105 protein-coding genes (1 of these 105 running past the window's edge) are annotated in these 113,576 nt (G+C 72.2%); 53 read left to right on the top strand and 52 right to left on the bottom strand.

Annotated elements, in window-relative coordinates; genetic code table 11:
• Window positions 1-96: 96 nt before the first annotated feature.
• Window positions 97-990: a hypothetical protein gene (locus tag ACQRWP_RS03130; protein ID WP_430500708.1), complete on the bottom strand. Its 894-nt coding sequence runs from the start codon at window positions 988-990 to the stop codon at window positions 97-99.
• A gap of 150 nt (window positions 991-1,140) precedes the next feature.
• On the opposite strand from ACQRWP_RS03130, the gene ACQRWP_RS03125 reads away from it, so the two are divergent.
• From ACQRWP_RS03125 to ACQRWP_RS03105, 5 genes are all read left to right on the top strand, one after another.
• Window positions 1,141-1,809, top strand: a complete 669-nt coding sequence (locus ACQRWP_RS03125; protein WP_091400752.1) for a class I SAM-dependent methyltransferase — start codon at window positions 1,141-1,143, stop codon at window positions 1,807-1,809.
• A 9-nt stretch (window positions 1,810-1,818) separates the two neighbouring features.
• Window positions 1,819-3,009: a cytochrome P450 gene (locus tag ACQRWP_RS03120; RefSeq protein WP_430500707.1), complete on the top strand. Its 1,191-nt coding sequence runs from the start codon at window positions 1,819-1,821 to the stop codon at window positions 3,007-3,009.
• A 24-nt stretch (window positions 3,010-3,033) separates the two neighbouring features.
• The gene (locus ACQRWP_RS03115; protein WP_430500706.1) at window positions 3,034-3,882 is read left to right on the top strand and encodes a polysaccharide deacetylase family protein; all 849 of its coding nucleotides are present in this window, start codon (window positions 3,034-3,036) and stop codon (window positions 3,880-3,882) included.
• Between the two features lie 89 nt (window positions 3,883-3,971).
• The gene (locus tag ACQRWP_RS03110; RefSeq protein WP_430500705.1) at window positions 3,972-4,904 is read left to right on the top strand and encodes an ABC transporter ATP-binding protein; all 933 of its coding nucleotides are present in this window, start codon (window positions 3,972-3,974) and stop codon (window positions 4,902-4,904) included.
• Window positions 4,901-5,722 (top strand): ABC transporter permease subunit, encoded by an 822-nt coding sequence (locus ACQRWP_RS03105; protein ID WP_430500704.1) that lies wholly within the window; start codon window positions 4,901-4,903, stop codon window positions 5,720-5,722. Before ACQRWP_RS03110 ends, ACQRWP_RS03105 begins: the two co-directional genes overlap by 4 nt.
• A gap of 36 nt (window positions 5,723-5,758) precedes the next feature.
• On the opposite strand, the gene ACQRWP_RS03100 is transcribed toward ACQRWP_RS03105, so the two are convergent.
• From ACQRWP_RS03100 to ACQRWP_RS03085, 4 genes are all read right to left on the bottom strand, one after another.
• A complete protein-coding gene (locus ACQRWP_RS03100) occupies window positions 5,759-6,436 on the bottom strand; it encodes a response regulator transcription factor (RefSeq protein WP_334505238.1) in 678 nt (225 codons plus the stop codon).
• Window positions 6,436-8,007 carry a sensor histidine kinase gene (locus ACQRWP_RS03095; protein WP_430500703.1) on the bottom strand — a complete coding sequence of 524 codons (1,572 nt, stop codon included), beginning with the start codon at window positions 8,005-8,007 and terminating at the stop codon, window positions 6,436-6,438. The genes ACQRWP_RS03100 and ACQRWP_RS03095 overlap by 1 nt, the downstream gene beginning before the upstream one ends.
• A gap of 54 nt (window positions 8,008-8,061) precedes the next feature.
• Entirely contained in the window at window positions 8,062-8,766 is a 705-nt protein-coding gene (gene bioD / locus ACQRWP_RS03090) for a dethiobiotin synthase (RefSeq protein WP_430503393.1), read from the bottom strand.
• Window positions 8,767-8,842: 76 nt separating this feature from the next.
• On the bottom strand, window positions 8,843-9,979 hold the full coding sequence (locus ACQRWP_RS03085; protein WP_430503392.1) for an 8-amino-7-oxononanoate synthase: 1,137 nt from the start codon (window positions 9,977-9,979) through the stop codon (window positions 8,843-8,845).
• A gap of 166 nt (window positions 9,980-10,145) precedes the next feature.
• Here ACQRWP_RS03085 and bioB point away from each other — a divergent pair, with 166 nt between their 5' ends.
• The 4 genes from bioB (at window position 10,146) to ACQRWP_RS03065 (ending at window position 13,000) form a co-directional block, all read left to right on the top strand.
• Window positions 10,146-11,141 carry a biotin synthase BioB gene (bioB, locus tag ACQRWP_RS03080; RefSeq protein ID WP_396714655.1) on the top strand — a complete coding sequence of 332 codons (996 nt, stop codon included), beginning with the start codon at window positions 10,146-10,148 and terminating at the stop codon, window positions 11,139-11,141.
• A 5-nt stretch (window positions 11,142-11,146) separates the two neighbouring features.
• Window positions 11,147-11,338: a hypothetical protein gene (locus ACQRWP_RS03075; protein ID WP_430500702.1), complete on the top strand. Its 192-nt coding sequence runs from the start codon at window positions 11,147-11,149 to the stop codon at window positions 11,336-11,338.
• A 4-nt stretch (window positions 11,339-11,342) separates the two neighbouring features.
• Window positions 11,343-11,849, top strand: coding sequence for a GNAT family N-acetyltransferase (locus ACQRWP_RS03070; protein WP_091400729.1), 507 nt, complete (start codon window positions 11,343-11,345; stop codon window positions 11,847-11,849).
• 125 nt (window positions 11,850-11,974) lie between these two features.
• Window positions 11,975-13,000, top strand: coding sequence for an IS30 family transposase (locus ACQRWP_RS03065; protein ID WP_430498463.1), 1,026 nt, complete (start codon window positions 11,975-11,977; stop codon window positions 12,998-13,000).
• 47 nt (window positions 13,001-13,047) lie between these two features.
• Here ACQRWP_RS03065 and ACQRWP_RS03060 read toward each other — a convergent pair whose 3' ends face one another.
• On the bottom strand, window positions 13,048-15,951 hold the full coding sequence (locus ACQRWP_RS03060) for a glycoside hydrolase family 9 protein (protein ID WP_430500701.1): 2,904 nt from the start codon (window positions 15,949-15,951) through the stop codon (window positions 13,048-13,050).
• Window positions 15,952-16,383: 432 nt separating this feature from the next.
• Here ACQRWP_RS03060 and ACQRWP_RS03055 point away from each other — a divergent pair, with 432 nt between their 5' ends.
• Both ACQRWP_RS03055 and ACQRWP_RS03050 read left to right on the top strand, forming a co-directional pair.
• The gene (locus ACQRWP_RS03055) at window positions 16,384-17,949 is read left to right on the top strand and encodes an aldehyde dehydrogenase family protein (protein WP_430500700.1); all 1,566 of its coding nucleotides are present in this window, start codon (window positions 16,384-16,386) and stop codon (window positions 17,947-17,949) included.
• A 77-nt stretch (window positions 17,950-18,026) separates the two neighbouring features.
• The gene (locus ACQRWP_RS03050; protein ID WP_430500699.1) at window positions 18,027-18,425 is read left to right on the top strand and encodes a VOC family protein; all 399 of its coding nucleotides are present in this window, start codon (window positions 18,027-18,029) and stop codon (window positions 18,423-18,425) included.
• 9 nt (window positions 18,426-18,434) lie between these two features.
• Here ACQRWP_RS03050 and ACQRWP_RS03045 read toward each other — a convergent pair whose 3' ends face one another.
• Window positions 18,435-19,511 (bottom strand): GNAT family N-acetyltransferase, encoded by a 1,077-nt coding sequence (locus ACQRWP_RS03045; RefSeq protein WP_430500698.1) that lies wholly within the window; start codon window positions 19,509-19,511, stop codon window positions 18,435-18,437.
• Window positions 19,512-19,600: 89 nt separating this feature from the next.
• A complete protein-coding gene (locus tag ACQRWP_RS03040) occupies window positions 19,601-20,302 on the bottom strand; it encodes an amino acid-binding protein (protein WP_430500697.1) in 702 nt (233 codons plus the stop codon).
• Window positions 20,303-20,452: 150 nt separating this feature from the next.
• On the opposite strand from ACQRWP_RS03040, the gene ACQRWP_RS03035 reads away from it, so the two are divergent.
• Both ACQRWP_RS03035 and ACQRWP_RS03030 read left to right on the top strand, forming a co-directional pair.
• Entirely contained in the window at window positions 20,453-21,532 is a 1,080-nt protein-coding gene (locus tag ACQRWP_RS03035) for a phosphotransferase family protein (RefSeq protein ID WP_425697061.1), read from the top strand.
• Entirely contained in the window at window positions 21,532-22,752 is a 1,221-nt protein-coding gene (locus ACQRWP_RS03030) for an acyl-CoA dehydrogenase family protein (RefSeq protein ID WP_430500696.1), read from the top strand. The genes ACQRWP_RS03035 and ACQRWP_RS03030 overlap by 1 nt, the downstream gene beginning before the upstream one ends.
• A 302-nt stretch (window positions 22,753-23,054) precedes the next feature.
• Here ACQRWP_RS03030 and ACQRWP_RS03025 read toward each other — a convergent pair whose 3' ends face one another.
• From ACQRWP_RS03025 to ACQRWP_RS03000, 6 genes are all read right to left on the bottom strand, one after another.
• The gene (locus ACQRWP_RS03025) at window positions 23,055-24,101 is read right to left on the bottom strand and encodes a LacI family DNA-binding transcriptional regulator (protein WP_091400709.1); all 1,047 of its coding nucleotides are present in this window, start codon (window positions 24,099-24,101) and stop codon (window positions 23,055-23,057) included.
• Between the two features lie 82 nt (window positions 24,102-24,183).
• A complete protein-coding gene (locus ACQRWP_RS03020; protein WP_430500695.1) occupies window positions 24,184-25,605 on the bottom strand; it encodes a GH1 family beta-glucosidase in 1,422 nt (473 codons plus the stop codon).
• On the bottom strand, window positions 25,602-26,444 hold the full coding sequence (locus tag ACQRWP_RS03015) for a carbohydrate ABC transporter permease (RefSeq protein ID WP_091400707.1): 843 nt from the start codon (window positions 26,442-26,444) through the stop codon (window positions 25,602-25,604). The genes ACQRWP_RS03020 and ACQRWP_RS03015 overlap by 4 nt, the downstream gene beginning before the upstream one ends.
• 10 nt (window positions 26,445-26,454) lie before the next feature.
• Window positions 26,455-27,426 (bottom strand): carbohydrate ABC transporter permease, encoded by a 972-nt coding sequence (locus ACQRWP_RS03010; protein WP_430500694.1) that lies wholly within the window; start codon window positions 27,424-27,426, stop codon window positions 26,455-26,457.
• A 109-nt stretch (window positions 27,427-27,535) separates the two neighbouring features.
• Window positions 27,536-28,825, bottom strand: coding sequence for an ABC transporter substrate-binding protein (locus tag ACQRWP_RS03005; RefSeq protein WP_430500693.1), 1,290 nt, complete (start codon window positions 28,823-28,825; stop codon window positions 27,536-27,538).
• Window positions 28,826-29,140: 315 nt separating this feature from the next.
• Window positions 29,141-29,704, bottom strand: coding sequence for a plasmid pRiA4b ORF-3 family protein (locus ACQRWP_RS03000; RefSeq protein ID WP_430500692.1), 564 nt, complete (start codon window positions 29,702-29,704; stop codon window positions 29,141-29,143).
• Window positions 29,705-29,854: 150 nt separating this feature from the next.
• Between ACQRWP_RS03000 and ACQRWP_RS02995 the strand changes: the two genes are divergently transcribed.
• The 13 genes from ACQRWP_RS02995 to ACQRWP_RS02935 all read left to right on the top strand — a co-directional run bounded on the left by ACQRWP_RS02995 (window position 29,855) and on the right by ACQRWP_RS02935 (window position 48,843).
• Window positions 29,855-30,601 (top strand): pyrimidine reductase family protein, encoded by a 747-nt coding sequence (locus ACQRWP_RS02995; RefSeq protein WP_430500691.1) that lies wholly within the window; start codon window positions 29,855-29,857, stop codon window positions 30,599-30,601.
• A 148-nt stretch (window positions 30,602-30,749) separates the two neighbouring features.
• On the top strand, window positions 30,750-32,501 hold the full coding sequence (locus tag ACQRWP_RS02990; RefSeq protein WP_430500690.1) for an ATP-binding protein: 1,752 nt from the start codon (window positions 30,750-30,752) through the stop codon (window positions 32,499-32,501).
• A gap of 74 nt (window positions 32,502-32,575) precedes the next feature.
• Window positions 32,576-33,724, top strand: coding sequence for an exonuclease SbcCD subunit D (locus tag ACQRWP_RS02985; protein ID WP_430500689.1), 1,149 nt, complete (start codon window positions 32,576-32,578; stop codon window positions 33,722-33,724).
• Window positions 33,724-36,198 carry an AAA family ATPase gene (locus tag ACQRWP_RS02980; RefSeq protein WP_430500688.1) on the top strand — a complete coding sequence of 825 codons (2,475 nt, stop codon included), beginning with the start codon at window positions 33,724-33,726 and terminating at the stop codon, window positions 36,196-36,198. The genes ACQRWP_RS02985 and ACQRWP_RS02980 overlap by 1 nt, the downstream gene beginning before the upstream one ends.
• A gap of 114 nt (window positions 36,199-36,312) precedes the next feature.
• A complete protein-coding gene (locus ACQRWP_RS02975; protein ID WP_430500687.1) occupies window positions 36,313-37,278 on the top strand; it encodes a hypothetical protein in 966 nt (321 codons plus the stop codon).
• Window positions 37,279-37,296: 18 nt separating this feature from the next.
• Entirely contained in the window at window positions 37,297-38,154 is an 858-nt protein-coding gene (locus ACQRWP_RS02970) for a spermidine synthase (RefSeq protein WP_430500686.1), read from the top strand.
• 126 nt (window positions 38,155-38,280) lie between these two features.
• Complete coding sequence (locus ACQRWP_RS02965) at window positions 38,281-38,973, top strand: sigma-70 family RNA polymerase sigma factor (protein WP_091400696.1); 693 nt, start codon at window positions 38,281-38,283, stop codon at window positions 38,971-38,973.
• Window positions 38,970-39,752, top strand: a complete 783-nt coding sequence (locus tag ACQRWP_RS02960; protein ID WP_430500685.1) for an anti-sigma factor family protein — start codon at window positions 38,970-38,972, stop codon at window positions 39,750-39,752. Before ACQRWP_RS02965 ends, ACQRWP_RS02960 begins: the two co-directional genes overlap by 4 nt.
• A gap of 203 nt (window positions 39,753-39,955) precedes the next feature.
• A complete protein-coding gene (locus ACQRWP_RS02955; RefSeq protein ID WP_238678867.1) occupies window positions 39,956-40,603 on the top strand; it encodes a hypothetical protein in 648 nt (215 codons plus the stop codon).
• Between the two features lie 208 nt (window positions 40,604-40,811).
• Window positions 40,812-42,869, top strand: a complete 2,058-nt coding sequence (locus ACQRWP_RS02950; protein ID WP_430500684.1) for a DUF6541 family protein — start codon at window positions 40,812-40,814, stop codon at window positions 42,867-42,869.
• A 345-nt stretch (window positions 42,870-43,214) separates the two neighbouring features.
• On the top strand, window positions 43,215-45,026 hold the full coding sequence (locus tag ACQRWP_RS02945) for a stealth family protein (protein WP_430500683.1): 1,812 nt from the start codon (window positions 43,215-43,217) through the stop codon (window positions 45,024-45,026).
• Entirely contained in the window at window positions 45,014-46,009 is a 996-nt protein-coding gene (locus ACQRWP_RS02940) for a hypothetical protein (RefSeq protein ID WP_430500682.1), read from the top strand. The genes ACQRWP_RS02945 and ACQRWP_RS02940 overlap by 13 nt, the downstream gene beginning before the upstream one ends.
• Entirely contained in the window at window positions 46,006-48,843 is a 2,838-nt protein-coding gene (locus ACQRWP_RS02935) for a Stealth CR1 domain-containing protein (protein WP_430500681.1), read from the top strand. The genes ACQRWP_RS02940 and ACQRWP_RS02935 overlap by 4 nt, the downstream gene beginning before the upstream one ends.
• A gap of 50 nt (window positions 48,844-48,893) precedes the next feature.
• Here the strand turns inward: ACQRWP_RS02935 and ACQRWP_RS02930 are convergent, their stop codons facing one another.
• Entirely contained in the window at window positions 48,894-50,807 is a 1,914-nt protein-coding gene (locus tag ACQRWP_RS02930; protein WP_430500680.1) for a stealth family protein, read from the bottom strand.
• A gap of 425 nt (window positions 50,808-51,232) precedes the next feature.
• Here ACQRWP_RS02930 and ACQRWP_RS02925 point away from each other — a divergent pair, with 425 nt between their 5' ends.
• Window positions 51,233-52,153, top strand: coding sequence for a DNA-3-methyladenine glycosylase family protein (locus ACQRWP_RS02925; protein WP_430500679.1), 921 nt, complete (start codon window positions 51,233-51,235; stop codon window positions 52,151-52,153).
• Window positions 52,154-52,175: 22 nt separating this feature from the next.
• On the opposite strand, the gene ACQRWP_RS02920 is transcribed toward ACQRWP_RS02925, so the two are convergent.
• The gene (locus ACQRWP_RS02920; protein ID WP_430500678.1) at window positions 52,176-52,679 is read right to left on the bottom strand and encodes a DUF1990 family protein; all 504 of its coding nucleotides are present in this window, start codon (window positions 52,677-52,679) and stop codon (window positions 52,176-52,178) included.
• A 95-nt stretch (window positions 52,680-52,774) separates the two neighbouring features.
• Between ACQRWP_RS02920 and ACQRWP_RS02915 the strand changes: the two genes are divergently transcribed.
• On the top strand, window positions 52,775-53,269 hold the full coding sequence (locus ACQRWP_RS02915; protein ID WP_430500677.1) for a GNAT family N-acetyltransferase: 495 nt from the start codon (window positions 52,775-52,777) through the stop codon (window positions 53,267-53,269).
• Here the strand turns inward: ACQRWP_RS02915 and ACQRWP_RS02910 are convergent.
• The 3 genes from ACQRWP_RS02910 to ACQRWP_RS02900 form a co-directional block, all read right to left on the bottom strand.
• Window positions 53,244-53,666: an SRPBCC family protein gene (locus tag ACQRWP_RS02910; RefSeq protein ID WP_430500676.1), complete on the bottom strand. Its 423-nt coding sequence runs from the start codon at window positions 53,664-53,666 to the stop codon at window positions 53,244-53,246. The two genes, ACQRWP_RS02915 and ACQRWP_RS02910, sit on opposite strands and share 26 nt — an antisense overlap.
• A 79-nt stretch (window positions 53,667-53,745) precedes the next feature.
• On the bottom strand, window positions 53,746-53,904 hold the full coding sequence (locus tag ACQRWP_RS02905) for a hypothetical protein (RefSeq protein WP_430500675.1): 159 nt from the start codon (window positions 53,902-53,904) through the stop codon (window positions 53,746-53,748).
• Window positions 53,905-53,970: 66 nt separating this feature from the next.
• Window positions 53,971-54,183: a hypothetical protein gene (locus tag ACQRWP_RS02900; protein ID WP_354941704.1), complete on the bottom strand. Its 213-nt coding sequence runs from the start codon at window positions 54,181-54,183 to the stop codon at window positions 53,971-53,973.
• 135 nt (window positions 54,184-54,318) lie between these two features.
• On the opposite strand from ACQRWP_RS02900, the gene ACQRWP_RS02895 reads away from it, so the two are divergent.
• Both ACQRWP_RS02895 and ACQRWP_RS02890 read left to right on the top strand, forming a co-directional pair.
• Entirely contained in the window at window positions 54,319-55,434 is a 1,116-nt protein-coding gene (locus tag ACQRWP_RS02895) for an ATP-dependent DNA ligase (protein ID WP_430500674.1), read from the top strand.
• Between the two features lie 58 nt (window positions 55,435-55,492).
• A complete protein-coding gene (locus tag ACQRWP_RS02890; RefSeq protein WP_430503391.1) occupies window positions 55,493-57,064 on the top strand; it encodes an alpha/beta hydrolase in 1,572 nt (523 codons plus the stop codon).
• On the opposite strand, the gene ACQRWP_RS02885 is transcribed toward ACQRWP_RS02890, so the two are convergent.
• Window positions 56,991-57,503, bottom strand: coding sequence for an ion channel (locus tag ACQRWP_RS02885; protein WP_430500673.1), 513 nt, complete (start codon window positions 57,501-57,503; stop codon window positions 56,991-56,993). The genes ACQRWP_RS02890 and ACQRWP_RS02885 overlap by 74 nt on opposite strands.
• Window positions 57,504-57,576: 73 nt before the next feature.
• On the opposite strand from ACQRWP_RS02885, the gene ACQRWP_RS02880 reads away from it, so the two are divergent.
• Entirely contained in the window at window positions 57,577-58,029 is a 453-nt protein-coding gene (locus ACQRWP_RS02880) for an N-acetyltransferase family protein (protein WP_430500672.1), read from the top strand.
• A gap of 73 nt (window positions 58,030-58,102) precedes the next feature.
• On the opposite strand, the gene ACQRWP_RS02875 is transcribed toward ACQRWP_RS02880, so the two are convergent.
• From ACQRWP_RS02875 to ACQRWP_RS02840, 8 genes are all read right to left on the bottom strand, one after another.
• Window positions 58,103-58,828 carry an ABC transporter ATP-binding protein gene (locus ACQRWP_RS02875; RefSeq protein WP_430503390.1) on the bottom strand — a complete coding sequence of 242 codons (726 nt, stop codon included), beginning with the start codon at window positions 58,826-58,828 and terminating at the stop codon, window positions 58,103-58,105.
• Window positions 58,829-58,839: 11 nt separating this feature from the next.
• A complete protein-coding gene (locus tag ACQRWP_RS02870) occupies window positions 58,840-59,835 on the bottom strand; it encodes an ABC transporter ATP-binding protein (RefSeq protein WP_430500671.1) in 996 nt (331 codons plus the stop codon).
• Between the two features lies 1 nt (window position 59,836).
• Window positions 59,837-62,545, bottom strand: a complete 2,709-nt coding sequence (locus ACQRWP_RS02865) for an FtsX-like permease family protein (protein WP_430500670.1) — start codon at window positions 62,543-62,545, stop codon at window positions 59,837-59,839.
• Window positions 62,542-65,727 (bottom strand): FtsX-like permease family protein, encoded by a 3,186-nt coding sequence (locus tag ACQRWP_RS02860; RefSeq protein WP_430500669.1) that lies wholly within the window; start codon window positions 65,725-65,727, stop codon window positions 62,542-62,544. The genes ACQRWP_RS02865 and ACQRWP_RS02860 overlap by 4 nt, the downstream gene beginning before the upstream one ends.
• 130 nt (window positions 65,728-65,857) lie before the next feature.
• Entirely contained in the window at window positions 65,858-66,022 is a 165-nt protein-coding gene (locus tag ACQRWP_RS02855; protein WP_430500668.1) for a hypothetical protein, read from the bottom strand.
• On the bottom strand, window positions 66,019-66,234 hold the full coding sequence (locus ACQRWP_RS02850) for a helix-turn-helix domain-containing protein (RefSeq protein ID WP_030336216.1): 216 nt from the start codon (window positions 66,232-66,234) through the stop codon (window positions 66,019-66,021). Before ACQRWP_RS02850 ends, ACQRWP_RS02855 begins: the two co-directional genes overlap by 4 nt.
• Window positions 66,234-66,668: a DUF2975 domain-containing protein gene (locus ACQRWP_RS02845; RefSeq protein WP_258400826.1), complete on the bottom strand. Its 435-nt coding sequence runs from the start codon at window positions 66,666-66,668 to the stop codon at window positions 66,234-66,236. The genes ACQRWP_RS02850 and ACQRWP_RS02845 overlap by 1 nt, the downstream gene beginning before the upstream one ends.
• A 106-nt stretch (window positions 66,669-66,774) precedes the next feature.
• On the bottom strand, window positions 66,775-67,386 hold the full coding sequence (locus ACQRWP_RS02840; RefSeq protein ID WP_430500667.1) for a YdeI/OmpD-associated family protein: 612 nt from the start codon (window positions 67,384-67,386) through the stop codon (window positions 66,775-66,777).
• 198 nt (window positions 67,387-67,584) lie between these two features.
• On the opposite strand from ACQRWP_RS02840, the gene ACQRWP_RS02835 reads away from it, so the two are divergent.
• From ACQRWP_RS02835 to ACQRWP_RS02815, 5 genes are all read left to right on the top strand, one after another.
• Window positions 67,585-67,839, top strand: a complete 255-nt coding sequence (locus ACQRWP_RS02835; RefSeq protein WP_430500666.1) for a hypothetical protein — start codon at window positions 67,585-67,587, stop codon at window positions 67,837-67,839.
• Window positions 67,840-67,922: 83 nt separating this feature from the next.
• Window positions 67,923-68,771: an MBL fold metallo-hydrolase gene (locus tag ACQRWP_RS02830; RefSeq protein WP_430500665.1), complete on the top strand. Its 849-nt coding sequence runs from the start codon at window positions 67,923-67,925 to the stop codon at window positions 68,769-68,771.
• On the top strand, window positions 68,768-69,223 hold the full coding sequence (locus ACQRWP_RS02825; protein ID WP_430500664.1) for a MarR family winged helix-turn-helix transcriptional regulator: 456 nt from the start codon (window positions 68,768-68,770) through the stop codon (window positions 69,221-69,223). Before ACQRWP_RS02830 ends, ACQRWP_RS02825 begins: the two co-directional genes overlap by 4 nt.
• 121 nt (window positions 69,224-69,344) lie before the next feature.
• The gene (locus tag ACQRWP_RS02820; RefSeq protein WP_430500663.1) at window positions 69,345-69,911 is read left to right on the top strand and encodes an RNA polymerase sigma factor; all 567 of its coding nucleotides are present in this window, start codon (window positions 69,345-69,347) and stop codon (window positions 69,909-69,911) included.
• The gene (locus ACQRWP_RS02815) at window positions 69,908-71,002 is read left to right on the top strand and encodes a hypothetical protein (protein ID WP_430500662.1); all 1,095 of its coding nucleotides are present in this window, start codon (window positions 69,908-69,910) and stop codon (window positions 71,000-71,002) included. Before ACQRWP_RS02820 ends, ACQRWP_RS02815 begins: the two co-directional genes overlap by 4 nt.
• A 63-nt stretch (window positions 71,003-71,065) precedes the next feature.
• Here ACQRWP_RS02815 and ligD read toward each other — a convergent pair whose 3' ends face one another.
• Window positions 71,066-72,103, bottom strand: a complete 1,038-nt coding sequence (gene ligD / locus ACQRWP_RS02810; RefSeq protein WP_430500661.1) for a non-homologous end-joining DNA ligase — start codon at window positions 72,101-72,103, stop codon at window positions 71,066-71,068.
• 47 nt (window positions 72,104-72,150) lie between these two features.
• Here ligD and msrB point away from each other — a divergent pair, with 47 nt between their 5' ends.
• The gene (gene msrB / locus ACQRWP_RS02805; RefSeq protein ID WP_430500660.1) at window positions 72,151-72,555 is read left to right on the top strand and encodes a peptide-methionine (R)-S-oxide reductase MsrB; all 405 of its coding nucleotides are present in this window, start codon (window positions 72,151-72,153) and stop codon (window positions 72,553-72,555) included.
• Between the two features lie 43 nt (window positions 72,556-72,598).
• On the opposite strand, the gene ACQRWP_RS02800 is transcribed toward msrB, so the two are convergent.
• The 3 genes from ACQRWP_RS02800 to ACQRWP_RS02790 all read right to left on the bottom strand — a co-directional run bounded on the left by ACQRWP_RS02800 (window position 72,599) and on the right by ACQRWP_RS02790 (window position 74,395).
• On the bottom strand, window positions 72,599-73,207 hold the full coding sequence (locus ACQRWP_RS02800; protein WP_430500659.1) for a DUF305 domain-containing protein: 609 nt from the start codon (window positions 73,205-73,207) through the stop codon (window positions 72,599-72,601).
• A gap of 63 nt (window positions 73,208-73,270) precedes the next feature.
• A complete protein-coding gene (locus ACQRWP_RS02795; RefSeq protein WP_430500658.1) occupies window positions 73,271-74,011 on the bottom strand; it encodes a lytic polysaccharide monooxygenase in 741 nt (246 codons plus the stop codon).
• A 108-nt stretch (window positions 74,012-74,119) separates the two neighbouring features.
• Complete coding sequence (locus ACQRWP_RS02790) at window positions 74,120-74,395, bottom strand: isoamylase early set domain-containing protein (protein WP_430500657.1); 276 nt, start codon at window positions 74,393-74,395, stop codon at window positions 74,120-74,122.
• A gap of 156 nt (window positions 74,396-74,551) precedes the next feature.
• Between ACQRWP_RS02790 and ACQRWP_RS02785 the strand changes: the two genes are divergently transcribed.
• From ACQRWP_RS02785 to ACQRWP_RS02770, 4 genes are all read left to right on the top strand, one after another.
• Window positions 74,552-74,812, top strand: a complete 261-nt coding sequence (locus ACQRWP_RS02785) for a Prokaryotic metallothionein (protein WP_430500656.1) — start codon at window positions 74,552-74,554, stop codon at window positions 74,810-74,812.
• Window positions 74,813-75,022: 210 nt separating this feature from the next.
• Window positions 75,023-75,964 (top strand): DMT family transporter, encoded by a 942-nt coding sequence (locus ACQRWP_RS02780; RefSeq protein ID WP_430500655.1) that lies wholly within the window; start codon window positions 75,023-75,025, stop codon window positions 75,962-75,964.
• A 26-nt stretch (window positions 75,965-75,990) separates the two neighbouring features.
• A complete protein-coding gene (locus ACQRWP_RS02775) occupies window positions 75,991-76,446 on the top strand; it encodes a GNAT family N-acetyltransferase (RefSeq protein WP_425697022.1) in 456 nt (151 codons plus the stop codon).
• A 118-nt stretch (window positions 76,447-76,564) separates the two neighbouring features.
• Window positions 76,565-77,680, top strand: a complete 1,116-nt coding sequence (locus tag ACQRWP_RS02770; RefSeq protein WP_430500654.1) for a lytic polysaccharide monooxygenase auxiliary activity family 9 protein — start codon at window positions 76,565-76,567, stop codon at window positions 77,678-77,680.
• 52 nt (window positions 77,681-77,732) lie between these two features.
• On the opposite strand, the gene hemQ is transcribed toward ACQRWP_RS02770, so the two are convergent.
• The 3 genes from hemQ to hemE are packed head-to-tail and all read right to left on the bottom strand — an operon-like array spanning window position 77,733 to window position 80,944.
• Window positions 77,733-78,434 carry a hydrogen peroxide-dependent heme synthase gene (hemQ, locus tag ACQRWP_RS02765; RefSeq protein WP_430500653.1) on the bottom strand — a complete coding sequence of 234 codons (702 nt, stop codon included), beginning with the start codon at window positions 78,432-78,434 and terminating at the stop codon, window positions 77,733-77,735.
• A complete protein-coding gene (gene hemG / locus ACQRWP_RS02760) occupies window positions 78,431-79,840 on the bottom strand; it encodes a protoporphyrinogen oxidase (protein WP_430500652.1) in 1,410 nt (469 codons plus the stop codon). The genes hemQ and hemG overlap by 4 nt, the downstream gene beginning before the upstream one ends.
• A gap of 6 nt (window positions 79,841-79,846) precedes the next feature.
• On the bottom strand, window positions 79,847-80,944 hold the full coding sequence (gene hemE, locus ACQRWP_RS02755; protein ID WP_430500651.1) for a uroporphyrinogen decarboxylase: 1,098 nt from the start codon (window positions 80,942-80,944) through the stop codon (window positions 79,847-79,849).
• Window positions 80,945-81,093: 149 nt separating this feature from the next.
• On the opposite strand from hemE, the gene ACQRWP_RS02750 reads away from it, so the two are divergent.
• The 5 genes from ACQRWP_RS02750 to ACQRWP_RS02730 all read left to right on the top strand — a co-directional run bounded on the left by ACQRWP_RS02750 (window position 81,094) and on the right by ACQRWP_RS02730 (window position 87,632).
• Window positions 81,094-81,666, top strand: a complete 573-nt coding sequence (locus ACQRWP_RS02750) for a DUF3000 domain-containing protein (RefSeq protein WP_430500650.1) — start codon at window positions 81,094-81,096, stop codon at window positions 81,664-81,666.
• A gap of 95 nt (window positions 81,667-81,761) precedes the next feature.
• Window positions 81,762-83,090, top strand: coding sequence for a ribonuclease D (locus tag ACQRWP_RS02745; protein WP_430500649.1), 1,329 nt, complete (start codon window positions 81,762-81,764; stop codon window positions 83,088-83,090).
• A 301-nt stretch (window positions 83,091-83,391) separates the two neighbouring features.
• Window positions 83,392-84,585 carry a thiolase family protein gene (locus ACQRWP_RS02740; protein WP_430500648.1) on the top strand — a complete coding sequence of 398 codons (1,194 nt, stop codon included), beginning with the start codon at window positions 83,392-83,394 and terminating at the stop codon, window positions 84,583-84,585.
• The gene (locus tag ACQRWP_RS02735) at window positions 84,582-86,642 is read left to right on the top strand and encodes a 3-hydroxyacyl-CoA dehydrogenase NAD-binding domain-containing protein (RefSeq protein WP_430500647.1); all 2,061 of its coding nucleotides are present in this window, start codon (window positions 84,582-84,584) and stop codon (window positions 86,640-86,642) included. The genes ACQRWP_RS02740 and ACQRWP_RS02735 overlap by 4 nt, the downstream gene beginning before the upstream one ends.
• A gap of 171 nt (window positions 86,643-86,813) precedes the next feature.
• On the top strand, window positions 86,814-87,632 hold the full coding sequence (locus tag ACQRWP_RS02730) for a hypothetical protein (RefSeq protein WP_430500646.1): 819 nt from the start codon (window positions 86,814-86,816) through the stop codon (window positions 87,630-87,632).
• Window positions 87,633-87,696: 64 nt separating this feature from the next.
• Here the strand turns inward: ACQRWP_RS02730 and ACQRWP_RS02725 are convergent, their stop codons facing one another.
• From ACQRWP_RS02725 to ACQRWP_RS02710, 4 genes are all read right to left on the bottom strand, one after another.
• On the bottom strand, window positions 87,697-88,134 hold the full coding sequence (locus ACQRWP_RS02725; RefSeq protein WP_430500645.1) for a VOC family protein: 438 nt from the start codon (window positions 88,132-88,134) through the stop codon (window positions 87,697-87,699).
• Window positions 88,131-88,550 carry a VOC family protein gene (locus tag ACQRWP_RS02720; RefSeq protein ID WP_430500644.1) on the bottom strand — a complete coding sequence of 140 codons (420 nt, stop codon included), beginning with the start codon at window positions 88,548-88,550 and terminating at the stop codon, window positions 88,131-88,133. The genes ACQRWP_RS02725 and ACQRWP_RS02720 overlap by 4 nt, the downstream gene beginning before the upstream one ends.
• Before the next feature lie 148 nt (window positions 88,551-88,698).
• Window positions 88,699-89,874, bottom strand: coding sequence for a sensor histidine kinase (locus ACQRWP_RS02715; RefSeq protein WP_430500643.1), 1,176 nt, complete (start codon window positions 89,872-89,874; stop codon window positions 88,699-88,701).
• Window positions 89,871-90,539 (bottom strand): response regulator transcription factor, encoded by a 669-nt coding sequence (locus tag ACQRWP_RS02710; RefSeq protein ID WP_088951539.1) that lies wholly within the window; start codon window positions 90,537-90,539, stop codon window positions 89,871-89,873. The genes ACQRWP_RS02715 and ACQRWP_RS02710 overlap by 4 nt, the downstream gene beginning before the upstream one ends.
• 142 nt (window positions 90,540-90,681) lie before the next feature.
• Between ACQRWP_RS02710 and ACQRWP_RS02705 the strand changes: the two genes are divergently transcribed.
• A complete protein-coding gene (locus tag ACQRWP_RS02705) occupies window positions 90,682-91,833 on the top strand; it encodes a peptidase C39 family protein (RefSeq protein ID WP_430500642.1) in 1,152 nt (383 codons plus the stop codon).
• Here ACQRWP_RS02705 and ACQRWP_RS02700 read toward each other — a convergent pair whose 3' ends face one another.
• Window positions 91,834-93,114 (bottom strand): PQQ-binding-like beta-propeller repeat protein, encoded by a 1,281-nt coding sequence (locus tag ACQRWP_RS02700; RefSeq protein WP_430500641.1) that lies wholly within the window; start codon window positions 93,112-93,114, stop codon window positions 91,834-91,836.
• Window positions 93,111-94,409, bottom strand: a complete 1,299-nt coding sequence (locus tag ACQRWP_RS02695) for a PQQ-binding-like beta-propeller repeat protein (RefSeq protein WP_430500640.1) — start codon at window positions 94,407-94,409, stop codon at window positions 93,111-93,113. Before ACQRWP_RS02695 ends, ACQRWP_RS02700 begins: the two co-directional genes overlap by 4 nt.
• 124 nt (window positions 94,410-94,533) lie before the next feature.
• Here ACQRWP_RS02695 and ACQRWP_RS02690 point away from each other — a divergent pair, with 124 nt between their 5' ends.
• Window positions 94,534-96,420, top strand: a complete 1,887-nt coding sequence (locus ACQRWP_RS02690) for a hypothetical protein (RefSeq protein WP_430503389.1) — start codon at window positions 94,534-94,536, stop codon at window positions 96,418-96,420.
• A 24-nt stretch (window positions 96,421-96,444) separates the two neighbouring features.
• Here ACQRWP_RS02690 and ACQRWP_RS02685 read toward each other — a convergent pair whose 3' ends face one another.
• Entirely contained in the window at window positions 96,445-98,241 is a 1,797-nt protein-coding gene (locus tag ACQRWP_RS02685) for a hypothetical protein (RefSeq protein ID WP_430500639.1), read from the bottom strand.
• Entirely contained in the window at window positions 98,241-100,004 is a 1,764-nt protein-coding gene (locus ACQRWP_RS02680; RefSeq protein ID WP_430500638.1) for a hypothetical protein, read from the bottom strand. The genes ACQRWP_RS02685 and ACQRWP_RS02680 overlap by 1 nt, the downstream gene beginning before the upstream one ends.
• Before the next feature lie 422 nt (window positions 100,005-100,426).
• Between ACQRWP_RS02680 and ACQRWP_RS02675 the strand changes: the two genes are divergently transcribed.
• Window positions 100,427-101,620 carry a hypothetical protein gene (locus ACQRWP_RS02675; RefSeq protein ID WP_430500637.1) on the top strand — a complete coding sequence of 398 codons (1,194 nt, stop codon included), beginning with the start codon at window positions 100,427-100,429 and terminating at the stop codon, window positions 101,618-101,620.
• Between the two features lie 178 nt (window positions 101,621-101,798).
• Here the strand turns inward: ACQRWP_RS02675 and dxs are convergent, their stop codons facing one another.
• From dxs to ACQRWP_RS02660, 3 genes are all read right to left on the bottom strand, one after another.
• The gene (gene dxs, locus ACQRWP_RS02670; protein ID WP_355009346.1) at window positions 101,799-103,745 is read right to left on the bottom strand and encodes a 1-deoxy-D-xylulose-5-phosphate synthase; all 1,947 of its coding nucleotides are present in this window, start codon (window positions 103,743-103,745) and stop codon (window positions 101,799-101,801) included.
• 115 nt (window positions 103,746-103,860) lie between these two features.
• On the bottom strand, window positions 103,861-105,144 hold the full coding sequence (locus tag ACQRWP_RS02665; protein WP_430503388.1) for a class I SAM-dependent RNA methyltransferase: 1,284 nt from the start codon (window positions 105,142-105,144) through the stop codon (window positions 103,861-103,863).
• A gap of 1 nt (window position 105,145) precedes the next feature.
• A complete protein-coding gene (locus tag ACQRWP_RS02660; protein ID WP_430500636.1) occupies window positions 105,146-107,230 on the bottom strand; it encodes an APC family permease in 2,085 nt (694 codons plus the stop codon).
• A gap of 163 nt (window positions 107,231-107,393) precedes the next feature.
• Between ACQRWP_RS02660 and ACQRWP_RS02655 the strand changes: the two genes are divergently transcribed.
• Window positions 107,394-108,059, top strand: coding sequence for a potassium channel family protein (locus tag ACQRWP_RS02655; protein ID WP_430500635.1), 666 nt, complete (start codon window positions 107,394-107,396; stop codon window positions 108,057-108,059).
• Window positions 108,060-108,062: 3 nt separating this feature from the next.
• Window positions 108,063-108,752, top strand: a complete 690-nt coding sequence (locus ACQRWP_RS02650; protein WP_430500634.1) for a potassium channel family protein — start codon at window positions 108,063-108,065, stop codon at window positions 108,750-108,752.
• Window positions 108,753-108,793: 41 nt separating this feature from the next.
• On the opposite strand, the gene ACQRWP_RS02645 is transcribed toward ACQRWP_RS02650, so the two are convergent.
• From ACQRWP_RS02645 to dut, 4 genes are all read right to left on the bottom strand, one after another.
• On the bottom strand, window positions 108,794-109,477 hold the full coding sequence (locus tag ACQRWP_RS02645; protein WP_210785171.1) for a DUF3159 domain-containing protein: 684 nt from the start codon (window positions 109,475-109,477) through the stop codon (window positions 108,794-108,796).
• Window positions 109,478-109,502: 25 nt separating this feature from the next.
• Entirely contained in the window at window positions 109,503-109,883 is a 381-nt protein-coding gene (locus tag ACQRWP_RS02640) for an OB-fold nucleic acid binding domain-containing protein (protein ID WP_124816055.1), read from the bottom strand.
• A 114-nt stretch (window positions 109,884-109,997) separates the two neighbouring features.
• Window positions 109,998-110,660: a DUF3710 domain-containing protein gene (locus ACQRWP_RS02635; protein WP_430500633.1), complete on the bottom strand. Its 663-nt coding sequence runs from the start codon at window positions 110,658-110,660 to the stop codon at window positions 109,998-110,000.
• Between the two features lie 25 nt (window positions 110,661-110,685).
• Window positions 110,686-111,222 (bottom strand): dUTP diphosphatase, encoded by a 537-nt coding sequence (gene dut, locus ACQRWP_RS02630; protein WP_430500632.1) that lies wholly within the window; start codon window positions 111,220-111,222, stop codon window positions 110,686-110,688.
• 84 nt (window positions 111,223-111,306) lie between these two features.
• Here dut and ACQRWP_RS02625 point away from each other — a divergent pair, with 84 nt between their 5' ends.
• Window positions 111,307-111,840 carry a DUF3093 domain-containing protein gene (locus ACQRWP_RS02625; RefSeq protein WP_430500631.1) on the top strand — a complete coding sequence of 178 codons (534 nt, stop codon included), beginning with the start codon at window positions 111,307-111,309 and terminating at the stop codon, window positions 111,838-111,840.
• A gap of 19 nt (window positions 111,841-111,859) precedes the next feature.
• Here the strand turns inward: ACQRWP_RS02625 and ACQRWP_RS02620 are convergent, their stop codons facing one another.
• Window positions 111,860-112,711, bottom strand: a complete 852-nt coding sequence (locus ACQRWP_RS02620) for a hypothetical protein (protein WP_430500630.1) — start codon at window positions 112,709-112,711, stop codon at window positions 111,860-111,862.
• A 116-nt stretch (window positions 112,712-112,827) separates the two neighbouring features.
• Complete coding sequence (locus ACQRWP_RS02615) at window positions 112,828-113,124, bottom strand: DUF4193 domain-containing protein (RefSeq protein ID WP_007075406.1); 297 nt, start codon at window positions 113,122-113,124, stop codon at window positions 112,828-112,830.
• Between the two features lie 432 nt (window positions 113,125-113,556).
• On the opposite strand from ACQRWP_RS02615, the gene ACQRWP_RS02610 reads away from it, so the two are divergent.
• Window positions 113,557-113,576: the 5' end (the start) of a LytR C-terminal domain-containing protein gene (locus ACQRWP_RS02610; protein WP_430503387.1), read on the top strand. Its footprint extends 493 nt past the window's final position; only the first 20 of its 513 coding nucleotides appear in the window; its start codon is at window positions 113,557-113,559; its stop codon lies beyond the right edge, outside the window.

Here is a 113,576-nt window from a genome sequence, read left to right as displayed (position 1 = left end):
CTACCGCCGGACCGTTCCCAGCGCCGGCCCTCGATCAGCGGGGCGCCCGACGCCAGGGGTCGGCTACCGCCGGACCGTTCCCAGCGCCGGCCTCGATCAGCGATGCGCCCGACGCCAGGGGTCGGCGACGGCCGGGCGCTCCCAGCGCCGGTCCACCGGGGGGTCGTCGCCCCCGTCGGCGTCCCCGGCCGCGGCCCGGGTCAGGTGCCGCAGCCGCAGCAGCAGCCCCACCCCGAGGAAGAGCAGCAGCCCGCCGAGCAGGAAGGCGACCTGCACCACGCCGAACGCGCCGGACTGCGAGACCGGGCGGTTGGCCGCCGGCGGCGCGGCCTCGGCCGGGTACTCCGCCGCCGCCTCCTCCGTCGCCGTACTCTCGCCCTCGGCCGGCGCGCTCGCGGATTCGGTGGGCTCCGGCGGGGTCGCCGTCGGCTTCGGCGTACTGGTCGTGGCGCCGCCCACTCCCACCACCGAGCGGGTGGCGGTCTGCCGGGCCAGCAGGCGCAGGTTGGCGTCGTACGCCTCGGCGGCGAGCGTGACCCGCCCCTGGGTGACGTCCTCGGCGAAGGCCACCCGGTAGCGGGCCGTGACCGTGCGTCCCGGGCAGAGCGTGCCCGGGTCGAGCTGCCGGTCGGTCAACCGGGCCACGTCACCCTCGGTGCGGATCTCCAGCGGAAAGTCGCCGGTCTCCTCCACCCGGTCCATCTTCACCTGGTCGAGCCGAAGGCCCCCCTGCACGCTGAGCACCATCGACCAGCGCACCTTCGCGCACCTGGCGCGCCGATCCGTCTGGGAGACCACCGCGGAGATCGTCCGCACCTGCTCACCGGCGGTGAACCGTCCGGGCAGGCCGCTCATCTCGGTGGTGAAGGCCGCCTGTGCCGGGGCAGCCGCCGCCAGCTCCACCCCGCTCAGACAGGCCAGCACCACCCCTGCCCTCAGCGCATACCGCCACACCGTCACCACCGCCGTCCTCCGTTCGGTCGCCTCCACCCCGCAACGCTAGAAGCGGGGCGCCGCGCCGACCAGACGGGTGTGTTCGCACCGGACGGCAAGGACGGGGTGGCTTTTCACCGACCGTGGTGAACCGGTCACCGCTCCCCCGCGACACGCCGGGAGTCGGGCCGCTGGGAGAATCACGCCGTGTCCGAGCTCTCCAGCACGTTCGTCCGGCTGCACGCCCGGCTGGCCCCGGTCCCCTTCGTTCCCGAGGTGCGGCTGCACCAGGCGGACGAGCCGATCGGCCTGTGGGAGCTGACCGAGGGCGAGTTCTCCAGCGACCGGCCGCCGCCGTTCTGGGCGTTCGCCTGGGCCGGCGGGCAGGCCCTCGCCCGCCACGTCACCGACCACCCGGAGCTGGTCGCCGGCCGGCGGGTGCTCGACCTCGCCTCCGGCTCCGGCCTGGTGGCCATCGCCGCCGCCCGCGCCGGCGCGGCGTCCGTGCGGGCCGTCGAGGTGGACGAGCTGGCGGTGGCGGCGGTCGCCCTCAACGCCGAGGCCAACGGGGTACGCGTCGACGCCGAGTTCGGCGACATCCTCGACGGCGACGCCGGGGACGCCGAGGTGGTGCTCGCTGGAGACGTCTTCTACAGCGAGGCGATGGCCCGCCGGGTCCTGCGGTTCCTGCTGCGCGCCGCCCGGGCCGGCGCGCCGGCGCTGGTCGGGGACCCCGGCCGGGCGTTCCTGCCCCGGGACCGCTTCGACGAGGTGGCCGGGTACGACGTGCCGGTGCCGGAGGCGCTGGAGAGTGTGCGGGTGAAGCGCACCACCGTCTGGCGGCTGCGGGCCGGGCTGCCGGGGGCCTCCGGCTAGCGTGTCCGGGTGCTGTTCCGCAGCTGGGCGCAGGTGGCCGACCCCGCATGGCCGGACGTGGCCCGGGTGCCGGACCACGTCGGCGGCACCCACCTGGTCGTGACCCGGCACGCGTTGGTCCGCCAGGTCCTCGCCGACCCGGTCACCTACCGGCCGGACAACGCGCTGGACGCGGTGACACCGATGCCGGTGACCGCGCTGCGGGTGCTCGCCGGGCACCGGTTCCGGCTGCCGCCGACCCTGGCGAACAACTCGGGCGTCAGCCATCCGCAGATCCGGGCGATCGTCGCGGAGGCGTTGCACCCCGCCCGGGTGGCCGCGCAGCGGCCCTGGCTCACCGCGCTGGTCCGCGACCGGGTCGCCCGGATCGGTGCCGTGCTCGACGCCGGTACGCCGGTCGACCTGTACGCGGACCTCGCCGCCGACCTGCCGCTGCTGGTGCTGGCCCGGCTGGTCGAGTTGCCGGACGCGCCGGTCGGCGCGGTCAAGGAGTTCGCCCGCGCCGCGCTGGAGTTGTTCTGGGCACCGCTGGACGCCGACCGGCAGGTGGCGCTCGCCGCCGAGGTGGGCCGGTTCCACCGGGTACTGCGTGACTTCGCGGCCGTCGGTGGCGGTTTGGCCGCCGAGCTGCGCGCGGCCGGGCACCCGCCGGACGTGGTGGTCGGCGCGCTCTTCTTCCTGTTGGTCGCCGGGCAGGAGACCACCTCGCAGTTCCTCGCCCTGCTGCTGCACCGGCTGGCCAACGAGCCCGTGGTCCGGGCCGGCCTGCGCACCGGCGAGGTCGCGGTGGCCGACGTGGTGGAGGAGGGGTTGCGGCTGGAACCACCGATCGTCACCTGGCGGCGGGTGGCGACGACGGAGAGCACGCTGGGCGGCACGCAGGTGCCGGCGGGCAGCAGCCTCGTGCTGTGGCTGGGCCGCGCCGGTCGGGACCCGGCGGTCGTGGAGTCGCCCGACGAGTTCCGTCCGGGCCAGCGTGGATCACGCCGACACCTGGCGTTCGGGGCGGGCGCGCACCGCTGCGTCGGAGACGTGCTGGCCCGGATGGAGGCGGCCGTGGTGGTGGCCGAGGCCGCGCCGCTGCTGGACGGGGTGAGTGTGCTCCGTCCGCCCTGGTGCCCGGACAATCTCACCTTCCGGATGCCGGACGCGTTCGTGGTCCGCCGCTCCCCCGGGGTCACCGGGCTGACCGGATCCTGACATCCGCTCGGTATGTTTCCGGGCGTGTCAGCCATCCCCACCCGTCGGATCCCTGCCGCCGTAACGCTTCTGGCCCTGCTGGCGTTGAGTGCCTGCACAGTCGGCCCCAGTCACCCGGCGCACGCTCGGCAGATCACCGTGGCCCAGCCGACTCCGTCCGCACCGGCGCCGACCCCCTCGGCCTCGCCGTCCCCGACCGCGAAGCCGGCGTTCAAGAGCCTGGCCTGGTACGTGTCCCAGGTACCGACGTTTCCCGAGGCGCCGCAGCCGCAACCGGTAGCGCTGCCCACGACCGGTTCGGCAGCGTTCTGGCATCGCCTGCCGACCGACCAGAAGGTCGCCTTCATCACCATCGACGACGGTGGGCTGGCCCGCCCGCCGGGGGTGATCGACTTCATCTGGGAGGCGCGCATCCCGGTGACGATGTTCCTCAACTCTCCGGCGGCGGCGGAGCACACCGACTACTTCCGACAGATCGAGGCGGTGGGTGGGGTCGTGGAGAACCACACCATCACGCACAACTCGCTGGCCGGCCGGTCGTACGACTACCAGAAGCAGGAGATCTGCGGTGCCGCCGACAGGTTGGAGGGGCTGTTCGGCAAGCGGCCCACCCTGTTCCGGCCACCGTTCGGCGAGCATGACAGCACCACGCTGAAGGCCGCGCACGACTGCGGCGCGAAGGCGGTCTTCCACTGGACCGAGACCGTCCACGAGGGGAAGGTGCGCTACCAGACCCCGGAGAAGGTGGTCCAACCTGGCGACGTGCTGCTGATGCACTTCCGACCGGCGCTGATGGACGACCTGCTCGCGGCGCTGAAGGCGATCCACCGGGCCGGGCTCACCCCGGCGCTGCTGGAGCAGTACGTACGGTGAGCAACCCGCCACCGACCTGACGAAAGTCAGGGGTGCGTGGTGCCGTTCGGGCGCGGTGCGGCAGCAGGCTGCTCGCCTAGCGTCAGCGCATGATCACATTACGTGGGTTGACGAAACGGTTCGGGTCGACAGTCGCTGTCGACGCCCTGACCGTCGACATCGCGCCCGGCCGGGTCACCGGCTTCCTCGGCCCCAACGGCGCTGGCAAGTCCACTACCATGCGGATGATCCTCGGGCTGGACCGTCCCACCGCCGGGCAGGCTCTGGTCGGCGGGCGCGCGTACCGGGAGTTGCGCCGGCCGCTGCACGAGGTGGGCGCGTTGCTCGACGCCCGGGCCATCCACCCGGCCCGGTCCGGTCGGGCGCACCTGCGGGCCATGGCGCGCAGCAACGGCATCCCGATCCGCCGCGTCGACGAGGTGCTGGACACCGTCGGGCTGGACGGACGGGCCGCCGGTAAGCCGGGGCGGGCGCTCTCGCTCGGCATGGGCCAACGGCTCGGCATCGCCGGCGCGCTGCTCGGTGACCCGCCGGTGCTGATGTTCGACGAACCGGTGAACGGCCTCGACCCGGACGGGGTGCGCTGGGTGCGGCAGCTGACGCGCTCGCTGGCCGACGAGGGAAGGACGGTCTTCGTCTCCAGCCACCTGATGAGCGAGATGCAGCTCACCGCCGACCAGCTCGTGGTGATCGGCCGGGGGCGACTGCTCGCCGACGCGCCGATCGGCGAGGTGATCGCCCGCAGCACTGTCGCGGTCCGGGTCCGCAGCCCGCACCCGGACGGCCTGGCCGCGCTCGCCGCGCGCCTCACCGCCGCCGGGGCGAGCGTCGAGGCGGCCGACCGCAACGAGCTGACCGTCACCGGCACCAGCGCCGACCAGGTCGGCGACCTGGCCCACGAGCTGGGGGTACGACTGCACGAGCTGAGCGCGCACGCCGCCTCGCTGGAGCAGGCGTTCATGGAACTCACCGCCGACAGCGTCGAGTACGCCGGCGGTCCGAGCGAAGGTGGGCAACGATGAGCACGCAGACCGACGCGGGCACCCGCCCCGCCAGCACGCCGGCCACCGACGCGCCGGCCACCCTCCGGGGAGCGGTGGCCGCCGAGTGGACCAAGCTCTCCTCGGTGCGCAGCACCTGGTGGACGGCGCTGGCCGGGCTGCTGGTGATGTTCGCGAGCGCCGGCCAACTGGCCATCTACGTCGCCAACGACAACACCAACGACGACCCGACCGACGACCTGGGGATCGTCACCGTCGGCAGCGTGCTGATCGACTCGGTCGAGATGACCCAGTACGTGGTGCTGGCGCTCGGCCTGCTCGCGATCACCGCGGAGTTCACGAGTGGCACCATCCGCACCACGTTGCAGTGCACCCCGTCCCGTGGCCGCGTACTGCTGGCCAAGGCCGTGGTGACCGGCGTTGTCACCTTCGTCCTCGGCCTGCTGCTCGGCGGTGTCGGTGCCCTGGTCGCCCGGCCGGTGCTCGGCGAGTGGGGCAGCGCCCCGGCCGCCGGCACGATCGGCGACATCGTGGCGGTGGCGATCTACCTGGCGCTGATCGGCGTGCTCGCCCTGGGCCTCGGCGCCGCGCTACGCAGTGCGGTGCTCACCCTCACCGTGCTCCTCGCCACCCTGATGATCGTGCCGTTGTCGTTGCAGCAGCCGGACATCGACGTGCTGAACCGGATCGCCGACGTGTTCCCCGGCGTGGCCGGCGGGCACTTCCTGGCCGGCGACACCGAGCCGTACCCGAGCATCGTCGGGCTGCTCCTGCTCGCCGGATGGGCGGGCGCCGCGCTGCTGCTGGGCCGGGCGGCACTGCGCCGCCGCGACGCGTAAGGGATGTCGGCTGAGCGGGGGCTCCCCGGTCCCCGCTCAGCCGTCGACCAGCCCCGCCTCGTACGCGAGGATCGCCGCCTGCACCCGGTTGCGTACGTCCAGCCGGGTGAAGATGCTGGTCAGATAGCTCTTCACGGTGCCCTCCACGAGGTGCAGCCGGCGGGCGATCTCGGCGTTGGAAAGCCCTGCCCCGACCAGGGCCAGCACCTCCCGTTCCCGCTCGGTCAGCCCGGCCGTACGGTCCCGGGCGGCGGGTCGGCGGGCCAACCGGCCGGCCCCCAACTCGATTACCCGGCGGGCCACCCGCGGCGACAGGTACGCCCCGCCGTCGGCGACGGCGTGCACACCGGCGATCAGCTCACGCGGGTCGCCGGCCTTGAGCAGGAACCCGCTGGCACCGTGCCCGAGCGCCCGGGCCACGTGGTCGTCCTCGCCGAACGTGGTCAGCATGATCGTCGCGGTGTCCGGCACGACCCGGCGGATCTCGGCGGCGGCGGCCAACCCGTCCAGCCGCGGCATCCGGATGTCCAGCAGCGCGACCCGGGGTCGGTGGGCACGGACCAACTCCACCGCCGCGTGCCCGTCGCCGGCCTCGGCGACCACCTCGATGCCGGGGTCGCTGGCGAGGATGGCCCGGACGCCGGCCCGGATCATCGCCTCGTCGTCGGCCAGCACCACCCGGATCGGCGGCGCCCCGGTCGTGTCGGTGTCCACTAGACGATCCACTCCTTGCTGACCAGCCGGCCATCGGTGAAACAGAGCCGCCAGGTCGGCGCGGCGAGGGGAAAGTTGCCGTCGGTGTAGTACTCGCAGTCGGCCCGGTCGACCACGCTGGGGCGTTCCAGCTGCCGCCGGGGCAGCCCGACCAGCTCCGACCGGGCCGTACCGACGCGCATCTGGTCGAAGGTGGCCCGGCTCAGCACCGTCCCGGCGGTCGCCACCGGGTAGTAGATGAACGAGAGCACCAGGGCGAAGCCGAACGGTGCGACGAGCGCCACCAGCAGGCTGCGCCGAACCCGCCGCCGGGCATCGCGCAGCCGCCGCTCGGCATCCACCGGCCGCTCCACCGCGCCGGGCCGCTCGTCGGACCATGGCGTCGGTCCGACCTCAGCCGCCGACCCGATCGCCTCAGGCGGCGCCGCGGTGGCCGGCAACACCGCCCGTACCGCGAACCCGCCGTCGGCCCGGTGGCCGGCGTCGAGCGTCCCGCCGGCAAGGCGGACCCGCTCGGCGAGGGCGAGCAGCCCACTGCCCTGCGAGGGCGGGGCGGGCAGCGGCCCGGCCGGCGGAGCGTCGTTGACGACTGTCACCTCGACCCGGTCACCGTCGCGGGTGAGGCGCACGTCGACCGGGGCGCCCGGCGCGTACCGGGCCGCGTTGGTCAGCGCCTCCCGGACGATCCGGTGCGCCGCGTGACCGGTCATCGCCGGTAGGTCCGCGACCGCCGGTGCGGCGTCCAGCCGTACCGCCATGCCGGCCTCGCGGGCACCGTCGACCAGGTCGGCCACGGTCTCCCCGCTCGGACGCAGCGACGCGCCAGCCTCCTCGCGGAGCACCCCGATGATCTCGTGCAGCCGCTCGGTGGCGGCGGAGACGCTGGCCCGCAACTCCCCCGCCGCGGCCCGGTGCCGGTCGTCCAGGTCGGCGGCGACCTCCAGGGCGGCGGCGCGCAACGCGATCAGGCTGAGGTCGTGACCGAGCGAGTCGTGCATCTCCCCGGCGATCCGGGCCCGCTCACGCAGTCGGATCCGCTCGGCGGCACCCCGCTGCTCGCGGCTCAGCGCGTCGACGTGCCGGCGACCGGCGTCGGTCAACTCCTGCTGCTGGCGGCGGTACCGGCCGACCAACCAGGGGAACACGGCGGCGAAGAGCAACACCGAGGCGAGCAGGAACCAGGTGGCCGCGCCGGCGCCGAGCAACCCCAGGTTGAGCGCCGTGCCACCGGCCGTGATCAGCACGAAGACCATGATCGCCGGACCCACTGTGGCGCTGCGCCGCCCGGCGAGATAACTGAAGACCGGAATGGCGAACACGAAGTTGCCATCGACCAACGACCCGAGCACCGCCAGTACCAGGGCGACCAACGGCTGACGTCGACTCGCCACCACCGCCACACCGAGCAGCAGCAACTTGCCGACCAACAGCGGCAACGTGTACCGCGAATAGGGCGGGCTGACCTCGGCGTAGCCCACCGGGGCGGCCACCACCGCCCAGAGCAGCACGTCCAGCAGCAGGCGACGCCGCCGGTGCAGCCAACCCGGCGGCGCGGAGTCGAGAATCCGCACGGCGGTCAGGCTACCCACGCCCGACCTGCGCGGACACCGACGAAAGTCAGGTGTTCAGCCGCTCTCCTCGGCCCAGACCCGCCAGTCGTCGAGCACGCCGTGCAGGGCCGGGGTGAGCCAACCCGGCGCGGACCGCCGGAACACACCCGGATCCATCGCGCCGGCGCCGTCGGGCAACGCGCCGAGCAGGTTCGGCACCATGTCGGTGAGGTTCGTCCAGTGCACCAGCTCCGGCCGGGCCGGCCAGGCACCGATCACCACACCGGCCGGCACCGCCCGACGGTCCAACGCCTCCAGGGTCAACGCGGTGTGGTTGAGCGTGCCCAACCCGGCGCGGGCGACCACCACAGCGGGCGCGCCGAGCGACACCGCCAGGTCGGCCATCGTCCACGGCTCCCCCGACGGCCGCAGCCCCATCGGAACCAGCAACCCGCCCGCGCCCTCGATCAACACGAGGTCGTGCTTGTCGGCCTCCGCCCGGACGGCGTCCACCGCCGCGTACAACTCCAACGGCGGCAGGTCGGCGACCCGCGCGGCGGCCAACGGGGCGAGCGGATCCGGATAGCTGGCCAGGGTCCGACCGGTCAGCGGCGCAGCCAGCCGGTTGACCGCGTCCACGTCGCCGGGCTCACCGCCGGCCGTACCGGTCTGGCCCGGTTTGACCACCGCCACCCGCAGCCCAGCCGCCTGCGCGGCTGCCGCGATCGCCGCGGTCACCACCGTCTTGCCGACCTCGGTGTCTGTCCCGGTAACCAGCACCGACCCCGCCCACCCGGTCACGGCGCCACCTCGGTTCGCGACTGCGGGGCTCGCAACCCCGACTCACTCCTCGCGCTCACGGCGCACAGTCCACGATGACGTCCAGCGCCCGCTCGAACGCCGCCCGGGGCACCCCAGCGCTGACCGTGAGGCGCAGGCGGGAGCGGCTGTCCGGGGTGGATGGTGGCCGGAAACAGCCCACCGCGACGCCCTGGTCACGGCAGTCCGCGGCCCAGGCGGTCGCCGCCTCCGGCCCCGGGGCGGTCACCGAGATCACCGCCGCGTCCGGTGCGGAGACGGTCAGCCCGGCCGCCCGCAGTCGACCGACCGCCAGCCCCACCCGGTCGGACAGCTCGGCGCGCAGGTCGTCGCCGGCCTGGGCGAGCCGCAGCGCGGCGTGCACACCGGCGGCGACCGCCGGCGGCAGTGCCGTGTCGAAGATGAACGTGCGCCCGGTCTCGACCAGGTGCCGGACGAACTCGGCCGGGCCGGCGACAACGCCACCCGCGCCACCGAGCGCCTTGGACAGGGTGGCGGTGACCACCACGTCCGGCTCGCCGGCCAGCCCGGTGGCCGCCACCGCGCCCGCGCCGGCCGGGCCGGTCAGGCCGAGCGCGTGCGCGTCGTCGACCAACAGCAGCGCGCCGTGACGGCGGGCCACGGCGTGTAGCCGAGCCAGTGGGGCGAGGTCACCGTCGACCGAGAAGACCGACTCGGTCACCACCACCGCCGGGCGGCCGGGAGCGGCTGCGAGCGCGGTGGCTACCGCGTCGACGTCGGCGTGCGGGGTGACCACCGTCTCCGCACCGGAGATGCGGCAGCCATCGATCAGCGACGCGTGGTTGTGCGCGTCGGAGACGAGCAGCGTCCGAGGTTGGACGAGCGCCCGCAGAGCGCCGAGGTTGGCCAGGTAGCCGGAGGAGAAGACCAGCGCACCGTCGGTGCCCAGCCAGCGGGCCAGGTCCTCCTCCAGGGCCCGGTGCGCGTCGGTGGAGCCCCGGACCAGGCGCGACCCGGTCGCCCCCAGCCCGTACGCCGACAGGGCCGCCGTGGCCGCGGCGATGACGTCCGGGTGGGTGGCCAGGCCGAGGTAGTCGTTGCCGGCCAGATCGGTCATCTGATCGTCGGCCGGGCGCGGATGCAGTCGCCTGGTCAGCCCGGCCTTCGCCCGCAGCTCCGCGCGGCGGTCGAGCGCCGCCAGCCAGTCCGCCACCGTCACCCTCCCCCACTGTGCGTGCCGGTCAGCCCGACACCCGCCGGGCGAAATTACCACCCGCCGCCACCGGCCCGACGATTCCACTCGGTGCGAGGCACCGACGGGCTGCCAGGTCATTCCGGCTGATCGGGGGCTCTCGCACAGGCCTAGTAGGGTACGAGCCATGCCAGAGATCCTCGACCAGGCCCGGACCCAGGTCCTGGGTGACGGTGTCGGCCTCGATCAGGCCGGCATCCTCGCCGTGCTGAACCTGCCCGACGAACACCTGCCCGCCGCCCTCCAGCTCGCTCACGACGTGCGGATGCGCTGGTGCGGCCCGGAGGTCGAGGTCGAGGGAATCGTCTCGCTCAAGACCGGCGGCTGCCCGGAAGACTGCCACTTCTGCTCGCAGTCGGGCCTGTTCACCTCGCCGGTGCGCTCGGTCTGGTTGGACATCCCGTCGCTGGTCGAGGCGGCGAAGCAGACCGCCGCGACCGGGGCCACCGAGTTCTGCATCGTCGCCGCGGTCCGCGGCCCGGACGCCCGGCTGATGAAGCAGATGCGCGAGGGCGTCGCCGCCATCAAGGCGGAGGTCGACATCCAGGTCGCCGCGTCGCTGGGCATGCTCAGCAAGGAGCAGGTCGACGACCTGGTCGACATGGGCGTGCACCGCTACAACCACAATCTGGAAACCTGCCGGTCGTACTTCCCCAACGTGGTCACCACGCACTCGTGGGAGGAGCGCTGGGAGACCCTGCGGATGGTGCGCGACTCCGGCATGGAGGTGTGCTGCGGTGGCATCCTCGGCCTCGGCGAGACCGTCGAGCAGCGGGCCGAGTTCGCCGCGCAGCTCGCCGAGCTGAACCCGCACGAGGTGCCGCTCAACTTCCTCAACCCGCGCCCCGGCACCCCGCTGGGTGACCGCCCGGTGGTGGAGGGCAAGGACGCGCTGCGGGCCATCGCCGCGTTCCGGCTGGCCATGCCGCGCACCATCCTGCGGTACGCCGGTGGTCGCGAGATCACCCTCGGCGACCTCGGCACCCGTGATGGTCTGCTCGGCGGCATCAACGCGGTGATCGTCGGCAACTACCTGACCACGCTGGGTCGACCGGCGACGGCCGACCTGGAGCTGCTGGACGAGCTGAAGATGCCGGTCAAGGCGCTCTCCGCCACGCTGTGACGACCATGACGACGACGGAGCTGTGGTGCGACCGGTGCGGTGAGTCGGCGACGGCCACCGCCCACCCGGCCTGCGCGTCGGCCCGCCAGTTGGAGCCGCCCCGGTTCTGCCCCCGCTGCCGTCGCCGGATGAGGGTGCAGGTGCTGCCGGTGGGTTGGTCGGCGGTCTGCGTCGAGCACGGCGAGATCCGGGGCTGAGCCGGTGCTGCGAGGGCGGGCGGTGACACTACGACCGGCGACGGTCGCGGACGTGCCGGCCCTCGCCGCGATCCGGGCCGACCCGGAGGTACGCCGGTGGTGGCGGGGCGGCGACGACCTGGCCGACTCCGTGCGCGCCGACCTCGCCGACGACGACCTGCACGTGTACGCGATCGAGCACGACGGCCGGGTGATCGGCGCGATCCAGTGGTACGCCGAGGCGGACCCGGACTACCGGCACGCCAGCCTGGACGTCTTCCTCGACCCGGCGGAGCGCGGCGCCGGCCTCGGCGGTGACGCCATCCGCACCCTGGCCCGACACCTGATCGACGAGTACGGCCACCACCGCTTCACCATCGACCCGGCCGCGGCGAACAGCGCCGCCATCCGGGCGTACGCGAAGGTTGGTTTCCGCCCGGTGGGGGTGCTGCGCCGCTACGAACGTGGCGCGGACGGCCGCTGGCACGACGGCCTGCTGATGGACCTGCTCGCCGACGACCTCGTGGAGTGAGCGGGTGACTCACCCCGCTCGACACGGCTCCATCTGGGTTACCGCAGATCTTGGACAGTTACCGTTCGCACGGCGGGCTCAACCGGTGGTTGCAACACCCTTCGGTGATTTTCGTTGGGGTGGCTATGGCGTCGAGGTTGAGTCCGCTGGAGCGGGAGCAGATCGGGTTGGGTCGGGCTGCGGGTGAGTCGTTGCGGTCGATCGCGCGAAGGTTGGAGCGGTCGGCGTCGACGATCTCGCGGGAGGTGGGTCGGTTCGAGCGTTATGGGCAGCGGTATCAGCCGTTGATGGCGCAGTGGGCGTCGTTTCTGCGGCATAACCGGTCCGGGCGGGTGCCGCGGTTGGCTGACGGCGGGCCGTTGCGTCAGGTGGTGCTGGATATGCTGCGGCGACGCCGTTCGCCGCAGCAGGTCAGTGCTCGGCTGCGGGTGCAGTTCCCGGACACGCCGGAGATGTGGGTGTCGCACGAGACGATTTACCAGGCGATCTACTTGCAGGCGCGGGGCAACCTCCGCGCGGAGTTGACGCGGCAGGTGGCGTTGCGATCGGGGCGGGCCGCTCGTCGCCGTCGGGCCGCGCCGGGCGGGGCGGTGCGCTCGGCTCGGCCGTGGGTCGACCTGCGTATCGCTGACCGGCCGGCTGAGGTCGCTGACCGGGCGGTGCCCGGTCATTGGGAGGGTGATCTCCTCGAGGGCGTCCGTCGGGGTGGGCGCGGTGGTTCCGCGATCGCCACGCTGGTCGAACGCGCTACCCGGTTCGTGATCCTGGTCGGACTGCCTGAGGGCAAGGTCTCCGACCACGTCGTGTCCCAGTTGGCCGCGGCGATGAGCTGGCTCCCGCAGCGGTTGAGGGCCTCGCTGACCTGGGACCAGGGCGTCGAGATGGCTCGGCACCGTGACTTCACCATCGCCACCGACTGCCCGGTCTACTTCTGCGACCCACACAGCCCCTGGCAGCGTGGCAGCAACGAGAACACCAACGGGCTGCTCCGCCAGTACTTCCCCAAAGGCCAATTCGACTTCACCACCATCGACCAAACCGGCCTCGACCACGTCGCCGACGAACTCAACGACCGCCCCCGCATGACCCTGGGCTGGGCCACCCCAGGTGAGAAGATGACCCAACTTCTAGGTGTTGCAACCACCGGTTGAGCCCGCCCACGAAACGGTAACTGTCCAAGATCTCGTCGCGGCGCCGGTCAGGCGATGGTGCAGGGGGTGTTGTTGACGGTGAAGGCGGTCGGTTTCGGGTTGGCGCCGCTGTACGTGCCGTTGAAGCCGAAGCTCACCGACGCGCCCGCCGCGATCGTGCCGTTGTAGGACAGGTTCGTGGCGGTGACTGCCGCGCCGCTCTGGCTGATCGTCGCCGACCAGCCCTGACTGACGCTCTGCCCACCGGGGAAGCTGAACCGCAGGGTCCAGCCGTTGATCGCGGTGGTGCCGGTGTTGGTGATCGACACGTTGGCGGTGAAGCCGCCGCCCCAGTCGGTGGTGGCGTACCCCACAGTGCAGGTGCCGCCGACCGGCGGGGCCGCGGTGGTCACCGCGACCGGCGTGGACGCCGCGGAGGTGTTGCCCGCCGCGTCCACGGCCACCACGTAGAACTGGTACGCCGTCGAGGCGGTCAACCCGGACACCGCCTGGGTGGTGCCGGTCGGCGAGCCGACCAGCACGTCGGTGGCGCCGGCCTCGCGGTAGACCCGGTAACCGGTGACGCCCACGTTGTCGGTCGACGGGGTCCAGGCCACTGTGAGCCCGGTGGCGGTGACGGCCGAGGCGACCGGCGTGCCGGGGGCGCTCGGCGGGGTGGTGTCGGCGGTGCCGGCCGGTGGCGTGGTCACGCTGAGCTTCGGCGAGGCGGCCGACTCGTTGCCAGCGCCGTCGCGCGCCACGATGGTGTACTCGAACGTCCGCTCCGGCAGCAGCGTGGTGATGGTGATCGAGTTCTCGGTGACCCGTCGGGTCGCCACCACGTCGTTACCGACCATGAACTCGCGGACGTCGTACCCGGCGAGGCCACTGCCGCCGCTGTCCGTGGACGGCGCCCAGGTCAGGGTGACCGACCTCGGCGTCAACTGCGACGCCACCGGGGTACCGGGGACGGTCGGCGGGGTGGTGTCCGGTACGACCGGGCCCGGCTCCTCGCCCCAGACGCGGGTGGCGCCGGAGTAGAGCGGCACCTTCCGGTTGGGCCCGGCGGTGGCCTGGTACGACGGGTCGTTGGTCGGGTCCCAGGTGCCACCCTCCGGCACGCCGATCTTGAACTGGACCTCCATCCGGTGCTGTGACTGACCCGCCGGGGCGATGGTGTGCCCGGCGCAGTCCACCTCGACGTACCAGATGTCGCCGCTGAACTGCTTGGCAGTGGTCGGGGACGGGCAGCCCTGGGTGTAGCCGGCGGTGACCTGCACCGGGCCGGTGCCGTCGGGCCGGAAGTAGTACCGGAACCGGCCGTCGGTCAGCGCGCGGGCCGGGAACGCGGACTTGTTGTAGACCATCACCTTGAGCCCGGTGGCCCGAGGTTCGGCCTGCGTTACAGTGGTCTCCACGGTCAGCTCGTCGATGTCCGGCGTCTCGGCGACCGGGAAGTTCGCCAGCGGCGTGCCGCCGTACTCGGAGGTCAGCCGGACCAGCGCGGACGTGAAGCCGGCGTTGTAGTCGGTGGCCACCTCGTTCATCACGTAGTCCGACCGGCTGTCGCTGTACGCGTCGTTGGCCGAGGACGGGCCGCCCACGAGCGCGCCGTAGAGGGTGTGCCGGGTCTCGACGGGCACGGTCTGGCTGTCCCACCAGGAGCCGTGCGCGGTGCGGTGGTGCGGGTTCTTCGGTGCGTTGGCGCCGAACCCGATGACGTAGCTGGAGTTGCGGGGGTTGTCGCCGAGCGCGTAGTTGATCTGCCGGACGGCGAAGTCGTGGTAGCGCGCCTTGCGGGTGGTGTCGGTGGTCTTGTCGCTGTAGACCAGCGCGGCGAAGGAGGTGTTCGCGGCGTAGCGCAGCGCGCCCCAGGAGTCGAGCACCGCCATCCCACCCGGCGAATACGGCACCCGCTGCCCGTTCACCCCGACGGTCCAGTAGTCCAGCCACCGGTTGGCGTCGTCGACGTACTTCTGCTTGCCGGTCAGGTTGGCCAGCAGCACGTACGCGCCGAACTGCTTGTTGTCCCAGGCGATGGTCCACTTGTAGGAGCGGGTGGTGGACTGGTTTTCCGTGCCGAGCTTGTCGTACTCACTCTCGGCCTTGGCCAGGTAGCTGGCCTCGCCGGTGGCCCGGTGCAGCCAGATCGCGGCCCAGACCAACTCGTCCTGCCAGCCGCTCCACGAGCGGTAGAAGCTCGTGGCGTCGGTGATGCACTCGTGGTAGGCCTTCCGCACCGTGTCGGCGAAGGTGTAGAGCTGCCGGGCGTGCCCGAGCAGCCGGTCGGCGTAGGCCGCGTCGGTGGGCCGGAACACCATCGAGGAGGCGGCCATCGCGGCCGCCGTCTCCCCCGCCAGGTCCGCGCCGCCACAGCTGGCATCGATCTTGTACGCGGGCCGCGCCATCGGCATCACCTCGGCCGGACCCCACCACTTGTGGTCGTCGTCGCCCTTGCCGACCTGTCCGTAGAGGACGTTGGCCGACGGGTGCGCCTTGATGAAGTAGTCGTTGACGAAGCGCAGGTTGTTGAGCAGGTGCGGCAGTTGCCCGGACGAGGTGTAGCCGCTGCGGTACTCGACCGCGCCCCAGGCGAGCATGGTGGCGCTGAACGCCATCGGGAAACCGAACTTGACGTGGTCGCCGGCGTCGTACCAGCCGCCGGTGAGGTCCACGCCCGCGCTGGCACCGTCGGTGAGCGCGCTGTCGCCGCGCCAGGAGACCCGGTTCCAGTCGGGCAGTCGACCGGACTGCTGCGCCTCGTAGAAGAGCAGCGACTTTTGCAACGCCTCGGCGTAGTTGTAGGTCGCGGCCGGCGCGGCGGAGGCCGGCCCGGACGGTGGCGCGGTCACCGCGAGGGACGCGCCGGTGAGCAGCGCGACGCCGATGGCCAGCAGCCGCCGCGGCCAGGGCTGGTCGGCGGCCGGCGACCGGCCGGGCTGGCCGCTGAACGGCCGGGTCAGGTGGCGCATGGCGGACTCCTGTCGGAGGCGCCGCCGGCGGTCGCACCGACGCGGGACGGCGTACGGGCGGCACGGCCACCGGCGACAGCGGGGTGGCGGTGTGACCACGGGTCGTGGAAGCGCTCCCATGGATAACCGACAATGTAATGGGCGGGTCGTCGGTTGGGAAGCCTGCCGACCAGGGCCGACCCGCGCGGCACCGCTCCCGTACTCGCGAGTAACAATGCGGAGCATTTCACACCATCGATATGCTTCGATTAATGCCTGGCGTTTGCGCAGCTCACTGCGGAAGCTTCCGGGAAGATCCTCGCGCTGTTCGAGCGCTTCGACGGCCAGCCAGACGAACGTACTGTTGCTGACCCGCTACGAAGCGCGAGACAGTACCGCTCACCAGCGGTGCCGTCGACGCCGCCGCTCCCTGGTCAACCCTGAGGAGAAGCGATGGCACTACGACTCGCCGACGACACCGCCTGGACCGACATCCTGGCCCACGCGGTGGCCGCCACCCCGGAGGCGTTCGGCGCCGAGGTCGACGGCGTCACCACCCTGCACAACCTGGTCGGGGGCGAATGGCGGGCGGTCGGCCAGCCCGCCGCAGTCCGCACCCCGGTGGACAACACCGTCCTCATCAACCTGCCCCGCCTCGACGCGACCACCGCGCGCGCCGCTGTCGCCCACGCCGCCGCCGCGCACCGAACCTGGGCCCAGACCCCGCTGGCCGACCGCAAGGCCCGGGTCGCCGAGGCCCTGGACTCGCTCACCGCCCACCGCGATCTGCTCGCCCTGCTGCTGGTCTGGGAAATCGGCAAGCCGTGGCGGCTGGCCTGCGCCGACGTGGACCGGGCGCTCGACGGCGTCCGCTGGTACGCCGACGAAATCGACCGGATGCTCGCCGACGGCCGCGAGCCGCTGCCCGGTCCGGTCAGCAACATCGCGTCGTGGAACTACCCGATGAGCGTGCTGGTGCACGCCGAACTGGTGCAGCTCCTGGCCGGCAACGCGGTCATCGCCAAGACCCCGTCCCAGGGCGGCGCGGTGTGCCTGACCGTCGCGCACGCGCTGATGCGCCGGGCCGGGCTGCCCGCCACGCTCGTCTCCGGCAGCGGCGGGGAGCTGTCCGAGGTGCTGGTCCGAGCACCCGAGATCGGCGCGGTGGCGTTCGTCGGCGGCCGGTCCAACGGCGGCAAGGTGGCCGCCGCGCTGCTCGACAGCGACAAGCGGCACTTCATCGAGCAGGAGGGTCTCAACGCCTGGGGCATCTGGAACTTCTCCCAGTGGGACCTGCTCGCCACCCACCTCAGGAAGGGCTTCGAGTACGGCAAGCAGCGCTGCACCGCGTACCCCCGGTTCGTGGTGCAGCGCGACCTGGTCGACGAGTTCCTCGACATGTACCTGCCGGTGGTCCGCTCGGTCCGCTTCGGTCACCCGCTCGCCGTCGGCGACGACTGGGCCGCCGGTGACCCGCTGCCCGAGCTGGACTTCGGGCCGCTGATCAGCGCCGCCAAGGCCGACGAACTACGCCGCACTGTCGACGAGGCGGTCCGCGGCGGCGCGATCCCGCTGCACCGGGGCAAGCTCACCGGCGCGCCGTTCCTGCCCGGGCAGGACACCTCGGCGTACGTGGCGCCGTCGGTGCTGCTCGCCCCGCCCGGGCGGTCCCGGCTGATGCACGCCGAGCCGTTCGGTCCGGTCGACACGATTGTCGTGGTGGACACCACCGACGAGCTGCTGGCCGCGATGAACGCCTCCAACGGCGCGCTGGTGGCCTCGCTGGCCTGCGACGACACCGACGAGGCCGGCAAGCTCGCCGGGGACCTTCAGGCGTTCAAGGTGGGCATCAACAAACCGCGCTCACGCGGTGACCGGGACGAACCGTTCGGCGGCCGGGGCGCCTCCTGGAAGGGCGCCTTCGTCGGCGGCGACCTGCTGGTGCAGGCCGTCACCGTCGGCGGCGACAACCGGCTCTACGGCAATTTCCCCGACTACACCAGCTACCCCACCACCTGACCAACCGCACCGGGAGAGGCCCCCTTGTGGACGCTCGCCACGCACAGGGGGCTCTCGTCGACGCGTACCGTCGGGAGATGGCATTGATCGCGCAGCTCTCCCTGGGCGTGTCCGACGCCGAGCGGGCAGGAACCTTCTGGGCCGCGGCCCTCGGCTACCGTCGCCGCGAGCCCCGATTCGCCGGCGACGAGTGGATCGTGCTGGAGCCGCCGCCCGGGGTGTCGGGCGCGGCCCTCGCGATGGACCTCAGCGAGAGCCCCGTGCGGGAGTTCCCCCGGCTCCACCTGGATCTGGACGCCGGCGACCGACCCCTCGACGAAGAACTCGACCGGCTGCTCGCCCTCGGCGCGCGGATTGTCAACTGGCGGCACTATCCCACCGATCCGCACCCGACCGAGCCGCCGTACGTGGTGCTCGCCGACCCGGAGGGCAACCGGTTCTGCGTCTCGGGCCGGCGCGAGCAATCCCGGCCCTGAGCAGGGGCGCTAGACGCCCGGCGTGGAGAACGCGCCCGTCCGGTCCGCCCTGGTGGCGACGGCGAGCGGGACGGTGAGGGTGAGCAGCCCGCCGTCGCGCTCCGCCGCAGCGGGCCGGCCCAGCCGGTGCAGCGTACGCAGCATCGGATCGTTGGTGGCCTGCACGTGCAGCACCAGCGCCGCGTACCCGGACCGGTCGGCGTGCTGAACCACCCGGCGCAGCAACGCCGAGCCGAGCCCACGCCGCTGCCAGTCGTCCCGCACCAGCAGCGCCACCTCGGCCTCGTCGCCCTCGCCGAGCAGGTTCGCCATGGCGACCACCGACTCGGCAGTGCCGTCGGAGCCGGTGGTGCTGGCGATCAGTGTCAGCCCTCGGCTCGGCTCCAGCAGCCGACGCAGCCGGGCCGGCTGCGGCAGCGCCGCCCCGCCCAGGTAACGCCGCTGCCGGCTGCGCGGTGAGCACGCCTCGTGCAGCTCCCCCACGCCGGTCAGGTCGTGGGCGTTGGCCGGGCGGACGGCCACCTCCGCGCCGTCGGGCAGCACCACTGTGACCTGTTCGCCGGCCCGGCGCGCCACTGTGGCGGCCAGCTCGACCAGGGCCTGCGCCCGCGCGTACTCCGCCGGGGTGAAGTCGGGCGCGGCCCGGCGCAGCGCGAACGAACCGCCGGACGGGTCGGCCAACAGCATGCTGGCCCCGGTTATCCCCCGTTCGACGCCGACCGACGCTGGTCGCCAGCTGACGACGTCGGCAGCGAGCAGGGTCCGCAACGCCTCGCCCGTCGCGTCCGGGTCACGCACCAGCCGGTTGGCCAGCCCGAGCACCCGGGTGGGCTGGTCGGCCAGACCACGCGCCTCGCTGCGCGCCACCCAGCAGTCCCGGCCCCGACCCCGCTCGACGGCGGCGATCAGCTCGGCCTCGTCGAGCGCGTCCGGCGCGTCGACCAGGAAATCGTCCACCGCGCCCTGCTCGGTGGGCTGCACCTGCACGGTGAGGATGTTGACCCCACGCAGCGCAAGGCTCGCCGTGAGCACCGACAGGTAACCCGGTCGATCGTCCACCGTCGCTCGGATCCGCCACAACGTCATGGTTGGCTCCCTTCCCCGGTAAGAGCCTCACCCCCGCCTGTTGCCGCCCGGTTGCCCGGCGGTGTCGGCCCGGGAACTCCTCGGGCCGCTCAGGGGCCGGCGACCACCGGCGGCGCGCCGACGAGATCGAGTCGGTCGCCGAGGATCACCGCGCAGGCGCGGACGAGCTGGGTGAGCCGGTCCACCTCGGTGCTGTGGAACGCCGCGGCGGAGAGGGTCTCGCTGCGCTCGCGGGCCACCACCAGCACCAGGCCCGCCCGGCCGAACGGCGTGATCGCGTGGTGGGTGCCGTCGGGTGTGGTCATCGACCGTCCGCGCAGCGGCGTCACCTCCGGCAACAGCGGGGGTACGGGAGCACGCCAGCTCGCGTACCCCACGGTCGCCCCGCCGCCCCCGGTCCGCGAGGCCCAGTCGACCGGCACCACGGCGGCCACGGCCCAGTCGGCGGCCAGCAGCCCCGGCACAGCGTCGACCAGGGTGGCCAACCCGTCGGCCGGGTTGGCCGCGACCTGGGCCAACAGCTCCGCGTCCTGGCCGGTGGTGGTGGGCGCGCCGATCGCCCGCCACACACCGTCCACCCGCACCCCCGGTATCGCCGCGAGGCCAGCCAGCAGCCGCTCCACCCGCGCCGCGCCCGGCCAGACGACAGTGAAGTCGTCCACCGCGCGCCCGCCGAGCCGTTCGAGGACCACCACCTGGACGATGTCCGCCCCGGAGACGCCCAAGGTGCGGGCGACCTGACCGAGGGTGCCCGGACGGTCCGGCAGGGTGACCCGAACTCGCAGCAACATGTCTGTCCCTCCGCTCGGCGGGCCGGCAAGAGAGCGGCCGGCAGGCTGACCCCAGCCTGGTAGTTGACCATTTCGTCCCTGTTGCAGGGGCATGTCCCGAGCGGAAATTCTGACCTTGACAACGTGAGCGGGCTGCCATCAACTAGTCGGATGAGCGATCCGGCCGTCGACGCGTCACGGCCGGGGGCCGTTCCCGTCTCTCCGGCGGGGCTGGCCCTGGACCGTCTCGCCGACCACCTGGCAACGCACCGACCCGAGCTGGCCGTCGGGCCGCTGCGTGCCCAGCTGATCGCGGGCGGCAAGTCCAACCTCACCTACCTGCTGCGCCTCGGCGACCGCGAGGTGGTGCTGCGCCGCCCACCGCTGGGGCACGTGCTGGCGACCGCGCACGACATGGCGCGAGAGTTCCGGGTCATCTCGGCACTGGCACCGACCGAGGTGCCGGTCCCGGGCGCGCTGCTGCTCTGCACCGACCCCGAGGTGATCGGCGCGCCGTTCTACCTCATGGAGCGGATGCCCGGCGAGGTGTTCCGCACCCGCGCGCAGACCGACCCGCTGGGCGACGAGCGCCGCCGGGCCCTCGCCATGGCGATGATGGACACGCTCGCCGCGCTGCACAGCGTCGACCCGTCCAGCGTCGGGTTGGCTGACTTCGGCCGCCCCGAGGGCTACCTCGCCCGGCAGGTCCGCCGCTGGGCAGGGCAGCTCGACCGCTCCCGCAGCCGTCCGCTGCCCGGCATCGACGAGCTGCGTGACCTGCTCGCGGCGACCGCCCCGGAGGGCGCGAACGCCGGCCGGATCGTGCACGGCGACTACCGGCTGGACAACCTCCTCGCCTCGGCCGACCCGGTCGCCGTGCACGCGGTGCTCGACTGGGAAATGGCAACCCTCGGCGACCCCCTCGCCGACCTGGGGCTGCTTCTGACGTACTGGGACGTGCTCGGCGGCAGCGACACCGCCGCCGGCAACCCCGTCGCCGACGGGCTCGGCCCGCGCGCCGGTTTCCCCACCGGCAGCGAGCTGATCGACAGGTACGCCGGACGCAGCGATGTCGACGTCGGGCCGCTGCACTGGCACGTGGCGCTGGGCTGTTTCAAGCTCGCGGTCATCTGCGAGGGCATCCACTACCGCCACACGCTCGGGCAGACGCTCGGCGAGGGCTTCGACCGGATCGGCGAGATGGTGGCACCGCTGGTCGCGCACGGGCTGACCGCCGCCAGGGAGCGGTGATGGACTTCTCATACGACAGCCGGACCGAGGAGCTGCGCGCCGAGCTGACCCGGTTCCTGACCGAGCACGTCTACCCGGCCGAGGCCGTGCACGCCGAGCAGGTGGCCGCCGGGGACCCGTGGTCGCGTACCCCGGTGTTGGCCGAACTGAAGGCGGAGGCCCGCAAGCGCGGCCTGTGGAACCTCTTCCTGCCCGACCCGCGCTACGGCGCCGGCCTGACCAACCTCCAGTACGCTCCCCTGGCCGAGCTGACCGGGCGCAGCCCGCACCTCGCACCGGAGGCGGTCAACTGCGCGGCACCGGACACCGGCAACATGGAGTTGCTGGCAGAGTTCGGTTCTGAGGCGCAGCAGAAGCGGTGGCTGATGCCGCTGCTGGAGGGTGAGATCCGCTCGGCGTTCTGCATGACCGAGCCGGACGTCGCGTCCTCCGACGCCACCAACATCGCCACCCGGATCACCCGCGACGGCGACGAGTACGTGATCAACGGACGGAAGTGGTGGTCGTCCGGGGCCATGGACCCGCGCTGCGAGATCTTCATCGTGATGGGCAAGACGGACCCCACCGCCGACCGGCACCGCCAGCAGAGCATGGTGCTGGTCCCCCGGAACACCCCCGGGGTGACCGTACGCCGGGGCATGACCGTCTTCGGTTACACCGACGGTTCGCACGGCGGACACGCCGAGATCGACTTCACCGACGTCCGGGTGCCCGCGGAGAACCTGATCGGCGCCGAGGGCACCGGCTTCGCCATCGCCCAGGCCCGGCTGGGGCCGGGCCGGATCCACCACTGCATGCGATTAATCGGAATGGCTGAGCGGGCATTGGAGCTGCTCTGCAAGCGGGCGCTCGAGCGGATCGCGTTCGGCCGACCGCTGGCCGAGCAGGGCGTGGTCCGGGAGTGGATCGCCGAATCCCGGGTCCGCATCGAGCAGGCCCGCCTGCTGGTGCTCAAGACGGCCTGGCTGATGGACACCGTCGGCAACAAGGGCGCGCACACCGAGATCCAAGCCATCAAGATCGGCACGCCGGCGATGGCGGAGTGGGTGATCGACAAGGCCATCCAGGGGTACGGCGGCGCCGGTGTCAGCCAGGACACCCCCCTGGCCGCCCTCTGGGCGCAAACCCGCACCCTGCGCCTCGCCGACGGCCCCGACGAGGTGCACCGCAACTCCCTGGCCAAGCGCGAACTCCGCCGCTGGGCCCCCACCCCCGCCTGACCGACGGGCAACAAACCCTGCCCACTCACCCCCACCCACCCACCCGCGCACGCCCACCGCATCCGCACGCCCCGCGCACCCGCACGCCACTACCCCCAAGATCGCGCTCGATCCTGGATGTAGTGGCGTGCGGTCGCCGGAAGGCCACTCGATCCAGGATCGAGCACGATCTCGTCCGCCCGCCTCCTCGATCATGAGGTTGGCGCGCCGGGATGCCGGAAATGTCCAGGCCAACTCCATGATCGACGCGAGCCGCTGTGCGGGGACGCGCGCCGTGCGGGTCTCTGGGGGGACTCGGGGGGTTAGGCGGAGGCGCGGTGGACCAGTTGGGTGTCCAGGAGGATGTGGGAGGCCGGTAGCTCCTCGCCACGGATCCGGGCCACCAGCAGGCGGGCCATCTGCCGGCCCATCTCCTCCACCGGCTGGAAGACCGTGGTCAGCGGCGGTTCCGCCTGTCGGGCGATGGTCGCGTCGTCGAAGCCGATCACCGCGACGTCCTGCGGCACGCGCCGGCCGGCCTCGCGCAGGGTGCGCAGCGCGCCGAACGCCATGAGGTCGGACGCGACGAAGACCGCGTCCAGGTCCGGGCAAACCTCCAGCAGCCGGCGCATGCCCGCCGCGCCGCTGCCCTCGCTGAAGTCGCCGTACGCGATCAGGTCGGGGTTGACGCTGGCGCCGGTGGCCTTGACCGCGTCGGTGTAGCCGGCCAACCGGGCCAGGCCGGCACCCATGTCCTGCGGACCGGCGATGGTGGCGACACGTCGCCGCCCCTGCCTCGCCAGGTACTCCACGGCCTGCCGGGCCCCGCCAACGTTGTCCACGTCGACAAACCAGGCCGGTTGGGCGCCGGGTTGCAGCATGCGGGCGGGCCGACCGCCGAGCACTGCGGGCAGGCCGCGTTCCTCCAGCAGCGTCGGCAGTGGGTCGGAGTCGTGCAACGACAGCAGCAGTACGCCGTCGACGTGCTGGTTGGTGAGGTGGTGCTCGACCCGCTCCCGCTCCACCGGCGACTGGGCCATGGCCAGCCAGAGCTGCATCGGCGTCTCCAGCAGCCCGGAGCTGATCCCCCGCACGATGCTGGCGAAGAACGGCTCCGTGAAGACCCGCTCGCCGGATTCGGACACCACCAACGCGACGGAGTCGGTCCGCTGGGTGACGAGCGCTCGGGCGGCCCGGTTCGGCACGTACCCCAGCTCTGCGATGGCCTGTTGGACCGCGGCCCGGGCCTCCGGGCTGACCTGGGGCGAGCCGTTGACCACGCGGGAGACCGTGCCCCGACCGACGCCGGCACGCGCCGCGACCGCGTCGAGGGTCGGGCGCCCGAGCGACCGGGTGCGCTGCGTTGTCATCGTCTGCTCCTCCGACGGCGGGCGGACCCGGCGCCACCTGCGGGAGGTGGACGCCGGGGCCGTCCTGATGGCTGGCCCGAGCCTATTGTGCGGCCAGACCGTTGCGCCGGATCACCGAGGCGTACCACTTGGCGCTGGACTTGGGGGTGCGGACCTGGCTGTCATAGTCGACGTGGATCATGCCGAACCGCTTGGTGTAACCCCAGGCCCACTCGAAATTATCCATCAACGACCAGGCAAAGTATCCCCGCAGAGGCACTCCGGCGTCGATCGCCTGGTGGGCGGCGCGCAGGTGGGCATCGAAGTAGGCCAGCCGATCGACGTCGTCGACCTCCCCGTCGACCAGTGAGTCGACGAACGCGGAGCCGTTTTCGGTGACGTACAGGGGCAGATCGGTGTAGCCGTGCACCCGGCGCAGAGTCTCGGTCAGGCCCGGGGCGTCGATCTCCCAGCCCATGTCGGTGACCGGGACGCCGCGAGTGACGAACCGGACGTCCTCGCTGCCCGGCCAGCACGAGGGGGCCGGGTCGGCCTCGACGCCCTCGACCGACGCGGCGACCACGTGCCGGCTGTAGTAGTTGACCCCGACCAGGTCCAGCGGCGTGGAGATGGTCGCCAGGTCGCCGTCGCGCACGTGGCCGAAGTCGGTCACCGTGCTGAGGTCGGCCACCAGGTCCTCCGGGTACGAGCCGCGCAGCAGCGGGTCCAGGAAGAACCGGTTGGCCAACCCGTCGATCCGCCGGGCGGCGTCCCGGTCGGCGGGGGTGTCGCTGGCCGGGTCGACCGGGTAGAGGTTGACGGTCACGCCCACCTCGGCGGCCGGCCGGGCGGCCCGCAGCGCCTGCACGGCCAGGCCGTGACCGAGCATCAGGTGGTGTCCGGCTCGCACCGCGTCCGCTCCGTTGGTGCGGCCGGGGGCGTGCACGCCGGAGCCGTAGCCGAGGAACGCGGAGCACCACGGCTCGTTCAGCGTGGTCCAGTAGCGCACCCGGTCACCGAGCGCGTCGGCCACCAGTGCCGTGTAGTCGGCGAAGCGGGCCGCGGTGTCCCGAGCCGGCCAGCCGCCGGCGTCTTCCAACGGCTGCGGCAGATCCCAGTGGTAGAGGGTGAGCCACGGCTCGATGCCGTTGGCCAGCAGCTCGTCCACCAGTCTCCGGTAGAAGTCCAGGCCAGCCGGGTTGGCGGCGCCGGCACCGCCGGGCTGCACCCGGGACCAGGAGACCGAGAAACGGTACGACTTCAGGCCCAGCTCGGCCATCAGCGCGACGTCGTCGCCGAGGCGGTGGTAGTGGTCGCACGCCACGTCCCCGGTGTGCCCGGCGAGGACCCGACCCTCGGTGTGGCTGAAGGTGTCCCAGATCGACGGGGTGCGGCCGTCCACGGTCGCCGCCCCCTCGATCTGGTACGCCGCCGTCGCGGCCCCCCAGAGGAATCCGGGTGGAAAGGTCAGCCCGGGGCGCTCGTCGAGGACGTCGACGGCGGGTGGGCTGGCGGGGTTGCTCACGACTTGACGGCACCTTCCATGATCCCGCCGATGATCTGGCGGCCGAACACGAGAAAGACGATTACCAGGGGGATGGTGCCGATCGCCGTGGCGGCGAACACCTGGGAGTAGTCGGTGTAGTAGGCGTACGAGAGGAAGGAGAGCGAGACCTGGAGGGTCGGGTTCTCCGGGGTGAGGATGGCGTACGGCCAGAGGAACGAGTTCCAGGTCTCCATGAAGGTCAGCAGGCCGAGGACGCCGGCGGCGGGACGCAGCGCGGGCAGCACGATGCTCCAGTAGATGCGGAACGTGCTGGCGCCGTCGACGCGGCCGGCCTCGATCAGCTCGTCGGAGATCGCCTGACTGGCGTACTGCCGCATCATGAACACGCCGAAGGCGGTGACCAGGAACGGCACGGTGACCGCGTAGAGGGTGTCGTACCACCCCAGGTCCTGCATCATGCCCCAGAGCGGGATGAGCCCCATCTGGGTCGGGATCATCATGGTGACGATGATCGCCAGCAGGAGGGCGTTGCTGCCCCGGAACTTCAGCTTGGCGAAGGCGAACCCGGCCAGCGAACCGGTGAGCACCACCGACAGGGTGACCACCGAGGAGACGATGATCGAGTTCATCATGCCGGTGAGGAAGTTGGCGGCGTCGTTGTCGAGCACCCGCCCGAAGTTGTCACCGAACGCGCCACCGGGGGTCAGCGGCGGCGGCACGTCGTTGATGTTGTCCAGGCTGCGACTGCCGATCACCAGCATGTAGTAGAACGGGTAGATCGACAGCAGCGCCGCCAGGACGAGCGCCAGGTAGGTCAGCGGGCTGGTGCGCCACAGGCGCTGGGAAGCCGAGATCATCGATCTCTCCTCACTTCGCCGAGCGGCGGACGAGTAGGAAGTTGAACAGCGACACCACGATGATGATCATGAAGATCGCCCAGGCGATCGCGGCTCCGTAGCCGGCGGTGTTCAGGTTCACGATGCCCATCTCGTACATGTACATGGCCAGCGTCTGGAACTCCCGCTGGTTGCCGCCGATGATGTTGCCGTTGCCGAAGAGCAGGGGCTCGGTGAAGAGCTGCATGCCGCCGATCGTGGACAGGATGACCACGAAGATGAAGGTGGGCTTGAGCATGGGCAGGGTGATCTGCCAGAACTGTCGCCACGGACCGGCACCGTCGATCTCCGCGGCCTCGTAGAGGTCCTTCGGGATCGCCTGCATGCCGGCGAGCAGGATCAGGGTGTTGTACCCGGTCCACCGCCAGTTGACCATGGAGGAGATGGCCGTCCAGGAACTCCACCGGTGCCCGTCCCAGTCGACCGGGTCGACACCGACGAAGCTGAGCAGCCAGTTGAACAGGCCGAACTCCCGCTGGAACAACATCCCGAAGACGATCGCGACCGCGGCCACCGACACCACGTTCGGCATGAAGATCGCCATCCGGAAGAAGGTCTTGGCGCGCAGGAGGGTCCGGTTGAGCAGGTTCGCCAGGAAGAGGGCGAGCAGCAACTGCGGGATGGTCGACAGGGCGAAGATGCCGAACGTGTTGACCAGCGCGTTCCAGAAGTACTCGTCGGAAACCAGCCGGCTGTAGTTGTCGAAGCCGATGAACGTGTGCTCGCCGATCATGTCCCAGTCGTGCAGCGACATCCAGGCGGTGCGCAGCATCGGGTACAGCCCGAATACGCCGAAGATCAGGAAGAACGGGGCGATGTAGAGGTACGGCGAGTACTTGACATCAAGGCGGTTGAGTAACCTTCCCCGTCGACGTCGGCGATCGACATCGGGAGAAGGCGGTGCTGCTGGCGACGGCCGTGCCGTCGTGGCCGACAGGCTCATGCGAGTTTCCTTTTCCGGCGAGGCCCGGGGGCCCTCGCGCAGGGCGCTACGCGGAGGGGACCGGCCGGTGGCGTCCGGGAAACCCCGAACGCCACCGGCAGGGAATCACTCAGAATGCGCCCTGAGTCTTGGCGTCCTTCGTGAACTGCTCCCAGGCCTTCGCCTTGTCGGCCTGCCCGTTCTCGAACGCCCGCAGAGCCGGCTCGAGTGCGTTCTCCTTGACCGCCTGGTGCTTCGGACCCAGGTGGGTCGGCTGGATCTTGGCGACGCTCTCCCCGAAGATCTTGCCGGTCGGCGCGTTGCTGAAGTACTCGTTGGTGTAGCTGATGAACGCGTCGTTCTTCAGCGCCTCCAGGTTCGTCGGCAGCGGGCCCTTGAGCTTGAAGGCCTCGACCTGGCTCTTCGCGTTGGTCAGGTACTCGGCGAGCTTCGCCGCCTCCTTCGGGTACTTGCTCTGCGCCGGAACCGCGAGCCACGAGCCGCCCCAGTTACCGCCGCCGCCCGGCACGGACGCGACATCCCACTTGCCCTTGTTGGCCGGACCGGAGTTGTCCGACACGATGCCGAGCATCCAGGACGGGCAGAAGGTCGCCGCGAAGGTGCCCTGCTTGAAGCCACCCGACCACTCCGGCGACCAGGTGGACGCCTTGGCGGAGATGTCCGCCATCGAGGTGGCGGTGTCCCAGGCGTTCTTCACCGCGGGGCTGGTGTCCGCGATGATGTTGTCTTCCTTGTCGTAGAACAGGTCACCGTTGCCCTGGAAGAGCACACCGTTGGAGACGGCGGTGATCGAGTCGATGAACGCCTTGCCGCCGGTGCCCTGCTTGTACTTCAGACCGGCGTCGTGGAAGCCCTTCCAGTCCGGCCAGAGCGCCGACACCTGGTCGCGCTCGGTGGGCAGGCCGGCCGCCTGGAACAGGTCCTTGCGGTAGCAGACGGCGAGGCTGCCGACGTCGGTCGGCAGGCCGATCAGCCGGCCGTCCGGCGCCTTGCCCAGCTCCCACTTCCAGGGCAGGTATTCCTTCGAGTGGTCGGCGACCAGCGGGGTGAGGTCGGCCCAGTTGCGCGCGTTGGGCTTGAACTCGTTGAGGATGCCCTCTTCCAGGGCGGTGACGTCCGCCGCGCCCTTGCCGGTGGCCAGGTAGCGGACCAGCTTCGGCCGGTACTCACCGAGCTGTGCGGTCTTGCGCAGCTCGACCTTGATGCCGGTGTCCTTCTCGTACTGCTTGACGAGCTCGTCGTAGCCCATCTCGCCGAAGGTATCGACGACCAGCTTGGCCGGCTTCTCGCCGGCCGCCGGCTTGTCGTCGTCGTTGCCGCAGGCCGCGAGACCGCCGATTGCGGTGATCGCGGCCAGGGCAGCGGCCGCCAGGCGGGTACGCCGCGTGGTGACACTCATGCGCTGACCCCTCTTTCCGGTGGTGAGGCTGGGTGGTTGTGGTGGGGGGTGTCTCATCGCGCCAGGCCGGGGATGCGTGAGTGACCCATGCCACCTCCGGGAGCGCTCCCATGAGATTGCCGGCGGGTAACGGGAGTGTCAATAGGACGTTGGGAGCGTTCCCAGATCGTTACCGCTGACCACTCCCACCGCACCCACCCCAACCACACCCCCCGCCCCACCCCTGGTGATCAAGAGGTTTCGGTCAGGAAAGGTGGCGCTGCTGACGCAAACTTCTTGATCAACAACACCCGGGGCCGGAGGGCCGGGGGCGGGTCAGCAGAAGTGGCGGAGAAGGGTGGTTGCGCGGGTGGGGTCGAAGCGGGCCGGGTCGAAGGTCGACCCCGCCCAGTCGCGCAGCATCGCGTGGCGGGAGCTGACGGGGTCGGCCGTGGCGCTCTGGTCGTCCAGGGCTTCCAGGAGCGCCTGGTATCCCAACGGCCCGCCGACACCCTCCGGCGGGCAGGCCCGCTCGCCGGCCAGGCAGACCGGATACCGCTCGTCGGGGTCGGCGGTCAACGCGTCCTCAACGGTCAGGTCGTGCTCCCACCAGTCGCCGAAGTCGTACGTGTAGGAGAACCGGCTGCCCTTGCCGAGCACCGCGTCGAGCCGCACGTCCAGCTCGTCGTGCAACGCCAACTCCCCGTCCGGGTCCGGCTCGCCATACTGCATCGCGTCGATCTCGAACGAGTGCAGGTGGCAGTCCCGCCAACCCATCGCGTGCTGCACCACCCGGTGCAGCCGGTCCAGCGTGTAGCCGGCCGGCACGAGCACCCGGCGCCACACCGGCGGGCGGGTCCCGGCGAGGGACATCTTCAGCTGGAAGATCTGACGCGACATGCTGTCCTGTCCTCCCGCGGCTTAGGCTGCGAGCATGATCTGCCGAGCGTGCCGGGCCCGGCGACACGACGACTGCCCGGGCCGGAACTGGTGCGACTGCCAGCACCGTACCGCCGAACCCACCCCTCCGGTCACCGGTCCGGCCAGCGAATGACCGTCGGAATTCCGATCCGACGGCTCTGGCCCGAGCCGTCGACGCAGCCGCTCGACGACACCGCGCTGACCGCCCTCTACGACCGCGCCGACGAGCCCCGACTGCGGGTGAACTTCGTGGCCAGCCTCGACGGCGCGGTCACCGTGGACGGCTACTCCGCCGGTCTCTCCGGCGAGCCGGACAAGCGGGTGTTCGGCCTGCTGCGGATGGTCTGCGACGCCCTGGTGGTAGCCGCCGGAACGCTCCGCCACGAGGGCTATCGAGCGGTCCGGCTCAACGAGCGCCGCCGCGCCTGGCGCCGCGCCAACGGGCTGGCCGACTACCCGACGCTGGTGGTCGTCTCCGGTTCGCTCGACCTGGATCCGGCGCAGGCCGCCTTCGCCGACGCGCCGACCCGCCCGGTGGTGCTCACCCACGCCGACGCCGATCCACCGCCCGGGCTGACCGACGTCGCCGACGTGCTGCGCTGCGGCACCGAGCGGGTCGACCTGGCCGCCGGTCTCGCCGAGCTGCACCGACGCGGGCTCACCCAACTGCTCTGCGAGGGCGGCCCACACCTGTTTGGCGCGCTCACCGCCGCCGACCTGGTGGACGAGCTGTGCCTCACCGTCTCGCCGCTGCTGGCCGGACCCGGCTCTGGCCGAATCACCGCCGGCGACGCCGCACCGCCCCGGCACCTGGCACTGCGGCACGTGCTCGCCGCCGAGGACGGTGTCCTCCTGCTCCGCCACGCCCGCCCGTAACCCGCCGTCGCGCTGTCACACACCCACCGTCGTGAGTGTGACGGCGCATGGTGTCGTCCGCCGCGTCGCGTGGCGACCTGTCGTACTCCTCGGGCAGGATGCAGGGCATGCGCGCCGACCGTGATGCCCGACCGACCCGAGTCGCCCGATGACCGACGCCGACCTCGACAGCCCGGGCGAGGCGGTCGGGCGGGTGCTGGGCACCGCCGACGCCACCCCGTTGCAGTTCTGGACGGCCGTGGCGCCCGGCAGTTACCTCCAGCTCGACGACGTGGTGGTCACCCGACGGGAGCTGCCGAACCGGGAGCCGGTGACGATCGCCGGGGTGGTCACCCAGGTCCGCGCCCGGCACGAGGGCGCCCAGTTCGACTCCGACGTGTTCGCCATCGCCGACGGCACGCTGCCCGCGCAGGTGCAGGAGGCGGCCGAGATCACCACCACCCGGGTCGATCCGGAGCTGTACGTGCCGCCGACCCCGGGCGCGGTGGTGCACCGGGCCGAGGGTGACGCCCGGGCGCGCGCGCTGCACTTCGACCGGATGGAGCGGCGCATCCCGATGGGGATGGGTCGGGACGGGGTCCCGGTCTACCTCAACGCCGACTTCCTCGACGGCAGTCGGGGCGCGCACGTCTCCATCTCCGGCATCTCCGGGGTGGCCACCAAGACCAGCTTCGCCACCTTCCTGCTCTACTCGGTGTTCCGCTCCGGCGTGCTGGGCGGCGACGCGGTCAACGCCAAGGCGCTGATCTTCAACGTCAAGGGTGAGGATCTGCTCTTCCTGGACCACCCCAACACCCGCCTGGACGAGCCCACCCGAGCGGCGTACGCGAAGCTCGGGTTGAGCGCCGGCGCCTTCCCCGACGTGCGGGTCTACGCCCCACCCCGGGTCGGCGACTCGGCCGGCACGCCGGATGTGAGCAGCCGGCTCACCGGAGTGGACTCGTTCTACTGGACGCTGAGCGAGTTCTGCACCGACCGCCTGCTGCCGTACGTCTTCGCCGACGCCGACGACGAGCGCCAGCAGTACACGATGGTGGTCCACTCGGTGGCCGCGCACCTGGCCCGCTACGCCCAGCCCGCCGACGGCGGGGTGAGCATCGACGGGGTCCGGCTCGGCTCCTACGGCGATCTGGTCGACCACATCGTCGATCAGCTCAACGACGACGAGACCCGCTCCGACTGGGCGGGCAGCGCGGTGGGGCTGGGCACCGTCAACGCGTTCGCCCGGCGGTTGATCGGCAGTAAGAAGGACCTGGCCCGGCTGATCCGCGGTGACCTCGCCACCCGCCGCCCCCACTCGATCAACACGAGCGAGTCGGCCCAGGTCACTGTGGTCGACCTGCACAACCTTCCCGACCGCGCGCAGCGGTTCGTGGTCGGTGTGACGCTCAAGAGCGAGTTCGAGCGCAAGGAGAAGTCCGGCACCGCCAAGCCGCTGCTCTTCGTCGTCCTCGACGAGCTCAACAAGTACGCCCCCCGGGAGGGCTCCTCGCCGATCAAGGAAGTCCTGCTGGACATCGCCGAGCGGGGCCGCTCGCTCGGGGTGATCCTGATCGGCGCGCAGCAGACGGCGAGCGAGGTGGAGCGGAGGATCGTCACCAACTCGGCGATCCGGGTGGTCGGCCGGCTCGACCCGGCCGAGGCGTCCCGCCCGGAGTACGGCTTCCTGCCGCCCGCGCAGCGCCAGCGGGCGTTGTTGGCCAAGCCGGGCACCATGTTCGTCAACCAGCCTGACATCCCGGTGCCGCTCTGCCTGGAGTTCCCGTTCCCGGCCTGGGCCACCCGGGTCTCCGAGGCGGGCCGGGCACCATCGGAGACGCTGCGCTCGATCACCCAGTCCGCCGACCCGTTCGCCGTGGTGGGCTCCGGCGGCGGCACCGACGACGACATCCCGTTCTAGGTGGGGCCGGCACAGGTGAGCGCGAGGAGTGAGCTTGCGAGCCCCGCAGTCGCGATTGGAAGGCCAGCACAGCCATGAAGATCCTGCACACCTCCGACTGGCACGTGGGAAAGGTGCTCAAGGGGCAGTCCCGGGCCGACGAGCACAAGGCCGTGCTGGCCGGGGTGATCGAGATCGCCCGTGCCGAACAGCCGGATCTGGTGATCGTCGCCGGCGACCTCTACGACACCGCCGCGCCCAGCTCGGAGGCGACCCGCCTGGTCACCAGGGCGTTGACGGCGTTGCGGCGGACCGGCGCGGACGTGGTGGCGATCGGCGGCAACCACGACAACGGCCCGGCGCTCGACGCGCTGCGCCCATGGGCCGATGCCGCCGGCATCACGCTGCGCGGCGGGGTGCGGGAAAATCCGGCCGAGCACGTCATCGACGGCACCACCGCCGGTGGCGAGCGGTGGCGGCTGGCCGCGTTGCCGTTCCTGTCCCAGCGGTACGCGGTGCGCGCCTTGGAGATGTACGAGCTGACCGCCGCGGAGACCAACCAGACGTACGCCGACCACCTGGGCCGGGTTCTGGGGCGATTGACCGAGGGTTTCACCGAACCGGACCGGGTGCACCTGGTCACCGCGCATCTGACGGTGACCGGCGCGGCCACCGGTGGTGGCGAGCGCGACGCGCACACCGTGTTGGGCTACGCCGTTCCGGCCACCGTCTTCCCGGCCACCGCGCACTACGTGGCGCTGGGTCACCTGCACCGGGCGCAGCGGGTCGCGGGCCCCTGTCCGGTGCGGTACAGCGGCAGCCCGCTCGCGGTGGACTTCGGTGAGCAGGAGAACATCCCCTCGGTGACGATGGTCGAGGTGACGGCCAGCACCGCCGCCCGGGTGCGGGAGGTGCCGGTGACAGCGGCGAGCGCGCTGCGGACGGTGCGGGGCACGCTGGCCCAGCTCGCCGAGATCGAGGCACCGGACGCGTGGCTGCGGGTGTACGTGCGGGAGCAGCCCCGCGCCGGCCTGCGCGAGGAGATCCAGGAGCTGCTCCCCCGGGCCCTGGAGATCCGGATCGACCCGGAGCTGTTGGCCGCGCCGGGCAGCGGCGCGCGCATCGCCCAGCGGTCGGGGCGTTCGCCCCGGGAGTTGTTCGCCGACTACCTGGACAGCCGCGGCCACGCCGACGAGGGTGTCCGGGAGCTCTTCGACGAGCTTTTCGAGGAGGTCGAGCACTGATGCGTCCGATGCGGTTGGACATGGCCGGTTTCACGGTCTTCCGGGACGAGACCACCGTCGACTTCACCGACGCCGACTTCTTCGCGTTGATCGGCCCGACCGGTTCGGGCAAGTCGACAGTGCTGGACGCGATCTGCTTCGCCCTCTACGGCATGGTGCCCCGCTGGGGTGGCGCCCGAGGGTTGGCGAACGCGCTCGCGCCGTCGGCGACCGAGGCGCGGGTGCGGTTGGTCTTCGAGTCCGGCGGCGCCCGGTACGTGGCGACCCGGGTGGTCCGCCGGGACGGCCGGGGCAACGTGAAGACCGCGAACGCCGGGTTGCAGCTGATGCCGGCCGGCTTCGACGTGACCAAACTGGACACCGGATTGAGCCCGGACGACCTCGGCGAGGTGGTGGCCGGCACCCCCGCCGAGATGGAGCAGGCGGTGCTGGAGGCGGTGGGGCTGCCGTACGAGCAGTTCACCAGCTGTGTGGTGCTGCCACAGGGGCAGTTCGCCGACTTCCTGCACGCCAAGCCGGCGACGCGGCAACAGATCCTGGTCAACCTGCTGGGCCTCGGCGTCTACGAGGACGTGCAGAAGAAGGCGACGGCGCGCGCCGCGCAGGCGGAGGCCCGGCTGGAGGCGGTCGACCAGGTGCTCGCCGGGTTGACCGGCGTGGACGACGAGGCGTTGGCCGAGGCCGACGCCCGGGTGGACCGGATGGTCGAGCTGGCGGCGGCGGTGGCCGAGGCGGTGCCGGAGCTGGCGGCGGCCCGGGTCACCGCACGGGAGGCCGCGGCGGCGCTGACCGCGCTGGACGACGAGCTGACCGTGCTGACCGGGGTGCGCGCGCCGGGTGGGGTGACCGAGGTCGCTCGCGCGGTCGCCGCGGCGCGGGCCGACGCCGAGGCCGCGGCGACCGCGGTGTCCCTGGCCGAGGAGCGGGAGGACAAGCTGCGCGGCGAGTTGGCCGCCGCCGGTGACGAGAGCGCGCTGCGACTGCAACTGCGGGCGTACGACGATCGGGATCGGCTGTCCGGCGAGGCCGACACGGTCCGGGCGACGGTGCGCGCGGCGAACGACGAGCACGCCGCGGCGGTGGCGGCCCTGGCCGCCGCCCGCGTGGTCGCCGAGCGGGCCGACGCCGAGCTGGAGGCGGCCTTCCGGGCGCACGAGGAGGCGAAGGCAACCGACCTGGCGGTGAGCCTGCGGGTGCACCTGCATGCCGGTGCGGCGTGCCCGGTTTGCGAGCAGCCGGTCGCCGAGGTGCCGGCGGTGCCGGCCGATTCGGCGGTGGCCGCCGCGACGGCGGCGGGCAAGGCCGCGCGGGCCGCGACCAAGGCCGCGCAGAGCACCGTGCAGGAGCGGGACACGGCGGCACGGGAGCTGGAGCGGCTGCTGGTGCAGGCGCGAGCCCGGCAGGAGCAGATGGAGGCCCGGCTGGCCGAACTGGACGGGCAGCTCTCCGGCGCGGCCGAGCCGGCCGTGCTACGCCGGGAGTTGGCCGAGCACGCCCGGTTGCGGCGCGCGCTGGACGAGGCGGCGACCGCGGTCCGGGCCGGCCGCGAGACCGCTCGGCAGGCCCGGGCCGGGGTGGACTCCGCCGAGGAGCGGCTGCGGGCGGCGTGGCGGGCCTTCGACACCGCCCGCGACGGGTTGGCCCGGTTCGGCCCACCGGCGACCGACCGGGACGACGTGGCTGCCGCGTGGGCGGCGCTGACCGAGTGGGCGACCACCGAGGCGGACCGCCGCCGCGCCGAGCGGGCCGTTCGGGCCGCCGCCGTGGCGGAGGCCGAGTCGGTGGCCGACGGCGTGCAGCGGGCCATCGCGGGCATCTTCGCCGCCGCCGACGTGCCGGTCAGGGACGACCCGGTGCACGCGGCGACCGTGGCGGTGGAGCGGGCCGACGCCGACCGGCGGCGGCTGCACGAGCGTCGCGAGCAGGCCGGGACGCTGCGCGAGCAGCGGGCGGGGCACGAGCGGGAGGCTCAGGTGGCGCGCGCGCTCGCCGGGCACCTGCGGGCCAACAACTTCGAGCGGTGGTTGCTGGCCGAGGCGTTGGACCTGCTGGTCGACGGCGCGTCGGGGATCCTGCGCGAGTTGTCCTCCGGGCAGTACGAGCTGGTGCACGACAAGGGCGAGTTCGTGGTGGTCGACCACCACGACGCGGGGCTGCGGCGGGGCGTGCGCACCCTGTCCGGCGGTGAGACGTTCCAGGCGTCGCTGGCGTTGGCGTTGGCGCTCTCCGAGCAGTTGGCCGGGATGTCCACCACGGCGGCGAGCCTGGAGTCGATCGTCCTGGATGAGGGTTTCGGCACGCTCGACGCCGCCACCCTGGACACGGTGGCGGCGACCCTGGAAAACCTGGCGGCCCGGGGCGATCGGATGGTCGGCGTGGTCACCCACGTGCCGGCGTTGGCCGAGCGCATCCCGGTCCGCTTCGAGGTGCGCAAGGATGCCCGGTCCGCGCGCGTGGAGCGGACGGGCCGGTGAGCGCGAGGAGTGCAGCGCAGCGGAGCCCCGCAGTCGCGAACGAAAGGCCGACCCGGTGAGCGCGAGGAGTGCAGCGCAGCGGAGCCCCGCAGTCGCGAACGAAAGGCCGACCCGGTGAGCGCGAGTGACGCCGCGTTCTTCGTGGATTCGTGGGATCCGGCGTACGGGGCGTCGTTCGAGGCGTCCGCCGCCGGGCCGGCCGCGCCGAGCAGCGCCCAGGTCGACGCGGACGTGGAGTTGCCCGCCGTGGACTGGCGGGCGATCGGGGTACGCCCCGGGGTGCGGGCGCCCGACGTGGTGTTGCTGGTCGACGGGGTTCGCCGCATCGACGCGAGCATCTGGACGGCCGAGACCGACGGCCTGTCGTTCCCCGGGTTGGCCGCCTCGTACGCGGCCGGGGTGGTCCGGTGTGACCTGGGGCGGGGTGCGGCGCAGTTGGCGGGCACCCGGGTTGCCCGGGGCCTGTTCACCGCGAGCCCGTCGGCGCAGGATGTGGTGGCGGGTGCGATCCGTTACCCGGTGCACCGGGTGGGTGGCACCGGTGAGCTGGCGAAGCTGCCGGCCGCCGTGCAGGGCCCGCTGACCGCGTTGGAGGTGGCGGTGTCCGACGCCGCCCGGGTCGACGGTGACCTGTTGGTGGTGGACGGCCCGCTGCGTAGTCGTCGGCAGTTGCCGCGCACGCTGGGCTACATCAAGACGCAGCACAGTCAGTATCTGGATGCCCGGCTGACCGCGGTGGTGACGGGTATGGCGTCGGGTGAGCGGTCCCCGGTGTTCCGGCTCGGCACCGCCTGGGGTGGTTGGTCGTGGTATTTGCGGCTGCCGGTGGCGATCGGCGCGCCGTGGGCCGGCGTCGTCCGGGTGGAGTGCTCCGCCGACCTGCCCGTCGAGGCGGCGATCGAGCTGGCCGACCTGTCGCTGGTGACCCTGCCGCGCTTCGCGTCCACCCCGTACAAGGATCCGCGGGCCCCGCAGAACCTGATCCCGATCGCCGGCCTGGAGCGCCGACTGCGGGCCCTGCTCGGCGATTCCCGGCTGCTGCACCGTGCGTTGACCGCCGCGGCCCGCGCCGCCCGATGAGCGCGGATACTGGTTCCGGTGGGGCGTAAACGGGCGGATGACCGGGTGGTCGAGCAGGTGGACACCGGGCTGGCGGAGCTCGTCCCGGCTCCGGACCGGGCCGGCTCGTGGACGCTGCTGCTGGACGGCGCGCCGCAGTCGCACGTCGACCTGACCGACCCCACCCATTTGGAGTTCGAGTACGTGCGGCGGTTGGCCGCCGCCGTGGATCTGATCGCACCGGCCGGTGAGCCGCTGCGGGTGCTGCATCTGGGTGGCGGCGCGCTGACCCTGCCCCGGTACGTCTCCGCCACCCGACCCGGGTCGACCCAGCGGGTGTCCGAGGTGGACGGTGCGCTGGTGGAGCTGGTCCGTCGGGCGTTGCCATGGCCGTCCGACGCCCGGTTGCGGGTCCGGGTGGAGGACGCCCGGGCGGTGCTGGCGTCCACCCGGGAGGCCAGCTACGACGTGGTGGTCGCCGACGTGTTCGCCGGTGCGCGTACTCCGGCTCACCTCACGTCGGTGGAGTACGCCGCCGAGGTGGCCCGGGTGCTCCGCCCCGCCGGTTGGTACCTGGCGAACCTGGCCGACGGTCCGCCGCTGCGGCACGCCCGTGGGCAGGTCGCCACGGTCCGTTCGGTGCTGCCGCAGGCCTGCCTGGTCGGGGACGCGGCGGTGCTGCGTGGGCGCCGGTACGGGAATCTGGTGCTGGTCGCCGGGCGGTCCACACCGCCGGTGCCGGAGCTGACCAGACGCGCTGCCGGCGACTGGTTCCCCGGCCGGGTGGTGGCCGGCGACGACCTGGACCGCTTCGTCGGTGGCGCGCAGGTGGTGCGGGACGCCGACGCGACCGGCTCCGATCCGCCACCGCCGGGGCTGTTCTCGGTACGCCGCTGACCGTCCACTCAACAGCGGCGGAGGAAGTTTTTTCGTCGTTTGTTGATCCGCTGGGGCCGGCGCTGCGTACCACCGGGCGGCCCACCTCGTGGGCCGGCGTTGGTCACGGACATCCCGGAGGTCTGCATGCACGCGGTGGCGGCCGGTTGGCATGGCGACGCGGTACGCGCTGACTGGTTGTCGGCGCGACCCTCGTCACGGTCAACCTCGTCTGCCCGGGGGGTCGACGCGCGGGCGACGCCTCGCCAGAATGGTCCGGTGACGCCGCGACCGGCGCCCGGGCGCCATCAGGCGACGACAACCGAGGCCAGCCACTCCGACCAGTTGATCCGTCAGCTCTATGCCGAGCACGCCGGCCCGTTGCTGATGTTCGTCATGCGCCTCACCGGGGGGGACCGGCAGCGCGCGGAGGACATCGTCCAGGAGACGCTGCTGCGGGCCTGGCGCAACGCGCACCGCCTGGGCACCCAGGGGCAGGGGTCGCTGCGGCCCTGGTTGGTGACGGTGGCCCGCCGGATCGCCATCGACGAGCACCGCAGCCAGGAGGCCCGGCCGCCGGAGACGTACGACCGGGACCTCACCGCGTTCGCCGAGGCGGACAGCACCGACCGGGTGCTGCGAACCATGACGGTGGCGGACGCGCTGCGTACGCTCAGTCAGTCGCACCGGGAGATCCTGATCTCGACGTACTTCCGGGGGCGGACGGTGCCGGAGGCCGCCGAGGAGTTGGGCCTGCCGCTCGGCACCGCCAAGTCGAGGGTCTACTACGCGCTGCGCGCGCTGCGCACGGCTCTGCAGGAGCGGGGGGTGACAGAATGAGCCGGCCGGACCACATGGACGTCGCGGCGTACGCGCTCGGTGTGCTCGACGAGCAGGACACTGAGCGGTTCGAGGAGCATCTCGCCACCTGCTGGGCGTGCGCTGCCGAGTTGGAGACGATGGTGCCGGTGGTCGGGCTGCTCTCCGACATCGACGGCGAGACGATGATGGCGCTGGAGCAGACGGCGACCGACCCGGCCCTGCTGGACCGGACGCTCGGCGCGGTCCGGGCCGACCGGCGGCGTACCCGGTTTCGTCACATGCTCGCGACGGCCGCCGCGGTGGTGGTCTTCGGCGGTCTGACCGGGTACGGCTTCGTCAGCGTGACCGGCAACGAGCAGCCGCCGGGGGTGCTCGCCGAGTCGACGCCGAGCGCACCCAACGACCCGACGACGAGCGTGCCGACGGCCGCGCCGAGCGGCCCGGGTGTGGGCGGCACCGAGGTGGAGGGTGACCAGGTCGAGGCGACCGACCCGACCACCGGTGTGCAGACCACCATGTTCCTGGTGACGAAGGATTACGGCACCCGGATCAATTTCAGCCTGCGGAAGCTGCCCGGCCCACGCGTCTGCCGACTGGTGGTGGTGCGCAAGAACGGCAGCACCGAGGTCATCTCGAGCTGGTCGGTGCCGGATGGCGGTTATGGCACCAACACCCGACCGCAGGGTCTCGAACTGAGTGCCTCCACGTCGGCTCTGCCGAAGGACATCAAGCAGCTCCAGGTGCAGTCGGTGGATGCCAACGGCGTGGCGAGTCCACTGGTCACCGTACCCATGTAAGCGCGGCTACCGCATCGGCGCCGGTCATTGTCACAATGACCGGCGCCGATCTGTCGTTGCACCAAGGGGCCCTCGCGGGGGCGTACGCATGGCGGCCGGAAACGGTTCAATCGTTTTACGTGAAATTGACCACTGTTACTACTTCAACCTTGACAGCCTGCCCGCCGTACCTATGGGTGAACTGTCAAGAATGAGGAGGGCACGTGGCACAGATGAAGCGGACCGTCATCGTCGCGAGCGCGATGGTCGCACTAACGGCCTGCGCTCCCGCGGGTTACGACGGGGCGAACTCGAGCGCGGCCGAGCCGGTCGCCGTCGCCGCGGCCGAGCCCACCGCGACGGTTGAACCTGAGGCCTCGGCTTCCCCGGAGGCGCCCGCCGCCGACGCCCCGCCCGCGGACGTCGACCTGACCGAGAAGTTGGTCGGTAAGAGTGTCGCCCGGATGGGCAAGGTGGTCACCGACCAGGATGGCTGGATCCTGTACCGCTTCGACAAGGACACCGCCGACCCGCCGTCGTCGAACTGCGTCGACAAGTGCGCCGAGGTGTGGCCCCCGGCACTGACCGACGGCAACCCGGAGCTCACCGGCGTCTCGGACGACAAGGTCGGCAGCGTGACCCGGCAGGACGGCACCCGTCAGCTCACCATCGCTGGCTGGCCGGTCTACCGCTACATCGGTGACAAGAAGCCCGGCCAGTGGAAGGGCCAGGCTGTCGGCGGCACCTGGTTCGTGGTCCAGCCGGACGGCAAGAAGAACCTGAGCTGCCTGCCCAAGGGCACGCCGAAGGCGGTCGCACCGCCGGCGGACAGCGGCTCTAACGACGCCGGCGGCTCGGGCTACTCGTACTGAGCCTGGTCGCCCACGAGGGCACGGTGGTCGGTCGTCGCCGGGGAGGGCGCGACCGGCCACCGTCGTGCTGAGGGACCTACGGGCTCAGCGGCATCAGCCGTCCCAACGGCGCGCCGACACTCGGCAACAAGAGGGCACCGCCCACCGCCCTCGTTCCGGTACTCTTCCGGCCGCTGCGGCTGCGCGGCGACACGGGAGGGAACCAATCTTGACCACACTCATCGCCCTTCTCGTGGCCGTCGTGCCCGGGGCGCTGCTCGGCTTCGCCCTTCCGCCGGGGCGGTACCGCTGGGTTGCCTGGGCGGCCGCCCCCGCCCTGACCCTGGGCCTGATCGCGCTGGCGATGGCCTGGCTGCCCGCGCTCGGGCTGCCCGACAGCGCCTCGGCGGCGCTCGTCGCGGAGCTGCTCGTGGCCGGCGCTGCGGTCGCGTTCTCCCAGCTGCTGTACCGGCGCAAGGCCGCTGACCAGCAGCCAGCCGCCGAGCGCGGCGCCGACGACACGAACGGCGACCAACGCCGCTCAAAGGTGTCGCGTTTCCGGATCCGCCCGGTCCTGCCACGCCGCGCCGACCTGATCGCCGTCGCCGTGCCGTCGGTGGTGACCCTGGCCTACGGCTGGGCGATGGTGGGGAGACTCGCCGCCACTCCCGGCTGGGACGCGATGAACCACGGGTACATGGCGAGGCGCATTCTGGACACGAACAGCGTCGACATTCCCTCCGTGTGCAGTTCGGGTTCGACCGACACGGTCACCTCGTGCGAGTTCTATCCGCTGGCGGAGAACGTCGCCTGGGCGCAGGCGACCCACCTGTCCGGCGGGTTGCTGAGCACGACGATGACCGCGTGGGCGATCGTCATCGGGCCGCTGGCCCTGGTCGCCGGCATCTACGCCGCCGTCCGGATCCTTCGCGGGGGACCGGTGATCGCGGCCGCCGCCGCCACCGCTCCGGCCTTCCTGGGCCCGATGTGGACCTCACTGATCACCGGTCGGGTCAACGAGCAGACCGCTCCCTGTCTGGCCGGTGGCGTCGCCCTGCTGCTCGCACTATCCCTGCGCGGCCAACACCCGGTACGGCTCGGCCTGCTGGCCGGCCTCGGGGGCGCCGGCATCGTGATGATGCACTCGTACGACGTCCTCTTCGTCGGCGTGCTCGCGCTGGGTTTCCTGCTGGTGGTGCCGGGGGCCCTGACCTGGCGCCGCAGCGGGGCGGGCATCGGCGCGGCGGCCGTCGCGGGCCTCGTCCCGATCCTGCCCCTGATCGGCGTCATCCTGGGCGCCGGCGGTGAGCGGATCACCGAGCCGCCCGACCTGCTCGGCCAGTGGGGCAAGGCGATCGAATACTGGGTCACCGATCCGCAACGCTACGTGCTGTGGGGCTTCCCGGTGCCGGGCAACAATGCCCAGCTCGATGGGCTGGCCGTTCAGGTCGGCGTCTGGATCGTCATCGCCTGCCTGCTCGCGTCTCCCCTGTCGCTGGTGCTGCCGCAGGTGCGCTGGGCCCGCCCGTGGCTGCTGGCCGGCGTCCTGTTCACGCTCCTGGGGATCTGGACCGTCGCGTCGGGCTCGTCGGCCGCACAGGCCCTGGCCGGCCTCTGGTACGGCGACGCCGAACGACCGCGTTCGATGATCTTCCCGGTGTACGGGGTGCTCACCGTGGCGGGCGCGACAGTCATCGGGTTGGGAGTCCAGTGGCTGCTCGTGCGGTTCGTCGCCCGCGCCGGGACGCTGCGCGGATCCGCCGTCCCCACCGCGGTCGCGGCCTCGGTCGTGGTCGCGAGTCTGGCGTCGCTCGCCCTGGTGCCCGACACGTGGCGCCCGCTGCGCAAGACGATGGTGCAGCGGGCGCCGGTCGGGCAGGAGTACACCCGGACCTTCGAGTGGCTGGCCGAGCACACGCCGCCGGACAAGGTGGTCGCGTACGACCGGCACCGGCAGTTCATGTCCTGGGCCCACGCCGACTACGGCGTCCCGACGCTGTTCGGGATCCCGCCGCTGGAGAAGGTGGGCCGGGACAACTACACGGACCGGTGGCGGGCGTTCACCTGGCTGGTCAACCAGAAGGGGCCGAAGAACCAGGGCTGCACGGTACGCCGGTTCGGTATCGAGTACGTGGTGGTGGGCGGCCGCGACTACAAGGGCTGGCGGGCGAACTACGAGCAGAAGCGGCTCGACGACAGCAAGCGGGTGACCCTGGTCCACCGGGAGGGCCACGTGCGGATCTACCAGGTCACCGATGCGGGGCGGGCCTGTTCGTCCGCGCAGTGACGTTTCGCCGTCGGCACCGACGGTACGTCGCGAATGGTAAATGCACCATTTGCCAGATGTGATCCGAACGGACAGTTACCCCGAGGTGAGGAGAGGGTGTTCCGGCGGAGAACGCACTGGTACCTTTCCGCTGCGCGACCGGCGGGGTGAGGCGGCCGCCCATGCGGCATGCCCGCACAGGTGGTGGGACGACGCCGACCGCTCGCCGGTCGACGACAGGAAACGGGGGCAAGGCGTGGAACGCAGGGTGATCGTTGCCCTTCCGCGGTCGGAACGGAGTGGCCCGGCCCGCCCGCGCCGCCGGATCGCGAGTGACGCGCGCACGCGTCGGAACGGCGGTCGAGCATGATGCTGCGCCCTCACCGGGTGGTGCCGAAGGCGTACCGGGACAAGCTCATCCAGCTCGTGCCGCCTCAGCGGCAGCTCTGGCTCGTCCGTCGGTTGACCCAGGTCACCGCCGCCCGCCGATCCCGGACCGCGCCTGGTGAGGTGCGTCAGGTCCGGGATGTCGACGGCCACCGGGTGCAGGCCCGGGTCGTCGAGGAGGCGACGCCGCTGGCCCTCCGGCAGCGCAACCTGGACCTGGTCACCCAGGCGCTCGACAAGGCCGGGATCGACGGTTTCCACGTGCGGCACGCCGACGACCTGCGCAGCGCGATCGCCGTGCCGCGCAAGCACCGGGTGAAGGCGCTCAAGGTGCTCGCCCGGGCCACGTCGACCGACGGGGTCACCCTGCGTTTCGTCGACTCCGGGCGCCGCGAGGTCAGCGCCAGCCACCGTGACGCCATCGCACAGGTCTTCCACGCGGTCACCGACCCCTTCGGTCACACCGTCCTCGGCAGCGCCTTCGCCTGCGAGGTCGAGTTCTGGCGTACGGTCTCGCCGCTGGAGAAGCCCGAGGCGGACCTCGTAGCGCCGCGCGGCAACCAGGTCGCCGCTGCCGTACCGGAGACGGGCGAGACGATCCGCGTCCCGGCGTCCCAGCTCAGCCGCTTCGTGCCGGCCGGTGGGCCGGCCACCTACCGCACCCGTTCCGAGTTCGCCGGCCTGGGCCACGAGCACATCACCTTCCCGATCGACCTCGTCTACACCTGGGTCGACGGTGACGACAGCGACTGGCAGGCCCGGAAGAACGCGGCCCTGCGCGAGCACGGGCAGGCCGAGATCAATCTGGTCGGCGCACACTCCTCCCGCTACGCCAGCCGCGACGAGCTGCGGTACTCACTGCGCTCCGTGGTGTCGTTCGCGCCGTGGGTCCGGCAGATCTACCTGGTGACCGACGACCAGGTCCCGCCGTGGCTGGACGTCGAGCACCCGACGGTGCGGGTGGTGCGCCACCGCGAGATCTTCGGTGACACCGGCCAGCTGCCGACCTTCAACTCGCACGCCATCGAGTCCCGGTTGCACCTCATCCCGGGCCTCAGCGAGCACTTCATCTACGTCAACGACGACATGTTCTTCGGGCGCCCGCTGCTCCCGACCACGTTCTTCCACGCCAACGGCATCGCGAAGTTCTTTCCGTCGCCGGCCCAGTTGGACGTCGGCCCGGCGACCGTCTACGACGCACCGGTTACCGCGGCCGGCAAGAACAATCGCCGGCACATCGAGGAACGGTTCGGACGCACCATCACGCAGAAGATGCGGCACGTCCCCTACCCGCTGCGCAGAAGCGTGCTGGAGGACATCGAGCGGCACCTGCCGGCCGAGGTGGTGGGCACCGCCGGGCATCAGTTCCGGCACCCGAAAGATCTCTCGATCCCGTCCTCGTTGCAGCACTACTGGTCGTTCTTCTCCGGTCAGGCGGTGCCCGGGTCGATCCGCTACACGTACGCCGACCTGGCCGACCCGTCCACCCCGGTGAAGCTGGCCAACCTGCTGGCCCGGCGGCACTGTGACGTGTTCTGCCTCAACGACACCGACTCGGGCGAGGTCCTCCTCTCCGAGCAGCTCGCCATGCTGACCGACTTCCTTTCGGCGTACTTCCCGTTCCGGGCACCGTTCGAGCTCCCGGCCGAGGTCGAGGCGGAGCGGGCGAGGATGACGGCGACGGCGCGGGCCGCGACGTACCTTCCGGAGGCCGCCGTGGTCGCCGGTGAGCAGGCCCTCATGGCGGGCGGGGTCGACGGGACGACCGACGAACCCGAGTGGGTCCGGTGAACCCGGCCAACCGGATGGCGCAGCCCCGCCTGCTGCAGGCGATGTACGGTGCCCGCCGTCGCGCCGGTCTGGTCACCGACCGGCTCGTCGAGCGGGTCACCCGCCTGCGGCACGACCCGGTGGCTGGGCTGCCGCCGGCCGACTGCGACTTCTTCGCCGTACTCGACGGGCGCACGCTGCACGTGCACGCGGTGCTGCCGGCCGACATCGAACCGACCGACCGGGCCGTGATCTTCTTCGTCCGCGACGGCGACACACTCCGCTGCCCGGCGAGGGTCCGACGGGAGGCCGGTCGGCTCGCCGTGGAGGCGGTGGCCCGGCTCGGTGACTCCACCGACGAGATTGCGCTGGGCAAAGGCACCTGGTCGATGGGGCTCGCGGTGGACGCCGGCCCGGCGGGTGAACGTCGGTTCTCCCTGACGGTCGAGGAGACCCCGGATCGGGACGGACCGACAGTGGGCAACCCGCCGCACCCGGTGTCCGGCTGGTCGTACCGGCCAGGGCGCAGCGGCGACGGGCTCGCACAGCTCACCGTCACCGGCGCGCGCGCCAGGGCCGAGGTGGTCCAGCTCGCGACCGGCCACGCCGAGGCCCGGATCCGGGCCCGGTTCGTCGGCGTACGGGCGCAGGACGCTCCGGCGATCGTTTTCACGCCGCGGGGCGGTGGCACCGACGTGGTCGTGCCCATCGCGGCGGTCGGCGACGACTTCGAGTTCGTCGTACCCCTCGCCGACCTGGCGCCGGACCAGCTGGGCGAGGAGGTCATCTGGGAAGCGTGGGTGCGCACCTCCGCCACCCGCATGGTCCGGCTCGGCCGGTTCCTGCACGACCTCACCGACCCGCGTACGGTCCTCCGCGTCAGCCGGGCCATTCTGCCGCTCGACGGCGACCAGTTCGTTGGTTACCGCCCGTACTACACCCCAGCCGGCAATTTGGCGGTGGCCTGCCTCCGCTTCACACGTTTCACGGGGACCCCGAGTTGAAGATCACATTCCTCCTGCTGACCGCCGATGCCATGGGCGGCACGGAACGCGCCATCCTCACGCAGGCCGACCATCTCGCGCGACGTCACACGGTCGAGGTGATCAGCGTCTACCGCACCAGCGACGAGGGCTTCTTCCAGGCCGACGAGCGGGTACGGATGCGCTACCTCGTCGACCTGACCGGCCCGGCCCCGCGGCCGATCCGCCCGACGAGCGTCGATGACGAGGCGTACGCGGCGCTGTACCGCAGCCCGAGCCGGTTGATGCCGGCCCGGTGGGAGAAGCAGGGCAGCCGCCTGGCCGACCTGGAGATCGACCGGGCGCTGCGGTCGCTCGACACCGACGTGCTCGTCTCCTCCTCGCCGGCGCTGATGGCCATGGCCACCACACTGGCGCCGCCCTCCGTGGTCACGGTCCACCAGGAGCACCGGCCGTCGCAGTTGCGGGGCGGAACCGGCGAGCCGCTGTTCCAGTTCGCCCCGCGACTGGACGCGCTGGTGGTGCTGACCGACCGCACCCGGGACTGGTTCGTCGACACCTTCGCGTCGTCCTGCCCGCGGATCGAGGTCATCCAGAACAGCATCCCCGACGGGTTCCGTCCTCGGTCCACCCTCCGCAACCCAGTGGTGAGCGTGGCGGGCCGGATGGTGCCGGAGAAGCGGATCGACCATGCAATCCGCGCCTTCCGCACAGTCGCCGACACGTACCCGGAGTGGACGTTGCGGATCTTCGGCGACGGCCCGCTGCTCGGGGAGATGCGCGGCCTCGCCGCCGACCTCGGTCTGAGCGACAACGTGCAGGTGCTCGGGCCAACCAACCGGATGGTCGAGGAGTGGTCGAAGACCAGCATCGCGCTGCTCTCCTCGCGCGACGGTGAGGCACTGCCGTTGGTGCTGCTGGAGGCGTTCGCGGCCGGCGTGCCGGCGGTGGCGTACGACATCCAGACCGGTCCGGCCGAGATCATCACTCACGGCGCGAATGGTTTCCTGGTCAGCTCGGGCGACATCGACGGTCTGGCGGACGCGATGATGAAGCTCATCGCGGATGATCGGCTGCGGCAGGACTTCGGTGACAGTGCCCTGCGCGCCGCCGAGGACTACCGCATCGATCCGATCATGCACCGCTGGGAGCAGCTCTTCGCGGACCTGATCGCGGGGCGGGCCGAGGGCGAACAGGCGCGTGCCGACCGACTCGCGGCGTGGATCGGGCGCACCGGCGGAGCCGGCTTCGCTCCCGCCGCTCCCCGTCCCTCTCATGTCACGAGCGGGTTGGACGTGGCGACCGTCGAGGAGCGCATCCAGGAGACCGTCGCGGGGCTGGTCCGCTCCGGCGGTCGCCTCAGCGTCGTCCGGGACAATCTCACACCCGCCGACGCCGCCCACGACAACTTCACCGCGGTGACCGATCTCCTCCGGCGCCATGGCATCTCCTACTGGGTGGCGCGCGACCACGGTGTCCGATACCGGGTGGTGGTCGCCCCGGAGCATCGCGACGCGGTGTTCGCCGCCCTCGCGGAGGAGTTCTCCGCCGCGCCCTTCTACGCCGAGACCCTCACCACGGGCGCCAAGGTCACGGCCGTGACCCTCGCCGCGTGCCTCACCAGCGAGAGTCAGGCCGCCGAGGCCATCGGCCTGCGGCTGTTCCGGCCGGTGGTGTCGTCGTCGCGGACCCTCCGGTACGGGCCCGCGCTCGGCTGTGACGTCGAGTTCTGGACCCCGTCCCAGGACGGCTCGGCGCTGGTCGCCACTCGTCCCACACTGATCGGCCCCAGCGTCCCGGTGGCGGCCATGACACCGGCCACCCTGACCGTGCGGGATCGGGAGCATCCCACCATCGAGCCCTTCACCCACCGACTCGTATCCGATCTGGACTTCCCAGTCGACGTCGTCTACACCTGGGTGGACGGCGACGACCCGCAGTGGCGTGCGGCCAAGGACCGGGTCCTCGCGGAGCTGGGCCGGGAGCCACTCGCGGCGGCGGACGGATCGGCTCGTTTCCGGGACCGCGACGAGCTGCGCTACTCGCTGCGCTCCATCGACATGTACGCGCCGTGGGTCCGCAACATCTACGTGGTGACGGCGGGGCAGACCCCGACCTGGCTCGACACCGACCACCCCCGGGTCTCCGTCGTCGACCACCGCGAGCTGTTCGGTGGACGCGGCACCCTGCCGACGTTCAACTCACACGCCATCGAGTCGCAACTGCACCACATCGACGGCCTCGCCGAGCACTTCGTCTACTTCAACGACGACTTCTTCCTGGGCCGCCCGACCCGGCCGACGCTGTTCTTCGATCCGACCGGCCTGGCGAAGTTCTTCCTGTCGCCGACACCGATTCCGATGCTCGACGTCGCGGCGGAGGACGACTACAACTTCAGCGCGGCCAAGAACAACCGCCAGCTGATCCGGAGCGCCTTCGGTCGTACGCTGACCCATGGCCTGCTGCACGCGCCATACGCGATGACCCGCAGCGTCGCCAACGACCTGGATCGGCAGTTCGCCGACGACGTGAAGCTCACCGCCACGTGCCAGCTACGGTCCCACTCGGACGTCTCGGTCGCGTCCTCGCTGCACCACTACGTCGGCTACCTCACCGGGCGGTCCGTGCCGGGCACCATCCGGATGAGCTACGTCAACACCGGCGAGCCGTCGGAGCACCCGCAGCTGACCCAGATCATGACGACCCGGAGCTACGACTCGTTCTGCCTGAACGACACTCACCACGGTCACCTCGACGCGGCGGAGCAGGGCCGGATCGTCATGACCTTCCTCGAGAGCTACTTCCCCGTGGCCAGTCAGTTCGAGCGAGGCAGCATCCGCAACCGGGCCTGCTGAGCGGAGCCCTGTCGAGGTCCCCGCTGAGCGGGGACCTCGACTTCGGGTCTCTACCGCGGCGGAAGGTCCGGTCCCGGGCGGCGATCCTCCGCCTGGTGGGCGGTATGCCGGCCGGTGGCGATGCGGCCCGAGGGTAGCGTCGGTGCGTCCAGCCGCGGTCCTACCCGGGGTTTGTGCACCACTGCCGAGTCCGCATGCCGGCCGACCCGGAGTGCGGGGGTCGTCGGCGCGTCCAACTGCCTGCCGCGCCGGTCGGCGCCGCGAGCCTGCCTCCACAGGTCGGTGGCCCCGAGCTTCCGGCGTTCGGCGATCACGTCGTCGGGCAGCTCGAACGGGGCCGGGAAGGGCAGGTAGCGCGGCAGGAAGTCGGCCAGCATGCTCTCCTGCTCCTGGAACGCATTCGGGTCCGAGTCGGTGTCGTTGAGGCAGAAGACGTCACGGTGCCGACGAGCGAGCAACTCGGTGAGGCGGGCGGGCGTCGAGGGATGACCGAGGTCGGCGTACTCGTACTCGATCTCCCCGGGGACCGCCTGCGCGGTCAGGTACGCCCAGTACTGGTGCAGCGACGACGGGATCGAGAGGTCGCCGTAGTGGCGGAAGCGGTGCTGGGCGGTCGCCGTCACGTCCGCCTGCAGGGTGACCTCGATCTGACGCATGATGCTGCGCCGGAGCGCGAACGGCGTGTGCTTCATCTTCTGGGTGATCGTGACGCCGAACTGCCGCTGGATGTGCCGGCGGTTGTTCTTGCCGGCAGCCTTCACCGGCGCGTCGGTCGGCTTCGCCTCACCCAGCCCGAACTGCGCCGGTGACAGGAAGAACTTCGCGATCCCGTTGGCGTGGAAGAAGTGCGTCGGCAGCAGTGGCCGGCCCAGGAAGACGTCGTCGTTGAGGTAGAGGAAATGCTCGGCCAGACCGTCGATGCGATGCAGCCGGGCCTCGATGGCGTGGGAGTTGAACGACGACTGACCGCCGAGATCGGCGAAGAGCTCGGCGTGCGACACGACGGTGACCATCGGGTGGGTCGGGTCGAGCCAGCTGGGCAACTGACTGTCGGTGATCAGGAAGATCCGGCGTAGCCACGGTGCGAAGCTGTGCAGCGAGCGCATCGAATACCGCAGCTCGTCGCGGTTGTGGTAGCGCGATGTGTTCGCCGCGATCGCGTGCAGCGGACCATCGGGGGTGCCGAGTGCGGCCATCTTCCGCTTCAACCACTCCGGGTCCGAACCGTCCACCCAGGTGTAGACGGCGTCGATCGGAAAGCCCACCCGGTCCGGGGCGCGAACGGTGAGATCCCGCCGGGTGCGGTACGTGTGGTCGTCCGCCTCGGGCACGAAGTGGCTGAGCAGCGCGGCGGCGACCCGGACCGGCTCCGCCCCGGCGGGCGCCTCGTCGATCACCGCGTTGTGCCGGGGGGCGCGGACCACGTCGTCGTGTCGCGTCCAGAACTCGACTTCGCAGGCGAACTGCGCGCCGAGGACCACACCCGCTCGGGCGTCGGTCATCGGGAACCAGATCTGGAACACCTCTGCCGGCGCCGCCTCCGGCTGATCCCGGCTGGGCAGCACCTCGACGACCCGGACGTGCGCGCCCTCCAGCGCGGGCGCCGACCGCACCAGCCGACTGACGGCGGCACGGTGGTCGTCGAGAACCGCGACGGAGCTGCGCAGGAAGTCATCGTTACGCAGGCAGTGGTAGTCGATGCCGGCCGACTCCAGGGCGCTGGTGACCGCCGTCAGGTTGCGGTGCCACACCTCCAACGGCGTGGCCGTGGCGACCACCTCGGCCCGGGTACGGACGCCACCGTCAGGCACCGTCACCCGGGCACCCAGCGGGTGGACCGTGCCGCCCCCGCGCGGCCCGGAGAGGGTACGAACGACCCCCATCCGTCGGTGCGCGGGAAGCAGGTTGACCAGTCGGCGCCGCACAGGTGGGGGCAGCGCGCGGTAGATCCGTAAGGCGATCATGCGGGAGGCCGTTCTGACCGGACGTTCACTCGCGCAGCCATCACCGCATGCCTCTCCACAGCTCCCCGTAACGCTGCGCGACGAGCTGGGCAGGGTTGAGGCGCACGCAGCGACTGCCGCGGATCACCGACCACCACCCAACCCCGGGCCTGCCCGTTCCGGGCGGGTGTAGCCGCCGCAGGTGAGCCCGAAGCAGCACCGTTCACCTACTGGTCACCAAACAACCACACAATCGATGTCCCGGCCCACCAGCAATCGTCACATATGATAGTCATGCACCATTTCGCCCAATTAATTCTGTCCGTTTGGTTGGTACGAATGCGGCACAACGGTGGACCGATGGTGTCTTCCCGCTGCTGCCGGATCCGGCCGCGCACCGGTATACCGGCTACCCGTGCCGCCTCGGTGCCTGGCACAGTGGCGGGGTGACCGCCACGGAGCCCACCGCGACCAGGGTGCTGCACCCGCCGGTCGGCTACCGGCTGACCGCCTCGGTCCGCTCGCTCACCTTCAGCCCGTACGACCCGTGCGCCCGGGTGGCGGCCGGCACCTTCTGGTGGGCCACGCGCACCCCGGACGGTCCGGCCACGCTCGCGCTGCGACCGGCCGGCGGCGAGTTGCTCGCGGAGGGGTACGGGCCCGGCGCCGAGCACGTCCTCGCCCGCGCCGACGCGATCGCTGGGCTGCGCGACGACCTGACCGGCTTCACCGAGCTGGCCGCGGCGCACCCGCTGGTCGCCCGGCTGGCCCGGGAGCACCGGGGGCTCCGGATGCCCGCCACCGGGGAGGTCTTCCCCCGGCTGCTGCGCGCGGTCTTCGAGCAGAAGGTCACCGGCAAGGAGGCCTACCGGGCGTACGCGGCGATGGTGCGGCACTTCCGGGAGCCGGCTCCCGGCCCGTTACAGCCGCTGCTCCTGCCGCCCGAGGCAGCCGCGGTCGCCGCCACCCCGTACTGGGTGTTCCACCCGTTCGGGGTGGAGCAGCGCCGGGCCGACACGCTCCGTCGCGCCGCTGCGCTCGCCGACCGCCTGGAGCGCAGCACCGACGCCACCGACGCCACCCGCCGGCTGACCGCGATCCCCGGCATCGGGCCGTGGACGGCCGCCGAGGTGGTCCGGATCGCGTACGGCGACCCGGACGCGGTCAGCGTCGGCGACTACCACATCCCGAACACTGTGGCCTGGGCGCTCGCTGCCGAACCGAGGGGCGACGACGCCCGGATGATGGCCCTGCTGGAGCCGTTCCGAGGTCACCGTGGTCGGGTGTGTCTGCTGTTGGAGGCGGCCGGCATCCGGGCACCGAAGTACGGCCCGCGCGCCCCGATCCGCTCGTTCGCCCGGTACTAGAGTCTCGCCGGCGCCATGGCGGTCAGCGACCGGCGCAGAGCCGACGCAGGGTACGGCCGAGCCACCAGGCGTACGTGTGCTGCACGGCCCGAACCGCCGGGCCTCCGGCACGGGTGAACCAGCGGTTCGGCAGGCTGAACGCGCGGACCTCGAACCAGACCGCGCCGGCGTCGTCACGGACGACCTCGAACGCCTCCTCGCCCCGCTCCGGGTGCCCGGGCAGGGTGCCGTAGCCGAAACCGGCGAGGGTGGGCGAGTCCGCGCTCCAGACCACCTGGCACGGCCCCCAGAGGCGGGCCGGGCCGACCCCGAGGCCGGAGGTCACCAGCACACCGGCGGTGGCCCGCGGCGCGTCGGTGCGGATCCGGACGCCGGCGGCGCGGTGCAGCCGCCAGCTCAACACCGCGTCGGCGGCGGTGTCGAAGCAGCCGCCGGGCAACGGATACCGGTGGCGCAGGTGGTGGTACCCGCCGGGCAGCGGCCCGCGCCGGGTCGACCCCACCTCCGGGTATGTCAGCTCGGCCACCGTTCCCCCTCGACCTCGACAAGACACGGTCAGGGTACGACCGGCGCGGCCGGGCCGCCCGTCGATGGCGACGGCGGTTGTGGTGTGCTGCCCCGATGAACGCCGAGGCGAGCATCGTCCCGGCCGGTGTCGCGGACGCCGGCGAGATCCTCACCGTGCAGCGCGCCGCGTACCTGAGCGAGGCGCAGCACTACACCGATCCGTTCCTGCCTCCGCTGACCGAGACGTTGGACGAGGTCGCGGCGGTGCTGGCCGGCCCGAGCATCGTGCTCGCCGCCCGGTTGGGGCACCGGCTGGTCGGCTCGGTGCGGGCCCACCTGGACGGCGACACCGCGCACGTCGGCCGCCTCGCGGTCGCCCCGGACCAGCAGGGGCGGGGTGTCGGGGCGCAGCTGCTCACCGCCATCGAGCGGGCCTGTGCCGGCCAAGCGGCCCGGTTCACCCTGTTCACCGGCGCGGACAGCGCGCGCAACCTGCGGTTGTACCAGCGGCACGGCTACCGGATCGTCGCGCACCGCCCGTCCCCGCACGACATCTCGTTGGCCGTGTTGGAGAAGCCGGCCGTCAGCCCCGCTCGCAGCGACGCCTGAGCCCGTCGGCCTCCATCCGCACGTAGCGGCGGAACAGCCCGCCGTACAGCCGGCCAATCAGGCCGGCCAGCGGGCCGGACTGGCTGAAGGCCAACTCGACGCGGGTACGCCCGTCGGGCAGCGGCAGCAGCCGGTGCTCCGCCGTGGTCCGTACACCGGGGGCGTCGGAGACCCAGACGAACTCGCGACGCTCGGTCAGCTCGGTGACCCGCCAGACCGCCGGCCGCAGCTTCGGCTGGGTCAGTCGTGCGGTCGCGCCGACGGCGAGCGGCCCCTGCTCCCCGCGCTCGGCCCGGGTCACCGACTCCGTCCACTCGGGCCAGCGGGGCACGTCGACCAGCACCGCCCAGACCTGCTCGGCGTCCGCCGCGATCTCGGTATCGGCCTCGAACCGCATGGTGTCCCCTCCCCGGCGGCGCCGCTCGGCACCGCCACGGGTGCAGACGAGGCCGCCGGGAGCATTGTGACACCGACGTTCAACGCCGCCGTTTGATCGCGACGTGGACGAGGAAGGCGACTGCGGCGAGGAAGAGGACACCGAGGACCGTCGTCCACGTTCCGGAGACGGGCGATTTCTTGGCCGCGAGCAGGTCGGTCGCCGCGAGTGGCAGGTCCGACGTGAACAGGCTGGTCATCGATCCTCCTGAGTGGACGCTGACCGCTTGGTACCCCACTCCTGCGGGCCGCACACCGCACACCGATCAGGCGGCCTCGTGCAGGTCGGCCAGGGTGAGCGGGGTACGCCGACGCAGCAGCTCCTCCAGCTCGGGCACCGAGCCGACCTCGCCGAGCACGTTCCGGCCGCCGCCGAACCGCTCCGGGTAGCGGCGGGTCAGCCGGAAGCGGTGGCGGCCCCGGATCAGCTCGACGCTCACCCGCCACCGCCCGCAGCAGCCACAGACCCACTCGGACACCTCGCGAAAGTAGCTCTGACCTGGGGTTATTCGATTCGCCCGGCGGGGACGAGCAGCGCGTAGGCGGACACGCCGCCCCGCCGTCCACGGTGATCTGCCTCACGACTGTCGGCACCGTCTGATTGACTGGTCGGCGTGGACCTGCCGATCAACCCGCCGGTCGAGCCGATGCTGGCCAAGAGCGTTCCCAAGCTGCCCACCACGCCCGGGGTGACCTACGAGCCCAAGTGGGACGGGTTCCGGTGCATCGTGTTCCGCGACGGCGACGAGGTCGAGTTGTCCAGCCGGGGCGGCAAGTCGATGACCCGCTACTTCCCCGAGGTGGTCGAGCAGGCCCGTCGGCAACTGCCGGAGCGGTGCGCGGTCGACGGGGAGTTGATCGTGATTCGGCGCGACGGGCCGAGCGGGCAGCCCCGGCTGGATTTCGAGCTGCTGGCCCAGCGCGTCCACCCGGCCGCGTCCCGGGTGAAGATGCTGGCCGAGACCACCCCGGCCGACTTCGTCGCGTTCGACCTGCTGGCGATCGGTGACGAGGCCCTGCTCGACCAGCCCTACCCGCGCCGCCGGGAGCGGCTGGTCGAGGCGCTGGCCGGCGTGCGCCCGCCGGTGCACGTCACCCAGGTCACCACCGACCCGGACACCGCACGGCGCTGGTTCGACGTCTTCGAGGGCGCCGGGCTGGACGGTTTGATCGTCAAGCCGGCCGACCTGCCGTACGAGCCGGGCAAGCGACTGATGTTCAAGGTCAAGCATGCCCGCACCGCGGACGCGGTGGTGGCCGGCTTCCGCTGGCACAAGTCCGGCCCGGTGGTGGGCTCGCTGCTGCTCGGCCTGTACGACGACGCCGGGGTCCTGCACCACGTGGGCGTGAGCGCGTCGTTCAGCATGGCCCGCCGGGCCGAGTTGCTCGACGAGCTGGCGCCCTATCGGGACACCGGCGGCGAGCACCCGTGGGTGCACGGCGACCACGAGCGTGGCCAACGCATCCCGGGTGGGGTCAGCCGATGGACCGGCACGAAGAACCTTGAGTGGGAGCCGGTGCGCCCGGAGCTGGTGGTCGAGGTGGGCTACGACGCCATGGAGGGCGAACGGTTCCGGCACACCGCCCAGTTCGTTCGGTGGCGCCCGGACCGCGACCCCCGATCCTGCCGCTACGACCAGCTCGACCGGCCGATCCGCTTCGACGTGGACCAGGTGCTGCGCGGCGACCCGACGGCCACCGTGGACCGAGCCGCCACCGGCTCGGCGTAGCCTGGCCGTCGACCCGATTCCGGAGGACCACGTGACCCGCACCGCCGACCAGGCTCGAATGGCGACCAGCCGCCGGGTCCGTCGCACTCTGGCCGCCTTCGGCGTCGCCGCGCTGCTCACCGCCGGTTGCACGCTGCCGGCGTTCGCGCCGCGCACCGAAGTGGAGGGCGCGGCCGCCCCGACCGGCAGCGCACCGAACTGGCGGCCCTGCCCGGAGGTGCCCGACGAGCTGGTCGGGCGGGGCGCACCGAACATGCGCTACGAGTGCACCCGGATCGCGGTGCCCCGCGACTGGGGCACCGGCGGCGGGGCGAGCGCCGGGCCGGGCGCCGGGCAGACCTTCGAGATCGCCCTGCTGCGCGCCCGGTCCACCAAGCAGCGTGACCGGGTGGGCTCGTTGGTGATCAACCCGGGCGGCCCGGGCGGCTCCGGTGTCGACACCGCCGTCTACCTCTCCTTCGGCCCCCAGTTCGGCGGGCTGCCCGCCTCGATCACCGAGCGCTTCGACATCGTCGGCTTCGACCCGCGTGGGGTCTCCCGGTCCAGCCCGGTGAAGTGCATCTCCGACGCCGACCTGGACGCCAGCTTCGGCTTCGACCCGGACCCGGCGAGCCAGTCGGCATTCGACGGCTTCGTCGGCCTGAGCCAGCGGATCGGGCGCGGTTGCGGCGACCGCTACGGCGACCAGTTGCCGCTGTACGGCACCGAGCAGGCCGCCCGCGACATGGACGCGGTACGCGCCGCCGTGGGCGACGACAAGCTCACCTACCTGGGCTACTCGTACGGCACCCTGCTCGGTGCCACGTACGCCCAGCTCTACCCACAGCGGGTGCGGGCGCTGGTGCTCGACGGCGCGGTCGACCCGCAGCAGCGGCTGGTCGAGGGCTCGGAGAGCCAGGCCCGCGGCTTCGAACGGGCCTTCACCAACTTCACGCGCTGGTGCGCGGCGAACGCCGGCCGCTGCCCGATCGCCCCGGACGCCCGCGCGGCGGTCACCTCGGCCATCGACAAGGCCAAGGTCTCCCCGGTACGCGGCGCCGACGGGCGGGAGGCCACCGCCGGCTGGGTGTTCTACGCCGTCATCTCCTCGCTCTACACCGAATCCGGCTGGCAGGAGCTGGCCCAGGCGATCGACAAGCTGGCCGAGGGCGACCCGAAGGACGTGTTCCGGCTCGCCGACGCGTACGCCGGCCGGGAGGACGACGGGCACTACTCGAACCTGTTCGACGCCAACCTGGCCATCAACTGCGCCGACGAGACGGAGAAGCCGAGCCGGGCGCAGATCCGGCAGTTGCAGTCCGAGTGGCGCGGGAAATACCCGCTGTTCGGGCCGGCGTTGGCGGTCGGCATGCTGAGCTGCGTCGAGTGGCCGGGCGGGCGCGACCCGTACCCGACCGGGAAGGCGAACGGCGCACCGCCGATCGTGGTGGTCGGCACCACCGGCGACCCGGCGACGCCGTACGAGCAGACCCCACGGCTCGCGTCGATGCTGGGCGTCGGTCGGGTGCTGACCTGGGAGGGCGAAGGGCACACCGCCTACCCGCAGACGTCCTGCATCACCAACGCGGTCGACGCCTACCTGATCGACCTGACCGTGCCACCGGAGGGGCAGCGCTGCCCGGCCCGCTGACCGGCTGGGTCGGCGGCAATGGGGGCAGATCGATTCCCTGCCGGGTGGCCAACTCCTCCAGCAGCGCCCGCATCCGGCGCACGTCGGCCTTGAGCTGCTCCTGCTCCTCATGCTCGAAGGCGTCGTCGTCGACGATGAGCCGGCTCGCGAAGTGCGCGGTGATCAGCGGGATGACCAGCAGCACCATGGTCGAGATGAGCAGCGCGGCCAGTGTCCGGCCCGCCCAGGTGGTCGGCGAGATGTCGCCGTACCCGACGGTGGAGGCGGTCACCACCGCCCACCAGACGGCGTCGGCCGGGCTGCGCTGCTCGACCTCCCCGTAGATGACCCCGGCCACCACGATCATCAACAGGTACGAGGTGATCAACGTGCGGGGCGAGTTCGCGAACCACACCAACGCCCGGTACACCCCGCGGAACGGCAGCAGCACTAGCTCCATGCCGCCCATGCTGCCCGCCGCCCGCAACCGGCACAGACCCATTCGCCGGTTTCGCTGTGCCAGGATCACCGGCATGAGCGACGTGATCTACCGGGAGGCGGCCCGGGCCGACCTACCCGCCGTCATCGCCCTGCTCGCCGACGACGTCCTGGGCAAGGCCCGCGACTTCACCGAGGTCGACGAGGCGTACGAGAAGGCGTTCGCGGACATCGACGCGGACCCGCGCAACCAGTTGATCGTGGCCGAGCAGGATGGCGAACTGGTCGGCTGCCTGCAGATCACCTACATCCCGGGTCTGGGTCGGCACGGCAGCGAGCGGTCGCTGATCGAGTCGGTCCGGGTCCGCTCCGACCGGCGTGGCCAGGGGCTGGGCCGAGACCTGATGATCTGGGCGGTCGACCAGGCCCGGCAGCGCGGCTGCGCGCTGGTGCAGCTCACCACCGACAAGACCCGCGAGGACGCGCACCGCTTCTACCTGAGCCTCGGCTTCGTGGCCAGTCACGAGGGCATGAAGCTCGCGCTCTGACCAGCTGCTCTGACGGTGCGGGCGGCAGCGTCCGCCGCCGCCCGCCATCCGCCGCCCGCAGCCTCGACTGGGGTCAGCCGTCGACCAGGCGGCCGTCGCGCAGGACGAGCACCCGGTCGGCGAGGTCGATCAGGGCCGGGTCGTGCGTGGCCACCAGGGCCGTCATGCCGCGGGCGTGCACCACCGCGCGCAGCAGGTCCATGATGGATCGACCGGTCTCCGAGTCGAGCTGACCGGTGGGCTCGTCGGCGATGAGCAGGTCCGGCTCGTTGGCCAACGCACGGGCCACCGCGACCCGCTGCTGCTGGCCACCGGAGAGTTCGTACGGGCGCTGCGCGGCGTGCCCGCCCAGGCCGACCAGTTCCAGCAGCACCGCGACGCGCTCTTCCCGCGCCGCGGCCGGCACCTGTGCCAGCCGCAACGGCACGCCCACGTTCTCGGCGGCGGAGAGGATCGGCACCAGCCCGAAGGTCTGGAACACGAACCCGACGGTGCCCCGGCGCAGCCGCAGCAGCTCCGCCTCCCCGGCGGAGGTGACCTCGTGCCCGGCCACCACCACCTGACCGCTGTCCGGCCGGTCCAGCCCGCCGATCAGGTTCAGAAGCGTGGTCTTGCCGGCCCCGGACCGGCCTCGGATGGCGACCAACTCGCCCCGGTTGGCGGAGAACGAGACGTCCCGCACCGCGTGCACGGCGTGCTCACCACGGCCGAAGGTCCGGCTGACCCCACTGACCCGGACCACCTCGTCGGAGTGCGCCGCGGACGCACCGCCGAACCCGGCCGCGCCGGTCACCACCATGTCCTGCCGGCTCATGCCCGTGCCCCCCGCTCGTCCGAGGCCCGGTTGCCGGGCCGCACCTGCACATGGTCCGGCTCCAGGTCGAGCCGGACCCGCTCCTTCAGCGAGAGCGCGTCGACGAACGCAGCCGGCAGCTGCATCCGACCGTTGCGGTCCAGCACCGCGTACTCCTCGCTGACCAGCTCGGTGTTGCCGTCCGCGTCGATCCGCGCGGTCCGGCGTACCTCGGAGGCGGTCCGGCCGTCGCGGATCGCGACGGTCCGGCGGACCTGCGTGGCCACGGCGTGGTCGTGGGTGACGACCACGATGGTCACGCCCAGTTCCGCGTTGATGGTGCGCAACGCCGCGAAGACCTCCGCGCCGGTCGCCTCGTCCAGCTCACCGGTCGGCTCGTCGGCGAAGAGCACCTCCGGGTCGTTGGCCACCGCCACCGCCACCGCGACCCGCTGCTGTTCGCCACCGCTGAGCTGCCCGGGGCGCCGATCGGCGCAGTAGCCCACGCCGACCAGGTCGAGCAGTTCCCGGGCCCGCTCCCGGCGGGCCTTGCGGCTGCGCTTGCCGGCCAACTGCATCGGCAGCTCGACGTTCTCCAGCGCGTTGAGGTACGGCAGCAGGTTGCGGCCGGTCTGCTGCCAGACGAACCCGACCAGCTGCCGGCGGTAGCTCAGCCGCCGCTTGGCGGAGAGCGAGAGCAGGTCGTAGTCGGCCACCCGGGCGATACCGGCGGTCGGGGTGTCCAGGCCGGAGAGGATGTTGAGCAGGGTCGACTTGCCCGAACCGGAGGCACCGACGATCGCCACCAGCTCACCCCGGTCGATGACCAGGTCGAGCCCCTGCAGGGCGACCACCTCCACCCCCTCGGTCTTGAAGATGCGCACCAGGCCGTCGCAGACGATGTGCCCGCGTAGGCGGTCCTGCCCGCCGGCCCGCTCGGCGGCGCGAAGCGCGGCCCGCTGTTGCAGGGCGGCCAGGTCAGGCACCAGTGGAGTCTGGGCGGTAGCGGTCATCTCAGCTCTCCTCTCCGAGCCGAAGCACCTCTCCGAGGCGCAACCGGCGGTTGTTCAGGGCCTCGACGGCGACCGCGAAGCCGAGGGCGACCGCCCCGAGCGCGAGCACAGCGGCGACCAGGCTGGGCTCGAAAGCCACCCGGACGGGCACACCACTGGTGAACGCGGACAGGCCGAGCACCGGGTTGAGCAGTAGGGGCAGCACCGCGCCGACGAGCGCGCCGGTCAGCACCGACACCGCGACCAGCGGGGTCAACTCGACCAGCAGCAGCCCTCGCCACTGTCGGCGGGACAGGCCGAGGGTGCGCAGCCGGGACAGCACCTGGCCCCGGGCGCGCGCGCCGGCCAGCACGGTGAACGCGATGGCCAACAGCCCGAGCAGGGTGCCGCCGGCGGCGCCGGCCACGAACCCGAAGGCCAGCACCCCGTTCGCCCCGCCCTCGCCAAGGTCCCGACGGACGTCCGCCCGGGTGTCGACGGTTACCCCGAGCGGCCGTTCCCGGCCGGTCACGGCACCCTGCTGCTGGTAACGCAGCTGCCCCTGGTCGCCGGCGACGCGCAGCGCTTCGGCGTCCAGCGGGTCCCCGGCGATCAGCAGGCTGGTCGGCACCGGGGTGGTGGTCCGCGTCGGCAGGGCCTGCCAGGGCAGGATCACGAACCGGCTGACGTTCGCCGCCAGCAGCGGGAAGCCGTCCTGGATGCCGGCCACCCGGAACTCGTACCGCTGGCCCTGCACCGAGATGAAGGCCGAGTCATCCAGCCCGGCCTTGGCCAGGTCGGCGGCGACCGCCGGTGAGACGATCGCCGGCAGCGGACCCTGGCCGGGCCCGGCGGTGCGCAGCGCGACCGGAACCGGGAGGTCCACCTGGGATTCGCGGGCGACGGTGTCCAACCCTGAGCCGTCAACCAGCAGCACGTCCGTCTGCTCGACGAAGGCGTCGGTGCCGACCTCGTCGGACGCGAACCGCTCATCGTCCTCGTACAACACCCGGGTGACGGCCCGGACCCCCGGCAGACGGCCCAGCTCGTCGACGGTGTCGGGTGCGAAGCGCTCCCCACGGATCACCGCGTCGGCGGGCACTATCTGCGCGGCGGCCCGTTCCCGGCTCGCGTCGACGCCGGCGGCCACGACCGCGCAGAACGCCGCCGTGCCGATCGCCAGCACCACCACGACCAGCGGGGCGGCGACCGCCGCGCGGCCGGCGCGGGCCGTGCCGAGGAAGGCCACGCTGCCCCGGGTCCGCGCGGCAAGCCGGCTGACCAGCAACAACGGCCAGGGGTACGCGCGCAGCGCCAGCACCGCCGCCGCGACCGCCAGGAGCACCGGCACCGACACGAGCAGTGGATCCACCTCGCCGAGGGTCAGACCACGCCGACGCAGCAGCACCGCGGCGAGCCCGGCCAGGAGCAGCAGGGAGACCTCGACGGTGAGCCGACGGGCCGACGGGCGCACCCGGATCAGGTCCCGGCGAACCGCTCCGCCGGCCGGTACGGCCAGCGTCGCCAACGGCAGCGCCAGTGTGACCAGCACGGTCACCACGATGACGTACGGCGTGGTCGGATCCGGGGCGCCGGGGAACAGCGTGCCCAGCCACCAGCCCAGCGCGGCGGCGACCGGCACCACCAGCACCGACTCGGCGAGGCTGCGCCGGGCGCCGGCGGTGGCCCCGCCCCCACGGGCGCGTAGCAGCGCGAACTCCGAGCGACGCCGTCGGGTGGCGAGACCGGCCGCAAGCACGATGAGGCCCGCCAGGGTGGCCAGGATACCGGCCGCGATCACCGCGAGCAGGGTCCGGACGGCATCGATCTGGGCGGCGAACGCGCGCAACGGAACGTCGACGCCCTGGGTCAGCGTGATTTCCGTCGGCAGGTTGCGCTGCATCACCTGAAGGCCGTCGATCAGCTGGTCCAGCTCGCGTGCGTCGATCCGATCGACGCCCAGTCGGTATCGCCAATTGGACTGGATGGGCCAGCCCGCCGCGGCCCGCTTGTTGAGGGCCGACTGCGCGACGACGCCGACGATCTCGAACGGCGCGCCATCACCCTGCGGTTCGATGATCCGCAGCAGCTGTGGCAGCCCATCCCAGATGCCGTTGGCGCGGTCGACGGGGCGGAACAGCCCGGCCACCACCAGCGGGGCGCCGTCGACGAGTCTGCCCTTGTCGTCGGTGTTGCCGATGCGCAGTTGGCTGCCGGCGCGCAGGTTGAGCTTGCGGGCCACGTCGACGTCCAGCGCCACCTCGATCGGTCGGTCGGGAACGTACGTCTCGCTCGGCCACGCCCCCTCGACGAGGGTGCTCGCGCCCTGCATGTCGGGCATGGCCCGCAGGCCCAGGTCGACCAGCAGGTTGCGGGCCGCCAGGTCGGGTCCGACCACGCGGGCCCCCGCCGTCTCGACGCTGTACCACCGCTCGGTCACGGCCGAGCGCACCTGCGGCGGCATCGCCGCGGCCAGGGCGTGGAACCGTTCGGCGGCGTTGCCCATCGCCGTCCGCTGTGACGTCGCCGCCGCCAGGCTGGTGGTGTACGAGAGGTCCCGGCGAGCGGCCGGCTCGCTGTTGAGTTGCGTTCGCAGCCCCTGCTCGGCGAGCCGGTTGACCAGCCGGGGCACTCCGCTGATCAGCAGCGTGACCACCAGGGTCAACACCGCCAGCAGAAGGAACTGCCCCCCGTACGCCCGGACCCGCCGGACGGCCGCCCCGACGCTCATCGTTCTCCCCCGATTCGCAGCTGCACCGCCGCCACCCGCTGACGGATGCCGGCGGCGATGAACGCGCTGAAGGCGAGCGCCGCCAGCAGCAGACCGACCGCGGTCAGGCCGATTGGCACCCAGGGCAGCACGAACGCCGCCGGGGGTGTCGGCCGACCGGCGGCCGGGGTGAGGATGACCAGTGGTGCCATCGTCGCGCCGACCGCGGTGCCGAGTAACAGCCCGACGCCCACGCCGATGCCGGCGAGGAACGTCTGTTCGGCGAGCAGCGCCCGAGCCATCAGCCGGGGCGTGGCGCCGAGGGTGTGCAGCACCGCGAACTCGCCGAGCCGACGCCGGGCGGTGGCCCACACGTCCACCATCAGGCCGACGAGGGCGAGCAGCACCGCGCCGAGCGCGGCGGCGAGCATGCCGGTACGCGAGCCGCGCCAGTACGGGTCGTCGGCGGCCGCCTCGATGGCCGCCTCCCGGTTGAGCACTGTGACGCCCGGGAGTGCGCTGGCCGCCTGGGCGGCGGCGTTCGCGTCGCCGGCGCCGACCCACCATTCCGGTACGGGTCGCACCGCGCCGCTGCTCCGGATCATCGCGTCGACCGCGGCCGGCAGGTCCAGCAGGACGCCTTCGCCGGTGGTGGCCGGCACGGCGGCCAGCTCGCCGACCAGGTGCACCGGCAGCGTCGCCCCGGAGAGGGTCAGGTCGACGGTGTCGCCGACGCGCAGGCTCAGCGAGTTGATGACCCCGGGGGTCATCAACACCGGTACGGGCCTACTCTCCCCGCCCGGCACGACAGCGAACCGGGTTGGCGGCTGGTACGCGAACTGCCCGCCGGGAATCACGTCGACCGCGCGGACCGCGGCGAACCCGGTGCCGGCGGTCGGCACCGGTGTGGACGGCTGTCCGGGGGCCGTCATGACCCAGTCGCCGCCGAGTTCGGCCGGTTGGTTCGTGCCGTCGGCCTTGACCACCGTCAGCCCGTCCACCTGGAGCTGGTAGGAGTTGCCGGCGGCCAACCCACCGTCGGCCTCGAAGCCGGCCAGCCGCAGCCGCGTCCCGCCCAGGTCGGGCAGTTGCGCGGTGAACGGGGTGGCCCGGCCGTCGCCGTCGGCGTTGGCCGCCGGCAGCCGCAGGGCGAGCCCGTCGGGGGTGGTGACCAGCAGCGTCACCGCGACCTTCAGCGACCGGGCGGCGTTGCTCACCGGGGTACGGATCGTGCCGGTGATCGTGCGCGCCTCGGCGGGCAGTTCGACGCCGGCGGGCTCTCCCCGCGCGCCGACCATCCTCCGGTACTGCTCCGACGCCGATCCGTCGCCGAGGCGGTCGGCGAGCCGGACGACGCCCGGGGCGCTGGCCGGGTCGACACCGATCACGGTCGCCGGCAGGTTCTCCCGCCCGACCCGGATCTCGTCCCGCCATGCCGGCAGCACCCGGTCCACGCTCGGTAGCGCGGCGAGTTCACCGGCCCGGGTCGGTGGGGCGCCCCCGGCCCGTTCGGTCACCCGGAGGTCGGCACCGACCGTGTGGCCGGCCTGCTCGACCTGGGACCGCTCGCCGGTGCTGATCAGCGACCAGGCCAGGGTGCTGCCGCCGACGGCGAGGGCGAGCAGCAACACCGGGCCGGCGTGGGGACGCCGGCCGGCCTGCCACATGCCGAACATGGTGGCGGTCCAGGGACGTCGGTCGACGAACCGCTCCGCGAACCGGGTGAGCGGCGGGAGCACCCGCAACGCCAGCACGGCACCGGCCAGCACGCCGAGCGTCGGGGCGGCGACCAGCAGCGGGTCGATCCCGAGCTGGCCACCCGAGCCGGCCAGCGGGGAGGCGTACCGGCGTAGCTGCACCCAGGCGAGCACGGCGAGCGCCACGAGCACCAGGTCGACGCTGGCGCGTTGGACGCTCGCGGCCCGGTTCGGCCGGGATCGGGCCGCCATGTCGGCGACGTACGTCCCGGCACCGCGCAGCGTCGGAAGGACCATGGCGACGAGGCAGCCGGCCGCGGTGGCCGCTGCCGCCGCCCAGACCAGTGTGGTGTTGCCGCCGGCGGTGGAGAGGTCGCCCGACCCACCGGGTCGGATGTACCGCAGCGCCTCACCGGCGATCAGCGGACCGAGCACGGCGGCCGGGGCGACCACCAGGGTCGCCTCACGGGCGGCCAGGCCGGCCAACTGCCGACGGGCGGCGCCTCGGGCGCGCAGCAGCGCGGTCTGTGGGCGGCGGTCCTCGTGCAGCAACGCGGCGACCAGCACCAGCGCGTACCCGGCGAGCACCAGGATGAGCAGCAGCGGGGTGGCCAGCGACGAGCGACCCACCAGGTCGGCGCGGGCAATCCGGTCCAGCAACTGCGGCATCTTGGTCACCGTCTGCCCGGAGCTGCCCAGTTGGGCGGCCTCAGGAACGGCCGAGACCGCCTCGGTGAGGGCTTTCCGAACGGCGGGCAGGTCGGCGGTGTCGACGGCGCCGAGGTCCGGTTGGGCCAGCCAGGACGCCGACACCGAGCCGGGGAAGGTGGCCGCGAAGTCGGCCGGGTCGAGCGTGAACGGCCCGTACGAGGTGCCGGAACCAGCACTGCCCGCCCCCACGCCGGGGGCCAGCAGCCAGTAGGCGTCCGTCGGGTCGCGGGGCCGCCACGTGCCGGCGAGCACCAACTCCCCGCGTCGTTCGGTGGCCCGGTCGCGCACCGGGACGCGTTCGCCGACGGTCAGGCCGAGGGCGCCGGCGACCCGCTCGGGCAGGCTCACCTGGACGGGGTTCGCTCCGGGGCTGGGCCAGGCTCCGCCGGTCAGCTCCGCGTGGCTGGCGAGATCGGCGAGCGTGGCCAGGTTCGCGAAGACCGGTTCGTCGGCCGTACGCGGGATCTGCCCGAGGTCGCCGGTCAGTTCCCGGCCGGTGCCGTAACGGGCGGCGGTGACACTGACCGGGACGCCGCCGAGCCCGGTGGCGAACTCGGCTCGGACCGCCTTGTCCCGGGTGGCGAACTCGGCCGCGTCCCGGCCACCCGAGCCACTGACCAGAAGGCCGCGCTCCTCGGCGGGCGAGGCGGCGACCAGAGCTCGCTGCCCGGCGTCCACCGCCCGACGGTTGTAGTCGGAAAGCCCAGTGACCAACGCGACGGCGACGAGGGCAGCGATCACCGCCGCGACCAGCAACCCTCGCGCCTCGCGGGCCCGCCTCCACACCAGCTTCATCCGACGCCTCCCCTGGCCCTGGCGGGCCGACGACCATCAAGACAGGCCACCTACCGGGAAAGGTTCGCGCCCGTTACATGATCGTTATTACGGGGAGGGTCAGCTCAGGCTGACCACCGCGCCTGGGCGGCTAACTGCCGCCGCGAAGGTTGCGGATGCCGAACACCACCGCGCCGAGCACGAGCACGACGCCCAGGAGTTGGAGGCCCGGCGAGTCGTCGGCCTCCCCGTGCACGATGCCGGCGACGCCGAGAGCGACCACGAGAATGGCGGCGACGGTCAGGATGTACTTCATGGGGTTTCCTCCTCGACCCACTCCAGCAGGTCTCCGGGTTGGCAGTCGAGCACTCGGCACATCGCTTCGAGGGTGCTGAAGCGGACCGCCTTGGCGCGGCCGTTCTTCAGCACCGCCACGTTGGCGGGGGTGAGCCCGACGCGCTCGGCGAACTCACCGACGCTCATCTTGCGCTTGGCCAACTCCACGTCGATGCGGACGACGATGGGCATCAGATCACCGCTTCCATGTCGGTCCGCAGGGTGGTGGCCTGCCGCAACAGCGCCCGCATCACCACCATGAGGAGCCCCAGCACGCTGACGCCCACCGTCAGCAGGAACAGCAGCAGCGGCAGCCCCGGGTCGTCCGCGTTGAACCCCACGTAGAGGAAGACACCCACGAGCACCACCCACGCGGCGGCGATGGCCCACACGATCGCGTCCACCCACTTGAGGGACGCTTCGGTGAAGATGCGGTCGCTCTTGACCAGGCTGAGCAACTTCCAGGTCGCGACGATGACGACCTGGACGCACAGCACCCAGAACACCGCCACGACCGTTGCCGGCCACCGGAGGTAGGCGTCCTGCGGCGATTCCGCGGCCATGTGGGCGAACTGTCCGGGCAGGGAGAAGGTCTGAAACAGGACCAGGACCCCGAACAGCACCACGAGAAAAACTCTGAGAGCGGCAACCGCTCGATGCTCCGTAACCATGCATCGAGTTTCGCTCGTTACCTATCGAAAGTCAATCGGTTGGCGGGACGTCGACTCCCGCTCACGACGACGTCGGCCCGGGCGCCGGCCTCGCCTTCTGGGGGTAGAACGTCTCGTGACGGGCCAGCATGGCGACGAATTCGCCGATCTTGCGCTCGCGGGTCTCCGCCCGCTTGACGGCATTGAGGCGATGGATGAGAGCGAACCGGTTGGCCTTGGTGAGCACGTCGAGCATGGCCTGGGCGGCGGGCTCGGCGGCGATGGCGGCGAGTAGGTCGGCCGGCACCTCCGCCTCCGACGGCGGGGCGTAGGCGGCCTCCCACCGTCCGTCCGCCTTCGCGGCGTCCACCGCGGCACGGCCCGCCGGCAACATCCGCCCCTGCTCCTCCAGCCGGGCCACGTGCCCGACGTTGCGCTGGGACCAGGAACTGCGGGGCCGACGCGGGGTGAACCGGATCCAGGACGACTCCTCATCCCGCTTGCGGGCCTGCCCGTCGATCCAGCCGACGCACAGGCCCTCGTCGACCGCCTGCTGCCAGGTCAGCGTCGTGACCGTGCCACCCTTCTTGGTCAGGGCGAGCCACACGCCGGGCGACGTGGCGTGGTTGGCCGACAACCACGCGCGTAGGGCGTCGGCGTCCGCGACGATCAACTCATCCAGCTCTGTGGCCATGACGGCAGGCTAACCGCAGGCGCCGACACTGCGGCTCCGCAAACCCTGGAGGTCCCGCTGTACGTCAACGACGCGTTCCTCGCCCACCACAACAACCCGGCACGGGCTCGGCTACGCGGCCTGATCCGCAACCCCGCCATTCCCGCCGACCTGTTGCGGCAGCTTGTCGAGGAGCACCTGCGGGAGGTGGAGTTCGCCGTGACCTTCCGTCTGGAATGGACCGACGAGCAGTTCGAGGCGCTGGTCGACCACCCCGACCACAAGGTGCGCAAGATCCTTGCGCAAGCGGTGCATGTCACGCCCGAACAGCGGGCCACGCTGGTTGAGGACCCGGACCGTTCCGTGCTGTGGGCGCTCGCCGAGGGACCGATCTCGCTCCTCGCGTCGACGTGGACGCTACCGGCGGCGCTACCCGTCTGGGTCGGGCCGCCGTGGGCCCAGTGCCGGAGGTGATGGGCTTTAGAACAGGTGTACGACATCCTCGGTAAGGGCAACTTCGTCTGGCGTCAGACGATCTGACGTCGTACGATCGAGCGGTGAGAACGCTTCCTGCCCCCGAGCCGTGGACGGCTGCCCTTCCCGAGGCGACACCGCCACCCGACATGACGATCTATCAACTCCCCACGGGCACCTACGAGACGCGAGCGGCATTTGCCGTTCGCGGTGGCTCGTTTCGTGACAAGCGGCAGTTCGCCGCCACCGCCATCCTCGTGCGGCACCCGAAGGGCGACTTCCTCATCGACGCCGGCTTCGGGGCCAACGTCGCCGCGCACGTCGCCATGCAGCCGCGGTTCGCCCGCGCCCCCTTCCAGAGCACCCGGACGGTGCGCGAGCAGCTCGACGACAGCGGTTACGACCGCACCAGGCTCCGCGGGGTGTTCCTGACGCACTCGCACTGGGACCACGCGAGCGGCCTGGACTCGCTCGACCTCCCGGTCTGGATGAACCGGGGTGAGCTTGAGTACGCCGCCAGCGACGGTGACGGCAAGGTCTACCGCGCCGTCTCGCCCGGCCACGAGATCCGTGAATACTCCTTCGACGGACCCGCGTACCTCGGCTTCTCCGCGAGCTTCGACGTCCACGGCGACGGATCCCTGGTGCTGGCGTTGGCCGGCGGCCACACGACGGGGTCCGTGGTCGCGTTCGTGACCCTTCCGTCCGGGCAGCGCTACGCGTTCATCGGCGACCTGACCTGGCAACTGGACGGAGTCCACCGGCTCGTGGAACGCCCCTGGCTGCTACGGGCCCTCGCCGACAGCGACGCCGAACAGGTGCGGCAGGGCATCCTGCGATCGGCCGCGTTGACCGAGCTGATGCAGGTCGTCCCCGCCCACGACCGGCGCGCCTACGAGGGAATCCCGCTCCTGCCGGGTGCGGCGCGATGACGGAAGGACCGGCGCCGTCGCTCGACTCCGAGATCACCTGGCTGTTGCATCGCGCCGCCCAACGGATGCACGTGGTGACCGGCGAACAGGCCGAGAGGCACGGCCTGCACCTGCGGGACTACATCGTGTTGAGCGCGCTCGACAAGACACCCGGGCTGACCCAGGTCGAGCTGGCCAGGACCCTCGGGCTCGACAAGACCACGCTGATGACCCAACTCGATCGACTCGAACAGAAGAATCTCGTCGTACGCCACTCCGATCCCCGCGACCGCCGGCTGCGCATTCCGGCGATCACGACCGTTGGCGAGGAGGTACGGGCGCGGGTCGCGCGCGCCAGCGAGGAGGCGGAGCGGAACGCGATGGCCGGTTTCAGCCAGGCCGAGGTCGACACGTTCCGCCGAATGCTGTTCGCGATCATCGGCACAGCGGTGGACCCGGGGTCCTGCCTCTGACGCTGCGGGTCAGCCGTGCCCGACGTGGACGGTAGCGTTCACGTCGCTCGTGACATCGACGGACGGCGTGCCGTGAATATTCGGCTGTCACGACGGGTGCCGATCCGGACATGGAGTAGACGTGAGCTCCGGGACTGAGCACGAGGAACGCTTCCGACGCGTCTACGCGATCAACTTCGAGCCACTGCTGGCGTACGCGATGCGACGCGTCGAGCAGCCCGAGGACGCGGCCGACATCGTCGCCGAGACCTTCCTCGTCGCCTGGCGCCGCAGCCGCGAGATGCCGCCGGACGCCGAGGCCCGGTTGTGGCTGCACGGCGTGGCCCGTCGGGTGCTGGCCAATCACCACCGCAGCGGCAGCCGCCGGGGGCGGCTGGGCGACCGACTGCGGCAACGGTTCCGGGCGGCCCTTGCCGTCGACCCGGGCAGCGAGGTGCCCGAACGACTCACCGTCCGGGCCGCGCTGGCCCAGCTCAACGAGATGGACCGGGAGGTGCTGATGCTGACCTTCTGGGAAGGGCTGGAGCCACGCGAGATCGCGGTGGTTCTCCAGGTGAGCCCGGCTGCGGTCCGTACGCGGCTGTCCCGCGCCCGAGCTCGTCTGCGAGACATCGTCGGTGACGACCTCGGTCCACCCGGACATGTACTCGACGTCATGGCCGTACGCGCCCCCGAGGAGGGCAGATGACCGACGAGCAGCTCGACCGGAGGGTCCGCGACGCCGACCCGTACCGACCCGAGGTCATCGCGCACCTCGACGGGGCCGCGCAGGACCTCCTGGAGGAAATCATGTCCACGCCGATCCTCGAATCCGTTCCCGAGCCACCGGGCCGGCGTCCTCGACCGCGCCGCCGCCTGCTGGGCGGCCTCGCCACCGCAGGCGTCGCGGCCGCCGTACTCGCCGTCGCCTTCGGCATCTCGCTGGTGAAGACGGATCAGCCCGAGGGCCACGAGGCGTCCCCCGAAACGTCTTCGACCTCCGCAGCTCCCGGAACGACCTCCTATTCGGCGATGGTGCTCAAGGCGGCCGAGGAGAACCCGCGACTGGTGATCGATCAGCCCGGCTGGAAGGCGACCAACGTCGACGGGTTCGCCAAGCGGGCGGGCAGCATCACCTACAGCAACGGTGCGCGGCACCTCAGGATGAGCTGGTACGAGGCCAGCGAGTACGACAGTCGTTACAAGGATCGACTCGAGGTCAGCAAGCCGGAGTCGGTGCAGGTCGACCGCTGGCCGGGTGACCTGTTCCGATACAACGAGCGCGAGTTCGAGGTCCTGCTCCGGCCTCGCGACGGGTCCATGGTCGAGGTGCGCACCGGGAGCGCCTGGACGCGCGCGGATTTCGACACGGTTCTCGCCAGCGTGGTCCGCGTCGACGCCCGTACGTGGCTGGCCGCGCTCCCGGCGGAGATCGTCACGCCGGCGCGGGTGAACGAGCGGGCGGCCGCGGTGCTCGCCGACGTGCCGCTTCCACCGGGCTTCGACCCCGCGACGCTGAGCGTCGAAGGCATCAACGACCCCTACCACTTCGGCGTCCAGGTGCTCGGCCCGGTCGGCTGCGCGTGGATCACCGAATGGACGCGCGCGAAGAAGAGTAACGACGACGACGCTCTCCGGCGGGCGGCTGACGCGTTGCGCAGCAGCCACAACTGGAAGGTGCTCCAGCAGATGGACGCCGAGGGTGACTGGCCAAACGGGTTCTGGGAGATCGCCGACACGGTGGCCGCCGGCAAGCAGGTCCATCCCAAGATGTCCAACCCCTGCAATCCAGACGGGTAGCAGACCGTCGGGCTGCTCGGGGAGGACCACCTGCCGTCCCGGGCAGCCCGGCATCCGGCGCGCTCAGGTGGTCTCGTCCTCCGGGGTGCGCTTGGCGCGGCTCGGCTGCACCCGCTTGGGTTCGCCGGGCATCTTCGGGTGGTCCGGCGGGTACGGCAGGTCGCCCTGGCCGGCGGCGGCGTCCCGCTCGGCCCACTCCAGCAGCGGGGTGATGTCCCACGGTGCGTCGTCGATGCCGGCGTGCGGATCACCACGCTCGGCGAGCCGGGCCGGCACGGTGCGCAGGTCGAAGTCGTCCGGGTCGACGTCGGGTAGCTCGTCCCAGCTGACCGGGGTCGAGACGGTGGCCCGCGCGTTGGCCCGCAGCGAGTACGCGCAGGCGATCGTGCGGTCGCGCGCCATCTGGTTGAAGTCGACGAAGACCCGGGTGCCGCGCTCCTCCTTCCACCAGGCGGTGGTGACCAGGTCGGGGTTGCGGCGCTCCACCTCCCGGGCCAGCGCGATGGTGGCCCGGCGCACCTCGGTGAACGTCCAGCGGGGTTGGATGCGCAGGTAGACGTGCACGCCCCGGCCGCCGGAGGTCTTCGGCCAGCCGGTCGCGCCCAGCTCGTCGAGGAGCGCGCGGACCTCGCCGGCGGCCCGTGCCGCGTCGGCGAAGTCGGTGCCGGGCTGCGGGTCCAGGTCGATGCGCAGCTCGTCGGGGCGGTCGACGTCAGCGGCCCGCACGGGCCACGGGTGGAAGACGATGGTGCCCATCTGCGCCGCCCAGGCCACGTGCGCCAGGTCGGCCGGGCAGAGCTCCGCCGCGTTCCGGCCGCTCGGGAAGGTGATCTGCGCGGTCGTCACCCAGGGCGGCACCCCCCGGGTGGGCACCCGCTTCTGGAAGAACGCCTCGCCCTCGACGCCCTCGGGGAAGCGTTGCAGGGTGGTCGGCCGGTCCCGCAGGGCACGCATGATCCCGTCGCCGACCGCGAGGTAGTAGTGGAAGACGTCCGCCTTGGTGAACCCCCGCTGCGGGAAGATCACCCGATCCGGACTGCTCAGCCGGACGGTGTGCCCGGCTACCTCGACCTCGGCGGCCGCAGCCTTGGTGCCACCCATCCCGCGACCTTATGCCACGCCCCCGACGTTCGACGTACCGTTGACGGGTGAGTCTTGACGACAACGAGCTGCCCCGTTCCGACGAAGAGTGGCGGGTCCGACTGACCCCCGAGGAGTTCCACGTCCTGCGGGAGGCCGGCACCGAACGCCCGTGGACAGGCGAGTACGTGGACACGAAGACCCAGGGGGTCTACCACTGCCGCGCCTGCGGGCTGGAGCTGTTCTCCAGCGACACGAAGTTCGACTCGCACTGCGGCTGGCCGAGCTTCGACGACGCCATCCCGGGCCGGGTCAAGGAGATCGAGGACCGCACCCTGGGTATGGCCCGTACGGAGATCCGCTGCGCCCGCTGCGACAGTCACCTCGGGCACGTCTTCCACGGCGAGGGCTTCACCCCGAAGGACACCCGGCACTGCGTCAACTCGGTCTCCATCAAGCTGGAACCCCGCTGACCCGGACACTCAGGGCGTAACAGCGCTCAGGGCATGGCCGTGCTCAGGGCGTACCCCTGAGCAGCTCGACCTCGGCGGTCCGGGACTGCTCGATCCGGCGGGCCAGGTCGCGGACCCGCTCGTTGCGGCCGACGCCGACGTGGGATCGGGCCAGGTCGGCGGCCGATCGCTGGTGGTCGGTGAGCACCTCGCGCAGCACTCGGTCGACGTCCGCGTCCGGCGCGGTCCGCAGCCGGTCGAGCGCGGCGTCGTCGCCGTGCCCGTCGTGGTGGTGTACTGCCGCGCTGGCGCCCGGCCCGGTCGTGGGCAACCAGCCGCGCATCGCGGCCAGCTCGTCGGCCTCGGTCGCCTCGACGGCGGCGGCCAGGGTGCGCAGCGCGTCGTCGCGCACCCGGTCCCGGGCCAGCCGGACGATCTGCAGGGTGCGTTCGCTGTGCCCGACCATGGTGCTCAGGAACACCACGTCGATTCCGCTCATCGCGTCCGCCTCGATCGCAGACCCGACGCCCGCGGACCCGGCCGCCGCCGAGCCGGCCGGGGACGCGGGTGCCGGCTGCGGCAGGGCCGACGGGCTCGACGTGGGCGGTCCGGCGCAGGCTCCGGTGAGCAGCAGAGCGGCAACGAGGGTCGCCAGCGGGGTACGGCGGGGCATGCCGGTTGCTCCGTTCACGCGAGGGCGGCGACACGGGTGCGGCCAGGGGCCGCACCCGTGCGGTCAGACCTGGAGCCAGAGCGCCGGTACGTTCGGCGGCTCCCAGCCCGGGATCGCGGTGTGCGCCTGCCGGCAGCGGTACGTCGCTCCGCCGTAGGTGACCTGGTCGCCGACCTGGTACGCCCGGCCCGTCGTCCAACTGCCGCCCGGCGCGGGCGGAGTGGTCGGCGTGGTGGTCGGGGTGGGCCGTGGGGTCGGGGTGGGTGAGGGGGTGGGGGTCGGGTTCGACCCGCCGCCGCCGATCTGCACGTCGATGCAGGAGTAGAAGGCGTTCGCCGTGTCGGAGATGTTCCACACCGCGAGGATCTTCTGCCGGCCGGAGAAGCCTCCGAGGTTGACGTTGTGCGACACCGTGGCGCCCGGCTGCTGGCCGTTGCCGTTGACCACGCCGACCCGGGTGTTGCCGATCCAGTACTCCCAGTTGCTGGTGGCGTGCCGGGCAGTGTTCACCCAGGTGAAGGTCAGGGAGCTGCCCACCGAGGTGGCCGGCCAACCCCGACTGTCGTCGTTGAGGACGGCGAACTGGGCGATTCCGGCATTGCAGCTGCGCAGGCCCTTGGGCCCTTCGACGCTCTGCGGCTCGTACTTGATCTGCCCGCAGTCGGGCACCCGGCCCTGCGCGCAGAGCGCCTGCCGGCTCGGTGGGGCGGAGACGTAGCCGTGCGCCTGCGCGGGGGCGGCGACGGTGAGGGTGGCGGCGACGGCGCCCGCCGCCACCAGCGGGACGGTGATTCTTCGACGCATGGGGGCAGCTCCTTCTCCAGGTCCGGTGAGGTGCCCTCAAGGTAATTTAAACATTGTTAACAGTAAAGACTCTCATCGATAAATCCATCGATGGCGGCAGTTTTCTTCTCAGAGCCGGAGCAGGCTGCCCCGGTCGTCGACCTGGTCGGCCGACTCGTCGTCCAGCCAGACACCCCCGGTGCCGAGGTAACGAAACCGGTACTCCCCCGGCGGCAGCTTCACGGTCACCGTCCTGGTGCCGTCGCGGCGGGACACCAACTCGTGCCGACCCGGCTGCCAGCCGTTGAAGGAGCCGACGACGCTCACCGGGCCGGGCGGGACGTCGCGGGGCAGACAGAAGGTGACCCGGGTCTGGTTGCCGAAGAGCTTGTTGCGCTTGATCACGGTGATCCTCCGGGGGTTGCGGCGGTTCACCCGGCATAACGGGCAACACGCCGACGCCGACACGCCGCCACCGTGGCCAGGCATCGACGTTCCGCCCCCACGTCGAGGCCACCTGGGGGATTCTGTAGATACTTGTCCACTTAACGGAGGTTTTCGGTGGCAACCTGCGAGGTCTGCGGCAACGATTACTGGATGGCGTTCGAGGTGCACACAGTCAGCGGCGACGTGCACACCTTCGACTCGTTCGAGTGCGCGATCCACCGCATGGCACCGATCTGCGAGCACTGTCAGGTCAAGATCGTCGGGCACGGCGTCGAGGTCAACGGCCGGTTCTTCTGCTGCGCACACTGCGCCCGCGCCGTCGAGGGCGCGGTGGGCGCCGAGATCCGCGACGCCGTCGGCGCCCGCCCGGTCTGACCGCCTCAGCCCGGCCACGGGCCAGCCGGACCAGCGATCTGCGGTACGGTCGTCGCCATGCGGCCATTCCTGGGCGTCCTGCCCCCGCCGCGCTCCTGAGCGGAGCGCCGCGCCTCTCGCCGACCGGGTGACCTGACCCCGCTCGGCCACCCTGTCGTACGCGCTCCGTCGACGTCGTCCCCGTCAACGGCTCACCTTCGGAGCGCTCCCGTGTCCACGACCCGAACCGCGCTGCCGGCCGCCTCGGCCGCCAGCCACGCCGCCCGCAGCGGCCTGATCCAGATCACCGTCACCGGCGTGCTGTGGGGAACCACCGGCGTGGCGGTGCAACTCCTGCGCGAGGGCACCGGGCTCAGCCCGGTGAGCATCGGCTTCCACCGCCTCGCCATCGCAGCGCTCGTGCTGCTGGCGTGCACCGCCGGCCGGCTCCGCACGCTCGTGGCCACCCTGCGCGCCGCGCCCGTACCGCTGCTGCTCACCGGCGTCGGCCTCGGCCTCTACCAGGCGCTCTACTTCGCCGCCGTGGCCTGGGCCGGGGTCAGCGTGGCCACCATCGTCAGCCTGGGCCTGGCCCCGGTGCTCGCCGCGGCCTGGGAGTCGGCGCACGCCCGCCGGCTCCCCGGCCCGCTGCGACTCGGCACGCTGGTCGCGGCGGTGGCCGGCCTCGTCCTGATCACCGCCGCCACCGAACACCCCGGCGCGGCGGCGCCCGCCCCGCTGCTCGGCCTGCTCGCGGCGGCCGGCTCCGGCCTCGGGTATGCGGTGACCACCCTGATCAGCCGCCAGGTGTCGCAGCGCACCGCGCCGATGGCACTGACCACCATCTCCACCACGGTCGGCGCGCTGACCCTGGCACCGTTCGCCCTGGTCGCCGGGGTCAGCGTGCCGGTACGCCTCGACACCGTGGCGCTGCTGCTGCACCTTGGCGTGGTCACCACGGCGGTCGCGTACGCGCTGTTCTACGCCGGGTTGCGCACCACCCCGGGCAGCGTCGCGGCCGTGCTGACCCTGCTCGAACCACTCACCGCCGCGGCACTGGCGGTGGCGCTGCTACACGAACCGCTCCCCCTGCCGGTGATCGTCGGCGGTGGCCTGCTGCTCACCGCCGTGGCCGCCACCTACCTCGCACCCGACCGGGCGGAAACCGGGTGAACACTCGCCCGACCTACCATCGGTGGATGCCCCAGCAGACCACCGAACTCCGGACGGCCTCCTTCGCCGACCTGAACGCCCGCACCCTCCACGACCTGCTCAAGCTGCGCATCGACGTGTTCGTGGTGGAGCAGAACTGCCCGTACCCGGAGCTGGACGGGCGCGACGTCGAGCCGGGCACCCGGCACGTCTGGCTCACCGACGGCGGCGCGCCCCTGGCGTACCTGCGGATTCTGGCCGACCCGGACGGTGTCGCCCGGATTGGTCGGGTGGTGGTGGCCCCGGCGGCGCGCGGCGGCGGACACGCGGGCCGACTGATGACGGCGGCGTTGGAGGTGGTGGGCAACCGGCCCTGCGTGCTGGACGCCCAGTCGCACCTGGTCGCGTTCTACACCCGGCACGGCTTCACGGTCAGCGGCCCCGAGTACGTCGAGGACGGCATCCCGCACACGCCGATGCGACGCGATGCCATTGACGGCTGACGATCGAGCTGGCATGGTGCCGGGTAGAGCCATCGCGGGAGCCAGCGATTAGGCACGGGAGTGGGCAACTCCCGGCGATCCGGGTGTCGACGTCCGACCTCATCCCCCCGGGGGCTCCATGTTCACTCTCACCCGATCACGACGCGTGCTCTGGTTGTTCGCCATCGCGGCGACCATCACGCTCCTGTTGACGACCGCACTGACCACCATGCTGCCCAAATCGGCTTCGGCGCATGGTTCGGTCGTCGACCCGGCCTCGCGTAACTACAGCTGCTGGCAACGCTGGGGCGGCGACTTCCAGAACCCTCGGATGGCCACCGAAGACCCGATGTGCTGGCAGGCCTGGCAGGCCGACCCGGCCGCCATGTGGAACTGGAACGGCCTGTTCCGCGAGGGAGTGGGGGGCAACCACCAGGCCGCCGTCCCCGACGGCCAGCTGTGCAGCGGCGGACGCACCCAGAGCCCCCGCTACAACGCGCTGGACACCGTCGGCGCCTGGAAGACCACAGCGGTGTCGAACAACTTCCGGCTCCGCTTCTTCGACCAGGCCAGCCACGGTGCCGACTACATCCGGGTGTACGTGACCAAGCAGGGCTTCAACTCCGCCACCCAACCGCTCGGTTGGGGCAACCTGGAGTTGGCGGGCCAGATCGGTAACACCCCGGCCTCACAGTGGGACCCGGACACCGGCGGTGTCTCGATCCAGATCCCGGTCAGCGCGCCGGGACGCACCGGACGGCACATCGTCTACACCGTCTGGCAGGCCAGCCACCTGGACCAGTCGTACTACCTGTGCAGCGACGTCGACTTCGGCGGCGGATCGACCACCCCGCCACCCACCACGCCCCCGCCGACGACCCCGCCACCCACGACTCCCCCGCCCACCACGCCGCCGCCCACGACTCCCCCGCCGACCACCCCGCCGCCGGCCGGTGCCTGCACGGCGACGTACCAGGTGACAGGTCAGTGGTCCGGTGGCTTCCAGGCCGAGGTGAAGGTGACCGCCGGCGGTTCACCGACCCGGGGCTGGTCGGTGAGCTGGAACTACAACAACGGCCAGCAGGTCACCTCGTCGTGGAACGCGACGGTCGGCACCAACGGCACGCTGGTCACCGCACGTAACGCCAACCACAACGGCACCCTTGCCGCCGGAGCGAGCACCACATTCGGTTTCCTCGGCTCGTGGAACGGCAGCAACCCGGTTCCGCTGGTCTCCTGTACGACGACCAGTTGATCCCCGGCCGGCGCCGCACCCGGGCGGGGGTGCGGCGCCGGCCGGCGGGGCGTCAGACCAGGCAGTTGACGATCTCGGCCACCGAGCGGCGGCGGCCGGTGTAGAACGGGACCTCTTCGCGGACGTGCCGGCGGGCGCCGGAGGCGCGCAGGTCCCGCATCAGGTCGACGATCCGGTGCAGTTCATCGGCCTCGAAGGCGAGCATCCACTCGTAGTCGCCGAGCGCGAACGAGGCGACCGTATTGGCCCGCACGTCCGGGTAGCCGCGGGCCATCTTGCCGTGCTCGGCCAGCATCTCGCGCCGCTCGGCGTCGGGCAGCAGGTACCACTCGTAGGAGCGGACGAACGGGTACACACAGATGTAGGGGCGGGCCTCCTCGCCGGCAAGGAACGCCGGGATGTGGCTCTTGTTGAACTCCGCCGGCCGGTGCAGCGCCATCTGCGACCACACCGGGGTCAGCGCCCGACCCAGCGTGGTACGGCGGAACCGCAGGTACGCGTCCTGGAGCGCGTCGCTGGACGCGGAGTGCCACCAGATCATGACGTCCGCGTCGGCGCGCAGCCCGGAGACGTCGTACACGCCCCGGACCACCACGTCCTTGCCGGCCAGCTCGTCGAAGAGCGACACCACCTCGCCGGTGACGTTGTCCCGCAGCGAGGGCAGCGGGGAGCTGGCCCGGAACACCGACCACATGGTGTAGCGGATGCTGTCGTTCAGCTCCCGCAACCGGGCCGCGTTGGTCTGCTCGGTCATCTCGCCGATCCTCCCAGTGCTGTGATGATCTCTTCGGCCGCCGTCTCGCCGGAGCGGACGCAGACCGGGATTCCGACGCCGTCGTAGCCGGCGCCGGCGAGGACCAGTGTGGGGTGCGCGGCCCGCAGCGCCGTCCGCGCGGCGGCGAGCCGGTCGGCGTGCCCCGGCGCGTACTGCGGCAGCGCACCGCCCCACCGCTGCACGTGCCCGTCGACCGGGGCGGGCAGCGGGGCGCCGAGCACCGCCGACAGCTCCCGGTGCACGGTGGCCGCCAGGTCCGCGTCGGGGCGCTGAAGGTGCGCCTCCTCGCCGTACCGGCCCACCGAGGCGCGCACCAGGGCCAACCCGTCCGGCCGGCGCAGGTGCCCCCACTTGGTGGTGAAGAAGGTCGCCGCCTTGATCAGCAGGCCCTCGGTGCTCGGCACCAGGAAGCCGGACAGCTCGGGCAGCCGCGGCTGCGGCAACGCCATGGTGACCAGCGCGACGCTCGCGTAGTCCAGCGCACCGACGCCCGCCGCCACCGCCGGCGCGGGGCCGGCGAGCAGCCGCGCCGCCGGTCGCGCCGGCACCGCAAGCACCACGGCGTCCACGTCCACCAACTCGGGGTCGCGGGTTGGGCCGACGGTGAGCCGCCAACCGGTGCCGGTCGGGGTCAGCTCGCGCACGGCGGCGTCCCGCCGTACCGTCGCGCCGCTGGCCGTCACCGCCGCCTCGACCAGGGTGCTAAGCCCACCGGCCAGGGTGCCGAAGACCGGGGCGCCGGGCGCACGGGGCGCGGCGGCCTGCGCGGACCGGACCGCGCCGACCAGGGTGTGCTCCACCCGGGCCGCCCGGGCCAGCGCCGGCATCGTCGTGACCAGGGAGAGATCGTCGGCGCGGCCCGCGTACACGCCGCCCAGCATCGGGTCGACCAGTCGCTCGACCACCTCGTTGCCGAAGCGGGACCGGACCAGCGCGCCCACCGAGACGTCCGCGTCCGGCCCGACCAGCGGCCGACCGCCGTCGGTGTCGGCGTCCGCGGCCGGGCGGGCGACAGTGGCCACGCGCTCCAGATCCCCGGGTACGCCCACCAGGGTGCCGCCCGGGATGGGGCGCAGCCCTCCGTCGATGACCAGCGCGGCCTGCCCCACCGTGGGGTGCACGATCTTCTCGGCCAGCCCGAGCCGGCGGGCCAACGCCACCGCCGCGCTCTCGGCGCCGGTCGGGTCGCGCATCAGGAACGACTCAGCGCCGAACTCTACCGGCTGACCAGCCAGCTCCCCGGTGCGCAGCTTCCCGCCCAGCGCGCCGGACTGCTCGTACACGGTGATCTCGGTGCCGGCCGGTGCGCGGTCGCGCAGGCGGACCGCGGCGGCCAGCCCGGCGATCCCGCCGCCGACCACCGCCACCCGCCAGGGCTGCCGCATTCCCGGTCAGCCCTGGTCGGCCCGGCGGCTGGACAGCTCGTGCACCAGCGCGACCACCCGGGTCAGCACCTCCGGGTCGGTCTCCGGCAGCACCCCGTGGCCGAGGTTGAACACGTGCCCGGGGGCCGCGCGGCCCTGCTCCAGGATGCGGCGCACCTCGGCCTCCACGACCGGCCACGGCGCGAGCAGCACGCACGGGTCCAGGTTTCCCTGCACCGCCTTGTCCGCGCCGATCCGGCCGGTGGCCACGTCCAGCGGCGTACGCCAGTCGACGCCAACCACGTCGGCCCCGGCCTCGCCCATCGCGCCGAGCAGTTCGGCGGTGCCCACCCCGAAGTGGATCCGGGGCACCCCGGCGTCTACCAGCCCACTCAGCACGGTGGTCGAGTGCGGCAACACGAAACGGCGGTAGTCGGCCTCGGAGAGCGCGCCGGCCCACGAGTCGAACAGCTGCACGGCGGAGACGCCGGCCTCGATCTGCACGCGCAGGAAGGCCAACGTCACCTCGGCCAGCCGGGCGCAGAGCGCGTGCCACAGCTCCGGGTCGCCGTACATCAGGGCCTTGGTCTTCGCGTGGGTACGCGACGGACCGCCCTCGACCAGGTAGCTGGCCAGCGTGAACGGCGCACCGGCGAAGCCGATCAGCGGGGTGTCGCCCAGCTCGACCACCAACTGCCGGACGGCCTCGTCCACGTACGAGACGTCGTCGCGGGTGATCCGGCGGATCCGTTCCACGTCGGCGGCGGTGCGGATCGGCTCGGCGACCACCGGGCCGGTGCCCGGCACGATGTCCAGGTCGATCCCGGCCGCGGCGACGGGCACCACGATGTCGCTGAACAGGATCGCCGCGTCCACGCCGTGGCGGCGCACCGGCTGGAGGGTGATCTCGGTGACCAGCTCCGGGCGCCGGCAGGACTCCAGCATCGGCACGCTCGCCCGGATCTCCCGGTACTCCGGGAGGGAGCGGCCGGCCTGGCGCATGAACCAGACCGGGGTGTGCGGGACGGGCCGACGTCGGCAGGCCCGGATGAAGGGCGAGTCGGCCGGTCCGCCGGGGCGGGAATCTCCGTCTCGGGCGGCAGTGCCCGTGGTGTCCGTGGTCATCGCCGCAATCGTGCCACGCCCGCCACCCCCAACCGGGTGGGGGTGAGAGGAAGGGCACCGTTCCTTACCTCGGAGTCGAAGCGAGGGCCCCTCGGTGAGCGTCGGCGCGCCGTCGAAGCGGGGGCCGGGCGTCGGCATAGGCTGCCGACATGGCCCCCCCGATCGCGCTCCCGGAGACGTTCGCCCGAGCGGTCGCCGGGCTGCGGTCGGCCGCCCCCCGGCCGGAGATCACCCTGGAGGAGGTCGGCGCTCCCCAGCGGCTGGCCCCGTACGCGTTCGCGCTCGCCGCCACCGTGCTGCGCGACGACGACGAGGTGGCGACCGGCCGGTTGATCCTGCTGCACAACCCGGTCGGGCACGAGGCGTGGCAGGGCACCCTGCGGCTGGTCACCTACGTGACCGCCGAGTTGGAGGTCGATCTGGCCGCCGACCCACTGCTGCCCGGGGTCGGCTGGACGTGGCTGACCGACGCGTTGGACGCCCAGGACGCCGGCCATCGGGCAATCGGCGGAACGGTGACGCAGACCATGTCGACCCGCTTCGGTGATCTCGCCGGGCCGCCGACCATCGGTGACATCGAGATCCGCGCGTCCTGGACGCCGATCGACGACGACCTGACCCCACACCTGCTCGGCTGGTGCACGTTGCTCGCCTCCACCGCCGGCCTGCCCCCACCCGGCGTCACCGCCCTCTCCGACCGCCGACCCGCCGGCGCAGCCTGACGTTCGGCCCTCCTGAGGACACTTTGCGGACACCTGATCGACACACGCCGGACCGGCTGCACCCGCCGGATCTCCGCGCGCACTAGGGTTGTCAGGTGACCGACGAACCACCCCTGCGCCGTCGGCCCACCGAAGAACTTCCGGGAAACGCACTCCAGCACCCGCCGTCGGCCCAGCCGCAGCCGGCGGGCGCGGGGGCCGACCCGGCCGACGGTGGGCCCGTTCCGCTGATCGCCCCGCGTGACGGCACCCCCGATCCAGTGGCCGCCCCGGCCGAGCTTGCCGAGGTCGTGGCCCGCTTCGCAGCGGGCACCGGCCCGGTCGCCCTGGACGCCGAGCGGGCTTCCGGCTACCGCTACAGCCAACGCGCGTACCTGGTGCAACTGCGCCGGGCCGGTGCGGGCACGGCGCTGATCGACCCGCTGCCCCTGCCCGACCTCAGCGCGCTGGACGCGGTGATCGGCGAGGCCGAGTGGGTCCTCCACGCGGCCAGCCAGGATCTGCCCTGCCTGGCCGAGGTGGGGTTGCGCCCGCGCCGACTGTTCGACACCGAGCTGGCGGCTCGGCTGGCCGGCTTCGAACGCGTCGGGCTGGCCGCGCTCACCGAGCAGTTGCTCGGGTTCACCCTGGAGAAGCACCACTCGGCGGCCGACTGGTCGAGCCGACCGCTGCCCGAGTCGTGGTTGACGTACGCCGCACTCGACGTGGAGCTGCTCACCGACCTGCGCGACGCGCTCGACGCCGAGTTGACCCGGCAGGGCAAGTCGGCCTGGGCCGCGGAGGAGTTCGCCGCGCTGGTTCGCACCGGGGCACGCCCGCCCCGGGTCCGGGCGGAGCCGTGGCGGCGCACCTCGGGCATCCACCGGCTGCGGGGGGCGCGGGCCCAGGCCCGGGTCCGCTCGATGTGGTACGCCCGGGACCAGATCGCCTCCCGGCGGGACGCCGCTCCCGGTCGGGTGTTGCCCGACTCGGCGATCATCGCCGCGGCCGAGCTGGACCCGAAGGACGAGAAGACCCTGCTGACCCTGCCCGGTTTCGGTGGTCGGTCGGTCCGTCGGCTGGCCCGCACCTGGCTCGCCGCGCTCGACGACGCCCGGCAGCTGCCGGAGGACTCCCTGCCGGTATCGCCAGCCGTGGAGGGTCCGCCCCCGCCGCACCGATGGGCCGAACGGGACCCGGTGGCGGCCGGTCGGCTGGCCCGCTGCCGGGAGGTCGTGATCCGCATCGCCGGTGAGCACAACCTTCCGCCGGAAAACCTGATCACTCCGGATTCGGTCCGTCGGCTGGCCTGGACCCCGCCGGAGGAGATCACCGAGGAGTCGGTCGCGGAGACCTTGCGCGGCCTCAACGCCCGCGAGTGGCAGATCGGGCTCCTCAACCCCGACCTGACCGAAGCCCTGACCCCACAAACCCCAACCCCCTAACCCACCCCCCACCCACCACCCACCCACTCCCTGACCCACCCCGAACCCGGGTGATCATGAGGTTGACGGGCCTCTAGAAGATCCACAGCCCCGCCAACCTCATGATCTTCGGAAGCTGGACGGGCGGCGGGTCGTGGGGTGGGTGGGCGTGGGTGTGGGGTGGGCCACAGTCGGAGGTGGGGACGGGGTTGGTTACTGGCGAGTAGCATCCGAGGGAAACGTGCCCGTGTCGGCGACCCTTGTTCCGGTCCGGCGTGCCGCCCGGCGCGAAGGCCGAATCACGGTCGAATAGGAGGCTCAAGTGCCCCGTGAAGTTCGCGACGTCGTCTTCGTCGACGGCGTCCGTACCCCGTTCGGCAAGGCGGGTGGCATGTACGCCAACACCCGCGCCGACGACCTGGTGATCCGCTGCATCCGGGAACTGCTGCGTCGCAACCCGCAGCTGCCCCCGGAGCGGGTCGAGGAGGTCGCCATCGCGGCCACCACCCAGATCGGCGACCAGGGCCTCACCATCGGCCGCACCGCCGCCCTGCTGGCCGGGCTGCCCAAGACCGTTCCCGGCTTCGCCATCGACCGGATGTGCGCGGGTGCGATGACCGCGGTCACCACCGTGGCCAGCGGCATCGCCATGGGCGCGTACGACATCGCCATCGCCGGTGGCGTCGAGCACATGGGCCGCCACCCGATGGGTGAGGGCGTCGACCCCAACCCGCGCATCATCGCGGAGAAGCTGGTCGACCCGTCCGCGCTGGTGATGGGCTCCACCGCGGAGAACCTGCACGACCTGGTCCCGCACATCACCAAGGCACGCACCGACGCGTTCGCGCTCGCCTCGCAGCAGAAGACCGCCAAGGCGTACGCCAACGGCAAGCTCCAGGACGACCTGGTGCCGATGTCGATCCGCGACGCGGAGGGCGGTTGGGGTCTGGCCACTGTGGACGAGGCTCCACGGGACACCTCGCTGGAGAAGCTGGGCACCCTGAAGACCCCGTTCCGCCCGCACGGCAAGGTCACCGCGGGCAACGCGGCCGGCCTGAACGACGGCGCCACCGCGAGTCTGCTGGCCGACGAGGCCACCGCCCGCGAGCTGGGCCTGCCGGTCGCCATGCGGCTGGTGTCGTTCGGCTTCGTCGGAGTCGAGCCGGAGGTGATGGGCGTCGGCCCGATCCCGTCGACGGAGAAGGCGCTGCGCCTCGCCGGGCTCAGCATCGACGACATCGGCCTGTTCGAGCTGAACGAGGCGTTCGCCGTGCAGGTGCTCGCCTTCCTCGACCACTTCGGCATCGCCGACGACGACGCGCGGGTCAACCCGTGGGGCGGCGCGATCGCCATCGGTCACCCGCTGGCCTCCTCCGGCGTGCGGCTGATGACGCAGCTGGCCCGCCAGTTCGCCGAGCACCCCGAGGTCCGCTACGGCGTCACGGCGATGTGCATCGGCATCGGCATGGGCGGCACGGTCATCTGGGAGAACCCGCACTGGGAGGGCGACAAGTGAAGGCACCGAACGAGGTCGTCACCCGGGCGCTGCTGCGCCAGGTGAACGTGCCGGGGCTGGACCGGCCCGCCGCCCTGATCACGCTGGACAACGGCTTCGACCACACCAAGCCGAACACCTTCGGCCCTGGTGGGTTGGCCAGCCTGGACGAGGCGATCACCACCGCGCTCGCCGCCGACCCGGCGTTCATCGCGGTCACCGGCAAGCCGTACATCTTCTGCGTGGGCGCGGACATCGTGGGCCTGCCGCAGCTCGCCGACCGCGCGCAGGCGCTGGAGATCGGCCGGCTCGGCCACCGGGTCTTCGCCCGGCTCAAGGACAGCACCGTCCCCACCTTCGCCTTCGTCAACGGCGCGGCGATGGGCGGTGGCCTGGAGCTGGCGCTGCACTGTCACTACCGGACGCTCTCCGGCGGCGCGGCGGCCCTCGCGCTGCCCGAGGTCTCCCTCGGTCTGGTGCCCGGCTGGGGCGGCACCCAGCTGCTGCCGAACCTGATCGGCATCCCCGCCGCGACCCAGGTGATCATCCAGAACCCGCTGATGCAGAACAAGATGCTCAAGCCGAAGCAGGCAGCCGAGCTGGGCATCGCGGACATCCTGTTGGAGCCGGCGGACTTCCTGGAGCGGTCCCTGGAGTGGGCTGCCGGCGTGGTCCGGGGTCAGGTCACAGTGACCCGGCCCGAGGTCGACAAGGACATGTGGGCGGGCGTGCTCTACTTCGCCCGGGAGACGCTGAACCAGCGGCTGCACGGCGCGGTCCCGGCCGCGTACAAGGCGCTCGACCTGCTGGAGACGGCGAAGGATGGCGACTTCGCCGCCGGCACCGCCGCCGAGGACGAGGCCCTCGCGGACCTGGTCTTCTCCGAGGAGCTGCGCAGCGGCCTGTACGCGTTCGACCTGGTGCAGCGGCGGGCCAAGCGCCCGGCCGGCGCACCGGACAAGGGCCTGGCTCGCACCATCACCAAGGTCGGCATCGTCGGCGCGGGTCTGATGGCCAGCCAGTTGGCGCTGCTGTTCGCCCGCCGCCTCCAAGTCCCGGTGGTGATGACCGACCTCGACCAGTCCCGGGTGGACAAGGGCGTCGGCTACGTGCACACCCAGATTGAGAAGGCCGTCACCAAGGGCCGGATGGACAAGCGCACCGCCGCCAAGCTGTACGGCCTGGTCAGCGGGACGGTCGACAAGAGCGCCTTCGCCGACGCCGACTTCGTCATCGAGGCGGTCTTCGAGGACCTGGGCGTCAAGAAGCAGGTCTGGGCCGAGTTGGAGAAGATCGTCTCTCCGGAGGCGGTGCTCGCCACCAACACCAGCTCGCTGTCGATCACCGAGATGGCCGCCGAGTTGGAGCACCCGGAGCGGGTGGTCGGCTTCCACTTCTTCAACCCGGTGGCGGTGCTGCCGCTGCTGGAGATCGTCCGGGGCGAGCGCACCGACGACGTCACCCTGGCGACCGCGTTCGCGGTGGGTAAGCAGCTCAAGAAGTCGAGCGTGCTGGTCAAGGACGCTCCGGCGTTCGTGGTGAACCGGCTGCTCACCCGCTTCCTGGGCACCGTCTTCGCCGCCGTCGACGCCGGCACCCCGCTGGACGTGGCGAACAGCGCACTGGACCCGCTGGGCCTACCGATGCGTCCGCTCGCCCTGCTCCAGTTGGTCGGGCCCGCCGTCGCGTACCACGTGGGCGGCACCCTGCACACGGCGTACCCGGACCGGTTCGGGGTCAGCGAGAACCTCAAGCGGATCGCCGACTCGGGGCGCCCGATCGTGGTCGACGACCAGGTCAACGAGGAGGTGGCCGCGCTGCTCGTGGTGGGTGACCAGCCCTTGACCGCCGAGCAGGTACGCCAGAACGCACTCGACGCGCTCGCGCAGGAGATCCGGCTGATGCTGGACGAGGGTGTGGTCGCCGAGGCGCAGGACATCGACCTGTGCATGATCCTGGGCGCCGGCTGGCCGTTCCACCTGGGCGGCGTCACGCCGTACCTGGACCGGACCGGCACCTCCGAGCGGGTCACCGGCCAGCGGTTCCTGCCGCCGGGTGCGGCGAGCCTGCCGGCCTGAGGAGATCACAGCACCACCGTCGCGGTGGTCGGACCGTCCCTGGTGGACGGGCCGGCCACCGCGACCGTTTGTGATCAGGCGATCGCCGGGTGCGGATTTCCGCAGGGACAACGGCGGGCGCCGCGCCGGGTTAAGATCACGCGTTTTGCACCCCCATCTTGGAGCTGACTGATGTCCCAGCCGCCGGCCAATCCCTACGGCCCGCCGCACGATTCCTCCGACCCGTCTCAGCAGCCGGGCCAGCAGCCTGGCGGCTGGCCGCCGCCGCAGCAGCAGGGACAGCCGCAGCAGCCCGGTGGCTTCCCACCCGCACAGCCGGGCTTCCCGCCCGCACAGCCTGATTTCCCGCCCGCGCAGCCGGGCCAGCCGTACGGTGACCCGAACCTGGCTGGCGGCCCGCCCCCGGCCAAGAAGTCGAACGTCGGCAAGATCGTGCTGATCGTGTTGGCCGTGGTGCTGGTGCTCTGCCTCGGCGGCGCGGCGATCACCTGGTTCGTCGTCAAGGACGACGTGGGCGCTGTGGTGGACGCCAGCAAGACCCGGGTGGTCGCGCCGGCCACCCTCGCCGGCCGGCCGAAGCTCACCACCCCGGAGCTCCAGTCGGCCGCCGACCAGGCGGTCAGCGGGATGAAGACGGCCGCGGGGAACGAGACGAGCACGGTCGCCGCCTTCTACGGCGACCCGACCAAGCAGGACCTTGTCATGATCACGGGCGTGTCCGGGCTGCTGTCGGACCCGAAGAAGGAGCTCGACGCCTATGTGGACGGCCTGTCCAAGCAGCTGACGGTGGACAAGATGACTGCGGTGGACGCCGGCCCGCTCGGCGGCGAGGCGCGCTGCGGCGACGGCAAGGCCGAGACCGTGCCGCTGGGCATCTGCGTCTGGGCCGACCGGGGCAGCCTGGGCATGGTGGTGATGTACTTCAAGTCCGCCGACCAGGCGAAGGCCGAGTTCACCACGATCCGGGGCCAGGTCGAGCAGCAGTCCTGATCCGTACGAGACCGGGGCCCCGGCCACCTGAGGGTGGCCGGGGCCCCGTGCCGTACGTCGACGGTCAGGCCGGTTCGGCAACCTCCGACGTGGCGAGCGCCGCTGCCGCGGCCCGCGCCGCTGCCGCGGCCGCCCGCTCGGCGGCGTTGCCGAGCACGCAGAACTCGTTGCCCTCCGGGTCGGCGAGCACCACCCAACCACCGCCGGTCGGTCCGACGTGGTCGGCGACGAGCGTCGCGCCGATGCCGAGCAGTCGCTCGACCTCCTCGGCCCGGGTCCGATCAGCGGGTTGCACGTCCAGGTGCAGCCGGTTCTTCACCGTCTTGCCCTCGGGCACCGCGAGGAACAGCACCTCCGGGCCACCCGGCGGCAGGAGCATCGCCTCCGGGTCTCCGGGGAAGTCGTCGGGATGCCGGGGGCAGTCGAAGACCTGCGCCCAGAAGCCGGCGAGTGCGTACGTGTCGTGACAGTCGATGCTGATGTTGTGGATCGTCGAACTCATGCTTGGTCCTCCACAGTGGTGTCGACCCGCTCCCCGGCGCTGCGGAGCACGCAGAACTCGTTCCCCTCCGGGTCGGCGAGAACCGCCCAGCCCGTCCCGTCGGTGCGCCGCTGGTCGGTGACCATGGTGGCCCCGAGGCCAAGAACCCGCTCGACTTCCTCGTCGCGGGTCCGGTCGACCGGTTCCAGGCAGATGTGGACCCGGTTCTTGGTCACCTTGTCCTCGGGCACCGCTTGGAAGAACATGTTCGGCGTGGCACCGTCCGGCGGCAGCAGGGCAGCTTCCGGGTCACCCGGAACGTCCTCCGGGAGCCGGGCGTAGCCGAGCACCGCCGACCAGAAGCCGGCCAGGGTGTACGTGTCGTGGCAGTCGAAACTGATGTTGCGGATCCGTGGATACACGGGTGGTCCCTCCATCTTCGGATGGGGACGCTCCGCCGCCGGGGGTCAGCCTTCGAAGACCCGGGGTGCGGAGCCTTGACTGATGGACATCGACGCACCCCCCTTCAGTCTCCGAGCTGACCCGGCGATCTTGCCATCGGCGGAGCGGGGCGCGCAACCCCGATCAGCCGGCGGGCACCACCGATCCGGGCAGCGCCGGGGCGTCCGCCGACGGCAGGGTGACCGTCACCTCCAGGCCACCGCCGGGCTGCGCGACCACCCGTACGGTGCCGCCGTGCGCGTCGCAGACCGCCCGGACGATGGACAGCCCCAGGCCGGAGCCACGGGCGCCGGTGCGTTCCCGGCCACCACGTCGGAACGGCTCGAACAGCCCCGGCACGTCGGCCTGGTCCACCTCGAAACCGGTGTTCCCCACCACCAGCCAGGACCGGTCACCGTCGGTGCCGGTACGCACCCAGAGCCGGCCGTGCAGGTGGTTGTAGCGGACCGCGTTCTCGATCAGGTTCCCGGCCAGCCGGTCGAGCAGCCCCGGGTCACCGACGACCGGCGCGGACTCCAGCGACGTCTGCACCCGCAAGCCGATCCGTTCCACCTCGCGGCGCATCGCCGACAGCGCGTTGGCGGTGCCCGCGGAGAGGTCACACTCGGTCCGCCGGCCCAGCTGCCGCCCGGCCTGCGCCTCGCTGCGGGCCAGCACCAGCAGCGCGTCCACCAGGCCGTTGGCCCGCTCGGAGGCGTCGCGGACCACTGTCGCCATCCGTCGGTACTCGGCGGCGTCCGCGTCGTCGTCGCTGAGCGTCACGTCGATCTCCGTGCGCATCACCGCGAGCGGGGTACGCAGCTCGTGCGAGGCGTTCGCCACGAAACGCTTCTGGGCTTCGAAGGCGGACGCGATCCGGTCCAGCATGGCGTCGAACGTCTTGGCCAGCTCGGCCACCTCGTCGTCGGCGCCCGAGTAGCCGATCCGCTGGTCCAGGGTCGCCTCGCCGAGCCGCTGAGCGGTCGCCGTGACCTGGTGCAGTGGGCGCAGCGCTCGACCGGCCACCGCGTACGCGCCGGCCACCCCGACCACGCTGATCGCCAACAGCGCGACCAGGCCCTTGGCCAGCAGCTCCCCGGAGGCGGCATCGACCAACTGCCGCTGCCACTGGGCGGCGTCCATCTGCCGGCCGTCGGAGAGCAGCACGATCGTGCCGGGCACCAACTCGTCGGTGGGTCGCAACGCGTCGCGGACCAGCAGCCAGGCCAGCAACACCAGGATCGCACCGGCCCCGATCAGCAGCACCCCGTTGAGCAGGGTCAGCCGCAGCCGCAGGGTGGGTCGCAACCGCCGGCTCATGCGCCTACCTCGGCGGTGCGGTAGCCCGCCCCGACCACCGTCTCGATCAACGGCGGGTCACCGAGCTTCTTGCGCAGCGTCATCACGGTGACCCGGACGATGGTGGTGAACGGGTCGGTGTTCGCGTCCCAGACCCGTTCCAGCAGCTCCTCGCTGGAGACCACCGCGCCGCGCGCCTTGAGCAGTTCGCTGAGCACCCCGAACTCCTTGTTGGTGAGGTCCACCGGCACCCCGGCGCGGGTGGCCACCCGGCGGGCCGGGTCGAGCACCAGGTCGGCCAGTTCGAGCACCGGCGGCGCGGCCGGGGTGGCCCGCCGGCCCAGCGCCTGCACCCGGGCGACCAGTTCGTCGAAGGCGAACGGTTTGGGCAGGTAGTCGTCCGCGCCGAGCTGCAACCCCTCCACCCGGTCGGCCACGGTGCCGCTGGCGGTGAGCATCAGCACCCGGGTCAACGCGCCGGAGGCCGCCAGGTCGGCGCAGATCTGGTCGCCGTGCACACCCGGCAGGTCGCGGTCGAGCACCACCACGTCGTACCGGGTGACGAACGCCGCCTCGTGGCCGGCGTCGCCGTCGTACGCCACGTCGACCGCCATCCCCCGCTTGCGCAACCCTCGTGCGATCGCGTCGGCGAGGTTGCGCTCGTCCTCGACCACCAGTACCCGCATCCCGGCCTCCTCGCTGCTGACCACCGACAACCTAGTGCCGGCCGGCAACCATCGTCCCTCGCCGTCCGCGCCGGCCGGCGTTGCGGGCCACCGCGGCGTACGCGATGCTGGCCGGCGGTATCGAGCGACGGACGGACCTGGCATGACCACTGCGGCACCACCCACCCGGCGAGACATCGCCTACCGGGGTTTCCACCTGCCGGCCGACACGACCAGCGGCAGCGGCGACGGCCTGCTCGTCAGCGGTCCAGGGCTCGCCCTTGACGGCCTCGCCGCGCGGGGCACCTGGACGTCGCCGCCGGTACGGGTCGGCTTCGCCGTCGCCGAGGTGGTGCCGTCCTGGACGGCCGACACCCCGGACGGCTGCTGGATCGAGGTCGACCTGCGCGGCTGGCACGACGACGCACCCAGCACCGACTGGTACCGGCTGGCCCGCTGGGCCGCCGACGACCAGACGGTGCGGCGCACCTCGCTGCCCGGACAGCGCGACGGTGCCGCCCGGGTCGACACCGACACCCTGATCGTGACCGGAGCGACGGTCACCGGTTGGCAGGCGCGGGTGACCTTGTGTCGGCCCGCCGGCAGCCCGACCGGCCCGGTGCTGCGCAGCATCGGCGCGGTCGCCACCGGCCCCACGACCGCTGATCAGGTGTACGCGCGGGAGCCCGCTTCGTCCGCTGCCCGGGGCCGGGTGCTGGACGTGCCCCGCTACTCGCAGCGGCTGCACGCCGGCCAGTACCCGCAGTGGGGTGGTGGCGGCGACTCCTGGTGCAGCCCCACCTGCACCTCGATGGTGCTCGCCTACTGGGGCGCCGAGCCGACGCCGGACCGCTACGCCTGGGTGGAGCCGTCCGGCCCACGTCCGGTGGTGGTGCACGCCGCCCGGCACTGCTACGACCACGCGTACGCCGGGGCCGGCAACTGGCCGTTCAACACCGCGTACGCCGGTCTGCACGGGGTGGACGCGTTCGTCACCCGGCTGCGGTCGCTGGTCGAGGCGGAGGCGTTCGTCGCCGCCGGCATCCCCCTGATCGTCTCCGCCGCGTTCCGGGCCGACGAGGTGCCGGGGCTCGGGTACGACACCGGCGGGCACCTGATGGTGCTGGTCGGCTTCACCGGCGACGGCGACCCGGTGCTCAACGACCCGTACGCCCCGGACGACGACGCGGTCCGTCGCACCGTGCCCCGGCAGGGGTTCGAGGCGGTCTGGCAACGCGGCAGCGGCGGGGTGGCGTACGTGCTGCGACCCGCGTCGGTGCCGCTGCCCCCGCCGCCCGCCCAGGCCAACTGGTGATCAGTCGGTCAGTTTCCAGAGCTGGTACGAGCCGGCCGCGCTGGCACTGCACACCAGGTAGCCGGTGATCGCCTGACACTCCCCGGTGGCATCGGGCAGCACGTCCACGAAGCGCACCTTTCCGGCGGCGATGTCCAACTCGCCGACGAGCACCCCTCCGTTGGGAATCCGGCGTATGCCGACCAGCCGGCCGCCGGCACCGAGTTGGTACAGCTCCCACCGGCCCAGGTCGGCCAACTGCCGGCCGGTCAGCGCATCGAGCACGATGTACTGCTCCATCGGGCCGACACCGCTGAGGTTGGCCATCAACCGGCCGTCGGCCGGCCAGGCCCACCCCCACTGGCTGCTGCGCCAGCGCACCTCCCCGGTTGCCGGGTCGAGCGCCTGCAGTTCGTTGTTGCCGGTGCGCACACACAGGACGGGGCCGCAGTCCAGCGCGAAGTCGACGTGCACCCTGGCGCGGGTCCAGCGGGGTTCAAGCCGGTCCAGCCCGTACGCGGTGACCGTGCCCGAGCCTCTGTCGATGGCCAGCAGCAGGTCCTTTGTCAGGTCCAGGCCGATCGGACCCCCGTCGGGCGGGCGCAGGTCGGCGCGGGCCAGCACCGCGCCGGTGATCGCGTCGCGTACCTCGACCGGCCCGTTCAACTGGTTGAGCACCACCCGGTCTACCCCGAGCTCGTCTCCCCGCACGAACATGTCGGCGCTGATGCCGGAGAGCTGCCAGCGCACGGTGCCGCAGCACGGATCAACCGCCCGCAGACTGGACGGTAGGGTCTCGCCGCCGCTGCGCAGCAGCAGGTTGCCGTCGGTCAGCGGGGAGACGGTGCCCGGCTGCTGCCACCGGTACGCCCCGGTCGCCCGGTCCAGTGCGATGGTGAGTGTGTCCCGACCCTCCGGGCCGATCTCGTACCCGGTGGCCAGCAGCATCCCAGCCAGCGGAGTCATTCCCCAGTACCGGGCCTCCGCCGACAGCGGCGCCTGCCAGACCGGCTCGCCACCGGGCAGCCGATACGCGGCCAGCCGCCCCTGCTGCGTCGGGTTCGTCGGCTCCACGACCAGGAGGAGGTCACCATCGATCATGACGTCGGACCCGGGCCGGGCCGGCAGCGTCACCGGGGCCTGCCGGGGTGGTGCGACGGCGGAGGCGGCGAGCGTGACCAGCGCGAGCACCACGACCAGCGCGCAGCGCAGCGGGCGACCGTGAGCGCGAGGTGGGCGGGCCTGCGGGTCCGGGTCCGGGCCGTGCCGCAGCTCACCGAGGTCGATCACCGAGTCGGTCATCGCGTCAACCTCCACAGCGCGGTGGTGCCGTCGAGGCGCTGGCAGAGCAGAACCGGCAGGGACGCCTGGCAGCTGCCGGCGATGCCCGGTAGCACGTCCACGATCCGCGGTAGGCCGGCGGCCAGGTCCAGTTCGGCGACGACCATCCGACCGTCGTCGCCCCGCCGCACACCGACCAGCGGGTCGTCCGGCCGGAGCACCGGCAGCAGGCTCCACGCGCCCAGTTCGGTCCGTACCTGCCCGGTGGCCGCGTCGCGCACCGTGTACCCCTGGCCGGGCCTGGCCATCAGCAGCCGGCCGTACCGGACGTCGGCCAGGTTGTCCTGGCCCGGTTCCGACCACCGCACTCCGCCGGTGGCCGGGTCGAGCACCTGAAGGCCGCCGGTCTGCGGTACCGCGCAGAGCAGACCGCCGCAGTCGAGCACATGCGACACCAGCGTCACCTCGGCCGTCCACCGTGGCTCCAACTCGGCCAGCCCGAAGCTCACCAGCCGGGTGCTGCCCGGCGGGACGAGCAGCAGCAGGTCGTCGACGACCTGCACCCGCTGGTACGCCGACCGGTCACCGGTCAGCGTGTCGATGCTGCGCAGCAGCTGGCCGGTGCCGGCGTCGTGCACCTGCACCTCGCCGGTCGGTTGCAGGAGCACGAACCGGTCGACCTGGCCCTCGATGGTGAGGTGGTAGGTGGGGCTGGCGGCCGGCGGGATAGGCACCGACCAGAGCACCCGGCCGGTGTCGGGCTCGACCCCGCTCATCGCGCCCGACCCGTCCTCCCGGCCGTCGGTCACCAGCAGGCCACCGCCGGTTGTCGGCTGGGGAGCACCGGGATGGTGCCAGCGTTGCCGGCCCGTCGCGGCGTCGAAGGCGGTGGTCTGGAACAGCCGGTTCGGGGCGTTGACCGCCATCGCCAGCACCAGCCCCTGCACGACCCGGACGTCGAGGTAGTCACCGGTGCGGGCCAGCGGCGCCTGCCACCGCCGCCGCACCCCGGCGCCGGTCGGTGCCGGCTGGACGTACGCGGTCAGGTACCGGTCCCCGTCGGGTGTCGGCGGATCGACCACGAAGACGCCGTCCCCGGCCAGGTACGCGGTGGCCGTCCTCGACGCCGGCACCACGCTCACCGTTCGCTGCGGTGACGGCGTGGCACCGGTCAGCACCACCAGGCTGAGCAACAGCACCGTCGCGCTGCGCAGCGGGCGACCGGCGGCGCGCGGGCGGCGAACCGGAGGCGCCGACGTGGGCTCGTCCCGAATCTCGCCCAGCTCGATGATCGACAACGACCGTCCTTCCGTCACCAGGTAAGGCTGGCCGACGGGTCACCGTCCGGCAAACCGACCGTCGGCGCACCGGCCCGGCAAAAGCGACGGAACCCCGCCTGTACGATGGCGCGTCGTGGCTGTGCCGGTGGTAGACCCTTCGCTGAATCCCGTGACCGACGCCGACCCGGCCGAGGCCGAGTCGACACGGCGGCCTCGACGCCGTCCGGCCCGAGCCGACCTGTTGGCCCTCGGAGCCTATGTGCTGCTGGGCGTCTTCGTCTGCCTCAACTACTGGGGTGACGTCAACGGCCGGGTCTCCTCGCACCTGCCCACCGATCACAGCTGGTTCGAGTGGCTGTTCGCGCACGGCGCGTTCTCGGTGCGGCACCTGGAGAATCCGCTGTTCACGGCCCGTCAGAACGCCCCGGACGGGGTGAACATGATGGCCAACACCTCGCTGCTCGGGGTGACCCTGCCGCTGGCCCCGCTGACCATGCTGCTCGGCCCCCAGGTGATGTACGCGCTCTACCTGGGCGCGGCGCTGGCGGCCACCGCCGGCACCGGCTACTGGATGCTCTCCCGCCACCTGGTGCGCTCCCGGGCGGCGGCGTTCGTCGGCGGAGCGTTCCTCGGCTTCGCGCCGGGAATCATCCACCACGCCAACGGCCAACCGAACTTCGTGTCCAACTTCCTGCTCCCGCTGATCGTGGTGCGGGTGCTGACCCTGGGTGAGCCGGGCCGCTGGCGACGCAACGGGCTCGTGCTCGGTGCGCTGGTGGCGTACCAGATCTTCATCAACGAGGAGATGCTGCTGCTCACCGCGCTGGCCTGCCTGGTCATCGTGCTGGCGTACGCCGTGCAGCGGCCGCGGGCCACCCGGGCCGCCGCCGGCACGTTCCTGGCTGGGCTCGGCGTCGCCGGCGGGCTGGCCCTGGTGCTCACCGCGTACCCGATCTGGTTCCAGTTCAACGGCCCGCAGTCCTACCGGGGCCTGCAGGGCGGCGTGTTCCACAACTGGGGCGAGGACCTGGTCGCCTTCGTCACCTTCGCCCGGGACACCTGGGCCGGTGACCCGGCCGTGGAGAAGACGATCGGCCTGACCGAGCAGAACACCTGGTTCGGTTGGCCGCTGGTACTGCTCTCGGTGGTAGCTCTGGTGCTGCTCGTACGCCGCTCGCTGGCCGCCCGGATCGCCGCGGTGCTCATCGTGGTGTTCAGCGTGGCCGCGATCGGTCCGTGGGTGCGCTTCAACGGTGTGGAGACCGGTGTGCGTGGCCCGTGGTCGTACGTGTCGGACGACCTGCCGCTGGTCGAGATGATGATGCCGACCCGGTTGACGCTGGTGGTCGCCGCCGCGGTGGGCGTACTGCTCGCGTTGACCTGGGACGCCGCGCACCGCCAGGGGCGCCCGGTGGCCGACCGGCCGCGGGTGCCGGCCCAGCGCAACGCCGAGGCGGCCCCGGCCATGTCCGCCGAGCCCGCCGAGCCCGCCAAGCCGGCCGCGCCGGTCGCGTCGCGCCGTCGGTGGCTGCGCCCGGTGGGGTACGCGGCGGTCGCCCTCGCCGTGCTGCCGCTCTTCCCCCGCCCGCTTCCCGCCCAGCAGATCGACCCGCCGCCGCACTTCATCACCGCGGGCGGCTGGCGGCCGTACGTGCCGGCGGGTCGAACCCTGGTGCCGGTGCCGATCCCCAGCAACGTGCACGGTCTGCCGACGCTGCGGTGGAGTGCGCTGACCGGGCAGGAGTTCCCCGTCCCGGGCGGCTACTTCATCGGCCCGAACGAGCTGGGCGAGGGGGTCTTCGGTGCGCCGAACCGACCGACCAGCTCCCTCGTCTACTCCACCATGGACAGCGGCACGGTTCCGGCGCTGACCGACGAGAACCGCCGCCAGGCCGTCGAGGACCTGCGGTTCTGGCGGGCGTCGGTGGTGGTGCTCGGGGCGCACCCCCGCGAGGCGGTGCTCCGTGAGCTGGTCACCGCCCTGCTCGGGGCACCGCAGCGGGTCGACGACGTCTGGGTCTGGGACGTGCGCGCGCTGGTGGGTTAGTCGAAGACAGCGCCATCGGTCGGCTCAGCCGACGCGGTCCCGGACGTCCCACAACCATCCGCCGTCGACCGGTCGGCCCGGGCCGAGCAGGTCGTCGACGGTCCGGCGGACCGGGTCACCGTGCTCCAGTTGCCCGACTACGACCACCGCGGCCCGCCAGTGCCGCAGGTCCTCGACGGCCTGACGGCGGTCGGCGGCGGTGAGCACCGGCACCGCTCCGGTCTCGGCCACCTGCCGCAGCAGCACCGACGTCGGCCGGTCCGGCGCGCCCCAGCGGGCCGCCGGGTCGTCCGGGCCGCTGGGGCCGATGAAGTAACCGCCCGGCGCGGCGAACGCCAGACCGGTACGGGCGGACCAGAGCATCACCGGGCTGCGCCCGGCACCGGTGACCGGGGGTACCGCGACCACCGTCCGGCCGGGCGGCACCAGCGGACGCCAGCCACCGGCGGCGAGAAACGCCGGCACCGGCGCGACCGGCACCACGCGGATCGGCGTCGGAATCAGGGGCAGCAACGCGGCGGCGACCGCTCCGGCCCACAGCAGCCGCACCGGTAGGCCCGGCGCCACGTTCGGCCCGCGTGCGGGCCGGACCCGGTCCAGGGACAGCGCCACCAGCACACCCAGCACCGGTACGCAGACCAGCGCGAACCGGGCCGGCACCGCGAGATCGAGCAACGGCAGCCCGGCGACCAGCCGGTACGGCCCCGGAATGCCGGTGGCCTCACCGTCCACCCGCAGCTCGTCGCCGAGCGAGAGCAGGGCGAAGACCAGGCCGCAGGCGGCCAGTGCCCGGACCAGCGGTCGTCGCCACTGCCAGATCACGATCACCACGGCGAGCACCAGCAGACCCGGGCCGAAGAACGAGTTCTCCTCGGTCGGGTTCGGCGACAGCAACCCCGGCAGCCAGTCGTCACCCAGCACGGTCTGCCGGGCCGACGCGGTGAACGAGGCGACGTCCAGTTGGAAGCCCTGCGTGGCGAACGCCATCCCGGAGTAGTGCTGCGGGCCGTGGAACTGGAACCACAGCGGGTACGCCAGCGGCACCACCGCCACGCCGGCCGCCACCGCCAGTCGGCCGAAGAGGCCCGGCGCGAGCCGCCGTGCGGCCACCCGGTCCGCGAGCGCGTAACCCAACGCGAAGACCCCGGCCGCGAGCGCCAGGAAGACCAGCACCTCCTCGCCGATGAAGACCTGCCAGACGAGCAGCAGCCCCAGGCCGACGCCGGGCCGCCACACCCCCTGGCGCGTCGTCTCCGAGGCGGGCCGGAACACCAGGGCGAGAATCGCGGGCACCAGGAACTGGGCGGCGATGTGCAGGTGGGCGCCCGCCTGAGCGATCATGCCCGGGGCGAAGCCACAGATCAGCCCACCCACCGCGGCCGCGGCCCGGGTGCCGACCAGCCGGCGGCGCAGCAGCACGTACCAGGCGGTGGCGGTCCCGGCGAGGCAGCAGACTACCGCCACGCAGAACGCCACCTGCGAGCCGAAGAGCAGGGTGACCGGGGTGAGCGGGACACCCAGGCCGAGCACCGAGGTGTTCGCCATCAGGTTGACCCCGTCGGGCGCGTTCAACGCGGAGCTGAAGAGCGGGTTCTCCCCCTCGACCACGGCATGCGCCGCGTGGGCCAACATCCACTCGAAGAGGATCTGGTCACCGGCCTGGTGGAACAACCGCCACGGGCTACCCCACTGCCCGCTGGTCACCAGCACGGCGAGGCCCAGATAGCCGGCCACCACCAGCGCGTCCCGCAGCCAGGCCGGCCGGGACGCGCCGACCGTCTCCGGGGGCGAAATGTTCGGGGACGTCGTCCCGGTGGTCATCAGACCGAACGGTCGGTGAGCGTCCGGACGTCCCAGACCCAGACATCCAACTCCTGGCGGCCCGGGCCGACCAGCTCCTCGACCGTACGTCGCAGTGGCTCGGCGTTCTGCTGCCGCACCGGCAGCACCAGGATCGCCGCCCGCCAGTGCCGCAGCTCGTCGGTGAAGCGCCGACGCTGCCGGTCGTCCAGCTTGGGCGTACGGCCGGTGGTCGCCACCTCCTCCAGCATCTGGCCCACGCCGCTGGGACGACCGCCGAACCGACCCGCGTCACCGGTGTTGCCGTTGCGGGGCGCGAGGAAGTAGCCGCCGGGGATCTTGAAGTCGAGGTTGGTGGCCGCCGCCCAGCGCATGCCGTGCGTGTTGCCCATGCTGGGCACCGGGATCGGCACCAGCGTCTGGTCCGGCCCGACGTACGCCCGCCAACGGTCCGCCGTGATGAAGTCCGGCACCGGCGGCCGGGAGACCATCCGCAGCGGCATCGGCGCGATCGGCAGCAGCGCGAAGGCCAGGCCCGCGGCGGTGAGCACGTGGACGGTACGGCGGTCGGCCGGGCGCAGCGCCCAGGCCCGCTCGACGGCGAGCGCGAGCAGAAGGCCCACCACCACGCTGGTGATCAGCCCGAACCGGGTCGGCACCACCGCGTCCAGCAGCGGCAGGTGGACCAACCACTGCCACGGCCCGGTGATCAGCTCGCGGTCCCACCAGGAGACCCGCTCGCCGAGGGAGAGCACGGCGAAGAACACGCCGGTCACCGCGAGCGCCCGGACGATCAACTCCCGGCGCAGCCAGACCACGATGCCGATGGCCAGCATCGACAGGCTCCAGCCGAAGAAGGCGTTCTCCTCGGAGTAGTTCGGCGCCAGGTTGATGTTGGCTCGCTGGTTGCCGCCGAGGGTGGGCGAGCCGGGAGCGAAGAAGGCGGCGATGTCGTTGCCGTAGTCCTGCACCGCGTCACTGAGCCCGTGGTAGGCCATCGGCCCGGCGAACTGCACGTACAGCGGGTACGCCAGCAGCGCCCCGGCCAGCAGCGCGCAGGTCGCCACGCCGACTCCCAGGGGTCGCCACGCCGCACGCCACCGGGCCGGCTCCTGGGCGAGCACCGCCAGCAGGAAGATGCCGCAGGCCATCGCCGTGAAGAGCAGGATCTCCTCGTTGATGAACGCCTGCGCGGCGACCAACAGGGCGAGCAGGGCCCCGTCCCGGACCGGCTTTCCGGAGCGGGTGAGCACCAGCACCCGCCACACGATGAACGGCAGCAGGAACTGGCTGATGATGTTCGGGTGCCAACTGGCGTGCGAGAGCATCGCGGGCGAGAACCCGCAGAACCAGCCGCCGACCGCCGCCGCGAGCGGGGTACGCACCAGGTGGCGGGAGAGCATCAGGTACCAGGCCATGGCGGTGCCGGCGAGGCCGAGCGTGACCAGCACCACGAAGGAGACCGCCGGACCGAAGAGCAGCGTCACCGGGACCATCGGGATGCCCAGCGCCAGCACGGCCGTGTTGGCCATCAGGTTGACGCCGTCCGGGTAGTTGAACTGCTCGGTGTAGAACGGGTACTCGCCGTGCAGCACCACGCGTACCGAGTGGGCGAGGAAGAACTGCACCTGTGCCGGGTCACCGGTGTAGAGCGAGGCCACCCTGCCGGACGGGTCCAGCCAGATCCGGCTGGTCACCCAGAGTGCGGCGAGCAGGAACAGTCCGCCCACCGCCAGGTGCTGCCGACGCCGAGTCCACCGACGCCACCGCGCCCGCGTCGGCACCGCGCTCTCGGCCGGCGCTGTGGGTTCCGCTGGCGCTGTGGGTTCCGCTGGCGCTGTGGGTCCCGCTGGCGCTGTGGGTCCCGCTGGCGCTGTGGGTCCCGCTGGCGCTTCGGGCTCGGCCGGCGTTTCGGGGTCCGTGGTGGGGGCGGTCACCGCGGGCGGGCCGGCGAAGAGGCCGGCCGGTGTGCGGTAATTCACCAGCTCAGCGGAGTCGGCTGCCGCCTCCGGGTGCGGCGCGGGCAGGGCGCGGGACTCGGCAGGCGTCACAGTCGGCGGAGTCTACCGGAGCAACCAAAACGCCCTAAACCCCCGGTGGTGTCCATTGTGGTGGTTCGAGTGCCGGCCAGCTGAGGCTCCGCACCGGACATCTCGTACTATGGCGCTTTCCGACAGCGACGGCGAGGCGATCGGGGGCGGGCCAGGTGACTCCAGGCCGTCGGTACGGCAGGGCGCTTCCCGTCCTGCTGAGCGCGCTGCTGGCCGGCACGGCCTGCGGCCCCGTAGCCGAGCGGAAGCCGCAGGACCTCCGGGTCGGGTACGACAGCCTGGACGGCTCGCTGGCGGTGTGGCCGCCCCGCGGCGACCTCTCCGGGGACGCCACGGCGACGGCAGCGGTCACAGCGGCGGTCCGGGGCTGGCGGTCGCCGGCCGACGACCGCGCGCACCTGCCCTCGTCCGGCATCCTCTTCTCCGGTCGGGTCGACGGCGCACCGGTGGCGCTGGTGGCCGCCGACGTACCCGGCGAAAGCGCGTCCTGGCTGCTGCAACTGACCCGCGAGGGCGACCGGTACGCGGTGACCCGCGCCACCGAGTACACCGATCCGGGTTACCTCGTCTACTCCGACGTGCTGCCGGTGCAGACGGCCGGCGGCCGGCGTTACCTGGTCTCGGCCCGGGTGCAGAGCCTCCTCGGGCCAAAGGACCGGACGTTGACCATCGCGGACGGTCTCAGCGCACCGGTAGACGTGCCGTCCTGCACGGCCGTCGGCGTGACCGCGACCCTGCGGACCACGGAGTCGCTCCCCCGTGGGCGGGCCGCCGACCGGCTGCTCGACCTGGGCACCGGCACCGTCGACCCGCGTTACCCGCTGGTCCGCGACGAGTCCGGCACGGGCCGGCGGGCGCTCACCGGCCTGGACACCTGCGTGCTGTCCGGCGATCGGGGCCCGTTCGGCAGCATTCCGCGCCGGATCGGGGACCGGGACGCCCCACGCTCGGTGCCGACGTCCTGGCCGATGGCGAAGCTCACCGTGCGCTCGCTCGGCGAAGTCGCCCTCGGCGGCGGCGAGCCGGCCGAGTTGCAGCAGCTCGGCTGGGACACCGACGCCGGCGCGATGACGGCGGTGATCTACCGACCGGCCGACGGGAGCGCACCCGTCGTCTCACCCGCTGACCGGGCCACCCCGTTGCAGGCGTACCAACTGCCGGTGCCCGGTCAGCCGCTGGTGGTGCTGAGCTGGCGGGCCACCCGGGACAGCTCCCTGTCCGTCCCGCCGGGCACTCCCCTGCTGGTCGAGCGCCCCGGCCTGGCGGTCATCCCCACCCCGTCCCGTTCCCAGACCTACAGCCTCGCCAACACCGACAAGACCCACTACCGCTCAATCTCCCCCCGCTAACCCCGCCCGCGCCCCCGCCCGCGCGATCTTGCACTTTCTGCGCCGACAAATCGGGACTCAAGGCGCATCACGCCGACCGAAGGTGCAAGATCGGCGGGGGCGGGGGCCGGGCGAGGGTGTTGGGGATGGATACACGACGGCGGGCGTCCCGAGGGACGCCCGCCGTCGTTCGTTCTCGTCAGTTCTGTGCGGCCGCGTCGCTGGGGGTGAGGCGGTCCGGGGTGGCGTCCAGGCCGGAGATCCAGCCGGTGACGTTGCGGGCCACGTCCTGGGCGGTCAGGCCCAGGTCGGCGAGGATCTGCGCGCGGGTGCCGTGCGGGTGCCAGTCGGCCGGCACGCCCAGGTCCTTGAGCGGCACCCGGACGTCGGCGTCGCGCATCGCCTGGGCGAGCGCGTCGCCCACCCCGCCGACCCGGACGCCATCCTCGACGCTGACCACGAGCCGGTGGCGGGCGGCCAGGTCGACCAGCTCCGCCGGGACCGGACGCACCCAGCGAGGGTCGACGACGGTGACCCCGTAGCCCTGCTCGGCGACCCGGGCGGCCACCTCCATGCCCAACTGGCCGAAGGAGCCGACGGCGACGAGCAGCACGTCGGTACGGGCGGACTCGGCCAGCACGTCGACAGTGCCGACCCGGCGCAGCGCCGGCAGGTCCGCGGCGACCGCACCGGTCGGGAACCGCACCACGGTCGGGCCGTTGTCGACGGCCATCGCCTCGCGCAGCTCCTCCCGCAGGGTGGCGGCGTCGCGGGGAGCGGCGATCCGCAGCCCCGGCACCACCCCGAAGACCGACATGTCCCAGATGCCGTAGTGGCTCGGCCCGTCCGGGCCGGTGATGCCCGCCCGGTCCAGTACGAAGGTCACCGGCAGCTTGTGCATCGCCACGTCCAGCAGGACCTGGTCGAAGGCACGGTTGAGGAAGGTGGCGTAGACCGCGACCACCGGGTGCAGCCCACCGAGCGCCAACCCGGCCGCCGAGGTGGCCGCGTGCTGCTCGGCGATGCCCACGTCGTACACCCGCTCGGGGTACTTGCGGGCCAGCTTGGCGATGCCGGTCGGCTCGGCCATCGCGGCGGTGATGCCCACCACGTCCGGGCGCTCGTCGGCGATGGCCAGCAGCTCGTCGGCGAAGACGTGCGTCCACTTCACCGACGGGGCGGCCAGCAGCGCGCCGGTCTCCACGTCGAAGGCGCTGCCGGGGCCGTGCAGGCAGTCCGCCTCGTCCTCCTCGGCCGGACGGTAGCCGTAGCCCTTGCGGGTGACCGCGTGCACGATGACCGGGCCGCCGAAGTTCTTGGCCGCGCGCAGCGCCGCCTCGACCGCCGTCACGTCGTGCCCGTCCACCGGGCCCACGTACTTGATGCCGAGGTCCTCGAACATGGCCTGCGGGGCGACGGCGTCCTTGATGCCCTTCTTGACCGCGTGCAGCACCTCGTACATCGGCTTGCCGACCAGCGGCGTGGAGCCGAGGGCGTCCTTGACGGTGTCCAGGACCTTCTCGTAGCCGGGGTTGAGCCGCAGCGAGGAGAGGTGGTCGGCCAGCCCGCCGATGGTCGGCGAGTAGGACCGGCCGTTGTCGTTGACCACGATCACGAGGGAGTTGCCGGCGGTGGCGATGTTGTTCAACGCCTCCCAGCACATCCCGCCGGTCAGCGCGCCGTCACCGACCACGGCCACGACGCTGCGCGCCTCGCCCCGGAGGGCGTACGCCTTGGCGAGGCCATCGGCGTAGGACAGCGCGGTGGAAGCGTGCGAGTTCTCGATGAGGTCGTGCTCGCTCTCGGCCTGGCTCGGGTAGCCGGAGAGGCCACCGCGCTGGCGGAGCTTGTCGAAGCCGGCCTGACGCCCGGTAAGGATCTTGTGTACGTACGCCTGGTGGCCGGTGTCGAACAGGAGCCGGTCCCGGGGGGAGTCGAAGACGCGATGCATGGCGAGCGTCAGCTCGACCACACCGAGGTTGGGCCCGACGTGCCCGCCGGTACGGGAGACCTTGGTGATCAGGAAGTCCCGGATCTCGGCGGCGAGGACGTCCAGTTCCTCGCCGGACATCCGCTTGACGTCCTGCGGACCGCGAACCGTCCCCAGCAGCCGGCCGTGGTTGGCCGTGTCCTCTTCAACACTCATGACCGGAGAGTCTATCGGCCCCCCGGTACTCCGCAGCCCGGCCCGAGCCCCACGCACCCGGGCCGGGCGGGAAGTGGGCAGCTGAGCACCCGGTCAGGCGCTGACGCGCGGTGTTCTACCGCGCGTCCGGCGGAAGCAGCAGCCCGACCTGCTCGACGTGCTGCGTCATCGGGAAGAGGTCGAAGCCCCGTAGCGCCGCCAACCGCCAACCGAGGTCGGCGAAGGTACGCACGTCCCGGGCGAAGGCGGCCGGATCACAGGCCACGTACGCGACCGCCCGCGGGCCGGCGGCGGCCAGCGCGCGGACCACCGGGGCGCCGGCCCCGGAGCGCGGCGGGTCGAGCACCACCACGTCGACCGGGCCGGTGATCCGTCGGCGGGCCAGCGCGGTCTCCACCCGGGCCGACACCACCTCGACGCTGGGCAGGTCGGCGAGGTTCTCCCGGGCGGCGGCGACACCCTGCGCCGCCGCTTCGACCACTGTCACCCGGCCGGTCGCGCCGACCCGTTCGGCCAGCCCGGCGGCGAACAGCCCAGCGCCGCCGTAGAGGTCCCAGGCGATCTCGCCCGGCTGCGGGTCCAGCAGCTCCAGCACCGCCGTGGAGAGGGCGTCCGCCGCGGCCGGGTGCACCTGCCAGAACGCGGACGCGGGCAGCGTCCAGTCCCGTCCGGCGGCGACCTCGCGAACCTCGGTCGGGCCACTGACCGGGGTGGGCACCCCGTCGCGGATCTCCGTGACGGTCACGTCCCCGCCGGTGCTGGCGACGGTCTCCACCGCGTCGGCGGCCGGCCAGCGCGCACCGGTGGGGGTGAGCACCGGCAGCTGCTGGATGGCCGGGTGGGCGATCCGGCAGCGGTCGATCGGCACCACCTCGTGCGAGCGGTGCTTGAGCAGGCCGGCCCGGTCCGCGGCGTCGACCGCGTAACGGACCCGGGAGCGCCAGCCGAGCAGCCCACCGGGCAACGCCTCGACCCGGACGCCGAGCCGGTCCAACTCGACGTCGGTCAGCCCGCCGAGGCGGACCAGCTGCTCGCGGATCACGGCGGTCTTCCAGGCCAGCTGCGCGGCCGGGGCGACGTGCTGGAGGTCGCAGCCCCCGCAGGCACCCGGCTTCGCGTACGGGCAGGGCGGCTCGACCCGGTCCGGTGAGGGTTCCAGAACGGTCACCGCGTCGGCTCGGACGAACCCCCGGTGCACCTCGGTGACCTCGGCGATGACCCGTTCACCGGGCAGCGCGTGCCGGACGAAGACCACCTGCCCGTCCACCCGGGCGACACAGTGCCCCCCGGGGGCGACCGCGTCGACGGTCAGCTCGACCCGCTCCGCCTCGGCCAGACCCCGCTCGAACGCCGACGACGCCGACGGTGTCCCAGGTGTCGCGGTCCGCTGACCGCCCAGCTCAGTCACGAGTGTTTCCCATCGTTCCGCTGTTCTCGGGCCCGCCCTCGCCGGGCGGCGTGGCGGCCACCGGCGGGGCGGCGACCACCGGCGGCACGGCGCTCCGTGGCCCCCGCGCCGGGGTCCGGGACAGCGTGGCGTCCAGCCGGTCCAGGTTCTTGCTCGCTGTCGACGCGAGCTGCCACGGCACGCTGACCACCATCACCCCCGGTTCGAAGAGCAGCCGGCCCTTGAGGCGCAGGGCGCTCTGGTTGTGCAGCAGGTTCTCCCACCAACGGCCGACCACATACTCCGGGATGAACACGGTGACCACGTCCCGGGGCGACTTGCGGCGGGTGGAGGCGACGAAGTCCAGGATCGGGCGGGTGATCTCCCGGTACGGCGAGTCGATCACGGTGAGCGGGATGGCCATCTCCCGGCGCTCCCAGTCGGCCTGCAGGTCCCGGGTGTCCTTCTCGTCCACGTTGACGGTCACCGCGGTGAGGGTGTCCGGTCGGGTGGCGCGGGCGTAAGCGATGGCCCGCAGCGTCGGCTGGTGCAGTTTGCTGACCAGCACGATCGCGTGGTTGCGGGCGGGCAGCACGGCCCGGCCCTCGTCCGGCGGGGTCAGCTCGACGGCGATCCGGTCGTAGTGCCGGCGGATCGCCAGCATCAGCACGTAGATCACCGCCATCGCGGCGATCGCGATCCAGGCGCCGAGCAGGAACTTGGTGATCAGGACGATCACCAGCACCGTGCCGGTCAGGCCCATGCCGAACGTGTTGATCGCCCGGGAGCGGACCATCCGACGGCGTGCCTCCGGGTCCCGCTCGGTGCGCAGGTGCCGGTTCCAGTGCCGGATCATGCCGGCCTGGGAGACGGTGAACGAGACGAAGACCCCGACGATGTAGAGCTGGATCAGCTTCGTCACCTCGGCCTGGAAGCCGACGATCAGCACGATCGCGAAGAGGGCGAGGAAGGTGATGCCGTTGGAGAAGGCCAGCCGGTCGCCCCGGGTGTGGAACTGGCGGGGCAGGTAGCGGTCCTGGGCCAGGATCGAGCCGAGCACCGGGAAACCGTTGAACGCGGTGTTCGCGGCCAGGAACAGGATCAGGGCGGTCACCCCGGCCAGCACGTAGAGCAGGATCGACCCGGAACCGAAGACCGTCTCCCCGAGCTGGGTGGTGACCGTCTTCTGCACGTACCCCTCGGGGCCGGAGACGATCTGGAGGTTCGGATCCTCGACGAACTGGAGGTGGGTCAGCCGGGCCAGCCAGATGATCCCGACCAGCATGCTCACCGAGATGGTGCCGAGCAGCAGCAGGGTGGTGGCGGCGTTGCGGCTCTTCGGCGCCTTGAACGCCGGCACCCCGTTGGAGATCGCCTCCACGCCGGTGAGCGCGGCGGCACCCGAGCTGAACGTCCGCAGCAGCAGGAAGATGAGCGCGAAACCGGTCACGCTGTGTTCGGCCTGGATCACCAGGTCGGCGCTCGGCGCGCGCAGCTCGTCGCCCAGCACGAAGACCCGGAACAGCCCGGTGAGCAGCATCCCGAGCATCACGATCACGAAGCCGTAGGTGGGGATGGCGAACGCCGTGCCCGACTCGCGCAGCCCGCGCAGGTTGACCGCGGTGAGCAGGACCACCGCGCTCACCGCGATCAGGACCTTGTGGGTGGCCACGAACGGCACCACGGAGCCCAGGTTGGCCACCCCGGAGGAGACCGACACCGCCACCGTGAGCACGTAGTCGACCAGCAGGGCGCTGGCCACCCCGACGCCGAACTTCGGCCCCAGGTTGACCGTGGCCACCTCGTAGTCGCCGCCACCGGACGGGTAGGCGTGCACGTTCTGCCGGTAGCTCGCCACCACGGTGAGCATGACCACGACAACGGCCAGCGCGATCCACGGCGAGAAGAAGTACGCGGACGCACCGGCGATGGAGAGGGTCAGCAGGATCTCGTCGGGCGCGTACGCGACGCTGGACAGCGCGTCGGAGGCGAACACGGGCAGCGCGATGCGCTTCGGCAGGAGGGTGTGCTGAAGCCGGTCGGACCGGAACGGTCGACCGAGAAGAAGCCGCTTCAGCAGCGAGGTGGGACTGGCCACGAACGCCAAGAGTACGACCACCACGGTGGGGGCGCGGGGGTGGGCGATCACCGCTGCTCACGACGGCGGGGTACGGTCGGTCCCCGCTCGTGACCGGGACGTGGCAGGCTCGCACTCGAAGGCCACCGGCAGCGGGAGCGGGACGCACCTTGGGAGGGACAGCGTGCACGTCGTGATCATGGGATGTGGTCGGGTCGGGTCGACCCTCGCCCACAGCCTGGAGTCCCGAGGGCACTCGGTGGCGGTGATCGACCAGGATGCCGACGCCTTCCGCCGGCTCGGCCCTGACTTCGCCGGGATCACGGTGACCGGGGCCGGTTTCGACGGCGAGGTGCTCCGTCAGGCCGGCATCGAGCGCGCGGACGCCTTCGCGGCGGTGTCGAGCGGCGACAACTCCAACATCATCTCGGCCCGGCTGGCCCGCGAGACGTTCGGCGTGTCCCGGGTCGCCGCCCGCATCTACGACCAGCGCCGGGCGCAGGTCTACGAGCGGCTGGGCATCCCCACCGTGGCGACCGTGCGGTGGACGGCGGACCGGATGCTGCGACACCTGGTGCCGGAGGGCAACGTGGAGATCTTCCGCGACCCCACGAGCACGGTGTCGATCGTCGAGGTGCCCGTACACAAGGACTGGATCGGCCGACCGGTGCGGACGCTGGAGGACGCGACCGGGGCGCGGGTGGCCTACCTGATCCGCTTCGGCATCGGCACACTGCCCACCGGCTCCACCGTCATGCAGGAGGGCGACCAGGTGTTCATGCTGGTCAGCGATGACATCGCGGCGACGGTCACGTCGGTGGCGGCGACGCCGCCGGAAGGAGGGCACTGAGCCATGCGGGTCGCCATCGCGGGCGCGGGCAACGTGGGCCGCTCGATCGCCCAGGAGTTGATCGACAACGGCCACCAGGTGATGCTGATCGAGCGCCAGCCCAAGATGCTGCGCCCGGACCGGGTGCCGGCCGCCGAGTGGGTGCTGGCCGACGCGTGCGAGCTGAGCAGCCTGGAGGAGGCCGACGTCGCCGGCTGCGACGTGGTGGTCGCGGCGACCGGCGACGACAAGACCAATCTGGTGCTGTCGCTGCTGGCCAAGACAGAGTTCGCGGTGCCCCGGGTGGTCGCCCGGGTCAACCGGGCCGAGAACGAGTGGTTGTTCACCGAACAGTGGGGCGTGGACGTCGCGGTGAGCAAGCCGCGGGTGATGGCCGCGCTCGTCGAGGAGGCGGTCACCGTCGGCGACCTGGTCCGGCTGATGACCTTCCGACAGGGCGAGGCGAACCTCGTCGAGATCACCCTGCCACCGACCGCCCCCTACGTCGGTCAGCCGATCCACGCCGTGCCGCTGCCCCGCGACTCCGCCCTGGTGGCGATCCTGCGCGGCAAGCGGGTCCTGGTGCCCAGCCCGGACGACCCGATCGAGGCCGGCGACGAGCTGATCTTCGTCTGCACCGCCGAGGTGGAGGACGAGGTCCGCACGGTGATCCTCGGGCCGGACAGCGTCGAACGGACCCGCAGCTCACGTTGACCCCGACGGCGCGCTGAGCGGGCCGGGTGACCCGGCGTCGCTCAGGCGCTGGGCAGCGGAGCCGGCGGCGACTCCCGGGTGACCCGGCGCACCGTCCAGACCGTGATCAGCAACAGCAGCGCGTACGGCGGGTAGCCGAGCGCCAGCCGGGCCACGCCCAAGGCGGTGTCCTGGTGGGCCAGGTAGAGCCCGGCCTGCACGCCCACCTTGGCCAGCCAGACCACGCCCCAGAGCACTGTCAGCTGGGTGAAGGTGCGCACCAGCTTCGGGTCGGACCGCCACTCCGACCGGCCCTTGGCCACCAACACCGACCAGATCCAGCCCACCAGCGGCTGCCGGATCGCGGCCGAGATCAGCAGGGCGATGCCGTAGCCGATGCCGTAGAGGATGCCGGGAAGGTAGAAGTCACGCTCGTCGCCGGTACGCCACGCGATGGCCGCGCCGACGCCGACGCCGAAGAGCCCGTTGACGGCGTGCCGGATCGGCCGACGCTGGGCCAGCCGCAGCCCGGCGATCAGCACCGCGACGGCGATCGACGCGATCACCGCCGGCCGCAGCTCGCCAATGATGTTGGCCACGACGAACACCACGACCGGGATGCTGGACTCGACCAGCCCCCGCCAGCCGCCGAGCTGGTCGGCCATCTGCTCGGCGATCGTCGGCAGCGGCTCCTCGTCCTGAGGGTCGGTATCCGGCTGTGCCGCCCGGTCCTGTCCCGTCGTCATCGCCGGCCTTCCGTCCGCAGTGCCGTCACTTGGGCGAGTCCAGCTCGTAGTAGGGGTTGTAGATGACCTTGCGGTCGTCCCGCACGGCCACCCGGCCACGGGCGGTCAGATGCCGGCCCGGCTCGATCCCGGCGATGTGCCGTCGCCCCAGCCAGACCAGGGTGACCACGTCACTGCCGTCGTACAGGTCGGCCTCTAGGGTGGGCAGATTGGTGCGCGGCGTGTAGACCACCGTGCGCAGCCGACCGGCGACCGAGACCAGCTGACCCCGGGAGCACTGCTGGGCGGGGATCCCGCCGCACTCGGCGCTCTCCCGACGCAGCTCCTGCGCGTCGATCTCGGCCTCGCTGGCGGTGAACCTCTGCAGGATGCGCCGTAGCGACACCCGGCCCTCGTCGGTCGTCATGACCTCCGCGTCACCCTCTCCACGCTCGCCGTCCCCGGCCGGCCCCGGCGGCGCCGGAACCGTGCCGCCAGCGTACGCCGACGGGGCTGGTTCCGGCGGGCCGGTGCGCGCGGGTCAGACCTGACGCGGCGCGGCCGCGGCGTCGCCCGCCTCGGCCTCGGCCTGGTCGGCGATCTCCCGGGGCAGCCGCAGCGGCAGCGGCTCGCGGACCGGCTTCGCCTCCTGCCCACGGTCGACCACCAGGCCGTCCAGGCACTCGACGAGAGGCCCGGCCATGGCCGGGTCGGTGGCCACCGGGCCCTGGAACACGCCCCGGACCATCCAGCGCGGCCCGTCGATTCCGACGAACCGCAGGTTCGTCGGGCCGTCCGGGGTGTTCACCTGGGCGTGCAGCTCCGGGCCGTACTCGCCGGCGACCTCCTGCGCGCTCGCGCCGTCGCGGAGCAGCGACTGCCGGATCTCCTCGCGCACCTCGTCCCAGATCCCCTCGGACCGGGGGGCGGCGAAGACGCCCAACTGGAGCGCGTTGTCACCGTGCACCAGCACCACCTGCTGGATCACACCCTGCGGGTCGGCCTGCACCCGCACCTCGACGTCGGCGATCGCCGGGATGTGCAGGCTGCCCAGGTCGAGTCGCTGCACGTCGTCGTAGCTCTCGGAGATGTCGTACGGGCCGCGCTCCAGCGTCGGCGTCGCATCGCCCTGGTCCGGGACCTGGGTAGCCCGCTCGTCACGGGTCTGCCGCTCCGCATCGGCCCGCTTTCGGGAGAAGATCACTGCGCCTGCCCTCCGCTGTTCACACTCACCCTGCCACCTCTTCCGTCTGCCCGCGGCCCGGCTCGCTCGGCCGCCGCTCGACCCGGTCCTGGCCCGTCGGCGACGGCACCAGCCCGGCGTGCCCACCGGTGGACCCGTGCCCACCGGTCCCGCGCCGGGACGCGGGCAGCTCGACCACCGGCTCGAACCGCGCCCGCGCGACCTGCTGGACCACGAGCTGAGCGATCCGGTCGCCGCGGGAGATCTTCGCCGGCAGATCCCGATCATGATTGATCAGGTTGACCAGGATCTCACCCCGGTAGCCGGCGTCGACCGTACCGGGCGCGTTGAGCACCGTCACGCCGAGCCTGGCCGCCAGACCGGAGCGGGGATGGACCAGGCCCACGTACCCCTCCGGCAGCGCGATGGCCACGCCGGTGGGCACCAGGGCGCGGCCGCCGGGTGGCAGCTCCACGTCCGCGGCCGCCACCAGGTCGGCCCCGGCGTCGCCGGGATGGGCGTACGTGGGCAGCGGCAGCTCCGGGTCGAGCAGCTGCACAGGCACGGGTACGACGTCGGTCACGGGTCCCCTCTTCCGTCCGGTTCGCGGGGTGACCCTGCCATCCTGCCGGTTCGTCGAGCCGCCGTGCGCCGTACCCTCGCAGGAGTGAGCATGTCGCCCTCCCCGTCAGCCGATCAGCCGCCGGTCGCCGCCCGCTCGGCGTACACCGAGCGCCTGGATCTGCCCTGGTGGCTGTGGCTGGCCGGGCTGGTGGCCGCCGCGTTGCTGGCCGTCGAGATCTGGATGGGCGCCTCCGGCGTCCGCGCCTGGCTGCCGTTCGCCGTGCTGGTGCCGCTGACAGCGGTCGGGCTGTGGTGGCTGGGCCGGATCCGGGTCGGGGTGACCGATGCCGAGCTGCAGGTCGACGACGCCCGCCTGCCGGTCCGATTCGTGGCCGACGTGGTGCCGCTGGACGTGGCCGGCCGACGTGAGGTGCTCGGCGTCGGCGCGGACCCGCTCGCCTTCGTGGTGCAGCGACCGTGGATCGGCGGCGCCGTGCAGGTGATCCTCGACGATCCCGCGGATCCGACCCCGTTCTGGGTGGTGAGTACCCGCCATCCGGTCGAGCTGGCCGAGGCGGTACTGACCGCACGGGACGCCCTGGCCGGTTCCCAGCCGACGGCGGGCGAGCCGAGCTGATCCGACGGCGGAGGGCCGCTCAGGTGCCGGTCGGTGGGCCCGGGAGGGCCGCCGGTGGCGCGGGCCGGGCGATGCCCCGCCGGCGCAGGTCCACCTGGAGTTGGTCGGCCATCTGCTGGGTGGCCCGGCGGTTGAGGAAGCTGGCCACCGCCGCTCCCGTCAGGAACGGCCCGAGCGTGGTGAGGTTGCGGCCAAAACGCCGCAGCAGCATGTCCCGCAACTCCTTGCGGGCGGCGGTGCCGAGCACAGCTCCCACTCCCACACCGGGCACCATCGGGTTGACGCCGCGTTGAGTGGCCCACGAGTGCACCAGCGCGACCGCCCGTTGGCTGCCGGCGGCGGGTAGCGCCACGCCGTGGACCTCGTGCAGCTCGCCGACGAGTTTCAGCTCCACCGCCACCACGGCCACGGTCTCCGCGGCGAGCAGCACCGGCGCGGAGAGCAGGGTCGGGGCCACCGTCCACTCGACGGCGGCGACGCCCCCACCGGCCGCGCCGACCGCGGCGGTGGTCCTCGACGCGTTGCGGATGAGCCGGTCGGCCAGGGCTGCGTCGTCCAGGCCGGGGAAGTGCTGGCGCAGCGTGTCCAGGTCCCGTACCGGCACGTGCGGGGCGATCTCGGCGACGGCGTCTACCATCCACCGCACGGCGGCGCGCGGCTTGAACAGGTCGGAGATGCCCCGCGCACGGGCCTGCCCGACCATCCGCGTCAGAAGTTGACGGCGTCGGGCCGGCGCGATGTCGTCCGCGGTCAGCGCCGCGACGGTGGCACCGAGGTCGTCCGTGCCACGGGTGGCACCGAGGTCGTCCGTGCCACGGGTGGCACCGAGGCCGTCCGTGCCGCCTTCGGTGGTGCCGCCTCGATCGCTCATCGGACCTCCCGGTGCTGTGGCTACCCGCTACGAGTCAAGCAGGTACCCACCGCTGCCGCATGCCTACACCGGCAGCGGCGACCCCGTTCAGGAGGCCGCCGCCGGTGTTGTGGTTGTCAGACGCACTCGCGACAGATCAGCTCGCCGTTACGCTCGACCGCCAGCTGGCTACGGTGGTGGACCAGGAAGCAGCGGGCGCACCGGAACTCGTCCTGCTGCATCGGAAGCACCTTGACCGTGAGCTCCTCGTCGGCCAGATCGGCACCGGGCAGCTCAAAGCTCTCGGCCACCTCGGCCTCGTCGACGTCCACCGCGCCCGATTGTGAGTCGACGCGCCGTGCCTTGAGCTCTTCCAGGCTGTCCTCGCCGAGGTCGACCTCGTCGCGACGCGGGGCGTCGTAGTCGGTGGCCATCGGTTTCACTCTCCCATATCGATGTTGTCGCTTCCGGTTGTAACGCCGGACGACGCTGTTTCGGTTCCGCTGGCCGGCCACCACTTGTGTCGGGCACCCGACCCGAGGACCGAACGGGTCGAGCTCGCCGGGGCGACTCCCCTGCGAGCGCGGAACCTTACCCCCCCTTGGGCGAGGCATGTATACCGCCCTTGCGGCTGAGATGTACGCCCCCGCACGCGAAGTTGTTCCCAATGTGATTCAGGCGACACGAAGATAGGGGTAGTAGTACCCGGTTCGCGGTCGGCGCGCCGGCATGTCGGGCTGTTTCCACGCGACGGCCGGACAACCGTTAACCTCAGCGGCGTATTCGACGGCCAGCGGCCTGAGCGATCGTTTCTGGCCGTCACCACCCACTGAGGTCCGGGGAGTGCCCTGATGAGTTTTGCGCGCGTGCGAGCACTCGTCGTCGT

The sequence above is a fragment of the Micromonospora trifolii genome (assembly GCF_050516465.1).
Lineage (GTDB): Bacteria > Actinomycetota > Actinomycetes > Mycobacteriales > Micromonosporaceae > Micromonospora > Micromonospora trifolii.
This window is presented reverse-complemented; position numbering and strand designations above follow the sequence as displayed.

What these genes read in the sequence shown, in the direction of transcription:
- ACQRWP_RS03110 (WP_430500705.1), top strand. Translation starts at nt 3,972, where the DNA reads ATGATCACATTACGTGGGTTGACGAAACGGTTCGGGTCGACAGTCGCT.
- ACQRWP_RS03105 (WP_430500704.1), top strand. Translation starts at nt 4,901, where the DNA reads ATGAGCACGCAGACCGACGCGGGCACCCGCCCCGCCAGCACGCCGGCC.
- bioB (WP_396714655.1), top strand. Translation starts at nt 10,146, where the DNA reads ATGCCAGAGATCCTCGACCAGGCCCGGACCCAGGTCCTGGGTGACGGT.
- ACQRWP_RS03075 (WP_430500702.1), top strand. Translation starts at nt 11,147, where the DNA reads ATGACGACGACGGAGCTGTGGTGCGACCGGTGCGGTGAGTCGGCGACG.
- ACQRWP_RS03065 (WP_430498463.1), top strand. Translation starts at nt 11,975, where the DNA reads ATGGCGTCGAGGTTGAGTCCGCTGGAGCGGGAGCAGATCGGGTTGGGT.
- ACQRWP_RS03060 (WP_430500701.1), bottom strand. Translation starts at nt 15,951, where the DNA reads ATGCGCCACCTGACCCGGCCGTTCAGCGGCCAGCCCGGCCGGTCGCCG.
- ACQRWP_RS03055 (WP_430500700.1), top strand. Translation starts at nt 16,384, where the DNA reads ATGGCACTACGACTCGCCGACGACACCGCCTGGACCGACATCCTGGCC.
- ACQRWP_RS03050 (WP_430500699.1), top strand. Translation starts at nt 18,027, where the DNA reads ATGGCATTGATCGCGCAGCTCTCCCTGGGCGTGTCCGACGCCGAGCGG.
- ACQRWP_RS03045 (WP_430500698.1), bottom strand. Translation starts at nt 19,511, where the DNA reads ATGACGTTGTGGCGGATCCGAGCGACGGTGGACGATCGACCGGGTTAC.
- ACQRWP_RS03040 (WP_430500697.1), bottom strand. Translation starts at nt 20,302, where the DNA reads ATGTTGCTGCGAGTTCGGGTCACCCTGCCGGACCGTCCGGGCACCCTC.
- ACQRWP_RS03035 (WP_425697061.1), top strand. Translation starts at nt 20,453, where the DNA reads ATGAGCGATCCGGCCGTCGACGCGTCACGGCCGGGGGCCGTTCCCGTC.
- ACQRWP_RS03030 (WP_430500696.1), top strand. Translation starts at nt 21,532, where the DNA reads ATGGACTTCTCATACGACAGCCGGACCGAGGAGCTGCGCGCCGAGCTG.
- ACQRWP_RS03025 (WP_091400709.1), bottom strand. Translation starts at nt 24,101, where the DNA reads ATGACAACGCAGCGCACCCGGTCGCTCGGGCGCCCGACCCTCGACGCG.
- ACQRWP_RS03015 (WP_091400707.1), bottom strand. Translation starts at nt 26,444, where the DNA reads ATGATCTCGGCTTCCCAGCGCCTGTGGCGCACCAGCCCGCTGACCTAC.
- ACQRWP_RS03010 (WP_430500694.1), bottom strand. Translation starts at nt 27,426, where the DNA reads ATGAGCCTGTCGGCCACGACGGCACGGCCGTCGCCAGCAGCACCGCCT.
- ACQRWP_RS03005 (WP_430500693.1), bottom strand. Translation starts at nt 28,825, where the DNA reads ATGAGTGTCACCACGCGGCGTACCCGCCTGGCGGCCGCTGCCCTGGCC.
- ACQRWP_RS03000 (WP_430500692.1), bottom strand. Translation starts at nt 29,704, where the DNA reads ATGTCGCGTCAGATCTTCCAGCTGAAGATGTCCCTCGCCGGGACCCGC.
- ACQRWP_RS02995 (WP_430500691.1), top strand. Translation starts at nt 29,855, where the DNA reads ATGACCGTCGGAATTCCGATCCGACGGCTCTGGCCCGAGCCGTCGACG.
- ACQRWP_RS02990 (WP_430500690.1), top strand. Translation starts at nt 30,750, where the DNA reads ATGACCGACGCCGACCTCGACAGCCCGGGCGAGGCGGTCGGGCGGGTG.
- ACQRWP_RS02985 (WP_430500689.1), top strand. Translation starts at nt 32,576, where the DNA reads ATGAAGATCCTGCACACCTCCGACTGGCACGTGGGAAAGGTGCTCAAG.
- ACQRWP_RS02980 (WP_430500688.1), top strand. Translation starts at nt 33,724, where the DNA reads ATGCGTCCGATGCGGTTGGACATGGCCGGTTTCACGGTCTTCCGGGAC.
- ACQRWP_RS02965 (WP_091400696.1), top strand. Translation starts at nt 38,281, where the DNA reads ATGCACGCGGTGGCGGCCGGTTGGCATGGCGACGCGGTACGCGCTGAC.
- ACQRWP_RS02960 (WP_430500685.1), top strand. Translation starts at nt 38,970, where the DNA reads ATGAGCCGGCCGGACCACATGGACGTCGCGGCGTACGCGCTCGGTGTG.
- ACQRWP_RS02945 (WP_430500683.1), top strand. Translation starts at nt 43,215, where the DNA reads ATGATGCTGCGCCCTCACCGGGTGGTGCCGAAGGCGTACCGGGACAAG.
- ACQRWP_RS02930 (WP_430500680.1), bottom strand. Translation starts at nt 50,807, where the DNA reads ATGATCGCCTTACGGATCTACCGCGCGCTGCCCCCACCTGTGCGGCGC.
- ACQRWP_RS02915 (WP_430500677.1), top strand. Translation starts at nt 52,775, where the DNA reads ATGAACGCCGAGGCGAGCATCGTCCCGGCCGGTGTCGCGGACGCCGGC.
- ACQRWP_RS02910 (WP_430500676.1), bottom strand. Translation starts at nt 53,666, where the DNA reads ATGCGGTTCGAGGCCGATACCGAGATCGCGGCGGACGCCGAGCAGGTC.
- ACQRWP_RS02905 (WP_430500675.1), bottom strand. Translation starts at nt 53,904, where the DNA reads ATGACCAGCCTGTTCACGTCGGACCTGCCACTCGCGGCGACCGACCTG.
- ACQRWP_RS02890 (WP_430503391.1), top strand. Translation starts at nt 55,493, where the DNA reads ATGGCGACCAGCCGCCGGGTCCGTCGCACTCTGGCCGCCTTCGGCGTC.
- ACQRWP_RS02885 (WP_430500673.1), bottom strand. Translation starts at nt 57,503, where the DNA reads ATGGAGCTAGTGCTGCTGCCGTTCCGCGGGGTGTACCGGGCGTTGGTG.
- ACQRWP_RS02880 (WP_430500672.1), top strand. Translation starts at nt 57,577, where the DNA reads ATGAGCGACGTGATCTACCGGGAGGCGGCCCGGGCCGACCTACCCGCC.
- ACQRWP_RS02875 (WP_430503390.1), bottom strand. Translation starts at nt 58,828, where the DNA reads ATGGTGGTGACCGGCGCGGCCGGGTTCGGCGGTGCGTCCGCGGCGCAC.
- ACQRWP_RS02870 (WP_430500671.1), bottom strand. Translation starts at nt 59,835, where the DNA reads ATGACCGCTACCGCCCAGACTCCACTGGTGCCTGACCTGGCCGCCCTG.
- ACQRWP_RS02865 (WP_430500670.1), bottom strand. Translation starts at nt 62,545, where the DNA reads ATGAGCGTCGGGGCGGCCGTCCGGCGGGTCCGGGCGTACGGGGGGCAG.
- ACQRWP_RS02860 (WP_430500669.1), bottom strand. Translation starts at nt 65,727, where the DNA reads ATGAAGCTGGTGTGGAGGCGGGCCCGCGAGGCGCGAGGGTTGCTGGTC.
- ACQRWP_RS02855 (WP_430500668.1), bottom strand. Translation starts at nt 66,022, where the DNA reads ATGAAGTACATCCTGACCGTCGCCGCCATTCTCGTGGTCGCTCTCGGC.
- ACQRWP_RS02850 (WP_030336216.1), bottom strand. Translation starts at nt 66,234, where the DNA reads ATGCCCATCGTCGTCCGCATCGACGTGGAGTTGGCCAAGCGCAAGATG.
- ACQRWP_RS02840 (WP_430500667.1), bottom strand. Translation starts at nt 67,386, where the DNA reads ATGGCCACAGAGCTGGATGAGTTGATCGTCGCGGACGCCGACGCCCTA.
- ACQRWP_RS02825 (WP_430500664.1), top strand. Translation starts at nt 68,768, where the DNA reads ATGACGGAAGGACCGGCGCCGTCGCTCGACTCCGAGATCACCTGGCTG.
- ACQRWP_RS02815 (WP_430500662.1), top strand. Translation starts at nt 69,908, where the DNA reads ATGACCGACGAGCAGCTCGACCGGAGGGTCCGCGACGCCGACCCGTAC.
- ligD (WP_430500661.1), bottom strand. Translation starts at nt 72,103, where the DNA reads ATGGGTGGCACCAAGGCTGCGGCCGCCGAGGTCGAGGTAGCCGGGCAC.
- ACQRWP_RS02800 (WP_430500659.1), bottom strand. Translation starts at nt 73,207, where the DNA reads ATGCCCCGCCGTACCCCGCTGGCGACCCTCGTTGCCGCTCTGCTGCTC.
- ACQRWP_RS02795 (WP_430500658.1), bottom strand. Translation starts at nt 74,011, where the DNA reads ATGCGTCGAAGAATCACCGTCCCGCTGGTGGCGGCGGGCGCCGTCGCC.
- ACQRWP_RS02775 (WP_425697022.1), top strand. Translation starts at nt 75,991, where the DNA reads ATGCCCCAGCAGACCACCGAACTCCGGACGGCCTCCTTCGCCGACCTG.
- ACQRWP_RS02770 (WP_430500654.1), top strand. Translation starts at nt 76,565, where the DNA reads ATGTTCACTCTCACCCGATCACGACGCGTGCTCTGGTTGTTCGCCATC.
- hemQ (WP_430500653.1), bottom strand. Translation starts at nt 78,434, where the DNA reads ATGACCGAGCAGACCAACGCGGCCCGGTTGCGGGAGCTGAACGACAGC.
- hemG (WP_430500652.1), bottom strand. Translation starts at nt 79,840, where the DNA reads ATGCGGCAGCCCTGGCGGGTGGCGGTGGTCGGCGGCGGGATCGCCGGG.
- hemE (WP_430500651.1), bottom strand. Translation starts at nt 80,944, where the DNA reads ATGACCACGGACACCACGGGCACTGCCGCCCGAGACGGAGATTCCCGC.
- ACQRWP_RS02750 (WP_430500650.1), top strand. Translation starts at nt 81,094, where the DNA reads ATGGCCCCCCCGATCGCGCTCCCGGAGACGTTCGCCCGAGCGGTCGCC.
- ACQRWP_RS02730 (WP_430500646.1), top strand. Translation starts at nt 86,814, where the DNA reads ATGTCCCAGCCGCCGGCCAATCCCTACGGCCCGCCGCACGATTCCTCC.
- ACQRWP_RS02725 (WP_430500645.1), bottom strand. Translation starts at nt 88,134, where the DNA reads ATGAGTTCGACGATCCACAACATCAGCATCGACTGTCACGACACGTAC.
- ACQRWP_RS02720 (WP_430500644.1), bottom strand. Translation starts at nt 88,550, where the DNA reads ATGGAGGGACCACCCGTGTATCCACGGATCCGCAACATCAGTTTCGAC.
- ACQRWP_RS02715 (WP_430500643.1), bottom strand. Translation starts at nt 89,874, where the DNA reads ATGAGCCGGCGGTTGCGACCCACCCTGCGGCTGCGGCTGACCCTGCTC.
- ACQRWP_RS02710 (WP_088951539.1), bottom strand. Translation starts at nt 90,539, where the DNA reads ATGCGGGTACTGGTGGTCGAGGACGAGCGCAACCTCGCCGACGCGATC.
- ACQRWP_RS02705 (WP_430500642.1), top strand. Translation starts at nt 90,682, where the DNA reads ATGACCACTGCGGCACCACCCACCCGGCGAGACATCGCCTACCGGGGT.
- ACQRWP_RS02700 (WP_430500641.1), bottom strand. Translation starts at nt 93,114, where the DNA reads ATGACCGACTCGGTGATCGACCTCGGTGAGCTGCGGCACGGCCCGGAC.
- ACQRWP_RS02685 (WP_430500639.1), bottom strand. Translation starts at nt 98,241, where the DNA reads ATGACCACCGGGACGACGTCCCCGAACATTTCGCCCCCGGAGACGGTC.
- dxs (WP_355009346.1), bottom strand. Translation starts at nt 103,745, where the DNA reads ATGAGTGTTGAAGAGGACACGGCCAACCACGGCCGGCTGCTGGGGACG.
- ACQRWP_RS02650 (WP_430500634.1), top strand. Translation starts at nt 108,063, where the DNA reads ATGCGGGTCGCCATCGCGGGCGCGGGCAACGTGGGCCGCTCGATCGCC.
- ACQRWP_RS02645 (WP_210785171.1), bottom strand. Translation starts at nt 109,477, where the DNA reads ATGACGACGGGACAGGACCGGGCGGCACAGCCGGATACCGACCCTCAG.
- ACQRWP_RS02640 (WP_124816055.1), bottom strand. Translation starts at nt 109,883, where the DNA reads ATGACGACCGACGAGGGCCGGGTGTCGCTACGGCGCATCCTGCAGAGG.
- ACQRWP_RS02620 (WP_430500630.1), bottom strand. Translation starts at nt 112,711, where the DNA reads ATGAGCGATCGAGGCGGCACCACCGAAGGCGGCACGGACGGCCTCGGT.
- ACQRWP_RS02615 (WP_007075406.1), bottom strand. Translation starts at nt 113,124, where the DNA reads ATGGCCACCGACTACGACGCCCCGCGTCGCGACGAGGTCGACCTCGGC.